This is a genomic window from Leucobacter coleopterorum, from assembly GCF_011382985.1.
GTDB classification, from domain to species: Bacteria; Actinomycetota; Actinomycetes; order Actinomycetales; family Microbacteriaceae; genus Leucobacter; species Leucobacter coleopterorum.
Map to the genome: position 1 here is coordinate 977,911 of NZ_CP049933.1, position 114,194 is coordinate 1,092,104.

Consider the following 114,194-nt stretch of genomic DNA (forward strand, 5'->3'; position numbering starts at 1 on the left):
GGAAACCGCAGGAAGAGCTTCTCGAAATTATTCATCTCAAGCCGATCAAGTGCACCCGCGAGAGGTTCCGGCAGGGCAGGATCGATTACAAAATCCGACGATTTCAGCACACCCACCGGAACCGTCACAACAGCCCTGGCCGCGGTGAAATCGCCTCGGTCAGTCTTGACGGTCACGCCGTCGGATGCCCACTCAACTCGTGATACAACGTGCCCCAGACGCACTTCAAGTCCGTCGCTCAGCTGCCGCGCCAGCTCGTCGTACCCGTCAGGAAAAACAACCTCGTCACCCTCGATCGAGTCATCGTCAAGACCGTGCGCGTCGAGGGCATCGATCCACACCCCGTATTGTTCCTCGGAGCGGTGCCGCAGGTATTCCCTGACTCGCTCGGTGCGCGCCGCGTCCCAACCCTGCTGCGCGAGAGCCGTCTCGACAACGTCGCCGTAAGAACTGCCCGACGCGGATCCCGCAATCACTTCAGCGAGTGCAGCATCAACGCGGTGGATGTCGGCCACATAGGCCTCGGCAGCCGCCGCGCTCAGTCGCGTGCCGTCTGGGCCATAGTGAGCCATTGGGCGGCTGTCCGGTTGATAGCCGCCGACAGTAAACTCAACCGTCTTCATGCCGAGCTGACTGACCAGGTCTGCAAGCGGACTGTTGTCGATCCCGTGAATCCAGGAGGCGCCGCGGTCGGTGATTGTGTCACCTGAGCGATCGGTCCAGAGCCGGCCGCCAATGCGATCCCGAGCTTCTAACACAACGACGTGCTGTCCGGCCTGTGTGAGTAGCCGCGCTGTGGTGAGTCCCGAGACTCCCGCACCAATAACGACGGTATCGAAGTGATTCACGCTGTTCTCCACATCACTCATCGGGCACCAGCACCGGGGTGTCACGGTTCAGGCTCTCGCCACGGAAGTATGCCTTTGAATTGGGGCGAATCCACCACAGCCCCATAAACACAAAGCCGATGAGGATCGCGCCGACCCCGATCACAAATGCCCCGCCAACCCCGAAGATAACCGTGTAGCTGTAATCGACGGAGATCATGTCGATTGCCGACTGCACAAAGGCGTAACCAAGCAGCAGGCCACCGAGCGCGGGGAAGATACCGCGCATCCACAGGTTGCGAGCGCTGCTGCGCAAGGTGTCGCGGAAGTACCAGACACACGCGAACGAGGTGATCGAGTAGTAAAGCGCAACCGCAAGGCCCATCGAGGTGAGTGAGTCGGCGAGCATGTCTTCAGAGAGGATCGACATGCCAACGTAGTAGACGATTGCAGCGGCCCCCATGACGGTTGTTGAGAACCAGGGTGTTTTGAACTTGGGGTGCAGCTCCGCGAACTTCGCTGGGAGCGCCCGATAAACGGCCATTGAGAGTGTGCCGCGTGCGGTGGGCAGGATCGTCGTCTGTGTTGACGACGCAGCCGAGAGCATAACGCCGAGCAGAAGGAACCAACCCCAGGGGCCGAATAGCGCTCCGCCAAGCACGGTAAAGACGTCGTCGAGGTTCTTTGCGTTGGTGAGGCCAAACCCGGTGTCGCCGAAGCCCGCAAACATCATGACGGCAATTGAGATGCCGACGTAGAGCACGATAAGAACCGCGATGCTTGAGAGTGCCGCGCGCCCCGGAGTCTTTCGCGGGTTCTTGGTCTCTTCGTTGAGCGCGAGGCAGGTGTCCCAACCCCAGTAGATGAAGAGAGCGAGCAGCACGGCCTCAATGAAGCCGGACCAAGAAGTGAGTTGGGCCGGATTGAACCAGTTCCAATCGAAATCGACCGACCCCGGGTTGCTGCCGTTGAGGGCGTTGACGAGGGCAAGCCCACCGAACAGTGCCATCGCGACGATCTGGATCGTCATGAGTACCATCTGCAGGCGCTCGCCAATCTGCACGCCGACCGTGCTGACGAAGGTCATAATGGCCATGAAGATCACCGAGGTAACGATAACGATGGTGCGGTTGTCGGCGAACTCCTGGTTGCCGAGCAGCAGCCAGAAGTATTTACCCGTGATCTCACCGACGTTGGCGAGAACCATGACAGAGGCGACCGCCACTGACCAGCCACCGATCCAGCCGGTTATGGGGCCGAAGGCCTTAGCGCCCCACACAAACGTGGTGCCGCAGTCGGGCATCTCTCGGTTGAGTTCTTGATACGCAAATGCGGCAAACACCATCGGAATACACGCGACAATGAACACGAGTGGCGCCTGGGCGCCAACCGCGAGAATCACGTACCCGAGGGTCGCAGCCAGCGAATAGAGAGGTGCGGTTGAAGCGAGACCGATGACTGTCGATCCGACCACACCGAGGGTGCCTTCGCTGAGACCCTTGCCGACGTGGATGTGCCCCGTCTCAGTGGCATTATCCAGTGTCTTCTTTGACATACGTGTCTACTTTCCATCGTCTAGTTCGGGAAGCTGTGCTCATCTTACTCAGATGTTGGCGTGGGGTTAAACCGCTTGTGGGATTCCGAAATTTGCGATGGATGACGCGAGGCTACGCCCCTAGTGCAGCAGCAATTGCGTCCGCCGGGGTGTGGTGATGAAATTCAAAGCCAGAGGCAATAAGTGCGTCAGGAACCGTGTTCGCGTCTGGTAGCAGGAGTGAGTCGGCAGCATCTGCACCGAGGCCAAGTCGCAGCGCCCAGGCGGGCGCAGGCACGACAAACGGGCGCTGCAACGACTGGGCGAGGCTGCGACCAATCTCAGATGCGGTCGCGGACGTGGGCCCGGTGAGGTTCACTGGTCCCGAAACCTCGTGATCGATCAGGTGCCGGATCGCGCGGACTTCGTCATCGAGGGAAATCCATGGCCAGACCTGCTTGCCCGAGCCGAGTGGTCCGCTGATCCCGAACCGCGTGAGCGCAAGAAGCGGTTTGAGTACTCCCCGACGATCGAGCAAGGGTGCGGTGCGCAAGTGCACAACCCGAGTGCCAGGGCCCGCTTCGAGAGCGGCCCGCTCCCACTGCACACAGAGATCTGCGAGAAAAGTGTCACCCGGGCGGCTGCCCTCGGTGAGCCGCTTGCCCGGTTGGCTGCCGTAGAAACCGGTCGCCGATGCCGAGAGAAATGCTGGGGCGTCGCTGCCGAGTTGTCGTAAAGCCCGAGCGAGCTCACGAGTGGGCTCCAGGCGGGATCGCCGCAGCGTTTCGCGATAGGAATGAGTCCAAGGTAATTTACCAATGCTTGCGCCGCTCAGCCCCACAACAGCCACTGTTCCCTCGAGGGCGGTGGGGTTCAAAGGCCCGTCTCCGGTGAGCCACTCGACCTCATCGGGGATGAGTGCAGGGCGTCTGACGAGCCGCGTCACACGAACGCCATCCGCTCGCAGTGCTTGCGTGAGCGCACCACCAATCAAGCCGGATCCACCGGCGATCACGACATGCGTATCGGTCATGACGTGCGACCGAGCTTTGAAGGCCACCAGATCGACGGTCCGATATCGGTGGTGAGAGCTGGCACGAGCAACGATCGCACGATAAACGTGTCGATCAGCACACCAAAGGCGACGATAAAGGCGATCTGCACGAGAAACAGGATTGGGATGATCGACAGTGCCGCGAATGTCGCCGCCAGAACCATTCCGGCTGAGGTGATCACCCCACCCGTAATCGTAAGGCCGCGTAGAATGCCCTCGCGGGTGCCGTACAGCTTTGATTCCTCGCGCACGCGTGTCATCAAGAAGATGTTGTAATCGATGCCGAGCGCAACCAAAAATACGAAGCTGTAGAGCGGCACGGCAGGATCCGCGCCGGGGAAGTTGAAGACTCCGTTGAACATGACTGCGGCAACTCCCAGGGCGGTGCCAAACGACAGCACTGTTGTGAGAATCAGTAACACCGGCGCAAGAATCGAGCGCAGCAGCATCATCAAGATGAGCAAGATCACTACAAGTATCAGCGGAATGATCAGGTTGCGATCGTGAATAGACGCCTGGTTCGTGTCAACAGCGGTGGCTGTGACACCACCGACGAGCACATCGCTACCCTTGAATGAGTTGCGCAATTCGGTGATCGTGGTCGCAGCAGCCTCGGAATCAGCCGCGTCGCTGAGTGTGGCCTGCAGCAGCACGTCTCCATTGCGAACTGTTGGCTCGGGGGCCGGGGTTCCGGGTGGGCCGAAGGCCTGGATTCCATCATTGGTCACTGGGGCGCTGCCGCTTGGTGAATCCGCACTCGTCACGGAGACGCTGTCGATGCCGCTGGAATCTAGCAGGGTGTCGGCGGTCTGCTGCAGTTCGTCTTTGGGGGTGATGACGTAGGCAGGGCTGCCGGATCCACCAGGGAAGTGTTCGCCGAGTGCCGCCTGGCCGTCGCGCGCCTCGGACTTGCCGATGATCAAATCAGACTGCGGCACGCCCTGTGCGTTGAGTTGCGTGACTCCCAGTGCACCGATCGCGAGTACCACGGTGGTGATGATCCAAATCTTGCGCGGGTGGCTGCGAATCACACCGGCTAGCCAGTGCCACACGCCCTTTGAAGGCATGCCATTTTCGGCCTTCACGGCCTCTGGTTCAAAGTGCGGGCGCCGCGGCCAGTACGCTGCTCGTCCGAACGCAAAGAGTAGCGCTGGCAGCAGCGTGAGGGCCGAGAGCATGGCAAACACGATGCCGATAGCGGCCACCGGGCCGAGCGTACTGTTGGACTTGAGGTCGCTCAGCAGTAAACAGAGCAGGCCTGCGATCACGGTGCCGCCCGAGGCGAGGATTGGTTCAAACGAGCCCTTAATCGCTTTGCCAATGGCAACGGCGCGATCCTGCGTGAGGCGTAATTCTTCGCGGAACCGCGCGACGACCAGCAGGGAGTAGTCGGTCGCGGCACCAATTACAAGGATAAAGAGGATGCCTTGTGTTTGCCCGCTGAGCAATAAGATCCCGGCTTTTGCGAGGTTCCACACAACTAGCAACGCAACACAGAGCGCAAACAGGCTCGTGCTCAGCACCACGATCGGCAAGAGAAGTGAGCGGTAGACAACAATGAGGATCACAAACACCGCGAGCAGCGCGGTGAGCAGAAGGATCCCATCGATACCAGCGAAGCCAGCGACAAGATCTGCCGTGAACCCTGCTGGCCCCGTGACGTAAACGGTGACACCGCCGGGTGCTGTCTTGCGAAGTTCGTTGCCGAGTGACGTGACAACGTCGGCGATCTCAGCCTTGCTGTCGATCGGCACAAAGACCTGGGCAGCTTTGCCGTCGTCGGAGGTGATAACCGGCGAGATATCACCCTTAATGCCATCGAAGGTGCTCGCGTCTTTGACAGCCTCAGTGATGGTGTCGGTTTGTTCGGTGGTGAGTTTTGTATCGGAGGTAAACACAACAACGGCCGGGATGGTGTCGTCTCCGAGGAACTTGCCGAGTGAAGCCTGCACCTCGGTGGCCTCGGCCGATTCGGGCAGATAGGAGGTCTGATCGTTGGAGGAGACCTCGTCTATCTTGCCGAAGAGCGGCCCGCCCATGCCTGCGAGCGCCAGCCAGATCAGAATCAGAACAGCGGGAATGAGCGCACGCAGCAACCTGCGGCGAGGTTTGGCTGCGTGGGCGTGTTGTTTGCTCTGATTCATGCTCATCCCCAAATCACTAGCTTAGCTAGCTAAATCTATCAGTTTTGCACCGGAAAGTGCACCCCCAGCGCTGCGAAGACCGGAGAGGCTGATGGGTCGTCGGGCTAACCTCGAGTCATGGAAGCGCAACCCGATTCAGACCGGCACCGCACCTACTGCGGAACTTCGCGGTCTCATCGCTAGGCTCGAAGGTATGTCAAATCCCCCTGTTTCAAACGTGCCAGATGCTTGGATCCCGCACAACCGCGAAGACGGTGAACATGTCGGTTGGATTGTGCCCGACGGAGAGGGGTTCGTGACGGTCGACCTATTGGGGAGGCAACGCATTGCTGAGCCTGTCGACTGGATGGTCGCAGAGGAAGCGATGGACGGGCTTGGGATCGGCTACCTCGCCGACATCTATGCCTTCCGGGCAGCTCCCGATGATTGGGTGCGTGTGCGCATCGTTGAGGTGTCGACCGACGGCATTACTGTAAAGGAAGATGATTTTGGGGATGTGGCGGCCGATCTGCCTCAGTATCGCCTTCCGTTCCCAGCAAGCGATGACCTTCGCCTGATTCAAGATGCCCCAGGTCAGGTGCGCAACCAGTTCGGATAACCCGACTGCGCACCTCGGCCTGAGCGGATCCTTGCGGATCGCGGAGACGAGGTCACGGCGGTGATTCGAGGCCTCGATCACGCTGCTGAAGTGAGCCCCGCTGGGGCTGAACCGCTTGTTGCAGACATCGAGCAGTTTGACGTTGACGGTCTTGCGCGTCTCATTGCCGGTCATGATGTCGTTGTCTGGTTGGCTGGGGCAGGAGGTGGCAACCCTGCTCGCACGGTGAGGATTGATCGTGACGCAGCGATCCGCTCGATGGCAGGGGCGGGCGAGCATTTGCGGGCCTCGAAGCTCGATTGGACAGTGCTGGGGCCGAGAACTCTCGCGTTGGAGTCTGGATCTGGCTGCATTGACACCACAGCTGAAACTTCTGCGCAGACCTCGCGCGCAAATGTCGCAGCCGTTATTGCCGAGACGCTCGCTGATTCGGGCACAATTCATCGCACCATTCGCTTCAATGACGGCGAAACTGAGATCGCCGAGGCGCTGCACCCGGCACGCTAAGAGGGTGTTGTCATATCAAGTGGACCTTGTGATCACAAGGCCGTCACGCTGTGAGTCGGAATCGCCTAACGTGGCCTATGCCCCGAAAGAAACCACCACATTGGAGGGATCACACAGTGAGTGTTGAAGACAAGATCAAGAATGCCGCGCAGGGCCTTGTTGGCAAAGCGAAAGAAGCTGCGGGCAAGCTGACCGATGACGAGCGGCAAGAGGCTGAGGGTCGTGCTGACCAGGCTGGTGCAGACCTCAAGCAGGCCGGCGAGAAGGTAAAAGACGCCTTCAAGAAGTAAGGATCATTGCTCCCCGGGCCTATGTTGGTCCGGGGAGTTTTTGTATCGCCTTTTGTAAAAATGGCGAAAAGCGAAGAAGGATTTGGGTTTCGCAACGAAATTAGTTGTTGTATGCTGCTTATGCAAGCGTTCTCGTGTTTCTGGAGCATGGCCAACGGGCCCTCCGCGAGGCTGACGCAACTGGAGAGATACCCGTGACCTATCAAGGCCACAACCTCGGCGAACCCGCAGCCACTCTGAACGGAGTGCTCACTCTCACCGGATCCGTGCCAATACCGACAGCGTTGCCGCGAGCGCAGAAACAGCGCTTCTTCCAAGCGAGACCTGTGCTGCGCCGCGTGGTGTTTGTTGCAGGCTACGAAACGCTGAGCGTGTTGTTCACCGTTCTTGTGCTGAGCACACTGCTCGGACACGGCGGTGGCTCATCAACGCTCACCGCAGTAGTGCTGTCAACCGTCGCAACCGGTTGGAACTACCTCTGGAACACCACATTCGAGGCGATAGAAAAGCGTCGCGGTGTCAGCGGGCGGGGCGCGGGATCCCGTGCGCTGCACGCCATTGGTTATGAGGGTGGGGTGCTGTTCTTTACGATCCCGCTCGTTGCAATCATGCTCGGCGTCAACCTGCTTGAGGCATTTGCCATTGAAGGTGGCCTGCTGGTGTTCTTCCTCATCTTTACCGTGGTTTACACCTGGGTCTTCGACCGAGTCTTTGGCCTCCCGGTTTCGGCGGCCTGATCGCAGGAGCCGATCAGGCCGCCGAAGCGGAATGGCCTTACGCGGTTAACGAATTCGCGTACTCCTTGTTCTCTGCAAGCCACTTCGTGATGATCGCGTTGTACTTAGCAGGATCGTCGTTCTCATTAAACATGACGTTCTCAAGCGAGTTCAATTTCTCGGAATCCATCTTGAAGTTCTTTATCCAGCCGGCAACCTCCGGGAAATCCTTCTCGAAGGTGCTGCTGCCGTAGGCGTTCAACGTTTCCGCCTCGCCGAGAGTGCCCTTGGGGTCTTTGAGATCCTTCAACGGGAATGCATCGTAGGCCCAGTGCGGCTGCCACAGCGTGACAGCGATGTTCTCGTCCGCGTTGGTCGCTGCTTTGAGCTCTGCCAGCATCGCCGGGGTGGAGGAAGTCGTGTAATCCATCTTCTCCAGCCCATAGCTCGGAATGACCTCTTCTGTGGTGACCTTTGTGAGCCCCGCTCCGGGCTCAATGCCAACAAGCTGATTGTTGAACTTGCCCGCGTGTTTCGCGAGGTCCTCGAGCGAATCGATCGGGGCATCCTCGTTCACCGCGATGGTGAGTTTTGCCTCGTCATTCCACTCGCTCAACTTCACGATGTCGTCACCGTACTTCTTGAGGTATTCCGTGTGGGTATTCGGAAGCCAAACGTCGAGCACGAGATCGAAATCGCCGTCGGCCAACCCGAGGAATACCGCACCAGGATCAGCCTCGGTGAGTTCCACGCTGTAGCCCTCCTCTTCGAGCGTGTGCTTCCAGAGGTGACTCACAGCAATGGCTTCGTCCCAGTTAAAGAGGCCGATCTTGATCGTTCCTTTTGCTTCAGCCTGGCTGTTGTTGGTTGCGAAGCCAGAGAAGGCGAGCAGCGCCACTGCAACGACGGCGGCCGTTGTCACGACGATCTCTCTGCGTTTGTTGCTGGCTGGGGTGGCTGGCGATTTCGCGCCGCGCGATCCGCGAGTCTTTTGAGACCCGAACGCACCCGTGACCCTGTCGAGAATCATGGCAAGAATGACAACGGAGAGTCCCGCCTCGACGCCGAGCCCAACGTCGATGCTGTTCAAGCTCTTCACGACGTCGCCGCCAAGCCCACCTGCACCGACCATGCCGGCGATGACAACCATCGACAGCGAGAGCATGATGACCTGGTTGATACCGGCCATAATTGAGGGCATCGCAAGAGGCAACTGGATCTGGCGCAGGATGCGGCGCGGGGTCGCCCCGAACGCGTAGCCCGCCTCAACGACCTCGCGGTCGACGCCGCGGATCCCGAGCTCAGTGAGGCGCACACCCGGCGCAAGCGCAAACACCACGGTCGCGACGATGCCTGGAACCACGCCGAGGCGGAAAAGCATCAGCGCGGGAATTAGATACACAAACGCGGGCATGGTCTGCAGGAAATCGAGGATCGGCCTGATGATCTTTGAGGCCGTATCGCTGCGGGCCGCAAGGATTCCAATCGGAATCGCAAGCAGCAGCGCGAAGATGGCTGCGAGCAGCACAAGCGCCAGGCTGTCCATAGCGTTGTCCCACTGATTGACGCCCACAATCACGAGCAGTCCGATCGCGGATCCGAGCGCGAGCTTCCATCCCTTTGCGTACCAGGCGATGGCAGCGATCAAAATAATGATGATCCAGAACGGTGGCGAACTGAGAGCAACATCGAGCGTGTCATACATTGTGCGAATGATCGCTCGCAGAACGTCGAAGAAACCCTTGAAACTTGAGGTGAGCCAATCGACAAACACGTCGACCCACTGCCCAAGCGGAATGCGGAAATCGTTCATGGTTATGCCTCCTGACCTGTGGTGGACTCAGCGAGTGCAGCCGTGATGGATTCGCCGGAGACGGTCGGGGTGGGCTCGATAATCGGAATCTCAGTTGTCATGGTTGGAACGTTGGCGAGCGATGCGAGCAGCGTAACGCGCGGCACTACGCCGATTAGGCGGTCCTTTTCGTCAATGACGGCGACCGGCAAAGAACTCTCAGCGGAGAGCTCAAAGAGGTCAGCAATGAGTTGATCGGGCGTCACAACAGAGGGCGTTGGGCGCAGGCGGTCCTTGATTTCAGTGCCACCCTCGCGCACCTGGCGCAGCATGTCTTTGTCGCGTACAACACCGAGCAACTTGCGCCCGTTCGTCGTGACGAAGCACGCGGAGGTTTGCAAATCACGCATGGTGCGCAGTGCTGCGCGCGGCCCCGCTGAGGCGGGAATCACGGCGCGCGGCGGCTCCATAACGTCACCCGCGGTGAGCACACGGGCGCGATCCACGTCTTGTACAAACTGCGCAACATAGTCGTTGGCGGGGTCGGTCAAGATGTCGTTGGGGGTGCCCTGCTGCACAATGCGGCCGTCGCGCATCACAGCGATCCGATCGCCGAGAAACATGGCCTCGTTGAGGTCATGCGTAATGAAGACGATGGTCTTGCCAAGCTCACGCTGTAACTCAACGAGCTGCTCTTGCATTTCGCGGCGAATGAGGGGATCGAGTGCCGAGAACGCCTCGTCCATGAGCAAAATATCGGTTCCCGCCGCGAATGCGCGGGCAAGGCCAACGCGCTGCTGCATGCCGCCAGAAAGTTCACCGGGCAGGCTTTCTTCCCAGCCTGCGAGGCCAACTCGCTCGATCCAGTTACGAGCCGTTGCTTGGCGTTCGCTCAGCCCGACTCCCTGAATTTCGAGCCCGTAGGCGACGTTGTCGACGACAGTCCGGTGGGGAGCAGCGCAAAGTGCTGGAACACCATCGACATGCGGTCGCGGCGCAACTCGCGTAGCTCGGGAGGGGCAGGCCCACGACCTCGGTGCCGAACACCTTCACAGATCCCTCGGTGGTGGGGTTGAGTCCGTTGAGCATTCGGATGAGCGTTGATTTGCCGGAGCCGCTCAGGCCCATCACAACAAAAATCTCACCTCTTTGAACCTCGAAGCTTGCGTCAATCACCGCGGCGGTGCCAAAGGTGGCGGTGAGGTCCTCTCGTTTGGCGCCGTTGCGGAGGCGTTTGACCGCTTCTTTTTGGCGGCGTCCAAAAATCTTGAATACGTTCGAGACCGATATTGCGGTCTTGGTGGCTGTGTCTTTGGGAACTGAACTAGTTGTCTCGATGGTACGGGTCACTTAGGCCTCCTCAGGGGTGCGCCAGGTACACGTGTTGTGCAGTTCTGGTTTCCACGTGTGGGATTGCCACACACCCGGAGAATCTCCTCATGCCGGGCGGGCTATCAATACTTAGGGGTGATCATCGGGAACACCCGTTACCACGTCGAACCAAACCACCGCTTCCGAAAACGAGGTTTTTGGCAGCGGTAGCGAACTCGTGTTCAAATGTTGAACAACAGCAATGACGCTAACAAGGTCTGTGGTGGCCTGCAAGGTGAGAGTGGGCAAATCTGGTAAATTAACTTGAAAATATTCCTTCTGATCTGCGATTCTGAATGTGACCTCATCGTTATGTGGTGTGGCTGACAGGTGTTGCTTCTGAGGGATTTCCGCTCGGTGGAACTGTCAGAGGTGGTCGTTACAGTCGATACATGGGAAAAATGATCTTTGACAGCGCCGCCACTCTCAACGGCTGGATCGCCGACGAACACAACTCGCTTGACTGGCTGTTTGCGGTCGATGGAGGAGATGCTCCTGAAGAGGGGCTTTACCCCGCCGACGCTCGCGTGCTTGTGGAGGGATCCACCACCTATGAGTGGGTGCTTCAGCACGAGGACCTGCTCGCGCATCCAGAAAAGTGGCAGCAGTTTTACGGCAGCAAGCCGACCTACGTCTTCACCACACGAGAGTTGCCTGTTCCCGAGAGCGCAGACGTGCGATTCGTGTCGGGCGACGTCGCTGCTGTGCTGCCCGAGATTCGTGCGGCAGCCCATGGCGGCGATATTTGGGTAGTCGGGGTGGTGAGCTGGCTGCGAAGTTCTTTGATGCGGGCGCGCTTGATCGCATAGCCGTGTCGATCGCCCCGGCGGCCCTCACCGGAGGCGCGCCGTTGCTGCCCCGTCGTGTCGGTCCAGATCGGCTGCGTCTTGTCTCCGCTGGTGCCGTGGGGCAGTTCGCGAGGCTTGTCTACGACGTGGTGCCTCAGTCATCGGGAAGCTAGCGGGCCGCCGCGACCGTGCGACCAGCGGCCCTCCCTGAGAACAGGCATCCGCCGAGGAATGTGCCCTCGAGCGCGTTGTAGCCGTGAACGCCGCCTCCACCGAACCCTGCCGCCTCGCCCGCCGCATACAAGCCGGTCACAGGTGAACCGTCAGCTCCGAGAGCTCGTGATGAGAGATCTGTCTGGATCCCGCCAAGAGACTTGCGGGTGAGTGTGTGCAGCTGAACCCCGATGAGTGGGCCAGCCGAGGGTCGAGTAGGCGGTGCGGTGCGGTTGTGCGTGTGAGTCGATCTCCGAGATAACTGCGGGAATTGCGAATGCTCATCATTTGAGCGTCCTTCGAAAAGCGGTTGCCCACCTCGGCGTCACGTTCGGCAATAACCCGCGCAACCGCTGATGTATCTAGCAGAGGTTCGGAGGTCAGCGCATTCATCTTGGAGACGAGTTCGGGCACCGAATTGGCCACCACAAAATCGGCTCCGCGATCCACAAATGCCTGCACCGGCCCGGGTGCACCTTTGCCGAGCCTTGTCTTGAGTAGTAGTTTTCGGTCTCGATTTGTGATGTCGGGGTTTTGTTCCGACCCTGAGAGCGCGAATTCCTTGGCCGCCATGCGGCTCGTTACGACGAACCAGGAGCGGTCGTGACGTGCGATTTCGGGATCCGTGCGAAGCATTCGCAGCGTCGCGAGGGTGTCGTGCCCGGGTAACCCGGGGGTGACAGGCGTCGCCCCAGTGCGTCGAGCCAAAGCGGCGAGGGGCCAGGCAAAATACGGATTGCGTGCCCTGGCCACACCGGATCCCAGTTGCGGATACCCTCGGTGTAGTGCCACATGCGGTCCTGATTCACGAGACGAGCGCCCGCTTCGCCAGCGATTCCGATCATTCGACCGTCGACGTACGCTGGAACGCCCGTCACCATCTGCTGAGGGGGAGTGCCCAGTCGCTCCGGCCAGTAGCGACGCACAAGATCGTGGTTGCCGCCAATACCACCGCTGGCGACGATAACCGCGGGTGCGCGTAGTTCGAAGTCTCCGATGATCGTGCGAGAGGAAGCGGCCCCGCGAACAGAATTGTCTGATTCGAGCAGTGAGCCTCGCACCCCGACAACGGCACCGTTCTCGACGACTAACTCGTCGCAGCGGTGCCGGTGCAAGAGACTCAGCCGCCCTGACGCGGTGGCTTCCAATGCCGCATCAACGAAGGGGGTAACAACTCCGGTTCCGGTTCCCCACGGCACGTGGAATCGCGGCACCGAGTTGCCGTGGCCACTTGCCCTCAGATCGCCGCGCTCCGCCCAACCGACAACGGGGGTAAGTTCGATGCCCGCCTCGCGTATCCACGATCGTTTTTCACTGGCCGCAAACTCAACGTAGGCGCGGCCCCAGCGGGCAGCCCACTCGTCTTCAGGGTGTTCGCCTGAGAAGCGATCCCACTGTGCGCTTCCCTGCCAGTCTTGCCAAGCGAGTTCAAAGCTGTCGCGCACTCCGAATCGTTTTTGCTCGGGTGAATCGACGAGAAAGAGCCCGCCGAACGACCACCAGGCTTGACCACCGAGATTCTGTGGTCCCTCCTGATCAATGATGATCGTGCGAAGCCCTGCACGATGCGTCTCGCGTGCGGCAACAAGTCCGGCGAGCCCGGCCCCAACAATAATGACATCAGCGTCCATGTCCCCATTGTGCCCGGTACAGGCCGATCGCGGTACTCTCTCGCCTTTGCCCCTTGAAGCCGGCAGAAAACTGCTATCAGGTGATACTCAGCTTTCCGATCAGGGTCCCATAGCCCGCAACTTTACCTTTCAAGTGGAGGCGCAGCGGGCGCCCGTGAAACTGAGGATGCACATGTATGGAACATATTTGCGGCGCGAGCTTATCGGCCGCAGGAAGCAAACAATTATCGTTGCGATTGGGCTCGCTATTGCTGTGGCACTGGTGATCGTTGTCAATGCGCTCTCGGCAGGTGTGAGGGCAGCCCAAGAGGAATCGTTGCAGTCGGTGTACGGGGTCGGCACTGACCTCACCGTCACCGGGGCGGCGGCCGAGCCGGGGCAGGGAGGCGGTCCTCGCTTCCAGTTCGGTAGTGGTGACGGCCAAACGAGCGACGGCACAACCACACTGAGTCAGTCGCGCCTCATGGCGGATCCTCGGCGCGGCACTCTTGAAAGCTCCTCCCTGAAAACGGTGAAGAGCCTCGACGGTGTTGCCGACGCGGCGGGCGCTCTGAGCCTCACGAACTCGACGTTCTCGGGCCAGATCCCGGATCAGTCCGCCACAACTGACCAGGGCGGCGGCACTATCCAGGGCGGCGACGGACAGAGAGGTGCACCGCCCCAGGGGGGTCCCGGGGGCGGTGAGTTTGGCATCGATTCCATGACGGTGATGGGTGTTGGGCTCGACAATTCCGAGGTCGGCCCGCTCTCAGCGGTGACCGTTGACGACGGCCGTGCCCTCAAAGCGAGCGACGCCGGAACAAAGGTCGCGTTGCTCGACAGCACCTACGCGAAGAACGAAGACATTGCGGTTGGTGGTTCTGTTGAGATCGGTGGCGAATCGTTCGAGGTCGTGGGACTCGTGTCGAGCAGCACCAGTTCGGCCGACACCGCCTCCGACACCTACATTCCGCTCGATGTGGCGCAAGATCTCTCGGGAGCCGGCGACGTCGTCTCCACCGTCTACGTGCAGGCAGCATCTGCCGACGACATCTCGGCCGTTCAGTCCAAGATTGAAACTGCGCTGCCCGACGCAACGGTGAGCTCGCAGGAAGAACTCGCGGCTCAGGTATCGGGCTCCGTGAACAGCACGGTCGGCCTCATTACCAGCCTGGGCACTTGGCTGTCGGTGATCGCGCTTGCCGTCGCTGTGCTGTTGGCTGCGCTGTTCACCCTCTCCGGTGTCTCACGGCGCACACGGGAGTTCGGCACGCTGAAGGCGATTGGCTGGTCGAACCGACGCATTGTGGGGCAGGTCGCCGGTGAATCGATGGTGCAGGCCGCACTTGGCGGTGTATTTGGGATCGCCATTGGTGGTCTTGCGGTGTGGATCCTGAACGTTGTTTCACCCACGATCTCCTCCGCGGCAAGCAGCGCGAGTGCTGGTGCTGGCTCGGGCGGTGGCCCGGGTGGCGGCATGGGGCCAGGATCGGGTGGCTCCGGCGGCGCAGCGCAGGCAGCCGACATCGTGTTGAACGCTCCGCTGACACCGTGGATTCTGTTGGCCGCGCTCGGCCTGGCCATTGCAGGCGGACTCATCGCCGGGGCTCTCGGCGGCGTGCGCGCCTCCCGCCTCAGCCCGGCCGAAGCCCTCCGATCCGTCAACTAACGCTGAAAGAGAAGGAATGATCATGATGACTGAAACGACGAACACCGCGGCAGAAGCAGCGGAGGTGACGGAGATTCCCGTGCTGCTCTCACTGCGAGACGTCACGAAAACCTACCAGGGCAGGGGCGCGAGGTTCAAGCGCTCAAGGGTGTTGACCTCAACATTCAGGCCGGAGATTTCATCACCATCCAGGGCCCCACAGGGGAGGCAAATCGACGCTGTTGCAACTGCTGGGAGCACTAGACGCGCCAAGTTCTGGCTCGCTCTGGGTTGGCCAGACGGATCTTGCGAAGGCGAGCGTAAAAGAAGCGACAAGAATTCGAGCCGAAGAGATCGGCTTTGTATTCCAGGCGTTCAATCTCATTCCAACGCTCACAGCGCTCGAAAACGTCGAGATGGGGCTCGTACCGATTGGGGTACAAGCGGACGAGCGTCGCAGCCGTGCCGAAGAGGCTTTGCGTAGGGTCGGGCTTGGGGATCGCGGCGACCATCGACCGGGGGAGCTTTCGGGTGGGCAGCAGCAGCGTGTCGCGATTGCGCGGGCCATTGTGAAGGGGCCGCGGATCCTGCTCGCCGACGAACCGACGGGCAACCTCGACGAGCGGATGCGCGATGAGATTCTCGATGTGCTGACCGGACTGAATCAGAACGGACTCACGATGGTGCTGGTGACACACGACTCCGCCGTGGCGAAGCGGGCGTCGCGCAGACTGCGGCTCGACGCGGGAAAAATTACTGAGCTGTAGTCGGTCTGCGCTGTAGCCTGGAGGCATGGGCACCAAGACTGAAACCATGGACTTCTTAGTCGATCAGTTGAGCGGCTTGCCAAACATTCGCAGCAAACGAATGTTTGGCGAGTACGCGCTCTACTGCGACGAGAAGGTCGTGGCGTTTGTGTGCGACGACGAACTGTTCATTAAGCCCACGGATGCCGGGCGCGAGTACATCGGAGACCCGGAGGAGGCTCCCGCCTACCCCGGGTCGAAGCTGTACTTTCGCGTGAGCGGGGACCGCTGGGAAGACCGCGAATGGCTCACAGGACTCATCGATGCAACCGCGGCCGTGTTGCCGCTGCCGAAACCGAAGAAACCAAAGGTGAAGAAGTAGTCACTCGCCCAGAAGCGCAGGAAACACAAAGTCGGTGTTGAGCGGTGCCATGTCGGGCGGTCAATGCGAGGATCGACCCACTCGAGGTGCTCGATTTCAGCGCGGGGGTTGGCGCTCGCCGCCGCCTCAAGAAACGGGTGTTCAAACACGGCTGCCTCGACGACGTGTCCGGGTTCGTTTGCTGCTGATGCTCTGAACACACCCAACTCGCTGAGGTGTGAAACGTCGAGGTTGATCCCGAGCTCTTCTAAAAACTCTCGCACCGCGGTGTCGCGCGGATGTTCCCCTGGTTCGTGTTTGCCTCCGGGCAGCATGAGAGCCCCCGTGCCGCGCTTGCGAACGTTGAGTACCTCACCCCGCTCGTTCCGCATCACAACCGCGCTGACGCGAATGATCCGGCTCACAGCGCAGCGCCCGACTGTGCGGAGAGCTCGGCGTAGTCTTGTGCGCTCAGCCGGTCGGCAATAACGGGAAACTCGCGGCGCACCTCAGCGACCTGTGCGGCGTCAACCTCGACGATCAGCACTTCTTCGCCGTCCCCACACTCGCCAACAATCCGCCCGCTGGGATCGATTACGCGGCTGAAGCCACCGAGCTGAACATCGCCCTGGGTGCCGCAGGCATTGCAGGCGAACACCCAGATTTGATGCTCCACGGCTCGCGCCTGCGATAGCAGCGTCCAGTGCTCTCGTCGAGCCGCTGGCCAGGCGGCAGGAACGACGACCGCATCGGCACCGCGAGCACTGAGCTCTTGCCAGAGGCCCGGAAAGCGCAGGTCGTAGCAGGTGGTGCTGCCGAGTTCGCCGAGCGGGGTACCGACAACGCTCAGGCGATCTCCCGGTGTGAGCAGCTGCGACTCGAGCGACTGGTACCCAAACACGTGGATCTTGCGATACGTTTGCGCAACTTCGCCGTTCGCGTCAACGAGAACCGCGGTGTTGTGCAGTGCGTCATCGGCCCCTCGTTCGATAACGCTGCCGAGGTGGATCGCTGATCCCAAATCTTTGGCGACTCGCCGCGCCATGGAGACGGTGGGGCCGTCGAGGCCCTCTGCCAGTTCGGCGTAATGCTCGAAGTTGAAGTAGCCCGCGCTCCAGAGTTCGGGCAACACAAATAGGTCGATGCGCTCCTGCTGGCGGAGCATATCTTCGACTCGATCGATTCGTTCGGCCTGTGACTCTGAGTCGGGGCTCGCGATCTGCAGAAGGGCGACTCGGCGAGCAGCGGTCGGTGGTTGTGTCATCCCTCCAGCCTACGCCGCACCAAGCGCGCAGCGCGGTAGTGCAGAATGGCAGTATGAGCATCGACACGGCTGAGTTGCCTGACGCTGACGGACCAGAGGATCGCCCAACACCCGCCGGAAATCCCGGCTGGCTAAGCGATGATGAGCTGAGCTTCGTACGGGGCCGGATCCCGGTCGTGTACATCGAGGCTGTACCGGTGCGCCTGGACGGAACCGGACGAGTGACCGAGGTCGGTTTGCTGCTGCGCGGTACACCCGAGGGTGAGATGACTCGTTCTCTTGTCGCGGGCCGAGTCCGTTACGGTGAAACGCTGCGCGAGGCGCTTTTCCGGCATTTGGAGAACGACCTTGGGCCCATGGCGTTCCCGCAAATCCCTGCATCGATCGTGCCGACCCAAGTGGCGGAGTACTTTCCGATGCCGGGCATTTCAGCGTATGTCGATGCCCGTCAGCACGCGATCTCGCTTGTGTATGTGGTTTCGGTTACGGGGACTTGCAACCCGCGGCAGGACGCGCTTGAGATCACCTGGATGTCTCCCGAAGAGGCGCTTTCAGAGGAGACCCTTCTGGAACTGCAGGGTGGCCGTGGCACCCTGTTGCGCCAGGCGCTCGCGAGTGTTGGCTGTTAGCGTTTCCTGCCTCAGCTAGCGCTTGTGCCAAACGATCAGGTGCGCTCGTGAGAAGCCGCGGCTGCACTTGGCACACGAAGTGATGCGTGTTGGCTTGCGAAACCTGAAGTGTTCGTGCCCCGAGGGGCAGGTGCCCTTCCAGGGTGCCCGCTCGTGGGCGATTTCTCCATCGTGCGTACGCCCACCAATATAACCGAGCTGCTCAGCGGTGTGCTTCCACACGGGCCCGTGGGCAGCATCGGGACCCGCAATCGCATGAGCCACCTCGTGCAGGAGAACTTGGTGGATCTCGTCGTCCTCGAATTTCTCACTGAGGTAGCGTGACACGGTTATCTTGCGATCCGTGAAGTTGCACAGTCCGGCGCGGCGTTTTGCGTTGTCAAAGCCAAAACTCCACTGCTCCGGGTCGAGGTGCATACGAATGAGAGCATCGGCCCACACTCGAACTCTTGCCGGATCAGCCATTGCCAAACAGCTCTCGTGCCGGTGCCGGGGAATCCACCGCCGTTGCGTCAGTGACAGGAACAGTGCCGCGTGTGAACTCTTCAAGTTCACGACCAGTGAGTAATCTTGCGGGTGTGGCCCGCCAGCCAGGAGACGGGGGAGCCACTCAAGGTCACCGTTTGACTCGCTTGAGTTGGAAGCGATCAGAACGACATTGCCAAATCGTCGTCCTTTGAGTACCTGCGGTTCGGCGATGGCAACAACCGAGGTAAAAAGGCTCTCAAGCGTTGCTGCTTGGCCGCGCACAAACGGCAGCCCCTTGCCGTCCGCCGCGTTAATGACCACCATGCCATCGGGTGAGAGCAATGGGCGCACCAGCTCATAAAACTCGACACTTGAAACATGCGCGGGCGTCTGCGAGCCAGCAAAGATATCGACGACCACCAGATCCATCGCGCTCTGCATGCCCTCGGGGAGTTTTGCGAGCACCTCGCGAGCATCACCCCTCCGCACGCGAATGCTCGCCTGTTTGGGCAGCGGCGCGGCCTCCCGCACCATATCGACGAGTGCCCCTCGATCTCGATAACTTGCTGTCGGCTACCGGGACGGGTCGCCTCGATATAGCGAGGGAGTGTAAATGCCCCACCGCCCAGGTGCAGTGCAGAGATTGCTTTGCGTTCGGGGCGGAACAGGTCGATCACATGACCAATGCGGCGCACGTACTCAAAGAACAGCTCGCTCGGATCTCGCAGGTTGACGTGCGATTGCGGGGTGCCGTCAACCACTAGCTGGATCGCGCCCGGTACCCAGCGGTCCTCTTCGAGTTCTGCGAGCAGCCCTGAACTGAGGGTGATCGGTTCGGGCAGGATCACGCCAGACCCAACTCCTCTATCTTTCGCAGCATGTCAGCGTTTGAAGGCTCAACCTGGTGGCTGCTGTCGGGGTACAGGATGACTGGGATGTTGGTGCGTCCGCTGATATCTTTTGCGACATCGGCGGCATCGGGATCCTGCACAAGGTCAACGTAACGATAGAGCGCCCCTGCGCGATCAAAGATCATCTTTGCCCTGCGGCAGTCACCGCACCAGTCGGCACCGAAGATGACGGTCTCCGATAGTTTTTCTTCTTGCACGCTCATGTTAGAAACTTTACGCTGTAGGTCTGACATTGGTGATGGAAGCAGCAGAATTCTCTCGTTGTTCCTGTCGAAACCAGATTCGTCGCGCGATGATCGCTGCGCAGACGCCGAGAAGAGCACCCGCGAGTGTGTCGCTCAACCAGTGCACGTGGAGAGCCGTTCTGCTCCAGGCCATGGTGATGACCCACACAACGGCGATGACCCATACTCCGCGGCTAAGCGATTTGCTCATAGATTCAGAGCCCGCCACCATCAGCACCAACGAAATGGCGAGTGCTGCTGCACCCATGGTGTGTCCTGAGGGAAAGGAGCTGCCACTCGAGTCGTAGAGCTGGTCCCATGGGCGAGGGCGCAATACGAGGTGTTTGGTGAGTTCTGATCCGGCGATCCCCAAAATCATGGCAGTGGCCAGCGCCGCCGCATCTCGTGGACGTCGCATGACAAGCAACAAGGCGACAGCAACTGCGGTGCAAGCGACCGAACCAACGCCGCCTCCGATCTGTGCCATGAAAACAGCGACTGCATAAACGCCTGACCCGCGGCTGACCTCCGCGGTGTTGTACCACCAAGAATCGATGCCGAATGGTCCACCGTCTATGAACCGTAGGTACACGGCCAACGCAGTGAACAGAAATAGGCCGACAAGGACCCAAGGGAGGGTGCGGGGGAGCTTGGCTGACATTCCCTCACCCTAGCCAACGGAATTGAGGGAACGTGGTGCGGATCAGTAGACAGTCATGAAGGTGCGTGTTACAGTGGATAGTTGCACTTCGGACGTCGGTATGCCTTCATATAGCGGAAGGTTCCGGGAGCTGGCGCTTACGCGCAGATAAGCCTCACCCGCCTGATCCGATGCAATTCCCGCAAAACCAGGTCAACCGGCCCGACGGGGCCCACGGAGGTAGTTTCCTTGGCTGCTGCGCGTAACGCATCGTCAACCACCCACACGAAGAACGGCCGCAATCACAAGCGGCTCTCCTTTGCCAAAATTTCCGACACGCTGTCGGTGCCTAATCTTCTGGCGCTGCAGCTTGAGAGCTTTGATTGGCTCGTCGGAAGCGATGCGTGGAAAGCACGCGTCGCACAGGCCGAGGCCGAAGGGCGCGATGACATCGCGCTGAAGAGCGGCCTTGAGGAGATTTTCGACGAGATCTCGCCGATCGAAGACAATGCTGGCACCATGCAGCTGTCGTTCGAGAACCCGATCCTCGACGAACAAAAGTTCACGATTGAAGAGTGCAAGGAGCGGGGTAAAACCTACTCCGCGCCGCTCTACGTCGAGGCAGCGTTCTACAACACTGAGACACAGGTTCTGAAGAGCCAGACGGTCTACATGGGCGATTTCCCCATCATGACCGACAAGGGCACCTTCATTATCAACGGCACCGAGCGTGTCATCGTGTCGCAGCTCGTTCGTAGCCCCGGTGTTTACTTCGAGCGCCAGCAAGAGAAGACGAGCGATAAGGACGTCTTCACCGCTCGCGTCATTCCGAGCCGCGGCGCGTGGCTTGAGTTTGAGGTCGACAAGCGCGACCAGGTCGGTGTCCGTATCGACCGTAAGCGTAAGCAGTCGGTGACCGTCTTCCTGAAGGCCCTCGGCATGACGAGCGAGGAGATCCTCGAAGAGTTCGCCGGGTACGAGTCCATCGCGCTGACTCTTGAGAAGGACGCAATCGTCACTCAAGAAGAGGCGCTGAAAGACATCTACCGCAAGCAGCGTCCGGGTGAGCAGGTTGCTATTGAGGCCGCACGTGCGCTTCTCGACAACAGCTACTTCAACGACAAGCGCTACGATCTTGCAAAGGTCGGTCGTTACAAAATCAATCGCAAGCTTGGTCTTGACGCTCCCATCACCGACTCGGTGCTGTCGCTCGAAGACATCGTTGCGACCATCAAGTACCTTGTTGGTCTGCACGCTGGCACCGAAAAGCTCCCCGGTATTCGCGACGGCAAAGCCGTTGAGATTCGCCTCGACACTGACGATATCGACCACTTCGGCAACCGTCGTATCCGCGCCGTGGGTGAGCTCATCCAGAACCAGGTGCGCACCGGCCTCAGCCGCATGGAGCGCGTTGTGCGCGAGCGTATGACGACGCAGGATATTGAGGCGATTACGCCGAACACCCTGATCAACACGCGCCCCGTGCTCGCGGCGATCAAGGAGTTCTTCGGCACCTCGCAGCTGTCGCAGTTCATGGATCAGAACAACCCGCTCGCGGGCCTGACCAATAAGCGCCGCCTCTCCGCGCTCGGCCCGGGTGGCTTGAGCCGTGACCGCGCAGGCGTTGAGGTTCGAGACGTTCACCCGTCGCACTACGGTCGCATGTGCCCCATCGAGACTCCGGAAGGCCCGAACATTGGTCTGATCGGCGCCCTCGCGACCTTCGCGCGCATCAACGCGTTCGGCTTCATTGAGACGCCGTACCGCCGCGTGATCGACGGCAAGGCAACCGAGCAGGTTGACTACCTGACCGCGCACGAAGAGGACGAGTACCTCATCGCACAGGCTGGTGCTCCGCTCGACAAGAACGGCAAGTTTGCTGAGAAGCAGGTCCTTGCTCGTCCCCGTGGCTCTGAGGTTGTTCTTGTCGACGCTGATCGTGTTGACTACATGGACGTTTCGCCTCGCCAGATGGTGTCGGTTGCGACCTCGCTCATTCCGTTCCTTGAGCACGACGATGCAAACCGCGCGCTCATGGGTGCGAACATGCAGCGCCAGGCGGTTCCGCTTGTGCGCAGCGAGTCGCCGCTCGTTGGCACCGGTATGGAGGGCTACGCCGCCATTGACGCTGGTGACGTGATCACCGCTCAGAAGGCCGGCGTCATCTCCGATGTATCAGCTGACGTTGTGACCATCCAGCAGGATGAGGGTGGCACAAAGAGCTACTTCATGCGCAAGTTCGACCGCTCGAACCAGGGCACGAACTACAACCACCGCGTCATCGTGAAGGCTGGCGAGCGCATCGAAGAGGGCGAGGTTATCGCTGATGGCCCCGCAACCGAAAACGGTGAGCTTGCACTCGGGAAGAACCTGCTCGTCGCATTCATGTCGTGGGAGGGACACAACTTCGAGGACGCCATCATCCTGAGCCAGAACCTGGTGAAGGACGACACGCTCTCGTCGATCCACATCGAAGAGTACGACGTCGACGCTCGCGACACCAAGCTCGGTAAAGAGGAGATCACCCGTGATCTGCCCAATGCCAGCATGGAGGCGCTGAAAGACCTCGACGAGCGCGGTATTATCCGCATCGGCGCTGAGGTTGCCCCCGGCGACATCCTCGTAGGTAAGGTCACCCCGAAGGGCGAGACCGAGCTCTCGGCCGAGGAGCGCCTGCTCCGCGCGATCTTCAACGAGAAGAGCCGCGAGGTGCGCGACACGTCACTCAAGGTGCCCCACGGCGTCTCGGGTACGGTTACCTCTGTCAAGGTATTCGACGCAGAGAACGACAACGACGACGAGCTTGGCTCGGGTGTCAACCAGCGTGTGGTTGTCTATATTGCGCAGAAGCGTAAGATCACCGAGGGCGACAAGCTTGCTGGCCGTCACGGTAACAAGGGCGTCATCTCGAAGATCCTTCCGGTCGAAGACATGCCGTTCCTCGCAGACGGTACCCCCGTTGACGTAATCCTGAACCCCCTGGGTATCCCGGGCCGAATGAACTTCGGCCAGGTGCTCGAGGTTCACCTCGGCTGGATCGCAAAGCAGGGGTGGAACGTTGAGGGTGCACCCGAGTGGGCCGCAAAGCTAGCGGAAGAGGCGCTCTCCGCTGCTCCGAACACCAAGGTTGCGACCCCGGTGTTCGACGGCGCTTCAGAGGCCGAAATCGCGGGTCTGCTCGACTCGACGCTGGAGACCCGTGATGGTGAACGCCTCATCGGATCCTCCGGTAAGACCCGTCTGTTTGACGGTCGTTCTGGCGAGCCTTACCCCTACCCGGTGTCGGTCGGCTACATGTACATCTTGAAGCTGCACCACCTGGTTGACGACAAGATCCACGCGCGTTCAACAGGCCCTTACTCCATGATTACTCAGCAGCCGCTCGGCGGTAAGGCCCAGTTTGGTGGCCAGCGCTTCGGTGAGATGGAAGTTTGGGCGCTCGAGGCCTACGGTGCAGCTTACGCACTGCAGGAGCTGCTCACGGTGAAGTCCGATGACATCCTGGGTCGCGTGAAGGTCTACGAGGCAATCGTGCGCGGGGAGAACATTCCCGAGCCCGGTGTGCCCGAGTCGTTCCGCGTGCTCATGAAGGAAATGCAGTCGCTCTGCCTGAACGTTGAGGTCCTGGGAGCTGACGGCAATGCCGTCAACCTGCGCGACAACGACGACGAGGCACACCGCACAGCGGAAGAGCTCGGCATTAACCTTTCATCCCGCTTCGAGACTTCGTCCATCGACGAAATCTAAACCGGACCAGACTTTTTAGTTACCAAGGAGAGACATTGCTCGAGGGTACAGATTTTAACGAGCTGCAGATCCGTCTGGCTACCGCCGACGACATCCGCAGCTGGTCATTCGGCGAAGTAAAGAAGCCGGAGACCATCAACTACCGCACGCTGAAGCCTGAGAAGGACGGCCTGTTCGGCGAACAGATCTTCGGACCCAGCCGCGACTGGGAGTGCGCGTGTGGCAAGTACAAGCGTGTCCGTTACAAGGGCATCGTGTGTGAGCGCTGTGGTGTGGAGGTCACCAAGTCCTCCGTGCGTCGTGAGCGCATGGGTCACATTGAGTTGGCCGCGCCCGTCACGCACATCTGGTACTTCAAAGGTGTGCCGTCACGCCTTGGCTACCTGCTCGACATGGCGCCGAAGGACCTCGAGAAGGTCATTTACTTCGCCGCGTACATGATCATCGATATCGATGAAGAGGGTCGCCATGAAGATCTTGCGGAGCTTGAGGCCGAGCTGCGGCTCGAGTTGAAGGCGCTTGAGGATCAGCGTGACATCGGGATCGCGAAGCGTCAGCAGCAGGCTGAAGCCGACCTCGCTGCGCTTGAAGCAGAAGGGGCAAAGGCAGACCAGCGCCGCCGCGCCGAGGCTTCCGCAGAGAAGGAAATGACGCTGATCCGTAAGGAGAAGGACGAGGAAATTGCTCGCCTGCAGCGTGTCTGGGAAGACTTCCGCAACCTGAAGGTCGGCGACCTAAAGCCTGAGGACGCAGTCTTCGCAGACCTCATGGATCGCTACGGTGACTACTTCGAGGCGTACATGGGTGCCGAGGCAATCAAGCGTCGCCTCGAAGCTTTCGACCTTGAAGCAGAGAGCGAGACCCTGCACCTTCAGATCTCTGAGGGCAAAGGTCAGAAGAAGATCCGCGCGATCAAGCGCCTGAAAGTTGTCAGTTCCTTCCTGCAGACCGGCGCAAGCCCTGCAGCGATGGTGCTCGACGTTGTTCCGGTGATCCCGCCCGAGCTTCGCCCGATGGTGCAGCTCGACGGTGGCCGCTTCGCGACCTCCGATCTCAACGACCTCTACCGTCGTGTGATCAACCGCAACAACCGTCTGCGTCGTCTGCTCGATCTCGGTGCTCCCGAGATCATCGTGAACAACGAGAAGCGCATGCTGCAGGAGGCCGTCGACGCACTGTTCGACAACGGTCGCCGCGGTCGTCCCGTTACAGGCACCGGTAACCGCGCACTGAAGTCACTGAGCGACATGCTCAAGGGCAAGCAGGGCCGTTTCCGTCAGAACCTTCTCGGTAAGCGCGTTGACTACTCGGGCCGTTCGGTCATCGTGGTTGGCCCGCAGCTGAAGCTGCACCAGTGTGGTCTGCCCAAACAGATGGCGCTTGAACTCTTCAAGCCGTTTGTGATCAAGCGCCTCATGGATCTGTCGCACGCACAGAACGTGAAGGCCGCGAAGCGCATGGTTGAGCGCGCGCGCTCAGAGGTGTGGGACGTGCTCGAGGAAATCATCCGCGAGCGCCCCGTGTTGCTGAACCGCGCACCGACGCTTCACCGCCTCGGCATTCAGGCGTTTGAGCCGCAGCTCGTTGAGGGTAAGGCTATTCAGCTGCACCCGCTCGTCTGCACCGCGTTCAACGCTGACTTCGATGGTGACCAGATGGCAGTTCACCTGCCGCTGTCGGTTGAGGCTCAGGCCGAGGCACGTGTGCTGATGCTCGCATCGAACAACATCCTCAAGCCGTCTGACGGTCGCCCGGTGACCCTGCCCTCACAGGACATGATCATCGGTCTGCACCACCTCACCACGATCAAGGAAGAGGGCATCGGCACCGGCCGCGCCTTCGGCACGATCGCTGAAGCCATCCTCGCGATGGACGAGGGCACCCTCGACCTGGGTGCAAAGGTAAAGCTCCGCCTTATCAGCTACACCGATGCGAACGGCGTCACCAATGAAAAGCCCGTGCTCGTAGAAACCTCTCTCGGACGCGCGCTCTTCAACGAGACGCTTCCGGCTGACTACCCTACTTCGAGCGTGTTGCCGACAAGAACAGCCTCTCCGGGCTGGTCAATGATCTGGCAGAGCGCTACCCGAAGGTAGAGGTTGCGGCGACGCTTGACCGCATCAAAGACGCCGGTTTCTACTGGGCTTCGCGCTCTGGTATTACCGTTGCGCTCTCTGACGTGGTGACCCCACCCAACAAGGGCGAGATCATTTCCGAGCACGAGAAGCGCGCGGCGAAGATCCAGCGCGATTACGATCGCGGCATGATCCAGGACAGTGAGCGTAAGAAGGCGCTGACCGAAATCTGGACCGAGGCCACTGACGAGGTCGCCGCGGCCATGCGCGACGCGTTCCCCGCAGACAACACCATCTTCCGCATGGTGTCGTCGGGTGCTCGTGGTAACTGGTTGCAGATCCGCAACATCGCAGGTATGCGTGGCCTGGTGTCGAACCCGAAGGGTGAGATTATCCCTCGCCCGATTATCAACTCGTACCGTGAGGGACTGTCAGTTGCGGAGTACTTCATCGCGACCCACGGTGCTCGTAAGGGTCTTGCTGATACCGCGCTTCGTACCGCTGACTCGGGTTACCTGACTCGTCGTCTGGTTGACGTCTCACAAGACGTCATCATCCGTGAAGAGGATTGCGCCACCAAGCGTGGCCTCGACCTGCCGATCGCCGAGGCCGACGCCAACGGTGTGCTCGTCATGGATGAAGACGTCGAGAACTCGGTCTACGCACGTACCCTCGCAACCGACGCTCTCGACGCTTCGGGTGCTGTCGTGGCTACCGCTGGTGAAGACGTCGGAGACGTGCTCATCGAGAAGCTCGTTGCTGCCGGTGTCACCGAGATCAAGGTTCGCTCCGTGCTGACGTGTGAGTCCGCGGTTGGCGTTTGCGCCACCTGCTACGGCCGCTCGCTCGCAACCGGTCAGCGCGTCGACATCGGTGAGGCCGTTGGCATCATCGCCGCACAGTCGATTGGTGAGCCCGGTACCCAGCTGACGATGCGTACCTTCCACACCGGTGGTTCTGCATCTGCTGACGACATCACCCAGGGTCTGCCCCGCGTGCAGGAGCTCTTCGAGGCGCGTACCCCCAAGGGTGCGTCGCCGATCGCAGAGGCCGCCGGTCGCGTCATCATCGAAGACACGGAGAAGAGCCGTCGCGTTCTTCTTACGCCCGATGACGGCACAGAAGAGAAGGCATACCCCGTGCTGAAGCGTGCGACCCTCCTCGTTGAGGACGGCGACCACGTCGAGCTCGGCCAGCCTTTCCTCGCCGGTACTCTCGACCCGAAGGACATCCTTCAGGTCGGCTCGACCGAGAATGGCAAGCACATTCCCGGTGAGCGTGCCGTTCAGAAGTACCTCGTTGAGGGCGTGCAGGGTGTCTACCGCTCGCAGGGTGTGCCGATCCACGACAAGCACATCGAGGTTATTGTTCGCCAGATGCTGCGTAAGGTGACCGTCGTTGACCACGGCGAGACCGAAATGCTGCCGGGTGAGCTGATTGACCGGGCGCGTTACCAGCGGGTCAACCGCGAGGCGCTGCTCGAGGGCAAGCGCGTTGCTACGGCTCGTCCCGAGGTCATGGGTATCACCAAGGCCTCACTCGCGACCGAGTCGTGGCTGTCGGCCGCGTCGTTCCAGGAAACGACCCGCGTGCTCACGCAGGCCGCGATGGAGGGATCGAAGGATCCGCTCATCGGTCTCAAGGAGAACGTCATCATCGGTAAGCTCATCCCGGCCGGTACCGGCCTCGGTGTGTACCGCGATGTTGACGTGCAGGCAACCGAGGAGGCTAAGGCGGAGCGTTACCCGAACCGTCTGTTCGCCACCGAGGGCACCTTCGACGAGAACGATCTGTCGTTCGTGGACTTCGACAGCTTCACCGCTGACGAGTTCAACCCGGGCAACTACAGCTAGGGTTTCGTAGCAGAACAGCGGGCCTCCACTTCCTAAGAAGTGGGGGCCCGTTGTCGTTTTTCGCGCCGTGCCGCGCGTGATCGCAAGAATTGCTCGCACGGCTTGTACTGTTGCGGCACAACGTTCGTGTTTCGGAGGCATTTTCGAAACATATCGGGCCGTTACGAGAGGTACAGCGATGAACGAGAACCGCGAGACACCCGCATCGAGGGCTGCGGAGACCCCGGAATCCTCGGCCAACCCTGGAGCCGCGATCGAAGAAACCGAAGCGACCACCACCGAAGTGCAGGACGCCGTAACCAGGGCGACCAGTGTCGACGAGGCCGAGGTTATTGTTGCTGAGCCGGTTGTCTCACCGGATAACAGTGCCGAGCTCGCGGAGGCTGCTGCAGAGGCCGAGCGTTTGCGCCGCGAGCAGGTCTCCAAAGTCGATACCGAGCTCAATCTGGAGCCAGTTTCTACTCCGGTTAAAACGGTACGCGTTGGCATGCTCGAAGAAATGCCGAGTGCCGGTCCCGAAGACACGGGGTTTGGTGCTGCGGTTCTTGATACGCCCGCACGCGACGGTGAGATCAGGATCAGCAGCGACCATCCCATGGCGGGCTTTTACACGCAGACCCCAACGCCGCCAGATATTCGGGGCAATCGTGGCGCGGGTATCCTTATCTCGCTGCTGGCTACCATCGGATTCTCGGCGCTCCTCGCGGGAGTGATGTTGGCGGAGTTTGGAATCACGATTAACCCTTCCCGGGCGATCGACCTCTTCTTTGGTGCAAATCTGCACTGGGTGTACTTCGCTGCGGTCGGCGCTTTCCTTGCAGCACTGGTGGTGTTGGTGGCGATCGTCGGGCGGGCCGGTTGGTGGGCATATGTGCTTGGCGGCTTTATCGTGGCCGTCCTCGTCTGGTTGGCGACAACACTGTCGCTGTCTGCCGTGTCAGACGGTATTCAGAAGACAATTGGCGGCCTTCCAGGGCAATCAGGGTCAAGCTTCGGTGATTTGCTCAGGGTGTATGGCCTGTCCTTGCCCGCGATTGCCGCTGGAGTTCTCGCTCGCGAGGTCACTGTATGGTTCGGCGCTTGGATTGGTGCCCGCGGGCGCAAGATGAAGGCTCGCAACGCCGTTGCCCTTGCTGAGTACGAAGAGGCCAAAGCTGAAGCGCAGGTGAAGCAGCCATGACGGATGGCTCCCGCCGCGGGGTGACTCGGGGCTATGTTGGGAGCCTGATCATGGCCGCTGTGATTGTTGCCGTGGCTTTGCTTGTCGCCACCTGGGGCCTTTTAGCGCTCGGAATGGATCGTGATCCCGTATCGAGTGATGACGTCATGAGTTGGGCCGCGCCCCTGGTACTCTGTTTCGCGCTTGCTGCGCTCTCTCTGACGCTTTGGCAGCAGGCGATCGCACTGCTTCGCGGGCAAAAGGGCCCTGCCTGGGGGCATATTGTGGCGGTCTCGTTGGGGTCCTATCTGCTGTGGAGCCTAGGTGGAAACCTCGCGGGCATGTCGATCGACGACACCTGGGTGAGTCCCTTCGCCGTCACACTCGTTCCGGTCTGGGGTATGACCTGCATCCTCTTCTGGGCAGTTCTTGCTCGTCGCCTGTACACTGATCGGCCAACACCTAGGTGGCCCTGGGAGCGCGCAGAGGAGGACGATTGACCGTGACTGCAGCGATCGAAGAGCGGGTGAGTGTCGCAGTTAACAGTTGGCTCAGATGGGTGCCGAGTTGGCAACCTGGGACCCATCGCGGCCGCGCAAAACTGTGCCGCAGATGCACAGGGTCCCCGATTCTCGCCGCTTCAGGTATGCCCGAAGGAACTCCACACCAGGTCACACACGCGCTGGTTTCTCGAATGCAGCGCATCATCGACAAGTGGGTCGACGACTACACCGCCGCCGAGCTACCCGCGCTTCACGCGGAACTCACGGGGGAGGAACTGTGGCGAGCCAAAGGATATGATCCCGCAGCCGGGCTTGAACCTGAGTATGACGGAATCCATCCCGACCCTGAGCTAGACGAGGGTGAGCAGCCGTTCCTGTTTACGCTCACTGGATTAGCCCAAGAAATGAAACCGGAACCGCCGCTTCCCCGTCCTCCTCTGAGTGCAGAAGAGAAACGACAACTGCGCCAAGAGATTCACCTCGCAGATACCTGTGCTGAAGATGCCGGGCGCGAAGTCTGTTTTGCGCTTGTGGGTCATCGTCCGAGGATCAAAGCCGCGGTGCAAAGATTCGTCGAGCCGCAGATTCAGGCAATTATCGACGATCTGAGCCGCAACCTCGAACCACCCCAGTAGTCAGCTGTCGAGATTGTTGTCGCTGTACCTCTGAATTATGTCGACAACTTGCGTGATTGCCTTTGTGTCGAACGTCGAAACCGCAGCCTTTGGGCCATTTGCAGACATTCCCTGGAAGTTTGACTAAGCAATTGGTGGAGGTGTGAAGAATGTGCCGGTGGCGGAGGCTGGGCTGCGTGTTCTTGCAGTGTCTTTGGCTATCTGTGGGAAGTGCCGGTGCTGAGGAGGGAGCCCGGGGGCCGTGAACGTCGTTCCTGAAGGTGATTTCTTCGAACTGAGCACATTCGGGAGGCGTCATCGAAACCGTCAGTTCGATGACGGTGAGGTTAACTATGGTGAAGGCGACCCACTCAGGGCTGAGATCGTGTTCGAAGAGATTGACGACCCTGAGTGTGAGCGTCTACCCCATTTCATGTCGTCTTCTTTGAGGGAACCTGGTGTGTCTACTCTCCGATAGATTGCGCGTAAGTCTGTCGAGCGCATATAGTAGTTTTTTGGGGTATTCCACCCGCTCGTTTGCTGTGCCTCGGCAGAGCACGCGAACGGCGGAGTCTCCTAACTAAGGGTCAATCATCTCTTTCGAGAAGACACCCCCACGGCATAGCTGCACTCAGTTGTTTTGGGATTGCATGATCCCGAACCGACAGCAGCTACGTGTCTGCGTAAGCGGACACTTGCTTAACCACATTCAAGCAATCCTGTCACCGTGCAGGACTAACTAGGAGAATCAGTGCCTACTATTCAGCAGCTGGTTCGCAAGGGGCGGTCGCCGAAGGTCTCCAAGACCAAGGCTCCCGCACTGAAGGCGAACCCTCAGCAGCGCGGTGTGTGTACTCGTGTGTACACCACCACCCCGAAGAAGCCGAACTCGGCGATGCGTAAGGTCGCTCGTGTGAAGCTTTCCAACGGAACCGAGGTCACGGCCTACATTCCAGGTGAGGGTCACAACCTGCAGGAGCACTCGATGGTGCTCGTGCGCGGCGGTCGTGTAAAGGACCTCCCCGGTGTTCGCTACAAGATTGTGCGCGGCGCGCTCGACACGCAGGCGGTCAAGGATCGCCAGCAGGCTCGTAGCCGCTACGGTGCGAAGAAGGAGAAGAAGTAATGCCTCGTAAAGGCCCTGCTCCCCAGCGCCCCGTTGTTGCCGATCCGGTTTACGGTTCACCCGTGGTGAGCCAGCTGGTCAACAAGATCCTGCTCGACGGTAAGAAAGGCCTCGCAGAGCGCATCGTTTACGGTGCACTCGAGGCTGTTGCCGAGAAGTCCGGCCAGGACGCAGTGACGGTTCTCAAGAAGGCGCTCGACAACGTTCGACCGACCCTTGAGGTTCGTTCACGCCGCGTCGGCGGTAGCACCTACCAGGTGCCCGTTGAGGTCAAGCCGCACCGTGCAAATACACTCGCACTCCGCTGGCTGACCAGCTACGCCAAGGCTCGTCGCGAGAACTCGATGACCGACCGTCTTACCAACGAGATTCTTGATGCTTCAAACGGCCTCGGTGCCGCTGTGAAGCGTCGTGAAGACACTCACAAGATGGCTGAGTCGAACCGCGCGTTCGCTCACTACCGCTGGTAATTCAACGGTAACCCGCTGGCGGGTTGGATCGCTATGTGTGAACCAGCCCGCCAGTAGCGGGTCGCTCTGCGGCTCGCAATCCAAACTTTCACCCCCTATGCGGAGGAGACACCCGTGGCACAAGACGTGCTCACCGACCTGAGCAAGGTCCGCAATATCGGCATCATGGCGCACATCGATGCCGGCAAGACCACCACGACCGAGCGCATCCTGTTCTACACGGGTGTCAACCACAAGCTGGGCGAGACCCACGACGGTGGCGCGACGACCGACTGGATGGAGCAGGAGAAGGAGCGCGGCATCACGATCACCAGTGCCGCGGTGACCTGCTTCTGGAACAAGAACCAGATCAACATCATTGATACGCCTGGCCACGTTGACTTCACCGTCGAGGTGGAGCGCTCGCTCCGCGTGCTCGACGGTGCAGTTGCTGTGTTCGACGGCAAAGAGGGCGTGGAGCCCCAGTCCGAGACCGTGTGGCGTCAGGCCGATAAGTACGGCGTTCCGCGCATCTGTTTCGTCAACAAGATGGACAAGATGGGCGCTGATTTCTACTTTACGGTAGACACCATTGTCAACCGCCTCGGTGCAAAGCCGCTCGTCATGCAGCTTCCCATCGGTGCAGAGTCCGACTTCCTCGGTGTTGTCGACCTGCTCACCATGAAGGCTTTCGTCTGGGAAGGCGACGCCAAGGGCGACGTGACGCTTGGTGCAAACTACGAGGTGCAGGAGATCCCTGCGGATCTGCAGGCTCGCGCCGAGGAATACCGCGCAAAGCTCGTGGAGACTGTTGCTGAGACCGACGACGCACTTCTTGAGAAGTTCTTCGGTGGTGAGGAGATCTCGATCGATGAGATCAAGGCCGGGATCCGCAAGCTCGTTGTCAATAACGAGATTTACCCCGTCTACTGTGGCTCTGCCTTCAAGAACCGCGGCATCCAGCCCATGCTCGACGCAGTTGTGGATTTCCTCCCCAACCCGCTCGACGTTGGCGCTATTGAGGCACACGACCCTCGTGACGAGAGCATCGTCATCGAGCGTCTGCCCAAGGCCGAGGAGCCGTTCTCGGCACTCGCGTTCAAGGTCGCTGTGCACCCCTTCTTCGGTCGCCTCACCTACGTGCGCGTGTACTCGGGTCACGCTGAGTCGGGCACTCAAGTTGTGAACTCGACCAAGGGCAAGAAGGAGCGCATCGGCAAGATCTTCCAGATGCACGCGAACAAGGAGAACCCGGTAGATAGCCTCACCGCTGGCAACATCTACGCTGTGATCGGTCTCAAGGACACCACGACTGGTGACACCCTGAGCGATCCGGGCAACCAGGTTGTGCTTGAGTCGATGACCTTCCCCGAGCCCGTGATCGAGGTCGCGATTGAGCCCAAGACCAAGGGTGACCAGGAGAAGCTCGGCACGGCTATTCAGAAGCTTGCCGAAGAGGATCCCACCTTCCGCGTCAGCCAGAACGAAGAGACGGGTCAGACTGTTATCGCCGGTATGGGCGAACTGCACCTTGATATCCTCGTGGACCGCATGAAGCGCGAGTTCAAGGTTGAGGCGAACGTCGGTAAGCCCCAGGTGGCCTACCGCGAGACTATCCGTCGCGAGGTGCCGAAGTACGACTACACCCACAAGAAGCAGACCGGTGGATCCGGCCAGTTCGCAAAGGTGCAGATCTCACTCGCCCCGCTCGACCTCGAAGAGGCCGGCGACAAGGTGTACGCATTCGAGGACAAGGTGACCGGTGGTCGCGTTCCTCGCGAGTACATCCCCTCGGTCAACGCTGGTATCCAGGATGCTATGCAGTACGGCATCCTTGCAGGCTTCCCCGTGGTTAACGTCAAGGCTTCGCTGCTTGACGGTCAGTACCACGACGTTGACTCCTCGGAAATGGCGTTCAAGATCGCCGGTTCGATGGCGTTCAAGGAAGCTGCCCGTCTCGCTCAGCCCGTGCTGCTTGAGCCGATGATGGCCGTTGAGGTTCGTACGCCCGAGGAATACATGGGCGACGTTATTGGCGACCTGAACTCCCGTCGTGGGCAGATTCAGTCGATGGAGGACGCGAGCGGCGTAAAGGTAGTTCGCGCGCTGGTTCCGCTCTCCGAGATGTTTGGGTACATCGGTGATCTCCGGTCGAAGACCAGTGGTCGTGCGGTGTTCTCGATGACCTTTGACTCCTATGCTGAGGTGCCGAAGGCTGTGGCCGAAGAGATCATTCAGAAGGCCAAGGGCGAATAAATTCGCTCGTAGGTTGGCGGCGGAACAAACTTCCGCCGCCAACCCGTGAGTTCAGGTCGCGATCACAGGCCGGAACTTGTAACATAAATACACACACCCGTACTCGTGCCCTCCGAAACCGTCGGTGGGTATACGGTACTCGATGTCCTGAGGAGGACCATAGTGGCGAAGGCCAAGTTCGAGCGGACCAAGCCGCACGTAAACATCGGAACGATCGGTCACGTTGACCACGGTAAGACGACTCTTACCGCTGCTATCTCGAAGACTCTCGCTGACAAGTTCCCGTCTGACGTGAACGTTCAGCGCGATTTCGACACGATCGACTCGGCTCCTGAGGAGCGCCAGCGCGGTATCACCATCAACATCTCGCATGTTGAGTACGAGACCGACAAGCGCCACTACGCGCACGTCGATGCGCCAGGTCACGCTGACTACATCAAGAACATGATCACCGGTGCCGCACAGATGGACGGCGCAATCCTCGTGGTTGCAGCAACCGATGGCCTCATGGCTCAGTCGAAGGAGCACATCCTTCTCGCCAAGCAGGTTGGCGTTCCTTACCTGCTCGTTGCACTCAACAAGTGCGACCAGGTCGACGACGAGGAAATCCTCGAGCTCGTCGAGATGGAGGTCCGCGAGGAGCTCACCAAGAATGGCTTCGACGGCGACAACGCTCCTGTTGTTCGTGTTTCGGGCTACCAGGCACTCCAGGGTGAAGAGAAGTGGGTTAACTCCGTTCTCGAGCTCATGGAAGCTGTTGACTCCTCGATCCCTGATCCCGTGCGTGACAAGGACAAGCCGTTCCTGATGCCTGTTGAGGATGTCTTCACGATCACCGGTCGTGGAACCGTTGTCACCGGCCGCGCCGAGCGTGGCACGCTGAAGATCAACTCTGAAGTCGAGATCGTTGGTCTGCGTCCGACGCAGAAGACCACCGTTACTGGCATCGAGATGTTCCACAAGCAGCTCGACGAGGCGTGGGCTGGCGAGAACTGTGGACTTCTTCTTCGTGGCACCAAGCGCGAAGATGTTGAGCGCGGACAGGTTGTTGTTGCACCTGGCTCGATCACCCCTCACACCAACTTCGAGGGCACTGCCTACATCCTGAAGAAGGAAGAGGGCGGGCGTCACAACCCGTTCGAGACCAACTACCGCCCACAGTTCTACTTCCGTACGACTGACGTGACCGGTGTTATCACCCTTCCCGAGGACAAGCCGATGGTTATGCCCGGCGACACCACTGACATGACGGTTGAGCTCATCCAGCCAATCGCTATGGAGGATGGCCTCGGCTTCGCTATTCGTGAGGGTGGCCGCACCGTCGGCGCCGGCACGGTGACCAAGGTTCTTGCCTAGTCACTAGCGGACGCAACAAAGGCCCCGGGAGAAATCCTGGGGCCTTTGTCGTAGTGCTGTGAGGGGCGGATCTACTCGGTCCCAAACTGTTCGTCTAGGCTCGCCCGTATATCTTCGATTTGGTCTTCGAACTTGTTTCCTGTCGCTTTGTTTGCTAGGTCCGCTGCGCTGTCAACGACATTGTCGCTCACGCTCTCAAGCTTCTCGCTGCTGAGTGCCTCTTTGGCATTCTCGGTCTGCTCCATGACGAACTCGCCCACTTTTTTCCCGAGATCCTCTATTCCCATGTTGTTCCCCTTTGCCTGACTGTGGGAGACGAGCATCTCCGCAAAAATTATCGCTTGACCCCCGCGCTACAAAAAGGGGTTGGCAGCTTGGCTTCAGTCTGATTCACCACGGGTCTGGTCACGATGTGGATCTTCCAGCCATCGAGTGTGCTGCACTCGAACGCCAGCGTGGACCGGTATCCTCTAAGAGAGCACTCACCGCTTCGAGCGGTTCAGGCCGCGGAGTGGCCACCAGAGGAATGGAGAATGCGTGCCAAGTACTGCAAATCAGCGCATTGCGCACTTCGCGAAACAGTACGGGGTGCTCTTTGGCCTTGATGCGCTGTCCTGGGCGCTCGGCATCACTGCCGCGCTCGTGCTGCGCTTTGATTTCGATCTTGCTCGTATTCACTGGGGTTGGGCTTCCGCTGTTATTGGTGTGACGATCGTGCTGCAGTTGATTGGCGGTTGGATCTTCTGGCTGTACCGAAATCGCTACGAAGTCGGCAGCTTTGACGAGGTCCGAGCGCTTGTTCTTAACATCACGGCTGTGATGGTGGTTGCCTGGTTCTTTGCCTACCTTGTTGGGTATGGCAACGGTATCCCTCGAAGCACCTTGATCATCGCTGCCCCTATTACCTTCAGTCTTATGGGTGTGTCACGATATGTCGTGCGTCTGTACGGTGAACGTCAGCTCAAGCCGGGCCTTGAAGCGGAACGCGCTCTTCTTTATGGAGCCGGATATTTGGGGGTGCAAACCGCTAAAAGACTGCTGACCGATGCAAAGGGAGCTGTGCTGCCCGTCGGTTTTCTAGATGACGACCCGCTCAAGCGCAATCAAGAAGTTCGTGGTGTGAGAGTTCTTGGTGGATTTGAAGATCTTACCTCCGTTGCGAGACAGACGGGGGCAACTCGGCTGATTGTCTGCATTGGTGATGCTGACTCGATCATGATGCGGCGCGTCGATGAAGCAGCCGATAAGGCCGGTATCACCGCTCTCGTGCTTCCTCCGTTGGACCAGATCCTGCAGAATTCCTCCGCGATCTCCGATGTGCGTGAGCTCTCTATTGAAGACCTGATCGGCCGTCACCCAGTGCGCCTCGAGACGGAGTCAATCGCGGAGTATTTGCAAGACAAGCGGGTTCTCGTGACCGGTGCCGGCGGCTCCATCGGATCAGAACTCTGTCGCCAGCTTGCCCGTTTCGCGCCGCGCGAATTGATCATGCTTGATCGTGATGAGACAGCGCTTCAAGAGAGTCAGCTCTCGATCAGTGGACACGGGCTACTTGATACCAACGACGTTGTGCTCGCAGACATTCGTGACGATGAAAACCTCATGCGCATTTTTACTGAGCGCAAACCCGATGTCGTATTTCACGCTGCGGCGCTAAAACACTTGCCGATGCTTGAGCAGTACCCCGACGAAGCCTGGAAGACGAACGTGCTCGGCACACTCGGCGTGCTGCGCGCCGCGCAAGCGGCGGGAGTTGGTACGTTCGTGAACATCTCCACCGATAAGGCCGCGAACCCTACGAGTGTGCTGGGCCACTCGAAGCGGGTCGCTGAGAAACTGACCGCTTGGATGGCAGAGCAGACAGGGCAGCGCTACCTCTCAGTGCGCTTTGGCAACGTCATTGGCAGCAGGGGCTCCATGCTGCCGACATTCCGCAACCTGATTCAGGCAGGGCGCCCAATTACGGTTACACACCCCGATGTCACTCGGTTCTTCATGACTATTCCTGAAGCTTGTCAGCTGGTAATCCAAGCTGGGGGAATTGGGCGGCCCGGGGAAGTGCTGATTCTCGACATGGGGGAGCCCGTGCTGATCCTCGATGTTGCGCGTCGCATGATCGCTCAGTCGGGTAAAGACATCGAGATCATCTTTACCGGACTGCGACATGGAGAGAAGCTCCATGAAGAACTTGTCGGACATGGTGAGGGCAATGATCGGCCGTTCCACCCTAAGATCACTCACGCGCACGTTGATACGATTTCGCCCGATGTGCTTGACCATGAAGGCTGGGTCGCGCGAATGGATCTGACCCGTGAGGCTGAAGGGCGAGTATCGTGACCCTTGGCATGCTTCTGTTGGTGTTTGGCGGTGGCACCCTTGTTCTGAGTAGCCTGCTTCCTTTTGTTGTGAAGCCCTTGCTTATGAGGCTTGGAATTATGGACGTGCCTTCTGAACGTTCCTCACATGACCGGCCGATCCTGCGAGGCCTGGGGCTTGCAGTCCTGATCGCGATGATGCTCAGTCTCGTTGCAGTGTTTCTGTTTGCGCTGTCCGTCGCTCCGGGCGCAGACGCGTCGAAGTATTTGCTTGCCATTGGGGTCGGGACAATTGCAGCGGGTCTTCTCGGGCTGGGAGAAGATCTGTGGGGTTTGAGTGTTCCCGTGCGCAGTGCACTATTGCTGATCATCGCTGGGGTGAGTTCCGCAGCGATGCTCTGGATCGCGGATCAGTCAGAGGAAGCGGCTTCGTCTCGTTGGGTACTAGGACTGAATGTGGCAGCTTTGCCCCTGTGGGTGTTAGTAGTTCTGTGTATCTACGGGGTCCTTTTCATCTCGAGCTACATCAATGTCGCCAATTTTATGGATGGTCTCAACGGCATTAGTGGATTCCATGGAGTCATTGCGGGCCTCACGTTCTCATTGGCAGGTGGGCTTACTGGGGCTGTATGGCTCGCAGTTTCGGGGTTGATACTCGCTACAGGTTTTGCCGGATTTTTGCCTTGGAACCTTACAAAGCCAGGGGCGTTTCTTGGGGACGTTGGTAGCTATCTCCTTGGAGGTGCTATCGCAATTCTGAGCTTCGCAGCATTCGTGGATGGCCTGCCATTCCTCGCGACCATTGGGCCGATGGTCATTTACTTTGGTGACGTTGGCGTCACTCTTGTGAAGCGTGTGCGCGCCGGACACAAATGGGATGAACCCCATAAAGAGCATGTCTATCAGCGCATTCAACAGCTTGGATACTCGCACGTGTGGGCCTCGGGGGTCGCTGCCCTCTGCACGTTACTCACTTCACTGCTTGGTCTTGCATCCATTTACGCAGACATTTTTGGCAGTCTTGCGTTGCTTGTTGGAGGCCTGACCGTCCTTATCTTTTACCTCGCACTGCCGCGGATCCTGCCTGCGCGTGAACTTTGAGAACCGTCGCGAAACGCCGCGACACGCCCGGGTTGCACGCATCACTGCCCCTGTGTCAGAATAGACAGGTTCAGTACTCTCTATTTCGGTAGGGATCACTGCCAGGCTGTGCATAATTGCCTCGGTTCGCCGGGGCGTTAGGCCGCGGGTAGCGAACGCGCCCCGCACGCCTCAGTGTGGCTAGATTAAGCGGCCAGCCCGCGTGGTCCGGCCATTTTTGTGCGCGTGGGGGATTGACAGGTGAACAGAGACCCAACACGAGACACTACGTGTGTCGATTGTCAGGGCGCTGATACGCAAGACGTCCAATGCTGGGCAGACCGAGGTCTGTTTGATATGACGCAAGTAGAAAGTAGAGAGTCACATGGCGGGACAAAAGATCCGCATCCGACTGAAGTCGTATGACCACGAGGTCATTGACAACTCCGCACGGAAGATTGTCGACACGGTCACCCGCGCGGGTGCAACCGTAATTGGCCCCGTGCCGCTCCCCACGGAGAAGAACGTGATCGCAGTGATCCGTTCGCCCCACAAGTACAAGGACAGCCGTGAGCACTTCGAGAAGCGCACGCACAAGCGCCTGATCGACATTGTTGATCCCACACCCAAGGCCGTTGATTCGCTCATGCGCCTTGACCTGCCTGCCGATGTCAATATCGAGATCAAGCTGTAAGGGGGATCCAGAACATGTCAGTAACACGTAACGTGAAGGGTCTCCTGGGCACCAAGCTTGGTATGACGCAGGTATGGGACGAGAACGGCAATGTCGTTCCCGTTACCGTTATCGAGGTGGCACCCAACGTTGTCACCCAGATCCGCACCGCAGAGGTCGACGGCTACAGCGCTGTTCAGATCGCCGCTGGTCAGATCGATCCTCGCAAGGTGAATAAGCCGACCGCCGGTCACTTTGAGAAGGCTGGGGTTACCCCTCGTCGTCACCTCACCGAGGTTCGCACCTCAGACGCCGCAGAGTACAGCCTCGGCCAGGAGCTCACCGTTGATGGTGTTTTCGAGGCCGGTCAGTCGATCGACGTCGTTGGTACTTCAAAGGGTAAGGGCTTTGCCGGTGCTATGAAGCGTCACAACTTCAAGGGCGTATCGGCATCGCACGGCGCACACCGCAACCACCGCAAGCCGGGTTCAATCGGCGGCGCCGCGACCCCTGGTCGCGTGTTTAAGGGTCAGCGCATGCCTGGTCGCATGGGAGGCGAGCGCGTCACCGTGCAGAATCTCACCGTGCAGGCGATTGACGCTGAGAAGGGTCTCATCCTGGTTAAGGGTGCGGTTCCCGGCGCACGCGGTCGTCTCGTATTCGTTCGCAACGCAGTGAAGGGGCGTAGTTCATGGCTACCGCTACCAAGCTCGAGGTTCTCGACGCGAAGGGCAAGAAGGCTGGGGCTGTTGACCTGCCCGAGGCGATCTTTGCCGTTGAGACCAACGTCCCGCTGATCCACCAGGTGGTCACCGCTCAGCTTGCAGCTGCGCGTCAGGGAACACACAAGACCAAGACCCGTGGTGAGGTCTCCGGCTCAGGTGTTAAGCCGTTCAAGCAGAAGGGAACCGGCCGTGCTCGTCAGGGCTCGATCCGTCAGCCCGAGCATCGCGGCGGCGGCGTAGTACACGGTCCAGTGCCGCGTGACTACTCGCAGCGCACCCCCAAGAAGATGATTGCTGCTGCACTCCGCGGCCTGCTATCGGATCGCGCTCGCGCGAACCGCTTGCACGTTGTCGAGGGCTTTGGTATCGCTGACAAGCCCAGCACCAAAACCGCACGCGAGTTCCTCGCTTCGGTTGCTCCGGGTAATCGCGTTCTGGTTGTCGTCGAGCGTGACGACGAACTGACCGCACTCAGCGTCCGCAATCTCCCGCAGGTCCACGTGCTGTTCCAGGATCAGCTCAACGCCTACGACGTGGTTGTCAGCGACGATCTCGTCTTCACCAAGGCCGCCTTCGACGCGTTTGTCGCTGGCCGTGCCGCCAAGGAGGAAACGAAGTGAGCCTGAACAAGTCCGCACACGACGTCATCATCCGGCCCATCGTCTCGGAGAAGAGCTACAATCTCATCGATGCAAACGGCCAGTACACCTTTGAGGTGCAGCCTGAAGCTTCGAAGACGGAGATCAAGCTCGCTATCGAGCAGGTATTCAACGTGAAGGTCGCAAAGATCAACACGCTGAACCGCAAGGGCAAGTCTCGCCGTACCAAGTTCGGTCTCGGGAAGCGCAAGGACACCAAGCGTGCCATTGTCACCCTGAAGTCGGGCTCCATCGACATCTTCACGGCTGCGCTGTAGAAGGGGCGAAAAGGAAACCAACATGGCTATTCGTAAGTACAAGCCGACGACTCCAGGTCGTCGCGGTGCGAGCGTCGCTGATTTCGCCGAGATCACTCGCTCTACACCTGAGAAGTCGCTGCTTCGCCCGCTGCCTAAGACCGGTGGACGTAACAACCAGGGACGTATCACGACCCGCCACATCGGTGGCGGCCACAAGCGCCAGTACCGCGTCATCGACTTCCGTCGTCATGACAAGGACGGCGTGGACGCCAAGGTCGCGCACATCGAGTACGATCCGAACCGCACGGCGCGCATCGCGCTGTTGCACTTCGAGGACGGCACGAAGCGCTACATCATTGCCCCAGCAAGCTAAAGCAGGGTGACATTGTCGAGTCGGGTTCAGGCGCAGACATCAAGCCCGGCAACAACCTGCCGTTGCGCAACATCCCGACCGGTACCGTGATTCATGCGATCGAGCTGCGTCCCGGTGGAGGTGCCAAGCTGGCACGCTCCGCTGGTTCTTCCGTTCGTCTCGTAGCGAAGGACGGTCCTTACGCTCAGCTGCGTCTGCCCTCCGGCGAGATCCGCAACGTCGATGCGCGCTGCCGCGCGACCGTCGGCGAGGTAGGCAACGCCGAGCAGTCGAACATCAACTGGGGTAAGGCTGGCCGTATGCGCTGGAAGGGCGTTCGCCCGACCGTGCGTGGTGTCGTCATGAACCCTGTAGATCACCCCCACGGTGGTGGCGAAGGCCGCACCTCGGGTGGCCGTCACCCGGTTAGCCCCTGGGGTCAGAAGGAAGGCCGTACGCGCCGTCCAAACAAGGAAAGCGACAAACTCATTGTGCGTCGCCGTACCGTTGGCAAGAAGCGTTAGTCGGCAGGTAGGAGAGAGTAGAAGATGCCTCGTAGTCTCAAGAAGGGCCCCTTCGTCGATAACCACCTGCTGAGCAAGGTAGTTGTCCAGAACGAAGCTGGCACCAAAAACGTGATCAAGACCTGGTCGCGCCGTTCTATGATCATCCCCGCAATGCTGGGACACACCATCGCGGTGCACGACGGTCGCAAGCACATTCCGGTGTTCGTCACCGAAACCATGGTTGGGCACAAGTTGGGCGAGTTCGCCCCGACGCGCACCTTCCGTGGTCACGTGAAGGACGACAAGAAGGGCCGTCGCCGCTAACGCGGTGACGTGAAGGAGGAAGAGAAATGGTGGAGTCGATCGCACGCGTGCGTCAAATCCGCATCACCCCCAGAAGGCTCGTCGTGTCGTTGATCTGGTCCGTGGGAAGAATGCACAGGAGGCGCTTGCCATCCTGAAGTTCGCCCCGCAGGCCGCGGCGGAGCCAATTTTCAAGCTTGTTGCGTCTGCAATCGCCAATGCGCGAGTAAAGGCCGACAAGGAAAACCTGCGTCTCAACGAGGACGAGCTTGTTATCGCTCGCGCTTACGTTGACGAGGGCACGACGCTGAAGCGTTTCCGCCCCCGTGCACAGGGCCGCGCATTCCGTATCAACAAGCGGACTAGCCACATCACGGTTGTTTTGCAGACCGCTGATGAGTTCGCCGCATCGAAGGGAGCCAAATAATGGGCCAGAAGATTCATCCCTATGGCTTCCGCCTCGGGATCACCACTGACCACGTCTCGCGCTGGTTCTCGGATTCGACCAAGAAGGGGCAGCGTTATGCTGACTACCTGGCCGAAGACATCCGAATTCGCCAGCACCTGACGAAGCAGCTTGATCGCGCCGGCGTTTCGCGCGTCGAGATCGAGCGCACCCGTGACCGTGTTCGTGTGGATATCCACTCGGCACGTCCCGGCATCGTCATCGGTCGTCGTGGAGCAGAGGCTGAGCGTATTCGCGCTGACCTCGAGAAGCTCACCGGCAAGCAGATCCAGCTGAACATCCTCGAGGTCAAGAACCCCGAGGCTGACGCTCAGCTCGTCGCACAGGGCATCGCCGAGCAGCTCGCTGCTCGCGTGGCGTTCCGCCGTGCGATGCGTAAGGGTCTGCAGGGCGCTCAGCGCGCAGGCGCTAAGGGAATCCGTATCCAGGTCTCGGGCCGTCTCGGCGGCGCTGAAATGAGCCGCTCGGAGTTCTACCGCGAGGGCCGTGTGCCGCTGCACACACTTCGCGCGAACATCGACTACGGGTTCTACGAGGCCAAGACCACCTTCGGCCGCATTGGCGTGAAGGTTTGGATCTACAAGGGCGACATGACCAACAAGGAACTCGCTCGCGAGCAGGCGGCCCAGCGGCCAGCCCGTGACCGCGGCGACCGCCGCCGTGCACCCCGTGGTGCACAGGCCGAGGCTGCACCCGCTGCAGCAGGAGCGGAGAAGTAAGCATGCTGATTCCCCGTCGAGTCAAGTACCGCAAGCCGCATCACCCGAGCCGCAGCGGTCAGTCCAAGGGCGGCAACACTGTCGCGTTTGGTGAGTACGGCATCCAGGCCCTCAGCCCGGCTTACGTGACGAACCGTCAGATCGAGTCCGCTCGTATCGCAATGACCCGTCACATCAAGCGTGGTGGCAAGGTATGGATCAACATCTACCCTGACGTTCCCCTCACCAAGAAGCCTGCGGAAACCCGCATGGGTTCCGGTAAGGGTTCGCCCGAGTGGTGGGTGGCCAATGTCAAGCCGGGCCGCGTCCTCTTCGAGGTCGCAGGTGTTGACGAGCAGCTTGCACGTGAAGCGCTGACCCGCGCGATCCACAAGCTGCCGCTCAAGGCCCGCATTATTAAGCGCGAGGAGGGCGACGCGTAATGGCGATCGGTACTAAAGAACTGGCCATCACGGAACTCGATACCTTCGAGGATGAGCGTCTGGCCGAGGAGCTCAAGAAGGCTAAGGCCGAGCTCTTCAACCTGCGTTTTCAGTCGGCCACTGGCCAGCTGGAAAGCCATGGCCGCGTACGCCAGGTGAAGCGCGACATTGCTCGCATTTACACCGTGCTGCGCGAGCGTGAGCTCGGCATTCGGCTTACCCCGGCTGCCGCTCCTGCTCCCGCTAAGAAGAAGAGCAGCAAGAAGACCGAGCAGGCGGATACCGCCGCTGATACGAAGGAGGCCTAAGAATGGCTGAGGTCGAGAAGGAACAGCGCGGATACCGTAAGGCTCGTCGAGGCTACGTTGTCAGCGACAAGATGGACAAGACCGTCGTTGTTGAGGTTGAGGACCGCGTGAAGCACCCCCTCTACGGCAAGGTCCTGCGCCGTTCGTCGAAGGTGAAGGCTCACGACGAGCAGAACACCGCAGGCATCGGCGATCTCGTACTCATCCACGAGACCCGTCCGCTGAGCGCCTCGAAGCGCTGGCGTCTGGTCGAGATCCTCGAGAAGGCGAAGTAAGCCTCGGCTTACTGAGTGAAGGAGTAACAAGTGATTCAGCAGGAATCCCGACTCAAGGTGGCCGATAACACCGGTGCCAAGGAGTTGCTCACGATTCGCGTACTCGGTGGCTCAGGTCGTCGTTATGCCGGTCTCGGCGACACGATCGTCGCGACCGTCAAGGACGCAATCCCCGGTGGCAACGTGAAGAAGGGCGAGGTCGTTAAGGCTGTTGTCGTTCGCACACGCAAGTCGACTCGTCGCGCGGATGGCTCGTACATCAGCTTTGACGAGAATGCCGCCGTCATTCTGAAGGCAGACGGGGAGCCCCGCGGCACCCGTATCTTCGGGCCGGTCGGTCGTGAGCTGCGCGATAAGCGCTTCATGAAGATCGTCTCGCTCGCACCGGAGGTGATCTAGTCCATGGCTAGCAAGATCAAGAAGGGTGACCTCGTAGAGGTCATCTCGGGCCCGACCCAGGAGCGCGGTGGATACCGTGGTAAGCAGGGTCGTGTCATCGATGTGCTGACCGATTCTGATCGTGTAATTGTGGAGGGCGTAAACTACGTCACCAAGCACGTTCGTGTTGGCCAGTCGGATCGCGGCACTCGTGAGGGTGGGATCGAGACCGTTGAGGCTCCGATCCACGTTTCTAACGTCGCTGTTGTTGACCCCTCGACCAAGAAGCCCACTCGCGTTGGCTTCCGGGTTGAAGAGGTTGAGAAGAACGGTGTGAAGAAGACCGTCCGCGTCCGCTACGCAAAGAAATCAGGGAAGGACTTCTAATGACTGAGACGAAGATTCAGCCCCGTCTCAAGCAGAAGTACCGCTCTGAGATTGTTCCGCAGCTGACCGAGGAGTTCAGCTACGCCAACGTTATGCAGGTTCCTGGCGTCGTAAAGGTCGTTGTGAACACTGGCGTCGGCGAGGCTGCTCGTGACAGCAAGGTGATCGAGGGCGCAATTGCGGACCTCGTGAAGATCACCGGTCAGAAGCCCATGGTGACCAAGGCTCGTAAGTCCATCGCGCAGTTCAAGCTGCGTGAGGGCCAGGCTATTGGTGCTCACGTCACCCTCCGCGGTGACCGTGCCTGGGAATTCCTTGATCGCCTCGTCAACCTCGCACTGCCCCGTATCCGCGATTTCCGCGGTCTCTCGGGAAAGCAGTTCGACGGAAATGGCAACTACACCTTCGGTTTGACCGAGCAGAGTGTGTTCCACGAGATCGATCAGGATAAGATTGACCGCGTGCGTGGCTTCGACATCACTGTCGTGACCACCGCAAAGACCGACGACGAGGGTCGTGCGCTGCTCAAGGCGCTCGGTTTCCCGTTCAAATCGGAATAACTGAATAGTCCAAGCGGAGAGGGTGTCCGGGTTTCCCGGGCACCCCATCCGCGTGTCACCTAGGTCCCACGTCGTGTAACGGCGTGTGAAACCGGGCGAAAAAGAAAGAGTCACTCATGACGATGACTGATCCGGTCGCAGATATGCTGACCCGGTTGCGCAATGCTAATGGCGCACATCATGACGAGGTTTCGCTCCCCGGCTCAAAGCTGAAGGAGCGGATCGCGGAGATCCTCAAGCGTGAAGGCTACATCGGAGACTGGAAGGTGGAGCCCGCTCGCGTTGGCACGACCATCACCATGTCCCTGAAGTACGGCCCGAACCGCGAGCGTTCGATCGAGGGCCTCAAGCGAGTATCGAAGCCCGGACTTCGCGTGTACGCGGGTTCGACCGAGATCCCGAGCGTGCTCGGTGGCCTCGGCATCGCGATCCTGTCCACCTCCTCCGGTCTTCTGACTGACCGCGAGGCTGAGCAGAAGGGCGTGGGCGGAGAAGTTCTCGCCTACGTGTGGTAACCCGTCATGTCACGTATTGGAAAGCTTCCCATCACCGTTCCCGGTGGTGTAGACGTCAAGATCGCTGGCCAGCAGGTCACGGTTAAGGGTTCGAAGGGTGAGCTGACGCTCACCGTTTCAGAGCCCATTCGCGTCGCACTCGAAGACGGACAGGTCCTTGTCACCCGTCCGAACGACGAGCGCGAATCCCGAGCGCTGCACGGCCTGACCCGCACGCTCATCAACAACAACATCATCGGTGTGACCGAGGGTTACTCAAAGCAGCTTGAGGTCGTCGGCACCGGCTACCGTGTGCAGCAGAAGGGTCAGGGCCTCGAGCTCGCGCTCGGCTTCTCGCACCCGGTGAGCGTTGATGCCCCTGAAGGCATCACGCTCGCGGTCGAGGGCAACACCAAGATCACCGTCAGCGGGATCTCGAAGCAGGCTGTCGGCGAAGCCGCAGCAAACATCCGCAAGCTGAAGAAGCCAGAACCCTACAAGGGCAAGGGCATTCGCTACGCGGGCGAGAACGTCCGTCGCAAGGCTGGAAAGGCTGGTAAATAACCATGGCCGCTTCAATTTCTCGAGCTAAGGGACGTTCGGCTGCGCGTGTTCGCCGCCACGCCCGTCTCCGCAAGAAGATCGTCGGCACGGAGGTTCGTCCCCGTCTCGCCGTGACACGCTCCGCGCGTCACATCTTCGTTCAGGTCATTGACGATTCCAAGGGTTTCACTTTGGCATCTGCTTCGACCATGGAAGCCGATCTGCGCTCCTTTGAGGGTGACAAGACGGCAAAGGCACGCAAGGTTGGCGAGATTGTCGCCGAGCGCGCTAAGAGTGCTGGCATTGATGCCGTGGTCTTTGACCGTGGCGGTAGCAAGTACGCAGGTCGAGTCGCTGCGATCGCCGAGGGCGCTCGCGAAGGGGGTCTGACCCTGTGAGCAACGAAACGAAGGAGCAGGAAGTGAACGCAGAGGCGAAGGCCGAGGCTCCGGCCACTGAGGCCGCCGAAGCTTCGGCACCCGCTCAGGATCACCGCAACGAACCTCGTGAGCAGCGTCGCGGTAGCCGTGACCGCGGCACGCGTAACGAGCGTGGTGGCCGTGACCGCAGCGAGAGCCAGTTTCTCGAGCGTGTCGTCACCATCAACCGCGTTTCTAAGGTTGTCAAGGGCGGCCGCCGCTTTAGCTTCACCGCACTTGTAGTGGTGGGCGACGGTAATGGCACCGTTGGTGTCGGCTACGGCAAGGCGAAGGAAGTTCCTCTCGCTATCGCTAAGGGGGTCGAAGAGGCGAAGAAGAACTTCTTCCGCGTACCCCGCGTCGGCAACACGATCCCGCACCCCGTGCAGGGCGAGGCAGCAGCAGGCGTTGTTCTGCTCCGCCCCGCAGCTGCCGGTACCGGTGTTATCGCTGGTGGCCCCGTCCGCGCCGTACTCGAGTGCGCTGGCATCCACGACGTGCTGAGCAAGTCGCTCGGTTCTTCGAACACTCTGAACATCGTGCACGCGACCGTCGAAGCGCTGCAGCAGCTCGAGGAGCCCCGCTCCGTCGCAGCTCGCCGTGGTCTGCCGTTCGATCGCGTTGCTCCGGCTCGCCTCGTGCGCGCTGAGGCGAAGGCTGCGGCCGACGCTGCGAAGGCAAAGGCAGGTGCGTAATGGCTAAGAGCTTGAAGATTACGCAGACGAAGTCCGTTATCAGTGAGAAGCAGAACCAGCGCGATACGCTGCGTAGCCTCGGTCTCCGCAAGATCGGCCAGTCGGTCGTTCGCGAAGACACCAAGGCTAACCGCGGCTATGTGCGCGCTGTCGCTCACCTTGTACAGGTTGAGGAGATCGACGCATGAGCGAGAAGAATGAGGAGCGCGAGCAGGTGCTCAAGGCGCACCACTTGCGCCCAGCTCCCGGGTCAAAGAAGGCCAAGACCCGCGTGGGGCGTGGTGAAGCATCCAAGGGTAAAACCGCTGGTCGTGGCACCAAAGGCACCAAGGCTCGTTACCAGGTAAAAGCTGGTTTCGAGGGTGGGCAGATGCCATTGCACATGCGCACTCCGAAGCTGCGCGGGTTCAAGAACCCGTTCCGCACCGAGTACCAGGTCGTCAACGTGGCGAAGCTCGCGGAGCTTTACCCCAAGGGTGGCGATGTGACCGTCGAGGATCTCGTATCAAAGGGTGCCGTGCGCAAGAACCAGCCCGTTAAGGTGCTGGGAGACGGCGACATCCAGGTCAAGCTCACCGTTCAGGTTGACAAGGTCTCCAGCTCTGCCGAGCAGAAGATCGTTGCAGCCGGCGGCGAAATTAAGTAGTACCCTCAAGCGTCGCTTGAGGTGCGGGGGTGTGTGAGTCGGCGGATTTGCTGGCCCACCCACCCCCGTTTTTAGTTTTCAGACTGCGCGCAAAGTGTAGTCATTGTTTTCGTATCCCTATCTAACGTGTAGGCTAGGGAATTGGTTCTCGTCTCGAGGCGGTGGCCATATGCGACGTTTCCAGGAGGCAGATTTTGTTCAGCGCCATCGGACGGATCTTCAGGACCCCAGATCTGCGGCGGAAGATTCTCTTCACGCTTGCGATCGTGTCCCTGTTCCGGCTCGGGTCTTTTATCCCCGCGCCCTTTGTTGACTTCAACAATGTGCAAGCCTGTCTTGCGGCGAACCAGGGTACTAACGGTCTCTATGACATGATCAACCTCTTCAGCGGTGGTGCGTTGCTGCAGCTGTCAATCTTCGCGCTCGGCATCATGCCCTACATCACCGCGTCGATTATTACCCAGCTACTGCGCGTGGTGATCCCTCACTTTGAGACGCTGCACAAGGAAGGCCAGGCGGGCCAGGCGAAGCTGACGCAATACACGCGTTACCTCACCATCGCACTTGCTGTTCTTCAGTCAACTACCCTCATAACGGTCGCCCGCTCGGGACAACTGTTTGGGGCCGCTTCCAACGAGGCGTGTCAGAACCTTGTGTCGCAGGAGTGGTGGGCGATTCTCATCATGATTCTTACGATGACCGCAGGTACTGGCCTCATCATGTGGTTTGGTGAACTTATTACCGAGCGCGGTATCGGCAACGGTATGTCGCTGCTCATCTTCACCTCGATCTCAGCTACTTTCCCCGGTGCTCTCTGGGCTATCCAGGAGGCACGTGGTTGGGAGACCTTCGTTCTTGTGCTTGCGCTGGGTCTTTTGATCATTGCGGCTGTTGTGTACGTGGAGCAATCCCAACGCCGCATTCCCGTGCAGTATGCCAAGCGAGTTGTCGGGCGCCGCACCTATGGCGGTAGCAGCACCTATATCCCGATCAAGGTCAATATGGCGGGTGTGATCCCGGTAATCTTTGCCTCAGCAATTCTCTACCTCCCGATGCTTATCGCGCAGTTCAACCAGCCGAAGATCGGTGAAGAGCCCAAGGAATGGGTTGTCTGGGTGCAGAACAACCTCGTTACTGGCGATAAGCCGCTCTACATGCTCGTCTTCTTCTTGCTGGTGATCGGCTTTACTTTCTTCTATGTGCAGATCACTTTCAACCCTGAAGAAGTTGCAGACAACATGAAGCAGTACGGTGGCTTCGTTCCCGGCATTCGTGCGGGTCGCCCCACGGCGGAATACCTCAACTACGTACTGACCCGCATCACGAGTGCTGGATCGCTCTACCTCGGTGTCATCGCACTCCTCCCGCTGATCGCGCTCGCGTTCTTCGAGGCCAACCAAAACTTCCCGTTCGGCGGCGCCTCGATTCTCATCATCGTCGGTGTAGGCCTCGAAACGGTGAAGCAGATCGACGCGCAGCTGCAGCAGCGCCACTACGAAGGGCTGCTCAAGTGACAAGTGCACGACTGCTCATTATTGGCCCACCCGGAGCGGGCAAAGGTACCCAGGCCTCGAAGATTGCTGAGCGTTACAGTGTTCCGGCTATCTCGACGGGAGACATCTTCCGCGCGAACATCAAGGGGGCACCGAGCTCGGTGTAAAGGTTCAGCAGATTATTGAGCGGGGCGAGCTCGTTCCTGACTCACTGACCAACGAAATCGTTGCCGATCGTATTGCTCAGAGTGATGCTGAGGACGGGTTTTTGCTCGATGGCTACCCGCGTACCGTAGATCAGGTGCACGCGCTCGACGCGATGCTTGCTCCAAGGAACGCAGCGCTCGACGCCGTGATTCTTCTCGAGGCTGACGCTGACGAAGTGGTCGCTCGACTTCTGAAACGCGCAGAGCTTGAGGGGCGCGCTGATGACACGGAAGACGTCATCCGTCACCGTCAGAACGTCTACGCCGAACAGACCGCACCGCTTATTGAATTGTTCTCCGCGCGAGGCATCTTGGTGTCCGTTGACGGTCTTGGCAGTGTTGAAGAGGTTGCGGATCGCATCGCCTCCGGACTTGATGCCCAGCTCGGTCGCGACGCTGTTCTAGGTCGCTAAGCAGTGGCTCGTAGGGGCCTGCTGCGCCGTTCTATCTATAAGTCGCCTGCTCAACTTCGATTGATGGTTGAGCCTGGGCTGGCGACGGCTGCTGCCCTCGCAGCTATGCGTGCTGCTGTTCGGCCTGGGGTCACCACGCTGGAGCTTGATGCGCTTGCTGAGGAAGCAATTCGCGCGCGCGGGGGCGCACCCAATTTTATGCTCGAGCCTGGGTATCGTCACACGATCTGCGCGAACGTCAACGAGCATGTGGTGCATGCGATCCCTACTGATCGCCTGCTCGAGGCCGGAGACGTCATCGCACTTGATGCTGGAGCGGTTGTTGGCGGTTGGCACGGTGATGCAGCGTTCACAGCTGTTCTGCCCGATCCCGCGCGGCCTGATCTCACTGCGGCCAATGAAAAGTTGAGCGCTGTAACTGAGCAGGCGATGTGGCGGGGGATTGCCCGCCTTGCAACGGCGAAGCATCTGAATGAGGTCGGCGAGGCTGTCTCGAAGTACGTTCGCGCTAACAGCGACTTTGGTGTTCTTGAGGATTACATCGGCCACGGGATCGGCCGATCCATGCACGAAGATCCGCCGGTATTTAACGTGCCCGTTGACCGCCGGGGCCCGGAGGTCAAGCCAGGACTCGTTGTTGCTATCGAACCAATCATCTCGGCGGGTGGCATCGACACCATAATTGAGGATGATGATTGGACCGTCACTATTGCTGACGGCTCGATGAGCGCCCAGTGGGAGCACTCGGTTGCTGTTCATGCTGACGGTATTTGGGTGCTGACCGCCGAAGACGGTGGTGCCTCTGGTCTTGAGCCACTTGGCGTGACCCCTGTTCCAATTCGCTAGCCCCTCTGACTTTACAAACCTCATCCGGGGGAGTAGGGTTGACCTTTGGTGCTTTGCGCCTGTTTTCGTGTCTTCGAAATCGGTGGCAAAGCATTCGCATGACCAGTACACCTACTTGAGCGATTAGTGAGGCTATGGCGAAAAAAGACGGCGTCATCGAGATCGAAGGTTCAGTCGTTGAGGCTCTTCCAAACGCAATGTTTCGAGTCGAGTTGACCAATGGACACAAGGTCCTTGCCCATATTTCAGGCAAGATGCGTCAGCACTACATCCGCATCCTCCCCGGAGACCGCGTGATTGTTGAGCTGACTCCTTACGATCTGACCCGCGGCCGTATCGTTTACCGCTACAAGTAGGTAGCTGGAAAGTAACGACTCGTGGCATCCCGCGAGTACGAGGACAGCGAACCATAAAAGGAAAGCATCATGAAGGTAAAGCCCAGCGTTAAGAAGATCTGCGATAAGTGCAAGGTCATCCGCCGCCACGGCCGCGTCATGGTGATCTGCGAGAACCCGCGCCACAAGCAGCGCCAGGGCTAAACCCCTTTCGCGGCTTTGGCCAGCAGAACACCACAACTGAATAACCCCCGCGATCCACCATGGAAACCGGGAACTTGAAATAAGCGCATTGAAGAACCCGCAACACCAGCTTGCGGGGACACCTCGGGTGGAGGCCCGAACCCCCAGTGCGTTCCACACCTCCATAATCCGCAAGGAGAGCCAGAATGGCACGTCTCGCAGGAGTAGACATCCCACGCGACAAGCGCGTTGAGATTGCACTCACCTACATCTACGGAGTCGGACGCACAAGCGCGCTGAAGACTCTCGCCGACACCGGCATCGATGGCAACGTCCGCGTAAAAGATCTCAGCGATGAGCAGCTTGTGCAGCTCCGCGACTACATTGAGGGCAACTTCAAGGTCGAGGGTGATCTCCGCCGTGAGGTCGCAGCTGATATTCGCCGCAAGGTTGAAATCGGCAGCTACCAGGGCATTCGCCACCGCAAGGGCCTGCCCGTGCATGGTCAGCGCACCAAGACGAACGCTCGTACCCGCAAGGGGCCGAAGCGCACCGTCGCCGGCAAGAAGAAGTAATCACCGGTTCACAGCGACCATCACACAGAGCTTTTCAGGAGAACACTAAATGGCTGCACCAAAGACTGCGGCACGCAAGCCGCGTCGCAAGGATAAGAAGAACGTTGCAGTGGGCCAGGCTCACATCAAGTCAACGTTCAACAACACCATCGTTTCGATCACTGACACCACGGGTGCTGTGATCAGCTGGGCCTCCTCGGGTGGCGTCGGTTTCAAGGGATCGCGTAAGTCGACCCCGTTCGCAGCACAGCTTGCTGCGGAGTCCGCTGCTCGCAAGGCGCAGGAACACGGCATGAAGAAGGTTGACGTCTTCGTGAAGGGCCCCGGATCCGGACGCGAGACCGCGATCCGCTCGCTGCAGGCCGCAGGCCTTGAGGTTGGCTCGATCAACGACGTTACCCCGCAGACGCACAACGGCTGCCGCCCGCCGAAGCGCCGCCGGGTCTGAGTTTAAGGTCGCGCCGACTGCGGTCGGCGCGACTGTCGCCTTTCAAGGCGACGTCCTTCCAACAATTTGGGTCATACCCACCCGTCATCCCGAACCCGCATGAGTCATATAGCGGACTCCAGCGAAAGGACCACATACATTGCTGATTGCACAGCGACCCACTCTGACTGAAGAGTCAATCTCCGAGTACCGTTCGCGTTTCGCCATCGAGCCCCTCGAGCCTGGCTTCGGCTACACGCTCGGAAACTCGCTGCGTCGCACCCTGCTCTCCTCGATTCCGGGCGCCGCTGTTACCAGCGTTCGTTTCGAGGGTGTTGCACACGAGTTCACGACGATCCCCGGTGTGACCGAAGACGTCACCGAGATCATCCTCAACATCAAGGCGCTCGTTGTTTCCAGCGAGCACGATGAGCCGATTACCGCTTACCTGCGTAAGACCGGTGCCGGCGAAGTGACCGCCGCTGACATTTCGGCTCCGGCCGGTGTTGAGGTGCACAACCCCGAGCTCGTTATCGCAACTCTCAGCGATTCCGCTCAGTTCGAGCTCGAGCTGACCATCGAGCGTGGCCGTGGTTACGTGTCGGCAACCCAGAACCGCAACGAAGATGCTGAGGTTGGCCGCATTCCGGTTGACTCGATCTACTCACCGGTTCTGAAGGTCACCTACCGCGTGGAGGCCACGCGTGCCGGTGAGCGCACCGACTTCGATCGTCTCGTCGTTGACGTCGAGACGAAGCCCGCTATTAGCCCCCGCGATGCAATCGCGTCGGCTGGATCCACCCTGGTAGAGCTCTTCGGTCTCGCTCGCGAGCTGAATGTTGCTGCCGAGGGCGTCGAGATCGGCCCCGCGCCGGTCGAGGTGGTTGCCGAGGGCGAGCTGTCGATCCCGATCGAAGATCTCGACCTTTCGGTTCGGAGCTACAACTGCCTGAAGCGTGAGGGCATCAACACGGTGAGCGAGCTTGTTGCGCTCTCCGAGGCTCAGCTCATGAACATCCGCAACTTCGGGCAGAAGTCAGTCTTCGAGGTGCGCGACAAGCTCACCGAAATGGGACTGTCGCTGAAGGATGCCGTGCCCGGCTTTGACGGTGCACAGTTCTACAGCTACGAAGACGACAACAACTAACGATCCCGCGTTCTTCGCCTGATCGAACACTTAACGGAGTAAACAATGCCCAAGCCCAACAAGGGCCCCCGCCTCGGAGGCGGCCCCGCACACGAGCGTCTCATGCTGAACCAGATGGCTTCACAGCTGTTTGAGCACAAGCGCATTCAGACCACGGAAACCAAGGCTAAGCGCCTGCAGCCCGTGGCAGAACGACTCGTCACCTTTGCAAAGCGCGGTGACCTGCACGCACGCCGTCGCGTAATGCGTCAGATCCTGTCGAAGGATGTCGTTCACGAGCTCTTCACCGAGATTGCACCACTGGTTGAGAATCGTGAGGGTGGCTACACCCGCATCATCAAGACCGGTTACCGCAAGGGCGACAACGCTCCTCTTGCAGTGATCGAGCTCGTTCTTGAGCCCGTCGCACCGAAGGCCAAGGCTAAGGCTGAAAAGCCCGCAAAGAAGGCTGCTGCGAAGGAAGCGCCCGCTCCCGTCGAGGAGCCCGCAACCGAAGAGGTTGCTGAGGAGACTACCGAGGCGCCTGAGGCTGCTGAAGCAGAGGCCGCTGAGGCAACCGAGGCTCCTGCCGAGGAGAAATCGGAGTAGTCTGACTTCGCTTGTAAAGAACGCCCCGCCGGTTTCGACCGGTGGGGCGTTCTTTTGTAAGTGGCAGGATAAATCGTGCATCCGATCGTTCCTCAGGGCACCGATTACGCCAAGAACACCTGAACCCGCCTGACGATTCCGGTGTTCTACGGGCGATCGGTGCCCTCTTGGCAGGGCGCACTCACCCTAAGACCCAATCTGAGTTGGGAAGCTGTCTAGCGGCGAGGCAGCGTGAAGCCGAGTGCCTCGTCTGGCGACTGTAGGGACTGCAGTGCCTTTTGTACCGAACCGACGTAGATGTCGCCACCGCTCGGGTTCGGGTGAATACCGTCATCGGCGAGTGCATCGGCCACCCCCGTGATGGCGCTGTTCCAGTCGGCAACGACTACGCCGCGGTGTGTGCCGGCGTACTCCGCGAGCGTCTCATTGACCCGGGGATCCAGTCGCGCTCGCCGTGCGCGTTGACGAGCACGAGCGGGCGGGGCCCTACCACGTCACGAAGAACCTCTAGCTCTTCTGTGTTGATGGGGCCGTTTGTTCCGAGTCCAACCACAACGACGTCCCTGAGAGCGCCTTGGGACACAAGATCTGACACAACGTCGATACCGGCCTCAAGTCCGCGGGAGACCGCGGCGTCGATCTCAATACCGGGGAGCCCGCTTGAGAGTTCCGGCAGACTCGCGAGCATAACGGAGTCTCCGACCGCGCTAATATCTTGGCCCTCGAACGCTGTTGGGATTTCAGTGGTCTTGTCGCCCTGCGAATGTGGGTCCGGCTTGTTACCGCCGTCGCGCTGTTGTTTTTCGTGCGCCGCCTGTCCGCGCGCGATCGCCGAGGCTGCGGAGCTCTGCTGGGGAGCGGTCGCAACCGCGTACGCGGTCGCGGGAACGGTCACGACAAGTGCCGCGGTGAGGGCAAACAACCAGAGCTGGCGTCCGCGAGAGAGGCCCCCTCTCGTGTCGGCTTTGAGGAACCCACGCGGCGGAACGCGCCGAGGAAGCCGCGAACGGAGGCGCGGATCCCGAGCCGCCTGACAGGCTGCTCGACGAAACGGTAGGAGAGTGCCGCGATCCCGAACGTTGCAAGGAGGGTGAATCCTCCCACGACCCAGATCTCTGCGGGGGTGTCGCTCCAGGGGGCGCCCGCACCTGCAATGATTAGCAGTAGTGGCCAGTGCCAGAGGTAGATGCCGTAAGAGCGCTCACCGATCCAGCGCAGTGGCTGCGCGTCGAGTGCCCGGCCCACCCAGACGCCGGGGCGAGTAACCGCCACGATGACCGCGAGAGACGCAATCGTTGCGAGCTGGAACCCTCCCTGAAAGCTCGCGGGGCTGCCCTCCACCAGGGTCAGTGAAAGCCAAGCGAGAGTGGCGAACCCGGCAAGCGCGACAGCTGCGGCAATCGATTGTCCCAGCGGCCCTGGGCGACTCGGCGCGATATCGCCGAGTTTTGTCGCCGCGGGCCGCAGCAGGCACGCGATTGCCGCACCGAGCAGGAGTCCGAAGGTGTGGGTGTCTGAGCCGAAGTAGATTCTTGTTGGATCCACACCCTCGGTGGAGAGAGTCGCCATCAGGGTTGCCGAGGTGATAGCCAACGCGAGAAGGGGCAGCGCCTGCGTCACTCGCCCGCGCAGCTTCCACAGAGCGAGCAGAAGCAGCGGTAACAGGATGTAGAACTGCTCCTCGATGGAGAGTGACCAAGTGTTGCGGAAGAGCTCGGGGTGTCTCGAGCAAAATAGTCGGCTCCATTTGCGATGAATAGCCAGTTGCTCACAAAAAGTGCGGCTCCCGCAAGCTGACTGCTGATCCCGAACAGCAAATCGCCGCCGACCAAGAGTGCAAGTGTCGTGCATGCCAGAAGCACCAACGCGAGCGCTGGGAGTAGGCGCCGTGCTCTGCGGCGCCAGAACGCGATGAGACGAATCTTGCCGTGCTGCTCAAGCTCTCGAAGCAGAAGAGAAGTAATGAGGAAGCCGCTGATTGCAAAGAATACATCTACACCGAGGAAGCCGCCTGGAAGTAGCTTTGGAAAGAGGTGGTAGGCCAGTACTAGCCCAACCGCGATTGCGCGGAGTCCGTCGAGCCCAGCGAAGCGCGCGGGGCGCATGGAAGTTAAGGGAGAGGGCACAGGGAAGGTTTCTCTTAGACAGCACCAGTTCTGCAGGGTGACCCCACTAGTGTACGTCAGGTCCCGGTGGGCAAGTAGGTGATGCATCTGGCAGGATCAAAGGGTGACCTTTGACACTCCACCTGCGCGACTCAGAATCGATCTCGCTTACGACGGCACCGGCTTTTCTGGGTGGGCGACGCAGCCTGGCCTGCGCACGGTGCAGGGGGAACTGGAATCGGCGATTGCGTTTCTGCTGCGCGTCGAGGGGGCGCGACTCACGGTCGGTGGCCGCACCGACGCTGGGGTGCACGCCCGCGGGCAGGTTGCACACCTGGACGTCACCGACGAGCAGTTGGCTCAGGATCGACTCAGCCCCGAAAGCTCAACGGCATCTTGAAGCGTTCGGCCCCTGACATTGCTGTGCACTCCGTCCGGGAGGTGCCCGCTGAGTTCGACGCTCGCTTTGGCGCGCTGCGTCGCCGCTACGAGTACAGACTGCGCGACGAGCGAGCAAAGCGCGATCCGCTTACCGCCCGTTTTACCGCTGACGTGCCGCGCAAGCTTGACCTCGAAGTTATGCAGCGTGCATCTGATGAACTTCTCGGCCTCAACGACTTCACCACATTCTGTAAGGCCCGCGAGGGGGCGACTGCAGTACGGGATCTGTTGAGTTTTGAGTGGCGGGTTACCGAAGACGGGGCTTACGCCGCTCGTATTGAAGCGGACGCCTTCTGCCACTCGATGGTGCGTGCGCTCGTTGGCTCGGTTGTTGCTGTTGGAGCTGGCAGGATCGCGGAAGCCGAACTGCAACAACTGCGAGATGCTCGAGAACGCACCAGTCGGTTCACCGTGATGCCTGCGCGGGGTCTGAGCCTAGAAGAGATCACGTACCCGGCTGACGAGGATCTCGCTGCGCGGGCGGAACTGACTCGCGCACGCAGGGAGTCGCTGGCGAGTGGCAGCTGATCCTGTGCTAGAGTTGCTTTTTGGTGCGTAAGTACCCGATTTGTTGAGCCCTCCACCTTCCCGTGCATTCGCAAGAAACCGGGTAACGGAGTGGGATCCACGAACACCTCCATTTCGACAGAAAGCAGCACGACAGTGACTCGCACATATTCGCCGAAGGCAGCTGAGCAGAAGCACGACTGGCTCGTTATCGACGCCACCGATGTGGTTCTCGGCCGTCTCGCTTCGCACGCAGCAATTCTGCTCCGCGGCAAGCACAAGACCACCTTTGCTCCTCACATGGACATGGGTGACTACGTCATCGTTATTAACGCAGACAAGGTCGTTCTGACCGCCAACAAGGCAGATCAGAAGCGCGACTACCGCCACTCCGGGTACCCGGGTGGCCTGCGCTCGGTGAGCTACACCGAACTTCTCGAGAAGAACCCGGAGCGCGCCGTTGAGAAGGCGATCCGCGGCATGCTTCCGAAGAACTCGCTCGGTGCCGATCAGTTCCGCAAGCTGAAGGTATACCGCGGTGCAGAGCACCCGCACGCTGCACAGCAGCCCACCCCATACACCTTCGGCCAGGTCGCGCAGTAGTCGCGCCGACGAGACATTCAGAGAGAGAATTCAACGTGACTGAAGAGCAGACTGTGGCCACTGAGAGCTACACCACCGAGACTCCCGCTTCGCAGGCAACTGCGACGGCACCCCGCCCCGCGCTCACCGTTCCTGGTGCAGCTGTTGGCCGTCGCAAGCAGGCTATTGCCCGCGTGCGCCTCATCCCCGGCAACGGCACCATGACCGTTAATGGTCGCGAGCTCGCCGAGTACTTCCCGAACAAGCTGCACCAGCAGTTGATCACGGATCCCTTCACCGTGCTCGAGCTGACCGGCTCGTACGACGTCATTGCACGCATCGTTGGTGGTGGCCCCTCGGGTCAGGCTGGCGCACTTCGCCTCGCGATCGCACGCGCGCTCAACGAGATCGACGCCGAGCACAACCGCCCGACGCTGAAGAAGGCCGGCTTCCTGAGCCGCGACGCTCGTATCAAGGAGCGCAAGAAGGCTGGTCTTAAGAAGGCCCGCAAGGCTCCACAGTACTCGAAGCGCTAAGCAGCGCGGGAGTACCCACTATGGGACGCCTGTTTGGCACAGACGGGGTTCGAGGTCTAGCCGGGGTCGATGTGACTGCCGAGCTGGCCCTGAACCTCGCCGACGCAGCGGCTCTCGTTCTCGGGCGTTCAGCCCGGGGCGAGAGCCGTCGTGCTGTCGCCGTCGTCGCTCGCGATCCGCGAGTGTCAGGTGAGTTTATTTCAGCAGCTGTTGCCGCTGGACTCGCCTCTGCCGGGGTGGACGTGCTTGACGCGGGAGTCATCCCGACGCCAGCTGCCGCATACCTGGTTGCCGATACCGGTGCCGATTTCGGCGTTATGGTGTCTGCTTCACACAATCCTGCACCAGACAACGGGATCAAGTTTTTCGCTGCGGGCGGGCGTAAGCTAGCCGACGAAGTCGAAGATCAGATCGAGGCGGCCATGGAGCGCCCCGCGATCGCCGTGACTGGCCGTGAGGTCGGGCGCATTCAACGTTTCGCTGATGCCGAGGACCGGTATCTCGTGCACCTGCTCGGAACCCTTGAAGGAGTTAAGCTCGACGGTTTGCACGTTGTGCTTGACTGCGCTCACGGCGCTGCTGCTGGTATCTCGCCAGATGTCTTCTCTGACGCTGGTGCGAAGCTGACGGTGATCGGTAACGACCCTGACGGGTTCAACATCAATGATGGTGTTGGATCGACGCACCTTGGGCCGCTCGTCGAGGCCGTGCGCAAGAACGGGGCTGATCTTGGAATCGCTCACGACGGCGACGCTGATCGCTGCCTTGCGGTTGACGCCAACGGCAACGTGGTTGATGGTGACAAGATCATGGCGATTCTGGCCCTCTCGATGTCGCGCCGTGGCAAACTCGAGCAGAACACACTCGTGGCTACCGTCATGTCGAACCTCGGCCTCAAACTCGCCATGGCCGATAACGGCATTGACGTCGTTGAGACCGGTGTCGGCGATCGCTACGTGCTCGAATCGATCAATGCAAACGGCTACTCGCTGGGCGGTGAGCAGTCGGGGCACGTCATTATGAGCGAACATGCGACAACCGGTGATGGGATCCTGACCGGTTTGCATATTGCGGCCGAGATGGTGCGCACCGGCAAGACGCTTGCCGAGCTTGCGAGCTGCATGACGGTGTACCCGCAGGTGCTTGTGAACGTGAAGGGTGTTGATCGCTCTGGCGTCGCGAACGACGACGTGCTGCAGCAGGCTGTTCACCAGGCAGAGGTTGTGCTCGGCGGCAAAGGCCGTGTGCTGTTGCGCCCCTCTGGCACTGAGCCCGTGGTCCGCGTGATGGTTGAAGCCGAGCACGAGCAGCAGGCCCAGGAACTCGCCGACGACCTGGCTGCCATCGTGTTGGAGCGCCTAGCGGTCTAGCGAGGTTCTCAGAGTTCTCGCGAAAGCGCAGTTTTACATGTTTCCTTCTCCAGAAAACATGTAAAACTGCGCTTTCGTCATCTGGTCGAGGTTTGTCAAGAGCGATATGTTGGGTGCATGGGTATCTTAAGGCGCACCGCGCGCAGTGTTGGATCTACCGGGCTTCTCTCTGTGGGAGCGTTGCATCTCGTCTGGGCCTCGGGATCTACCTGGCCGGCAAAGAGCCCGCAGCGCCTTGCTGAGGCGGTTGTTGGCAACGCTAAGGCCATGCCGGGGGTTGGCCCAACGGCCGGGGTAGCCGCCGCTGCGATCGGTGGTGGACTCATCGCGGGTGGGGCACTCGGTGAAGGGCGTGCAGTTGTTGCGTTGCGCCGAGTGATGGGTCTCGGCCTGCTAGCTCGCGCGGTTGTGAACGAAGAGTTGCTGATGGACGGACTCGGGCTCCCCGCCAGCGGGAAGCGCTTTAAGAAGTTTGACCAGCAGTACTACCGTCCGCTCTGCGCAGTGCTTGGTATCGCGGTGCTGCTCGGATCACGTGACCGCAAAAACTAAAGACTCGAACGAGTAGTTACAACTTACGCAGCAGTACCTTCTGCACGCGGTGGTCAGCCTCCTTGCGCAGCACGAGTGTGGCGCGGGCGCGGGTTGGCCGGATATTTTCGACCAGGTTTGGCTCGTTGATGTTGTTCCAGTACTCGTCGGCGAGCGCCGCTGCTGCCTCATCATCGAGTGACGCGAAGCGGCGGAAATACGAGTCCGGATTTGAGAAGGCGCTCTCTCGCAGGCGCAAGAATCGGTTTTGGTACCAGCGCCTAATGTCTGCGGTGCGCGCATCAACATAGACGGAGAAGTCGAAGAGATCACTCACTGCAACCGGGTGCTGCATTGAAGCGGGCTGCAGAACGTTGAGCCCCTCGACGATCAGGATGTCGGGTTGCTTAACAATGGTGCACTCGCCGGGCACGATGTCGTAGATGAGGTGGCTGTAGTGCGGAGCTCGCACTTCGGGCAGTCCGGACTTCACCTGCGAAACAAAACGGAGTAGGGCCCTGCGGTCATACGACTCGGGGAATCCCTTGCGGGCGGTGATCCCGCGTCGCGCAAGCTCATCGTTGGGGTAGAGGAAACCGTCCGTTGTAATGAGTTGCACGTTTGGTGTCTCGGGCCAGCGGGCCAGCAAGTCCCGAAGGATCCTGGCCACCGTTGACTTGCCGACCGCTACGGAACCCGCGATTCCGATGACAAATGGGCTCTTCTGTTCCTCGGGACGCTGGAGGAAACCGCGTGTGCGCTTGTGCATCTTTGCCGCGGCGATGGCGTACTGATTGATGAGTCGGCTGAGCGGCCGATACACCTCGGAGACTTCAAGCAGGTCGAGCGGCTCGCCGAGGCCTCGGAACGCGTCGACCTCTGCCTCCGTGAGGGGCATGGGCGTCTCGCCCGCGAGACGAGACCACTCCTCGCGGCCGATCTCGGTAAATGGCGAGGTGAGTTCCGGGCGCACGAGAGAGTGGCTTCCGGTTACTGGGTCAATGATCATCTTCGGCATTGTTCACAATGGTGCCACTAAACTGGAATCTATGTGTGGAATCGTCGGATATGTCGGACCAAATAATACGGTCGACGCTCTTCTCAGTGGCCTGCGACGCTTGGAATATCGCGGGTACGACTCAGCCGGAATCGCTGTCGTTGATGAAGCGGGGGAGCTGACCGTTCGGAAGCGTTCGGGCAAATTGGCTCGTTTAGAGGCGTTGCTGGAGGTATCCCCAGTGATTTCCCAGGGAACGGGAATCGGTCACACCCGTTGGGCAACACACGGCGGTCCGACCGATGTGAATGCGCACCCGCACCTGGGTGATAACGGCAAGCTTGCGCTGATTCACAACGGCATCGTCGAGAACTTTGCTGAGCTTCGTGCGGAAGTTGAGGCTGACGGTGTTGAATTGCTCAGCGAGACTGACACCGAGGTCGTTGCCGCGCTGCTGGGTCTTGAGATTGCGAAGCAGGGATCGCTGGAGCCAGCGTTCCGCTCGGTCGTAAAGCGCTTGCATGGCACCTTTACGTTGCTTGCCATGCACCGTGATGAGCCCGGCAAGGTTGTGTCGGCGAGGCATCACTCGCCCCTCGTTATTGGGCTGGGTGAAGGAGAAAATTTTCTCGGCTCCGACGTCGCTGCGTTTGTGTCTTCGACCCGACGCGCGGTTGCGGTTGACGAGAACAACATCGCGATCATCACTCCCGATGAGGTGCGCATCACCGATTTTGACGGCATCCCGATTGAGTTCGCTGAGTACGAGGTTGAATGGGACGCTGATGCCGCTGACAAGGGCGGCTGGTCATCCTTCATGGCGAAAGAGATCAACGAGCAGCCAGAGGCCATCGCAAACACGGTCCGTGGACGCACCGCAGGCCGCTCTGTTGAGATCCCTGAACTGACTGCCCTGGGCGACGACCGCCTGCGTAACATCGACCGCATCATCATCATCGCCTGCGGTACCGCCTCCTACGCCGGCCAGATCGGCGCGTACGCTATTGAACAGTGGGCAAGGATCCCTGTCGATGTGCAGCTGAGCCACGAGTTTAGGTACCGCGACCCGGTGCTCACTGACCGCACCATGGTGATCTCGGTAAGTCAGTCCGGTGAGACCATGGACACCCTCATGGCTGTGAAGTACGCCATCGAGCAGGGCGTCACGACCGTTTCGGTGTGCAACACCCAGAGCGCCACGATTCCGCGCGAGTCTGACGCGGCTGTTTACACCCACGCAGGCCCCGAGGTGGCTGTGGCCTCGACCAAGGCATTCACCGCTCAGATCACGGCGCTCTTCTTGATCGGTCTGCACCTCGGGCGCGTGCGCGGTGAGTTGAGCACTGAAGCGCTGGCTGAGGCTGTTCAGCAGCTCGAAGAGCTTCCCGAGAAAATGCGCGTTGCTGTTGATACGCACGCGGAGATCACTCAGCTTGCACACTGGATGGCCGATACTCGTTCGGTGCTGTTCCTCGGGCGTCACGTTGGCTTCCCGGCCGCGCTCGAGGGAGCACTCAAGCTCAAAGAGATCGCATACATTCACGCTGAGGGCTTTGCTGCCGGTGAGCTGAAGCACGGCCCGATTGCGCTTATCGACCACGGTCAGCCCGTGTTTGTGCTAGTGCCGAGCCCTCGCACTGCGCCGCTCATGCACTCCAAGGTTGTCTCCAACATCCAGGAGATTCGTGCTCGCGGTGCTCGCGTGATCGCCATCGTTGAGGTCGGCGACACCGCCGTGCTGCCGTACGCCGACGAAGTTATCCGCTTGCCGCTCACCGACGCGCTGTTCGAACCGATCCTGCAGGTTGTTCCGCTGCAGTGGTTCGCGCTTGAACTTTCGACGGCGAAGGGCCTCGACGTCGACCAGCCGCGCAACCTCGCGAAGTCAGTGACGGTCGAGTAGAGCAAGGACACGGTAACGTGATCGTCGGGATTGGCGTCGACACGGTAGACATTCCGCGCTTCGAGCGGCAGCTGTCGCGTACACCAGCTTTGCGGGACAGGCTGTTTGCCCCCGAAGAACGAGATCTACCCCTGCACTCGCTTGCAGCCAGGTTTGCCGCCCGCGAGGCGCTGATTAAAGCGCTGGGTGGATCAGGCGAACTCACCTGGCACGACATGGCAGTGGCGCGTGGGAACGATCGTGTCCCCGGGTTCGTCGGAGGCACAAAGCTACGTCGTGAGCTTGCCAACAGGGGAGCAAATCGGATCCACCTCTCAATGACACACGATGCCGGAGTTGCGACGGCTTTTGTTGTGATTGAAACGGGTACGCTCGATGCAGAACACGGATTGGAGTAGCCATGGGAGCAGAGGCAATGCGGGTCGCTGAGATCTCGCTACCCGCAATCAGGCACAACGTTGCGCGCATTCGCGAGATCACAGGTGGATCCGTCATTGTGGTTGTAAAGGCCGATGGATACGGTCACGGTGCCGCCATCGCCGCTGGTGCCGCGCTTGAGGGCGGCGCTACGATGATTGCCACCGCTGATCTCGAAGAGGCTCTGTCACTGCGCGAACAGGGGATCGTCGGGCCGATCCTGTGCTGGCTCCACGGTGTGCACACGGACTTCGCAGCCGCCGTTGCGGCAGATATTGAGATTGGTGTGAGCCATTCCAGGCACCTTGAAGCCGTTGCCGCCGCGGCCACTGCCCAGGGAAAAGTCGCCACCGTTCAGTTTAAGATCGACACGGGCCTGAGTCGAAACGGTGCCGCTCCCGAGGAGTGGCAGCCTCTGTTTCGGCGGGCAGCTGAATTGGTGAGCGCGGGTGTCTTGCGTGTGCGGGGCATTTTTAGTCACCTTGCTAATGCTGGTGCAGAGAATGATCGGACACAGGCGACCCGTTTTGATGCGGCGGTCGAGCTGCTGCGGGCAGCGGGTATTGATCCCGAGATGATCCACCTCGCCGCGAGTGCCGCAACCCTGCGATCGCCGCACTTGCACTACAACACAGTTCGTGTTGGTGTTGCTGCGTTTGGCCTGAGCCCGTTTGCCGATACGACGTCGGCTCAGCTCGGTCTTGTTCCGGCAATGACACTGCGTTCTGAGATTGTTGCGCTGCGAGGGGTGCCCGCAGGAACTGGTGTTTCTTATGGCTTTAACCACATCTGTGAAACCGCGACGACACTTGCTCTTGTTCCGATTGGGTATGCCGACGGCATGCCGCGCGCGCTCAATGGCGCCGGCGCATGGGTGACGATTGCGGGGGAACACCGGCCTATCGTTGGACGAATCGGCATGGACCAGTTCATTGTTGATGTTGGTCCGCTCGCTGGCCGCTTGCAGCTCGGCGACCCCGTGGTGTTGTTCGGTGATCCTGAACTGGGCAATCCACCCGTCGAGATCTGGGCAGGGCTCATGCGCACGATCAACTACGAAATCATCGTAGGGATTGGAACACGCGTGCACCGCTGCCCCGTTGATGGAGACCGTTCATGACGGACCTGTCAAACTTTCGCCAGCAGATCCAGGTGGCTGATCCCGAGGAAATGCACACGCTTGGTCTTCGTCTTGGTCAAGTGCTTCAAGCGGGGACGTTGTGATTCTCACGGGGCCGCTCGGCGCGGGGAAGACAACGCTGACACGCGGGATTGGTGAGGGCCTCGGGGTTCGCGGCCCGGTGCAGAGTCCAACGTTTGTGCTCGCCCGTACACACCCCTCGCTCGTTGGTGGTGCCCCACTGGTGCACGTTGACGCCTATCGGCTCGCAGGAATTGAGGAACTGGACGATCTCGATATTGATTTTGAGCGCTCCGTTGTCGTTGCGGAGTGGGGGCCGGGCTCGTTGAGGAGCGTGGCTCGTGGGTCGAGGTTGTGATTGCGCGCCCCACCGGAGCCGGCGTTGATGACGACATTGACTGGTCAGAAGCGCCGGTCGAACCGAGAGAGGTGACCGTGTTGGGATATGGTGAGCGCTGGACAGGGGAGTGCTGTGAGCGAGAGTGCCGAGCTGCGAGGCATCCTTGCCATCGACACCGCACTCGGCACGAGCGTTGCTTTCGGAGCGGGAGGACAAGTGTTCGAAGCGTCGAGCGATGACGCGCTCGGTCACGCGGAACGCATAGGCTCCCTCATTTCTCAGGTGTTGAATGATGCTGGCGTTGGTCCTGATGCGGTGAGCACGGTCGTCGCGGGAATCGGGCCGGGCCCGTTCACTGGGTTACGGGTCGGGATCGCGGCCGCTCATGCCTTCGCGCTGGGACGAGGCGTGCCACTACTGCCATTGCAGGGGCACGAAGCGGTTGCGCTCGAGGTGCTCGAGCAGGGGGCTGCCGCCGGGGTGCGAGTTGTGCAAGACGCTCGCCGCCGAGAGCTGTTTGTGACCGAGTACTCAGGACTCGACTGGGCCGGGGTGCCGGTGCGCAGCGGTGATCCTCACCTGGTGCCGCGTGCTGAGTACGTTGGTGTCCCGCACGAGGTTTGGCCCGAGCGAATTCCGGCGACACGACTCGTGGAGCTGGCTGCTCGCAGACTCGCGGCCGGACACGGTTTCGAGCCCAACCAGGCGCTCTATCTGAGGGCCCCCGACGTGAAGCAGCCGGGCGCACCAAAGCGGGTGAGTACGTGAGCGAGCTCACCCTGCGTCTCGCCACAGAGGCTGATCTCGACGGCATCTGGGCGATTGAATGCTTGGTCTTTGCTGGTGAAGCCTGGAGTCGCGAAATGATGCGTGATGAACTGACCGCGGATCACAGGCACTACATCGTGCTGACCGATGAGCAAGGTGAAGTTCAAGGGTACGCGGGTCTCATGGTCATCGGCACCGACGGCGATATTCAAACGATTGCGACGGTTCCCGAAAAGCGAGGCCGCGGTGAGGGGCGGCGTCTGATGAACGCCCTTATCGCGGAAGCGGTGGATCGAGGAGTGCGAGAGGTTTTTCTTGAGGTGCGGGCCGACAATCCGGTGGCCCAAAATCTTTACAAATCGCTGGGTTTTGAGCGGATCGGACTTCGGCCCGCCTACTACCAGCCGGGCAGCATCGACGCTGTGGTGATGAAACTCGATACAAAGGAGCGCGCATGAACTCCCAGGAGCCCCTGGTGCTCGGCATCGAAACTAGCTGCGATGAGACGGGCGTCGGAATTGTGCGAGGTCGCACGCTGCTGGCGAACGCGATCGCGTCATCGATGGACGAGCACGCACGCTTCGGTGGCGTTGTGCCCGAGGTGGCCGCGCGCGCGCACCTTGAAGCGATGACGCCCACAATTGAGCGAGCGGTTGCTGATGCGGGAGTTGACCTTCGCGATCTGGACGCCATTGCGGTGACCTGCGGCCCCGGACTCGCTGGTGCATTGATGGTTGGTGTCGCCGCGGCGAAGGCTCTGGCGATTTCGCTGGGTAAACCTCTCTATGCGGTGAACCATCTCGTAGGGCACGTCGGCGCGGACCTGTTGCAGGGGGAGAACCTGCGAAGTGCCGTGGGGGAGGCCGGAGAGCTTGAACTGCCCACCGTCGCTCTTTTGGTGTCGGGTGGCCACACGTCACTGTTGCTCGTCAGAGACCTCGTCAGCGACGTTGAGATGCTTGGTGAAACCATCGACGATGCCGCGGGAGAGGCATTCGACAAGGTTGCCCGCCTGCTCGGCCTGCCCTACCCAGGGGGGCCGCAGATAGATCGTGTGGCCACTGGCGGGAATCCGAACGCGATCCGTTTTCCGCGCGGTCTCTCGCAACCTAAAGACATGGAAAAGCACCGCTACGACTTCTCGTTTTCGGGGCTCAAGACCTCGGTCGCCAGGTGGATGGAAAAGCATGTCGAGACGGGCGAAGAAGTGCCTGTTGCTGACGTAGCCGCCAGCTTTCGAGAAGCCGTCGCAGATGTGTTGCTGACGAAGGCGCTCAGCGCGTGCAAAGACCTTGGAGTGCCGCGGTTGTTGCTCGGAGGCGGTGTTGTCGCGAACGCGCGAGTGCGTGAGTTGGCCCAGGATCGGGCGCTCGCCGCGGGGGTTGAACTGCGGGTGCCCCCGCTCTCACTGTGCACCGATAACGGGGCCATGATCGCCTCGCTGGGAGCGCAGCTTGTGGCCGCCGGAAATGCTCCGTCTTCGCTTGAATTTGGTGCCGACTCAACTCTGCCGGTGCAGAACATTCAAGTGCGCTAATTAAATAGCTGATTGTACGTCGCTGGAAAAGCGGGGGCAACGGTTCGCTCTCGGTCCTTTTGTCACGATATGTTTAAGTGTGTGGATTTGGGGATCCGCCCTTTGCGTTCGTATATGCCTTGAGGAGCATCATGTCTGAAAACCTGCCCGATAATAGCCAGCCTGCTCAGCCTGCTCAGCCTGCTCAGCCTGCTCAGCCTGCTCAGCCTGCGCCCGCGGCACCCGGCGTGCCTGCGGCTCCCGCCTACAATGCTGCTCCGGCCGCTGTTCCGGGCAAGACGCTCGGTATTGTCGGATTGATCTTGGCCTTTCTTTTGCCGCTGATTGGTCTGATTCTCAGCATCGTAGCGCTCGTTCAATCCCGCAAAGCCGGGGCTAAAAATGTGCCCGCTGTCATCGGTATTGTCATTGGTGCGCTCGCCACCATCGGTTGGATCCTAGGCATCATCATTATCATCGGTCTGGCCTCGGCTGGTATCGATGCGGCTCAACAGTGCCTCGACGGCGCAACTTCGGTGATGATTGCCGGCCAGGAAGTGCTCTGCAGCGAAATCAACTACTAAACCAACAAGTAGCTCTTGAAGAGCTAGTCATGCATCAGCGAGTCGAACCTTTGGGGCGGCTCGCTGACGCTTTTGAAGCATCAGATTATGCTCTGGAGAGTGGGAAATCTATGAACGCCGAATCGTTGCGTCCCGCCGACCCCAAAGGCCTGGCGATTTCTTCGATCATTGTTGGCGCTGTGAGCGTCCTGCTCTCTTGGCCGTTCTGGATACTCGGAGCTGGAATTATCGGAGGAGTCGTATCTCTGGTCCTGGCTATTGTCGCTCGTAGGCGAGGCCAGTCGAAGAGGATGGCACTCATCGGCATGATCGTTGGATTGCTCGCGATGCTCTCCGGGATCATCGCGCTTGCCTACTTTCTCTCAATTATCAACTCCGCGCTCAACGACCCGGCTTTCCAGCAACAGTTGCAGGAGCTGGAAGACCAATCGAAGAAAAACTAGCGACTGTCGTTAGCAGCGTTCCGCGAGCAGGGCGACGTGTTTTCCTGCGGACCTCGTTAGGAACAGCGTCGCGTGATTGTCCCCACGCAGTTTGAGTCGTTTTCGGAGTGCAGCAGGATCCACGTCTGCGCCACGCTTTTTGATCTCCAGTGAACCGATGCCTCTGTCGCCCAGGGCGCGGCGCAGAACCTTTTCTCGCGAGGGTAGTGTCTCGACGACGCGGAATACCTGCGCGAAGGGTGTCGGAACGAGCTGATCCGTGGTGAGATAAGCGATGCCATCGCTCAGCATGCCGGCGTTCAGGTCTGCTGCAAGGCGGCCAATTAGACGTGCTCGAATGACGGCGCCGTCTGGCTCGTAGAGGTACTCGCCGAGTTCGCGAAGGCCAGCGTCTGCTGAGTCTTCCGAAGCAGTAAGCTCGGCGCTGCCGGTGGCGCCGTTGAGAACAAGCGCGGCACGGTGAACGCCGGGTCTGGCCGCAGCGCCAAACCAGAGTCCCATCTCAACGACCTGCCCGTCGACGGAGACCCACTGCGCTTCAGCCTGATCGGGGATCAGCTCGCGGTCGAAGCCTGGCCCGAGTTTGATGCCGGTGGGCAGTCTCGAAGCCAGGTGAAACGCAAAGGTGAGCGATGGGGAGTAGTCGTCAGGTGAAGACACCCGGCGGGTGTTGCTGTGCCCTGCGGTGCGCCGCGCGGGATCCAGAAATACACCGTCCGCATCTTCGGGGCCGATCTGCTCGGCATCACCCACTTGGACCTCGGGCTCGGGGCGACCGAGCAGCGCAGCTGCAACGCGCAGATTGTGACTTGCGATCTCTGCGGTCAGCGGATTGAGTTCTACAGCGAGCGGGTCTAACCCCGCTTCAAGGAGTGCGAGGGATTCCGCGCCGATCCCACAACCCAGATCTGCGATCCTTGTGCACCCGGCAGCTCTGAAACGCTCAGCATGGGATGCCGCGACTCGAGATCGAGTCGCCTGTTCGAGCCCGGCTTGTGTGAACAAGAACTGTTCAGCTCGGTCGCCAAACTTCGTGCGCGCTTTTTCACGCAGGAGTGCCTGCGTGAGCAGTGCCGCCACCTGGTCTGCGGGCAGACCGCGTGCACGCAAGGAACTATTGATCTCGCTGGCTGCTCGGCCTGCGCCGCGTTCGCCCGCGATCCACCGCAGGGTGTCGAGCCCGTCTCGCGTGAGAAGAGCTCGCCACCCCGGAGGTTCTTCAGTCATGCTTTTCTGTCGGTTAGTACCGGCTCATGTAGCTAGCCGACCCTACGAGCGCAACGATAAGCCCGACATAGGCGATGACAAAAAAGACAATCGATACGGCGTAGACGTAACCGATGATGAGCCCGGTGAGAGCCATACCGCGGCCCGCATCGCCCGTGCGCTTGATCTGGCTCAGGCTCAAGTGGCCGAAGACGATCGCGGCAATCGGTGAAATGAACGCGAGGATGATGGACACCAACGCAAACGTGTTTGTTTTGTCGAGAGTTGTTGTCTTCGAAGCTGCGGACTGCGCCTGCTGTGTGAACTGAGCCGATGCTGGTGCCTGCGGGTAGCTCTGATGAGGCGCGGGGTTTTGGGGTGTGTACTGCGGCGCAGAGTACCCTGGTTGCTGGGGTGCTGTTGGCTGCTGCGGAACGTTTGGTGTTGACATGATCTCTCCTCCGGTAGTGTTCGTATTCTAGGGCAGGCACCGACACGGGCTGGTGCTTTGAAACAAGTGGTCAGGAAATATCACCTTGTTCGCTATCCGCGATCCAATGCCCACTCGTTGGCACTCCCCTTGCACGAGTGCCAATCGGGGTCATAGACTCTGCTGTAGCGCGTTCGCACTGGGTGAGCGCGAGATCAACTTTGCAATTGGAAAGAGGTCAACTGTGTCGGTCGCTATCAAGCCGCTCGAAGATCGTATTGTTATCAAGCAGGTCGAAGCAGAGCAGACCACCTCATCCGGTCTGGTGATCCCTGACAGCGCCAAGGAGAAGCCCCAGGAGGGCGAGGTTGTGGCTGTCGGCCCCGGTCGCGTCTCGGATAGTGGTACTCGCATCCCCCTCGACGTTGCTGTCGGTGACGTCGTGATCTACTCGAAGTTCGGTGGAACCGAGGTGAAAGTGAGCGGAGACGACTACCTCGTTCTCTCGGCTCGCGACATTCTCGCGGTTGTCACGCGCTAAGCGCTCAACTGGTTTGGAGAGGCCCGCCGATCACCGGATCGGCGGGCCTCTCGTGTTCTCAATGCTCGATAGACTGGCTCGATGAAACACACTCGGGCGGGACTCGGCTATGGAATCGGGGCCTACCTGATCTGGGGTGCGTTTCCCTTCTACTTCGGATTGATCGCGATGGTGAGTCCCCTTGAAGTGGTGCCCTGGCGAGTCGGAACCTCACTGATCTTCTGCGCGATCCTTGCCACCTTCACCACACGTTGGCCGCAAATCACAACGATTCTGCGCAACCCGAGACTGCTCGGCTGGTTCGCGCTGTCAGGCATCTTGCTCTATGCCAACTGGCAGATCTTTGTGATCGGTGTGATGACGGGTCACGTACTGGAGACCTCACTTGGCTACTTCATCAACCCGCTGTTCACGATCCTCATCGGGGTTATTTTTCGTAAAGAACGGCTCTCTCGCCTGCAGTGGGCTGCGGTGGGTATTGCAGCTGTCGGGGTTGTAACTGCAGGAATCGCCTATGGATCGTTTCCCTGGATCGCGGTTGGTGTTGCGCTCACCTTTGGGTTGTATGGTGCCGTGCACAAACACGTCGGGGAGCACGCCGATGGTCTGACCGGACTCACCGTTGAAACGCTGGTCACCGTGCCGGTCGGCATCGTTCAGATGATAGTTGTTGCGGCCACCGCCGGGCTTACGGCCTACGCTTTTGGGCCAGGGATCATGCTGCTCGTGCTCGGCAGTGGGATTATGACAGCGGTTCCGCTGATCCTGTTCGGCGAATCCGCACGCAGGCTACCGCTTTCGTACCTCGGATTCCTGCAGTTTCTCACACCGATCCTTGGGTTTTTGTACGGTTACGTCGTGATGCACGAAGAGGTTTCTGTTGGGCGCTGGATCGGGTTTATCGCCGTGTGGGTCGCGCTGATTGTGCTCATTATCGACATGGTTATTCAATTGCGCCGTTCGCCACAGGCACAGCTTGCAACCGGGCCAATTCCCTTAGACTAATCTGCACAGACCTTTCGGTCGATTTATAAGGGGAGCCGCATCCAGCGCCCCTTTTCACCCGCTCATCCACTAGCAAGCGAGGTTCAATGGAACAGCGTGACCCATTCGCGTTCACCGGTCTCACCTACGACGATGTGCTGCTGCTGCCGGCACACACCGACGTTATTCCGAGCGAAGCCGACACTTCGACTCAACTCACGAGGCGGATTCGCCTGAGCATTCCGCTTATCTCGGCCGCAATGGACACCGTTACCGAAACCCGCATGGCCGTGTCGATGGCCCGCAATGGTGGGCTCGGGATCCTGCATCGTAATCTATCGATCCAGGATCAGGCCGAGATGGTGGACCGGGTGAAGCGCAGCGAAGCGGGAATGATCACGAACCCGGTGACAACCACCGTAGACGCGACTGTCGCAGAGGTCGACGCGCTGTGCGGCGAGTATCGGGTTTCAGGTCTGCCTGTTGTCGATTCAGCCGGTGTGCTGCTCGGGATCATCACGAACCGAGACATGCGGTTCATCGATCCTAAGGATCGCAGTCAGGTGCGCGTTCAGGATGCGATGACTAAGATGCCGCTGATTACGGCTCCAGTCGGAATTTCTCGTGAGGACGCCGCAAGCATCTTTGCGACCCACAAGATCGAGAAGCTGCCGCTGGTTGACGGTGAAGGCAAGCTCACCGGCCTGATCACCGTTAAAGATTTCGACAAAGAAGAGCAGTACCCGAACGCCACAAAAGACGACTCGGGTCGCCTGCGTGTTGGTGCTGCTGTTGGGTTCTTCGGCGACGCCTGGAAGCGCGCGAGTTCGCTGCTCGAAGCCGGTGTTGACGTGCTGGTGGTCGACACCGCGAACGGCGACAGCAAGGGCGTTCTTGACATTATCGCGAAGATTAAGGGTGACCCCGCGTTCGCCGGTGTCGACGTGATTGGCGGCAACGTTGCGACCTACGCCGGTGCCAAAGCAATCGTCGAGGCGGGTGCCGACGCGATCAAGGTTGGTGTCGGTCCAGGATCCATCTGTACTACGCGTGTCATCGCGGGTGTTGGTGTGCCCCAGGTTACAGCCGTGTACGAGGCCGCGCGCGCCGCGACCCCCGCGGGTGTGCCGGTCATCGCAGATGGTGGGCTGCAGTATTCGGGCGACATCGCGAAGGCCCTGGTTGCCGGTGCGTCCTCAGTTATGATGGGGTCGCTGCTCGCAGGGACCGACGAGAGCCCTGGGGACCTCGTGTTTGTCGGTGGCAAGCAGTACAAGAACTACCGCGGCATGGGCTCACTCGGTGCGCTGCAGACGCGCGGTGAGCGAACCTCATACTCCAAGGACCGCTACTTCCAGGCCGACGTGCCGAGCGACGAGAAGCTGATCCCAGAAGGCATCGAGGGTCAGGTGCCGTACCGTGGACCTGTCGCCGCGGTGGCACACCAGATGATTGGCGGGCTGCGTCAGTCGATGTTCTACGTCGGTGCGCGAACAGTGACCGAACTGAAGGAGCGCGGCCAGTTTGTGCGAATCACCTCTGCAGGGCTCAAAGAATCCCACCCGCACGACGTGCAGATGGTAGTGGAAGCGCCGAACTATAAGCGGTAATCGCGGACGCTCAGACTGTGTCTGACTGGACAGATAGACTGGATGAGTGAGCAACGAGATCGAGATTGGCCGCGGCAAGCGTGCAAGGCGCGTATACACGTTCGATGAGATCGGAGTAGTGCCAACCAGACGCACGCGAGATCCCGAACTCGTTTCGACCTCGTGGACGATTGACGCGTTCCAGTTCGAGATTCCCGTGTTAGGTGCACCGATGGATTCGGTGATGTCACCCGCAACGGCGATCGAACTGGGGCAACTCGGTGGGCTCGGGGTGCTGAATCTTGAAGGCCTGTGGACCAGGCACGAGAACCCGGAGCCGCTGCTCGAAGAGCTTTCCAAGATCACTGATGAGGTCGCTGCGGTTCACCGCATGCGTGAGTTGTACGCTACGCCGATCAAACCAGAGTTGATCCGTGATCGCCTTGGTGAGATTCGCGATGCCGGCGTGACGGTTGCAGGTGCCCTGTCACCGCACCGGACCGCTGAGTTCACCGAGACGGTTGTGAATGCGGGCGTTGACCTGTTTGTAATTCGTGGTAACACCGTTTCGGCCGAGCACGTCGCAAAGGAGGGGCGCGAGCCGCTCAACCTCAAACAGTTCATCTACGAGCTCGACGTGCCCGTGATTGTGGGTGGCGCAGCGACCTACCAGTCGGCTCTGCACCTCATGCGCACTGGCGCTGCAGGTGTGCTCGTTGGATTCGGTGGGGGAGCCTCTTCGACCACCCGCGCCACACTTGGGATCCGCGCACCAATGGCGAGCGCCCTCGCTGATGTCTCCGGTGCCCGCACCGACTACCTCGATGAGTCCGGCGGTCGTTATGTGCACGTGATCGCCGATGGTGGTCTTGGCACCTCAGGCGACATGATCAAGTCGGTCGCCTGCGGTGCAGACGCCGTGATGCTCGGGGCGGCACTTGGGCGCGCCTCTGACGCACCGGGTCGTGGTTGGCACTGGGGGCAGGAAGCGCATCACGAAGATCTGCCGCGCGGACGTCGTGTTGCGGTTGATCCCGTCGCCCCGCTTGCCGAGATCATTAACGGCCCCGCGCATATTGCTGATGGCACCGCAAACTACATGGGGGCCCTGCGTCGCGCCATGGCGACGACCGGCTATTCAGACCTCAAGGGCTTCCAGCGCGTCGACCTCGTTCACGCAGAGCGCTAGAGTGTAGTTCGTTGTCGCAACAAACTCGCAAGACTGAATACCTCGGTGACCCAACACTCGCGCGGGTGATGCGCAGGCCCCAGTGGATACTGGCGCTCTTGCTCGCGCTGCTGGTTGCCGCCGTGTTTGCGTGGCTTGGCCAGTGGCAGATGAGCAACGCGATTCGCAGCGACGAAGAGCAGAACTGCAACACTGAGACTTTGCGGCCTCTTTCTGAGGCGACAGAACTCGGCAAGGGGGTTAACGAGTATGGCGCCGGTGTAGTTGTGAGCGTTCGTGGCTCTTTTGTGCCGGGAGACTCGCAAGTGCTTACACCGCGTGAGAACCAGGGAAAGACTGGTGCCTGGGTCATTGGCCATCTCGTGACTGAGGGACCCGAAGCTGAAGCCAACGGCAACCTCGCTGTTGCGATTGGTTGGGCACCGGATCAGGCTGCCGCCGAGAAAGCAATTGAGCGGTTAGATGCCGACCCGGCGTTCGCTGAGTCGCGTGTGTTTGAGGGACGCTATATGCCTCCCGAGGGTGCGCAGATTCCAGAGCCGACCGACGATCCGCAGCGCCTGCAAACCATGTTGCCAGCGCACCTTGCGAACCTCTGGGCTGATGTGCAGAGCCCCGTTTACGCCGGGTACTTGGTGATGCACGACGGTGCCTCCGTTGCGCCTTTGCTTACCGGCCTCGACAAGATTGACTCGGTCGCACCGCTGCCGCCCGAGAAGGTGAGCTGGCTCAACGTGTTCTACGCGATCGAGTGGGTTGTGTTCGCTGGGTTTGCGGTGTTCTTCTGGTTCCGTCTTGCGCGCGACGCCTGGGAGAAAGAACACGAACTCAAACTGCTCATGCAGGAAGCGGAGGCGCGCTCCGGAAATGAACCCGACGCCGAACCGGATCCTGAGCCTCCGGCCGCTGCGGCTCAAACGAACAGCCCGAGCCAGCGACCTCAGATAGAGACGCAATAGAATGGACGCCATGCAACTGCAGCCCAAACCCGCTGACTACCCGCGCATTCGCAAGGCCTTGAAGGTCTACAAGGTGACCTCGGTGATCACCGGTGTGATGTTGCTTCTGCTTTGCGCTGTCATGGTCATGAAGTACGCGTTTAGTGTGCAGCTGTACCTCTTCGGACCCGACGGTTTTGCCAAGTTTGAACCGATCGCGCCCGAGGGTGTCGAAGCAGATTTTCAGCCGGGCGGTTTTGACCTGTTCAAAGCGATCCTGATCGCTCACGGTTGGTTCTACGTTGTGTATCTGATCTCAGATTTTATGCTGTGGAGCCCAATGCGCTGGAACTTCTGGCGATTTCTGCTGATCGCCCTCGGCGGTGTGGTTCCATTCATGTCGTTCATTCTTGAGGCGCGGGTTGTGCGCGAGGTCAATGAGTTCCTTGCCACCCACGATGTTGAACCCGCTGCAGCATCCCCAGATTCTCCAGCTTCATCCACCGCGGCGACGTCCGCACACAGCCCGGAAGGCCGTTCATGACCTCAAGCTCCCACACCAGGCACCGCCCGGTTCTCGTTGTTGACTTTGGTGCTCAGTACGCTCAGCTGATCGCGCGTCGTGTGCGTGAGGCGGGTGTGTACTCTGAGCTTGTACCTCACACTATTACCGCTGAAGAGGTGCGTGAGAAGCAGCCCCTCGGCATCGTGCTTTCGGGCGGACCGTCGTCGGTGTACGCGGAAGGTGCGCCCCAGTTCGATGACTCTATTTTTGAGCTCGGGATCCCGACCCTTGGCATTTGCTACGGCTTCCAGGTCATGGCCCGTGCGCTTGGCGGCGTTGTTGGCAACACCGGAGATCGTGAGTACGGCGCGACCGATGCGCAGGTGCTTGCCGGTGGTGGGGCGATTCTCGGTGGTCAACCCGACGCGCAAAACGTCTGGATGAGTCACGGTGACGCGGTGCAGCAGGCCCCCGAGGGCTTTGAGGTGCTCGCGAAGACCGCCGTCACGCCGGTTGCAGCCTTCGGCAGCGCCGAGAAGCGTATGTACGGTGTGCAGTGGCACCCCGAGGTGAAGCACTCTGACCACGGACAGCAGGTGCTTGAGAACTTCCTGCACCACGTTGCTGGCATCGCAAACGACTGGAACGCGGGCAACGTGATCTCGGAGCAGATCGCGCGGATTCGTGAGCAGGTCGGTAACGCGCGAGTCATTTCGGCGCTCTCTGGCGGGGTCGATTCAGCCGTTTCGACCGCCCTCGTACACCGCGCAATCGGTGACCAGCTGACCGCGGTGTTTGTGGATCACGGACTGCTGCGTAAGGGTGAGCGTGAGCAGGTCGAAAAGGACTACGTCGAGTCGACGGGTGTGCGTCTGATTACGGTTGAGGCCGCAGACACCTTCCTCGGACATCTCGCAGGCGTCACCGATCCCGAAGCGAAGCGCAAGATTATCGGCCGCGAGTTTATTCGTGCGTTCGAGCAGGTGCAGCGCGACCTCGTCAGCGAGGCGGCTGCCTCTGGCGAAAAGGTGAAGTTTCTGGTGCAGGGCACGCTGTACCCCGATGTTGTTGAGTCGGGTGGCGGATCCGGCACCGCAAATATCAAGTCGCACCACAACGTGGGTGGCTTGCCAGATGACCTTGATTTTGAGCTCATCGAACCGTTGCGCACGCTGTTTAAGGACGAGGTGCGTGCGATCGGTCGTGAACTTGGCATACCCGAGGCTATCGTTGGACGCCAGCCGTTCCCCGGACCCGGGCTCGGCATTCGTATTGTGGGCGAAGTGACCCGGGATCGTCTTGAGACGCTCCGCGAGGCTGACGCGATTGCTCGCGCTGAATTGACCGCTGCCGGGCTTGACGCCGAGATTTGGCAGTGTCCCGTGGTGCTGCTTGCTGATGTGCGCTCGGTGGGCGTGCAGGGTGATGGCCGCACCTACGGCCACCCGATTGTGCTGCGCCCGGTGTCGTCCGAGGACGCGATGACGGCTGACTGGACGCGGGTGCCCTACGAGGTGCTCGCGAAGATCTCGAACCGGATTACCAACCAGGTGCCCGAGGTGAACCGCGTGGTGCTTGACGTCACGTCGAAGCCGCCGGGAACGATTGAGTGGGAGTAAAGCGCCGAGTTTTCCGGCGTAACGTGGACACCATGAACAAGAACAAAAGCCCGCTGTTTGGTGTGTCAGCGGTTTGGGTCATCGCCGGAATCGTGCTGGGCGGTGCAGTTGGAGGCTTCGTCGGTTCCATCGGCAACATGATCGGCGCCGGGATTGGTGTCGGTCTCGCGATAGGTGCGGTCGTCGGCTTTATTCTCGGTATGCCGCGTGGTGATGGAGACGCTGACTAGCCTGTGAGTGGCCAGGGTGCCCCATCTGGTCGTGCGAGTTTGCCGGTTCGGATCACTTCAACCTGCAAACCCACACCACCCGTTGGGTGCTGAGCTACCTGTCGATCTGGGTGACCCGGCGCTGCAAAAAGTGGTCGAGCAACTCGATGGGCAATGTTTGTCCCTTTTTGAGGTGGATCGATCCCTTTGTGCTGTCGAGCCCAGCCTCTGTGACGGCCTCGGCGAGCTCGCCGAGATTTCCGAAGGGGTACACGCCGATGTGTTTTTTGGTGCTCATAACGGCAATGAGACCCTTGCCCTTGTACATAAGCGTGGGCATACCGTAACTCAGGCCTTCGACCGTTTCTGGAACAACCTCGCGCGCACGCGCGTAAATCTCGAGGATGCGCTCACGTTCCTCACTGGGAAGGGTGGCGAGGTAATCACTGATTTCGGTGCCGGTTGGTGCGTTGCCCATGTAGGCAGTATCCCACGGCGGGATGCAAATACGTCAGCCGGTGCTGAGCGCAAGGCCGGTTGGAAACTTGCGAATCCAACCGGCCGAGCGTTCAGCACCGGCTGAGCGTTCAGCGCATACTGATACGCTAGAAGTCGGAGATTAGTCGCCGCGCAGGATCGCGAGCAGACGCAGGATCTCGACGTAGAGCCAGATCAGTGTGACCATGAGGCCAAACGCCGCCGACCAGGCCCACTTCTCGGGGACGCGGTTCTTCACGCCGTTCTGGATCATCTCGAAGTCCATGACCAGGGAGTATGAGGCAAGGATGATTGCAAGGGCACCGATGGCGATGCCAAGCCAGCCCGACCGCATACCCCAAGGATTGTCCGTGAGGTTAAACACCATCAGGACAAAGTTCACCAGAGAGAACGCCGCATAACCGATGATAGCGACCATGAAGATTTTGGTCGCACGCGGGCTAGTGCGGACCTTGCCGCTGCGGAACAGGAGTAGCACAGTTGCGAACACAATGAGTGTGCCCATGATCGCCTGCGAGACGATTCCTGACCACTGCGCCTCAAAGACGCCAGAGATGCCACCCAAGAACACACCCTGGAATACGGCGTAGAGCACGATGAGCGGAACGCTCGGCTCTTTTTTAAACGCGTTGACGAGGCCGAGCACGAGGCCAACAATCGCCGCGGGGAGTGCAAGAGCGGGCATAAACCAGCCCACCGCACCAAACGCGAGCACAATGAGGAACAGCATCACGGTCTTCGAGATGGTGTTCTCGTAGGTCATAGGCTTGTCGGAGGGAACGATGACCGGTGGCTGCTGAACGGAGTCGGCTGATGCCGATGCGTTCTCAGCGCTCGCCGATGCATCAACTCCGGGGCGCTGCGTCTGTGCCGCGGGCTGATCGTAGATGCGGCGCAGTTCGTCAGCGGTAAGTGTTTTACCGTTGAGAGCCGGATTGTTGCTGAGAGCCGGGTTGCTCATGCGTCGGATTCCTTTCCAGGCGTGTGAGTTTCCTCAAGCCTAGTGGGGAATGGCTTTACTGCGGCTGAGACTTTGGGGCTCGTTCGCCGCAGGCGCAGGATCTAGGCTCGAACTATGACAGCTTCGTCGCCTGCCCCGCTCGTGATCGGCCACCGTGGCGCCTCCGGGTACCGCCCGGAGCACACCGCGTCCGCCTACCGCCTCGCGTTCGAGCTGGGAGCTGACGCTGTTGAGCCAGATATCGTCGCAACGAGCGACGGTGTGCTGGTGGTGCGCCACGAAAACGAGATTTCAACGACCACCGATGTCGCAGACCGTCCGGAATTCGCGGCTCGACGAACGACCAAAACCGTTGACGGAGTGAGGCTGACCGGATGGTTTACCGAGGATTTCACCTGGGCAGAGCTTGCGACGCTGCGTTGCCGGGAAAGGCTGCCGAAGATCCGACCCTCAAACGTTGCGCACGATAACACCGAGCCGATCCTGCGCCTGCGTGACGTGCTCGCGATCGTTGATGAGCGGAGCGTGGCGCAAATAAGGCCGCTGCGAGTGGTCGTGGAGATCAAACACGATCACTACTTTCGCCAGCTGGGGCTTGACCTGGTTGAGCTGCTGCTCGCGGAACTTCAGGCAACGGGCTGGGCGGATCGGCCGGAGCAACTCATCATTGAGGCGTTTGAACTCGGGGCGCTGTCGCGTCTGCGCGAGGCTGGGGTGCGGGCTCGACTCGTGTTTCTTGCCGAGAGGATCGGCAGCCCCGCCGACGAGGTTGCTGCCCATGAGGCAAACCACGGATACAAGGCCCGCAGCTACGCGTGGTTTCGCAGCAACGAGGGTCTTGATCTGCTCGCGACCGTTGTCGACGGCATCAGCGTTGCAAAGTGGAACATCATTCGGCTCAACGCGCTCGGTCGCGCAACCGGCACGAGCGATCTTGTGCAGCGCGCCCACGACCGGGGGTTGCTCGTCTATACGTGGACGCTACGCCCCGAGAACCGCTTTCTCAACTTGCGTTTTCAGACTTCGGTGCACGGCGCCGAATGGGGCGACTGGCGGGGAGAGTTCGCGCTCGTGCTGGCGTCTGGGGTGGACGGCATCTTCGTGGATCACCCAGACATCGCGCTCGCTGCGCGCAAGGAGCGCCCCTGAAGGCCGCGATCTAGTCGTGCCAGTTTGCCGCATGATCTCAGACTAAGCGGCAAACTGGCACCGCTGGATTAATCGGGAGAAGACTAACCCCGAGTCACGCACTCGCCCACTAGGTTCCGGGACAAGAGCTGCGCGAGATCCTCGCCCCTGAAACCTGCGTCGAGCAGGTAGCCGAGTTTTGCGATTGCTGCCTCGAGCGTCAGGTCACTACCGTCGAGCACGCCCGCTGCCGCCAACTCGTGACCCACGGCGTAGCGCGCGAGATCCACACCGCCTGTCGCACACTGCGTGATTGCCAGGACAGGGATCTCGCTGCAGATCTCACGTAGCACCCCCAGCATGCCGGGGCGCGCCATCGGGGCGTTGCCGCTGCCGTAGCACTCCAGCACGAGTCCATCGGGTTTGCCACCGACGGCCGCGCGCACGTCTTCTGCCGTGACACCCGGTACGAAGCGGAAACTGAGCACACGCACGGGGTTGCGGCTGTCAGGTTCTGCGAGGAGTTTCGGGGTGCCGCTGGGCTGGCTCGCGAGGGGTAGGGCCGCTTCGAACGCGGTGAGTGAGGTGCTGCTGTGTTTTGTGGTGCGCACTGCGGGCAGGATCGCGCCGCCGAACACAATCGACACCGGTGAGCCGAGTGCGGCCCTCGCGGCGGTGCGCAGTGCGAGTGTGAGGTTTGCGATGGCATCGGTGTTGTCGGCGCCGTGCGGAAACTGGCTGCCTGTCACAACGACGGGCACGCCAAGGTCTGCGAGGTCAAAGGCGAGACGTGACGCGGTGTAGGCGAGTGTGTCGGTGCCGTGGGTGATAACGACACCCCTTGGACGCTGCGTGCGCACCCTTGCGCGGATTGCACGGGCGATGCGCGGTGCAGTGCTCGCGTCGGCGTTGGCGCTGTCAATCGATGGGTGTAGATGATTTATGCGCCAGTTGATCCCGAGTGGAGTTGCGATGTCGGCGATGAGCGCCTCAAGGATCTCGGGGAAATCGGGATCTGGGGCGAGCCCGTTGTCGGTGCTGCGCATGCCGATCGTGCCGCCCGTGGCGAAGACGAGTACGGAGGGCTTTGGCCCGGGGTTCGTGGACATCCCTCTATTGTGTCTGAAAGTGGGGTGGGGCGTGGGTGGTAAGTGGGCGGGGAAGCGGACGCGGCGCAAGAGCGAGAGCAGTAGGGCTCAGGGCGTGAATGTCGGTGGTGCAATCTAGACTGGGGGGCACAATGAGCGACTTCGAACTTCTTGATCCTTTTGGGATCCCCTACGGCCCGGGGTGGCGGGTAACGGCGGTGACGGTAACACGGGTGCCGCCGCAGGCGGGGCTGATCCGCTGCTTGACGGACTGAACCCGGCGCAGTCTCGGGCGGTGACGGCGCGTGGGCCCGCGCTGCTGATTGTTGCGGGGGCGGGGTCAGGCAAGACCCGTGTGCTGACCCATCGCATTGCGCACCTGATTCGCCAGCGCGAAGCCTGGCCGAGCCAGATTCTTGCGATCACCTTTACGAACAAGGCCGCGGCCGAGATGCGCGAGCGCATTGACGGACTGCTTGGTTCGGGGGCCGAGGGCATGTGGGTGTCAACGTTCCACTCGGCCTGCGTGCGAATCCTGCGCCGAGAGGCTGAGCGCTTTGGGTACGTGTCGGGCTTCACGATCTACGATTCGGCCGATTCGCGCGCGCTGCTGAAACGAATCATCAAGGAGCTTGACGCCGACACCTACGGCTTCACTCCGGCGAACGCTGGATCGAAGATATCGCGGTTGAAGAACGAGCTCACCGACGCCGATGCTTACGCAAAAACGATGAACGAGAGCGATCCGCGTGACCGCCTCTTTGTCGAGATCTTCAAGCAGTACGAGCAGGAGTTGCGCCGGGCCAACGCCTTCGACTTCGATGATCTCATCGGACAGACGGTTCACCTGTTCCGCGCGCACCCCGACGTTGCTGCGATCTACCAGCGGCGCTTCCGGCACATTCTGGTTGACGAGTACCAGGATACGAACCACGCGCAGTATTCCTTGATTCGCGAACTCACCCGGCCGGTCGAACCCGAAGAAGTTGAGCGGTTGGTGCCGCCGATTCGAGACCGTGAAATCGACGCGTCGGGGCGGATCCCGGCCGCGAACCTCACCGTGGTGGGTGACTCCGACCAGTCGATCTACGCGTTCCGCGGTGCCGACATTCGCAACATCGTTGAGTTTGAGCGGGACTTCAAGGGTGCCGAAGTCGTGAAACTCGAGCAGAACTATCGCTCGACGCAGAACATTTTGAGCGCTGCCAACGCCGTCATTGGCAATAACTTCGACCGCCAAGAGAAGAACCTCTGGACGGCGGAGGGAGACGGCGAGCGTATCGTTGGCTTCACGGGGTACTCGCAGCACGACGAGGCTCGGTTTGTCGCCGAAGAGGTCGAGGATCTGCACCGAGCGGGACTCAACTACAGTGACATCGCAGTGTTCTATCGCACGAACTCGCAGACGCGTGCGCTTGAAGAACTGCTGATTCGCTCGGCGATCCCGTATCGTGTGCTCGGCGGCACCAAATTCTACGAGCGCGCCGAGATCAAAGATGCGATGGCGTATCTGACCAGCATTGCGAACCCCTACGATCCAATCACCTGGTCCCGTTTGCTGGGGGCTCCGAAGCGCGGAATTGGTCCGATGGCCGAGGCTCACCTTGCCAACTTCCAAGAGGCGCAGGGCCTCAATTTTCACGAGGCCATGCTGCGCTGCGACGAACTCTCGTTCGGGCCGAAGGTGCGCGGGGCGATCCTGAGCCTTGCTGAGCTGCTGACTCGCGCCGCCAAAATGGCCGCCGGGGATCCTGAGCATGATCAGGCACCAGCACCCGTTGGCGACCTGCTCAAGCTGATTCTCGACGAGACCGAGATGATCGAGAAGCTGCGGGCCAAGCGCGATCCGCAAGACGACGCGCGCGCCGAGAACCTTGAAGAGCTCGTGGCCGTAGCTCGCGAGTTCGACGTGAAGCAGCCCGGGGCGGGGCTGATCGCGTTCCTGACCGAGGTGAGTCTGGTGGCGGCCGCCGACGATCTCGATGATTCCAGCGGCACTGTGTCGCTCATGACCATGCACACGGCGAAGGGGCTGGAGTTTAAGGCTGTGTTCATTACTGGCGTTGAAGAGGGGCTGCTGCCGCACCAGATGTCGGTTGATGAGGTCGGCGGCATCAATGAGGAGCGGCGCCTCATGTACGTCGGCATCACGCGCGCTCGTGAGCGGCTGTATCTTACCCTCGCGAGCACCCGAGCGGTGTTCGGAGACGTGTCTGTGGCCATGCCGTCGCGCTTCCTGCAAGAGATTCCCGAGGGGCTCATTGACTGGCGGCAGTCACCGGGTGAGGTGACGAGTCGCGGCGGCACCGAGTCGCGGGCGCTGAACGCGCCGCGTGGTGGTGGCTACGGTGGCAGCGGGGCGGGATCCCGCTCGCGCACTGACTCCTCCGTGAGTTTTGGGTCTGGTGGCGGTTACTCAAGCGCGGCCGTCAGTGAACCCGCGAGCGGCAACATGCAGTCGGCGCTCGACAAGTGGCGAGAGCGAAAGAAGGCGGCGAAGCAGGCTCAGGCGGCCGGGGAGGGTTCCCTAATACGATCATGGGGAACGTGCGCGACAACGGTGACATGGAGCTCGCGCCCGGTGACCGTATCCGGCATGACGAGTACGGCGAGGGACGGGTCTCTGCGGTCACGGGTGCGGGATCGAAGCGGATCGCGCACGCCGTGTTTGATTCCGTGGGCGAGCGAAAGCTGCTTGTGAAGCTCGCTCCGATTGAAAAGTTGGAGTAGCTGGAAGCTTATTAGCTCGGTAGATCATGAGGCAGGCCCATGCTGCAGTGCTCCGCTAGTCAATCGAATAATAGAATTTTGCGTGCGGCCGGACACTTATTTTCCATTCGACACACCCATTGAATGAATAACCCTGTCTTGCACGCGATACCCTATACATACCTCGCAGTATTCGGTATCGTGATCATGATTTTTTCGTCGTTTTGGGCCGAACATAACAAACCCAACAAGAGCGGGTGCGGCAACCATCATAATTAGCCACCAAGGAAACCCCGCTTCCCCCTCTCCGAAGACTTGCTGCTCGGCCTGTTCCGGCAGAGCCGCTCGAACTCCACGTACGAGCAACCGGTGGGTATTGACATTAAGGGGGTGCAAGTTACCAGCGTTACATAGTCCTCACCCGGTGTAATAATGAGGTCTTTGATGTTGTCGGGTGTGACGATTGAGATCTGATCCACTTGATAAGAAAGCTCTTCCCCCATCACTCTGATGGAGAAGTAGTCCCCCCTCTTCACCTCACCCAGCCGCGTGAGCATCGAGGCTTGCGGTAAACCAGAGTGTGCAGTCATGACGGCGTGTGTTCCTTTTCCCCCGACTGGAAGTGAAGAACCGAAAAGGTGGCCACCACCGTCCTCAAGTGCTTTGGCCTCTGTGCCATGACGAATGGGCAACTTTACAGCGATCTTAGGGATGCTCAATTCTGCCATTACGTCACTGTCAGGCAATCGGAGTTGCCGTGTGTAGTCTTCGTAGGTCGCTGACGTGTCCTCACGGTCGTTGCTGTTGCTGTAGGGGTCACGCAACACACCGAGCGGCAGGGTTTTGTTGTAGCTTCTTGCCGCGGCAAGTATTTGAAGTCGTTCTCTGTCAGGTAAAGATTGGGCTTCTCGCGCGTAAGAATCCACGAGATCTCCCTGCGTACGAGCCGACACCCAAGTCGCTGCAGCCGGGTAGCACATCACACTGACGCCGACGAATGCGGCGATAAGTACGGCGATTTTTGTCCACATTAGACTGCGATTCGATTTGGCAGCCTCATTCTGTGCCTTCACCAATACGTGCTCACCCTCAATACTGACTCATACAGCTGACCGGCACGGCGCAAAGGCCACTGCCCTCACGCCGCGCCGATCAGATCAGATCAGGAATTATGCTTCCTGTGTGCTTCTGCGACGTGCGCGCACGGCAAGCAACACTGTTCCCGCGAGCAGGACAGTTCCAGCCCCATAGAACAGGCCAGCGCTCAACACAGATCCTGTGAAAGGTAGCTCAAATCCGCCATTTGCTGGTGAGTTCTCAACCGTGAAGTCAACAACTGAGTCAGCATCGCCAACGGTCACCCGGACCGGCTCAGCAAGGAGCTCATAGCCGGTAGGAGCCTTTGTCTCAACGATCCAGTAATACTGGTACCCAGGGTCCCCTGGAGAAACAGGGGCATTATTCACCCAGCCAGACTGATGCAATCCCGAGATTGTCACGAGACCGCTCGCGTTCGTTGTCCAAGTCGAGACGCCACCGATTTCGATCGGGTTCACGCCATCGCGAGCATCGTTTTCAGAGGCATAAACCTGAAAAGTCGCTCCGGCAAGTTTCGTGTTGTTGTCTGCTGCACTGACCTTAGAAATGGTGACGTTGCCGTACTTGACGACGGGCTCAGGCGTAGGTGTTGGGCCGCCTGGCTCTCCTGGCTGAATATCAAAGCTTGCTGCGTTGGGGTAAATGATCGCCTGGTTAGGAATATCGCCGACTTCGTTGATGACGGTTGCAATAACTACCTTGACGCTAGCCGTCTTGTTTGCAACGAGTTTCGCGCGACCGTCCGCCGTAAAGTCCACTGTCACACGAGTGCCATCAGCGCCGCTCGGCGGCACCGTGTTCACCGTGTAATCCGTATTTAGAGTGAGTGGAGTGCCATTGCTCAGTGACACAGTGGTGCTGCTGTAGGTCAGGCGTGAGTCGAGAGGGTCGACGATGCGGTAACCGTCAAGCGTGTCAACATTGGGAATGTATCCGGTGATAGTCCAGGTGATTTCATCACCAACTTTGAGCTTGCCAGCATCCTCAACGGTCTTCTCACCGGGATTGTTGACGGCGTTCTTGGGGTAGATATGCACGTTATACATCCACGAGTCGGTGTCGACCGGATCTGTCATGGGACCGTCACAAGAAACGGAGCGCCGGCGGTTGTTCCCGCGGGCACAATTGTTTCGGTGACGAGGTAGACGCCGAGCGGCAGATTCGAGGCAATAGCGTCGCCGTTGTTGTCTGAAGTGGCAGTTGTGGTGTAGCCCTTGGTTGCGAGAGCCGCTGCATTGGGGTGAGCGTTTGCAGGGCAGTCCAGCCGGCGTTTGTCGTCAGGTTGTAGCTTGCCGGATCAACCTGCTCGACGGAAAAGGTTACGCCGGGTAGAGGCTCAAGGCCAGCTGTGCTGGCGGCGGGCAGTTCGCGGCCGTCGTGTGCGAGTCCGGTTGCAGTCTCTGGTTTCTTGAACTTATGGATTGAGAGCGTGCCTGTTTGATCCGGGTCGATCGTCGAGGCTGAAACCGCTGAAGCGGCGGAAGCCGCGCCGAAAGCGAGTAGTACGGTCGCCGAAACAACCGAAAACGCGCGGATCAGCCGCCGTTTCTTTTGGATTTCCATGAATTATCTTCTTTCATTCTCGAGTTTCGGCCTGCGCATAGGCGCGGGCCGAGGAGGAACACCGAAGTTCGGTGTGGTCTAGGCCTGAAACGGCTTGCGGCGTCGCAGGAGGTAAGCGGTGGCGAGTGCGATGGCTACAAGAGCGCAACCTGCCAACATGGGAATGGTCCAGGGGATGTGCCCCCAGCTTTTGGAAGTACCAGCGTCGCGACATCTGACACAACAAGCGTGTTGCGTTCGATTGAGACAAGGCCATCAGGGGTGGCATCCATGCTTAGCTGGCCATTCGCTGCGATCTGAAATCGAACCGGATTGGCGAGCAACACGTGACCGTTGGGTGCGCGCACTTCTTCGATCCAGTAGTGACCCGGAGCCACTCCTGTGGCTTCAAAATGTCCGGTGTCACCCGTGCCGGTTACCAGTTGGTTTGTGAGCGGTGCCCCCGGCCTACCGGATTCATCCGAAAGTAAACGGAACGCAGCACCGTCAAGGAGAGCGCCACCCGCGTGTGCCGATGCTCGTTTTTCGATCGCGATCCGTCCGCTTGAAGGAGTGTCGGTCTCGCACTCGGGTTGTGGTGCGGAATTGGGCGCGCAAGACGTGGGCTCAGAACTACCGTTTCCGGAGACCGTGTTGTGAAGATTTACACTCCAGGCATCGTTATTGACCCGAACCGAGTAAGTGAGCTTGGCCTGCTCTCCAGCGGGAAGCATGAATGGTTCTGTTTGCAACGACGTGCCGATTGGGTCGGATACCTCAATAGGTGCTTCGCTACCTACTCGCAACTTTGCCGACCCAGAAACAAAGCTCGCATTATTGAGTACACCACTGAGGTTGTCGCTGAGCACTACATCTTCAACGTCTCCACTGACACTCGTTGCAGTCACGGTGTAGTCCACCTGCTGACCAGGGTCGACGAAGGTGCCTGCGGGAATCGAAGTTGTCTTTTGCACGTTCCACTCAGGCGGCTCGATGGTTGTGACCGCCTCGGCAGTGTTGTTTGTGAGATCAGTGTCGATATCGCTGCCAAGTACTTGTGCTCGGTTCACGACCTTCGTACCAGGTGTGCGTGGTGCGGTACCAGCGATTTCGAGATGGAACGTTTGCCCGGGTTCAAGCACTGAGGGCACAACCTGTGTTGTATCCGTACCCGAAAGTTGAACGTCAACGTCAGTTGCCGCTGCTGGCAGAATCTGCCATTTCTCTGGTGAAACCGAGCAACTCAGGTCTCGGCCAGTTAGCGAGCAGCCCGTGGGTGCTGAAACTAGTCGCGGGTTCTCCACGGACTCCGGCACCGCATCACGAATGAGGAAACCGTGTGAGCCCGCGGTGACCTGATCATCGATATCTATGAACGGACGCGTGAGGCCCAGATTCGCGACACTGACGTCGATGTTCCAGTTGATGTCGCTCCCGGAGGCAACTGACGCAGGAGCAGATTTGCGGATCGAAAGATCAGCAGAAGGCGACCATGCCTGGATCCCAAGGTTGCTTAGGATAACAGAGTCCTTGAAGGCAGAGGGGGATTCAACAGACTGTTTAGTGACCATCGCAAAGTAGCGCGCCTCGATAGTGACGCTGCTGACTAGACCGGAAACTTGCAGGGTGCCCCAATAGCCAAGTGGCCGATTGCCGTTTCGCTCCGCAATCGGAAATTGGTCCCCGCCGTAATCGAAAGTACCGTCTCTGTAGTCCGGGTGAATTGTTTGATCGCCCCGTTGGATCTCGTGTAGACGTGTCGTGTCGGCCTGAACGCCATCGATCTCGACAATGCTGGGATTCCAGTAGGTGGAGAAATTGAAGGAGAGGTCCTCGCCGGCAAAAGCAGCATGCACAGGAGCGAACATGACAATCGGGTTCACCTGTGGCCGATCCCAAGAAATAGTCACTCTCGGCGTGTAATCACAGTCTCGGATGGAGCCGGTTGGAAGAGGTAAACCGTCGTTGTATAGGCAGTTCTTTACCTCGTCTCGCAATGGCGCTGTTACACTCTGACCAGCGCTAGCATCTCTATCAGAAATTCCGAGGTTTGACCCACCGCCAGTGGTCACGATGTAATCATTCGGAGACTCAACCTTGACGGTGACATCACCAAAGCCACCGGGCATCTTCCCCGTATTTGTGTACCCCGGAGTATTTGGCATCAGCGGTCGTTCGTAACTGCGAGTGACGCTGCTTGCTGCTTCTGCAGGACCCGCGACTCCGTTCGTCACGAGCAGCGCGGTGAGCGCACCGAGTGCCGCGACGCATCTGATGACAAGGCGTGAAACGCGATTTGACCGGTGTGCCGGTCTCAACGTGCTTGCGTGCATTCTGAGTTACCTCGTAATCCTTTATCATTCCGTGCTCCTTGTGTGTTCAGGAGCACATCCCGAATACAGGCATGCAAGAAGCGGGTTTGAACTTACGCGAGCGCCAAAACTTTTTTCGTATGCGCAGATAATTTCCTCTCGGAGTCTCTTTGCAGGTACTTCCAAGGCATTTAGCACAAGTGCAAACTATGGTGAACGCTTGATGTCTACAGAACCGATCCTGACCCTTGAATTCACGAGCGACACACCCGCGACGGAAGATGACGACGCTGCCCTTTTGCAGCGGATACGGGAGGGCGATACATCAGTTTTCAGCGAGCTCTGGGAGAGACACTCAGTGTTCGCGCAGAAGGTTGCCCGGGTTCAAACCTCTTCTTTTGACTCCGATGATTTGGTATCTGAGTCTTTTACGCGCATCTACCGAATTCTCCTGAATGGTGGTGGTCCCAAGGGTGACTTTCGTCCATATCTGTACGTGACAATTAAAAACCTGGCGCGCGAGTGGGGGCGCTCGCTCCGCGAATTCACCATGCCCGATGAAGAGTGGTTGGAATCTTTGGAGCTGGAAGAGCCCGGTCCGGAAGCGTTGAGTAGCGATACGCTCCTCGCACACGCTTTTGCCGAACTCCCTCAGCGGTGGCAAGAAGTCCTCTATCGTGTCGAGATTGAGGGTGTGTCACCCGCGGCCCTCGCAAAGCACCTGGGTTTGACCCCAAACACAACCCACCAGCTCATACGCCGTGCTCGCGAAGGGCTCCGGGAAGCGTGGGTGCAGGCCCATATTCCTCTTCGCGTTGCCGGATCGGAGTGTCGTTGGGCGACTGAACGCATGGGAGCATACGAACGTGATCGATTGAGTAAACGAGAACGAGGACGATTCGAACGTCACGTTGAAGACTGCATCGAGTGCTCTCAACTGGTCAAACTTGCGGAGCAGGCCGGCTCCCGGATACGAGTAGTCTTGTTTCCGATCTTGCTTGCCGGTGGACTCGAAGTATGGCGGTCCAAACAAGCTACCGTGGCCAGTGCTGATACCGGAGGCCTGGTGAATGCTCGACGAAACAAGCATGTGAGCAGGGGGCAAACATCAATGCTGGCCCCTGGGCGAATTGCGGTGGGGGCACTGCTTGTATGCGCTTTGGTGATTCTCTTCACTGCCTTGGACAACGCTTCGCCTGCCGGAGGTGCGGCGGTGTCGCAACCTGATCCCACACGTGAGACTATTGACGGGGTGAAAGCACCGCTGGTACTTTCAACGCCCTGGTCCCAGCAGGCTGTAACGGCAGCGTCGCCTCGGAAACGGCTAGGGGCTGTCGAACCGGGTGATGACCAAACTCAAGAAGACACAGCGTCTCGTTCTGCTCAAGACTCAGAACCAGACGATCGTGAGACATCGCCTGATACGAATATAACCGAGCAAACAATCGAGCAGCCAAGCTACAATATTGAATTCTTACCTCTGGCTTGGGGGAGCCGAGGAGGCGAGGGCACAAACTTTACCGAGCTCGTCTCTCTGCGGATCAGTAATGCGGGTGAAGTGACTCCAAATCAGCCACTCACGTTGTCCGTGTCACACCCGATACCACAGCATTGGTCGATCTCTGACGTCTTGCGTAACGGACTCACGGATCCTGCCATCTCGTTCACACACTCGTCCGGCTCAACATTTGTCACGATCCAGGATCCACCCGGTGCTGGTGAGTCCACAGTGATTACGTTTGCGCTCACCTACGACTGGTCGAGTTGGTCTCACGACTTCGTGTTGAACCCGGACTTCTCTTCATCTCGCATCGATCGACCTGGTACTGCGATAACCGTCCGAGTCTATAGTGACACTCCAGAAGGGTCTAACGTCGAAAGCACGGTTTACTTGTGGAGTCATACAACTGGCACACCCGCCCCTTAAAGTATTGTATTTCGTTTGTATCGGCCTACAAGGATGAGGGTCAGTTTGCTAGGGCCTGTATCGAGAGTCCACTGGCTTGATGCATGTGATAGCTTTTGCTGTGCAGTATTTCAACACATGTAGATAAATTGTGATTGGGGTCTGATGTTTTTGGGATTTCCCCATGTTTTCAGCTTGCGCGTCTATACTTTAGTCACGTTGTGTTGCCTAGATATATATCTCGTTCGGCCACGACCACATGTTTGGGGCATGGTCTTCGAAAACTAGTGATATTGCTATGCGGTGGGGAGCCGGATTTGTCTTTGAATACACCTCGGTCTGTTCGTAAGTTGCGCGGTCTGAAATTTGCTGCGGGCAGCGCCGCTCTTTTGTTGCTCGGAGGTTTAGCTGCACCGGCCGCTGCCGTAGAGACCTCGGTGCAACAGGGGCCAACAGCTGGTGGTACCGAGGTTGCTATTACCGATCTCGCTCTCAATGAGTCCATGCAGGTCTTTCCGACTTCGCGCTTTACCCTCGGGATCGGCGGAGATGGGGTGCTCTATGGCTGGGGAGCAACAACTATGGTCAGCTGGGTGAAGCTCCACTTCCAGCAGGCGAATCATGGGTACCAGAGCCGACCGAGGTTGATAGGACCGGTGTGTTCGATAGCCCGGTGGCAAAAGTTGCTCCCGGTCACGGTAGTGCTTTAGCTCTCACTGAGATGGGGACGTTGTACGCCTGGGGTGACAATAGGGGTGGCCAGCTGGGCAACGGCTCCCTCACTTCAACGCACATACCCACTCCTGTTGACATGACCGGTGTTCTCGCGGGCAAGGAAGTTGTTGACATTGCGGTGATCGGCATGAATGAAACGTACATGGCGGTCACTCGAGACGGTCTGATGTACACCTGGGGCTACGGCACCACGCACGGCCAGCTAGGTAACGGCATTCTGGGGAATTCCTCCGTACCTGTTGCGGTCGACACGAGTGGAATCTCACCTAGTCCCAAGGTTGTCGAAGTGTTTGGTGGCACGCAGTCCATGACCTGGCTCGCCCGCACAGATGATGGCAGGCTCATTAACTGGGGGTACGGCCTCCAGGGGCAGCTGGGGCATGGACGCTTCGGGAACGAGTCAAAACCAGTCGCCGTAAACACAAGTGGTGTCCTCGCGGGAAAACAAATCACTAGTGTCGCGACCTCCGTTGGTAGCAACGGTGCGGTTTTTGCGCTCACCTCAGACGGGCAGGCATTTAGTTGGGGGTACAACTCCTATGGCCTTCTTGGAAATGGGTCAACAACTGATAGTTCGATCCCTGTCGCTGTAAACATGAGCGGTGTGCTCGCGGGGAAGACCATAACGAAATTGGTGGCGGGATCCACTTCAAACCACGCGATCGCTCTTGCAAGCGACGGAAAACTCTACGCGTGGGGAGAAGGTTACTACGGTCAGATGGGGAACGGAACGAGTGGTAACCCTGGGATACGCAACCCTCTTCCTGCAGCAGTGGATATGACGGGTGTGCTCGCGGGAAAAACCATCGAGGACGTTCAGATCGCCTGGAACACGACACTCGTTATCGCTGATGGTCAGGCTTACTCCTGGGGTACTTACACCGGAACGCCAGGGCCACGAGTGACGTGAAGACAACTCCCGTTGCGGTCGACACGAGCGGTCCCACAGCTGGTAAGACCATTGTGCGGAGTTACCTCAGTTCGCGCATCGACTACATGTACCGCACGCTTCAAGATAGCGACGGCAACCTCTACTCTTGGGGTGGGCCGTACGTTCTTGGGGCGGGAGGAGCTACGATCTATTCCTCGACCCCGGTTGCGGTTCTGATGCCGGAGTCTGACATATCCGTGAATTTTGGTGACTCGCCCGCTGCCTCTATCGAAAGGACGGGGGTAACCTCGGTTACCGCGGTGACTCCGTCTCATGTCTCGGGGAAAGTTCCTGTGACGGTTCGCTATGGTGACAGGGTCTTCGCCGCTGGCGATTTTACTTTCGGAACCCCTCCGGTTGTTCTCGTAAACCCTAAATCGGCGAGTGTTTCACCAGGGGCGACCGTTCGGATGCAAGCCGCCGGGCAGGGAGACGAGACGCCTGCCGTGGCCTGGCAGGTGTCTCAAGACGATGGACAAACCTGGGTTGCTTACGAAGCTGATGCCCCTGCCGCGCTGAGTGAACTTGAGACGTCTGCTGAATTAGTTCTCGAGTCGGTCAGCGCTGAACTCGACGGGTCGCTGTTTCGGGCTGTCTTTACAAATGACCTGGGGCAAGCTGTTACGGCTGAAGCCAGTGTCACCGTCAACGAGAACGTTGGCCCAACAGAAAAGCCCAAGCCGCCCACAGTGAATCCTGGTGGGAAAGACGAGGGAGAGAATCCCGGCGGAGGACTCCCAACCACGGGTGGGAACGAGGATGTAGTGGCGGGCATCGTTTCGGTTGCTCTCATAGGAATCTTCGCTGGAACAATTGTGCTAATGATGAGGAAACGGTCATACGTACGGTAAAGCAATAACTTAAGTGAGGCAGTGCTTGGGGGTAGAATTTAGGTGGGATCAATCACGCATTCATGTGATGGATTGCTACGGTTTAGAGGCAACGTAAGGAATCGGTGGGCTCTCAGCCAGGGCCCTGAAGTTGGTGGAGACTCGGCGACCTGTTCTCGTCCAATTGCGATGCCCACAAGTTCGATAATTTTCCAGAGCGTGCGTGCCCATGGTTCGAGGGTGGTATCTCGGAGATATCAGAGCGTAACACGCATGCAGTTTTTTGCTCAGCTGGCGAGTGGAAGTCTCTTGTCAAACTCCCGTCGATCAAGAAGCAGGAACAGGAGGAATTCCAAGAACCCGCAAGAATGCGTTGCTTTTGCTGCTCGAATTCCGCCGCCCAGTGGTTTTGCTGACGACGGTTTGTACTGCCAATGACGTGCGTTGCAGCGGACACGCGAGCTGCAGCGCGAAGCAGACTCGTCGTTATTCCCCTCTCGGCTTTCTTGAGTAGATCTTCTAGTTCGTCGATGGGGATACCGCCAGTAGAAATTTCTCGGCCCCCAGCAGCCGCGATCTGGGCTGCGACGGGAGCGAAGCACCGATCCTTAAACGCAACTACGACCGCTACCTGGCCGGGGGAGAATTCTGCCGCAACTATCTCTAGATCCTCTGCGTCGAGTAGGTCTGAAGCGGCGCCGCCAAACAAGCTGGCATCAAAGTCGCCGAAATTGAGTGCGTGGAGGGGAAGCTGAGGCGTTGGTGTCGTTGCGGGACACAAATTCAAGGTCAGGCGGTTTAATGAACCCAGATGTCACTCCGTTACGCAGTGCATTACCAAGACCCGCACCCTTGGGTGCAACGACTGCTGCGTATTCAACGGCTCCCGCAAATTCTGGTAGTCTCACCGGTCGACGCACCACCCACTAGAAGAATACCTCGGGGAGCAAGAGAAGGCGTAAGTTGGGTGCGTTGACTTGCAGATCAAGTGAAGACGGTATGGGATCGGTGGCGGGCAGGGCAGCCCTCACGCATGATTGCACGGGAGTTACGTTGCTCCACACAAAAAGTGAGACACCACATCGCGCTCACTGGCGGCATCCGCCCCACACGCCGCAAAAGATAAGTACTGCGTTTATCTCTCCACGAGCGCGAAGAAGTTTCGCGCGGAATCGCGGCAGGAGTCTCGGCAAGAACGATCAGTACCCTTGTGGGGAAGACCGCGTTGACGATCTCACACAAGATCGAACGCAACGGCGGAAGAGCTCGCTACCGAGCCACCTGGCTGATGAGCGGGCCTGGGAACACTCGAGACGGACTTGCCCCCTCAACACTTGACCGCAACGAGGAACTCAGTGAGCTGGTGCGCTTCAAACTCGCCGAGGACTGTTCACCGCAACAGATTGCTGCTTGGCTGAAAACCGTGTTCCCCGATGAACCCGACTGGTGGATCTCGCACGAAGCGATCTATCGGACGCTCTGCAACTCCATACGATTGTCGCTGCTCTCAACGCTTGTGAAGCATTTACGTTCTGGCCGCAGGGTTAGACATCCATGCGTTGCTTCGAAAATGGGGCAAGGACGGGGCCGTCTCGTGGGTATCAAGTCGATCCGTTCCCGGCCCGTTCAGGTGCAGCAACGAACCGAGGTCGGGCATTGGGAAGGCGATCTCGTCATAGGCAAAGACCTTCCGCTGTCGCGCGTTTGGTCGAGCGTTCCACCCGACGACTCCGCCTGGTCAAACTCGACGGGATTAAAGCAGGTGATGTGCGGGCCACCCTGGTCCGTAACCTCCGGCAGGTGCCGTCAGGACCGTTGCGGTCGCTCACTTGGGTCAGGGCGAGAGATAAGCGAGCATGTCAAGATCGCGAAACAGTTAGGGATTGATATTTACTTCTGTGACCCGGGCTCCCCTGGCAGAGAGGTCGTAATGAGAACACGAACCAGCTCCTCCGTAAATATCTCCCGAAGAGGACCAATGTCTCTCTATCTCGCACAGGACGAGTTTGATCAGATCGCCGAACGCATCAACACGAGGCCTAGGAGGGTGTCGGGCTGGAACACCAGCGAGGACCTCTACCACCTCGCTGCCGGTGACCACGAGACCCATCTGGGGTGACCGGGAAAGTCATCGACACAGTGTGCGGAGCGTATCCTCAATGATGTCCTCGGAGAGTGCACCCGCACAGAAAAACCTACCCGCAGTCGCGAGTACCATAATTTCAAGCACCACTGGAAGCTTGAGCACGCCGTGAACGAAGGGCAAGCAGGCTCCCACACCAAACAGCCTGATTCCCGCCAAGGCTGACAGTAACGTCATCTTTGTGCCGGTGTCTGCTAGCTCTTTGGGGACAACACCTGGCGTTGTCATCGGTGGCGGGATCGGAACCGAAGTTACTCGTAACTCTGCGGGGATTCAACCTGGAGTATTGTACCGTTCTTAACCAAGAGAGCTTCGCTATCTGCAAGCATTCGGAGTCCGGGGATGCCCTCGAACTGTCTTGCTAGGGTGGCGATAAGTTCAGGTGGGTAAGGGGCAGCAACCCATCAGCGTGCGGGACAATCACCAAATCCACAAGATTAAGGCCACTGAAATCTTCTAGCATAATCCCTTCAGTGTGGCCGTCGAGCGCAATCGCTGGTTCGATACTTCTTCCCGTGACCATTGCGCCGGCGCTTGCCCCCATATAAGGCAGCCCTGCTCTAACTCGTTCGGATAAAACTGTATCGGCACCGACGCGCCGCAATGTCGCCATGAGGTAGTCTGCCATGCCTCCGGCTACATAGACTGCATCAACAGACTCAAGGGTTGACGTGAAATCCTCAGCAGTGCCGTTTCCCACTGTTACTGGCACTACTGAGTAACCAAGTTGCTGCAACTGGCGACGTTCCTCTTCAACAAAGGGAAGGCTGCCAAGCGGTTTTGAGGCATCGTCGACATAAGCGATTCGTGTAGATGTTCGAGAAGTAAGACCAATTGAATCTAAGAATCCCGGAACTGCACCGATGAATCTTGAGAGGAGAAGTATGTGCATACGGTCAATTTACAACAAGCAAACTTCAAACCAAGACGCTGGGGTGCGAGGTATTGCAATCTGTCTCACCCAGCACTGAGTTTAAATAATGCGAAGTGATCAATGTGCAAGCATGGGGTGTTGCGTTGACCGGTTGAGACCACCATTCGCTAGGTGTACCGGAAACTCTGGATGGTCTATTGCTGGTTATCATTAATATTCGCGTAAGGGAACATGTGTTTCAAGGGTGACCGTCGGAGCGGTCAGTTTGTCAAACCGCGCGGCGGGCGTTTCCGTTCCCGAACCGTCGTACGGTGCTAGACTGACCTCTGGTCGATTTATCTCGACATCGAGACATTTTTGCCTCGGGCACCTAAGAATCCCAAGCAAAGGAACAGTACGTGGATCTTTACGAGTACCAGGCACGAGATCTATTTGAGCGTTACGAGGTGCCGGTGCTGGCCGGCATCATCGCGGACACTCCCGAAGAAGCTCGTGCTGCCGCAGAGAAGATTGGCGGCGTTGTTGTCGTCAAGGCGCAGGTAAAGGTTGGAGGCCGCGGCAAAGCTGGCGGCGTGAAGGTTGCGAAGAACGCCGACGAGGCGTTTGCAGCCGCAGAGGCGATCCTCGGCCTCGACATCAAGGGGCACGTCGTCAAGCGCGTCATGGTCGCTGCCGGTGCAGACATCGCCCAGGAGTTCTACTTCTCGGTGTTGCTCGACCGCGCGAACCGCTCCTACCTCTCGCTGTGCAGCGTTGAAGGCGGCATGGAAATTGAGCAGCTCGCCGTTGAGAAGCCGGAAGCGCTCGCGCGCATCGAGGTTGATCCGATCGCTGGCATCGATGCCACGAAGGCCGTCGAGATTGCTCGCGCCGCGAACTTCCCGAAGAACTGGTCGAGAAGGTCGCAGCGGTCTTCGAGAAGCTCTACGCCGTCTACGTTGGTGAAGACGCAACCCTCGTCGAGGTGAACCCGCTCGTGCTCACCGGCGCTGGCGACATTATCGCGCTCGATGGCAAGGTCTCGCTCGACGAGAACGCTGAGTTCCGTCACCCAGAGCACGACGCGCTCGCCGACAAGGCCGCAGAGGATCCGCTCGAGGCGAAGGCCAAGGCGCAGGATCTCAACTACGTGAAGCTCGACGGTGAGGTCGGCGTGATCGGTAACGGTGCTGGGCTCGTCATGTCGACACTCGACGTTGTTGCATACGCTGGCGAGAACCACGGCGGTGTGAAGCCCGCGAACTTCCTCGACATTGGCGGTGGTGCCTCGGCCGAGGTCATGGCCGCTGGCCTCGACGTGATCCTTGGTGATCCGCAGGTCAAGTCGGTGTTCGTCAACGTATTCGGGGCATCACCGCGTGCGACGCGGTTGCCAACGGTATCGTGGGTGCACTCGCGACGCTCGGTGACTCGGCGAATAAGCCACTTATCGTGCGCCTCGACGGCAACAACGTTGAAGAGGGTCGCAAGATCCTCAACGAAGCTGCCCACCCACTCGTCACCCTGGCAGCAACCATGGACGAGGGTGCCGACAAGGCCGCTGAACTCGCCAACGCTCGCTAGCCCGCACCGGAACGTAGAAGAAGGAACACAATGTCGATCTTCCTGAACAAGGATTCCAAAGTCATCGTCCAGGGCATCACCGGCGGCGAAGGTACCAAACACACGGCGCGCATGCTTGCCGCTGGCACCCAGGTTGTGGGGGCGTGAACGCTCGCAAGGCCGGCACCACGGTGTCGCACGTTGACGCGAACGGTGCCACCGTCGAGCTGCCAGTGTTTGCCACGGTCGCCGAGGCAATGGCCTCGACCGGAGCCGACGTCTCCGTCGCGTTTGTGCCACCGGCGTTCACCAAGGATGCCGCAATCGAGGCCATCGACGCGGGCATCGGCCTGCTCGTGATCATTACCGAGGGTGTGCCCGTCAAGGACTCGGCCGAGCTCTGGGCTCACGCCAAGGCCACCGGTAACAAGACCCGCATCATCGGGCCGAACTGCCCCGGCATCATCACGCCGGGCGAGGCTCTCGCGGGCATCACTCCCGCCACGATTACGGGTAAGGGGCCGATCGGTCTCGTCTCGAAGTCGGGCACGCTGACTTACCAGATGATGTTTGAGCTGCGCGATCTCGGCTTCTCAACAGCCATCGGGATCGGCGGAGACCCGGTCATCGGAACGACCCACATCGACGCGCTTGCCGCGTTCGAGGCTGATCCCGAGACCAAGGCCATTGTCATGATCGGTGAGATCGGTGGCGACGCTGAAGAGCGCGCAGCCGAGTACATCAAGGCCAATGTAACGAAGCCGGTTGTTGGCTACGTCGCAGGCTTCACCGCGCCCGAGGGTAAGACCATGGGCCACGCTGGCGCCATCGTCTCAGGTTCGGCCGGAACGGCTCAGGCGAAGAAAGAAGCACTCGAGGCGGCTGGCGTGAAGGTCGGCAAGACGCCGTCTGAGACCGCGCGGTTGCTGCGTGAGGTCTACGCAGCGCTGTAAGCGCGCCAGCGTTTACAGGAGAACGCTGGTGCCGCGCACGGCGGCATTCGCGGCGCTGTAGTTTTACCAGTGGGTCGTGCGATCCACAACGAGCCGGGTTCTTGTCACGAAGAGTGACGGGAACCCGGCTTTGTCGATGTGTGAGACGGCTGTAGCATGAGTGTGATGCAGGCCCCAACGCAGGATCCTCGCGGCAGACTCCCCGCAACGATCGCCGTTGTGGTCACCGCCGCTCTGTGGGGCACAACCGGGCTCGCGGCGAGTTTTGCCGCCCCGCTCAGTGCGATCACCACCGGAGCTGCGGGCATGGGAATCGGTGGACTCGTGCTTGGGCTCTTCGGGTGGCGCTCGGTCGTTGCTGCGCTGCGCATGCCTGGTGCGCGCCCCACTGTGCTGCTCGGCGCCCTCTCGCTGTGCGTCTTTACCCTGTGCTTCTATGCCTCAATGGGAATGGCTGGCATCGCGATCGGCACGATCGTTACGATCTGTTCCTCTCCAATATTCGCCGCGCTCTTGCAACGATCAATCGATCACACGCCGCTCACTCCACGCTGGTACGTGGCCGCGCTACTGTCGATCGGGGGAGGCGGGCTGCTTGTCGCGGGCAAGGAGAGCGGCGGCGGGTGGATGGGCTCCGATCCTGCTCAACTGCCCTGGGGTGTGCTGGTGGGGTTGTGTGCCGGGTTCGCGTATGCGCTCTATGCCTGGCTGCTGAGACGGCTCATTCAGCCTGCTCCGCTTCGCCCCCACGGGCTGCCCCGAAACATGGCCGTATCCGCCATTCAAGCTACTGCCGCCATACCGCTGTTGTTATTCGCGGGCGTCACTGGAGGTGGGCAACTTGCAGACCTGGGCGTGTGGCCCGCGCTGCTCTACCTGGGGCTGGTGCCAATGGCGCTCGGTCACGCGCTCTTTGCCCGATCTCTCGTGGCGCTTTCGGCCGCCACCGCGACGCTGTACACCCTGCTGGAGCCTGTGGTGGCCACGATCCTTGCGGTTTTGGTGGTCGGGGAGCGGCTGAGTGTAACGGGCTGGGTTGGTCTTGTTGCGGTTCTTTGCGGACTTGTGATTCTCACGCTGCCCAAGAACTACACTGGCAAACATGACTGACACGCTGCCCGCTCCGGACGTTCACGGGGCCCACCTCGTTGGAAGCATCAACTTTGATGATGCCGAGACCACCATGCGCGTCGCCGCGGAGACACTGGGGCCCTGGCTCAAGCGGATTCCCGACGGCGAAGTGGGGAGCGCTTCCACTGGATCGCGTTTCAGCCCGGCCGACTCGCGCAGGCTGAGGGGATCGAACGGGTGGGAGACACCCCGATTCCGTTGCGCATGCTCGATATTCGCTCGGTCAGGATCGCGGACGGTGTGGAGGCAGGCGACCTTGTTCTGCCATCGCTCGGCTATGCGGAGGCTGCCCTCGAATCGTGGACTGTGTTTTCTTCGTTGAAGGAGGCGGGCGTTGTTGCCCCGCACACCAGGTTCCAGGTTTCGCTGCCGACTCCACTCGGCGTCGTGGGGAGTTTTGTGCGCTTTGAGGACCGTGAAGCCTTTGAATCGGTCTATGAGGGTGCGCTCGCTGCGGAGCTGCAGCAGATCCTCGATGAGATTCCGCACAGTGAGCTTGCCGTTCAATGGGATGCAGCGGTGGAATTCGCCATTTTGGAGGCTGCGGAGAGCGACCTGCGGAGCTATGCGTGGTTCGATGATGTGTGGTCGGGCACGACCGCGCGACTGGCCCGGCAGATTGATCGGGTGCCTGTGGACGTTGAGGTTGGGGTGCACCTTTGTTACGGCGATGTCGCCGAGAAACACTTCGTGGAACCGAGTGACGCCGCAAACCTGGTGAGGTTTGCGAACCTTACGCTGCAGCAGGTATCGCGTCGCCTGGACTGGCTACACCTGCCCGTGCCGATCGAGCGCGACGATGACGCGTACTTCGCGCCGCTGGCCGAGCTGGCGCTTCCAGAAGCAACTGAGCTCTACCTCGGTCTTGTGCATCGCGAAGACGGTGCTGAGGGTGCGCGTCGACGGATCGCTGTCGCGCAGCGACATGTTTCGCGCCCGTTCGGGGTCGCTACGGAGTGCGGATTCGGGCGCGCACCTGAGGGCACCACGGTTCCCCTGTTTGAGGTGCACCGGGAGGTTGCAGTGGCCTGGTAGTGGGAGGCTCATTGCCTACAACCTGACCTGACCTGACCTGACCTGACCTGACCTGACCTGACCGGCCCGGCCCGCGAGAGCGCGATTTGACATGTGATATCTGGCGAAAAACATGTAAAACTTCGCTCTCGCGGGAGTAGCAAGACCGGGGGCGGAAAGCAGAGTGGGTAGGGAGAAGGAAAGAAGAACGCGGCGAGGCTATCCCTGCGCGGCGGTACCCCAGGCTTTTGACTCACCCGCCGGGGCGATGGCCCGGGCACCGCGAGCGGGTTCGTGTCTTGCAGAACCTCGGGCAGAAACGCGGTTGGGGCGCTCTGGTAGGCGACCGGGCGCAGGAACCGCTTGATGGCCGAGGTGCCGACCGAAGTGCTGGAGTCGTTGGTGGTCGCTGGCCAGGGGCCACCGTGCTGCTGCGCGGGAGTGACGGCCACGCCCGTGGGCCAGCCGTTAAAGAGCACACGGCCGACCTGCTGCGATAGCGCATAAACAAGAGCGCGGAGCTCGGCCGCGTTTGCGGTTTCGCCCGTGGCTTCTTGAGTCCCGAGGTGGAGCGTGCCCGTGAGGTTGCCCTCGAAGAACTCGGGTACGAGCGCTGCGAGATCGGTGTTCTCGGGGATCTCAACCACAATCGAGAGCGGACCAAACGCCTCGTCCACGAGTGTGTCCTTGTTGGCCCGGAAGCCCTCAAGCGAGACGGCAACGATTGTTGGGGTGGCCCAGCCGTGTCCCTGGTCGTCGAAGCGAATGCCGCCCTCGACGAGTGCGCGCACTCCGGGGCGGAGAAGATCGTGGTGCGACGCTCGTTGTAGCTGCGCGAGATTCGGGGGTCCAGGAGGCGGTGCTCCGTGGGTCCGCCAATGGATTCACTCGCAGCCGCCTGGATTGCCTCGGGAAGATCAGACCCCGTGGGCACGAACACAAAGCCGGGTTTTGTGCACAGCTGACCGGCTGAGCCAGAAACGCTCACGAGGTAGCCCGAGGCGATCTCTGCCGCGCGCTCGCTGATAGCGTCAGCGGTGATGAATACCGGGTTCACGGAGCCGAGTTCACCGAAGAACGGGATCGGGGCTGGGCGCGAGGCCGCGATGTCGGCGAGGAGGCGTCCGACGTTGATCGAGCCGGTAAACGACCCGGCCTTGATGCGCGGATCTTTCAAGACCGCGACCCCGGCGTCACGGCCATGGATGAGCTGGAACGTGCCCTCGGGCATGCCCGCTGCGGTGAGTGCTTCAAGAGCGACCTCTGCAGTGGCATCACTGAGCTTCGGGTGCCCCGAGTGTGCCTTGACGATAAGGGGACAGCCGGCTGCGAGGATCGCGGCGGAGTCGCCACCTATGACGGAAAATGCGAAGGGGAAGTTTGAGGCGGAGAAGTTGATAACCGGGCCGAGGGGAATATGGACGCGTCGAATGTCTGGCCGAACACCGAGCGCGAAGTCGGTGTCAGTGTAGTCAATGCGTACGTCGAGGTAGGAGCCGTCAACGAGTGTGTCAGCGAAGAGTCGCAGTTGAACGGCTGTGCGGGTGACCTCACCGTTGAGGCGAGCACTTGTGAGACCGGTCTCCTGTTCTGCGATTTCAACTAGCGTGGCCTTGGCGTTTTCGAGAGCGTCGGCAACTGCAACGAGTGCGGCTGCGCGTGCTTGCGGGCTCGTGGCGGCCAGCAGGGGTGCCGCGTTGGTGGCGTTGGCGACGACGGTTTCGAGTTTGGGGGTGAGTGCTTCGGTGGTCATACCTACATCCTTCAAATTTGAGGCCGAGAGGCCGATGGTCGTACCCAAGTGCATTGCGGCTGTTGACACATAGATAAGAATCGTGGCCGATTCGTGACTTTTTGATCAGAACGCTTCAACTATACAATGTACTATTGCACATAGTGTTAGTGTCGAAGCTGCACACTCTCTTCCCAAGATTCAACGAAGTATCCAGGAAAGGAAGAACATGACCTCACAACGATCGGTAATCACGCGGAGGCTCGTAAAATCGAGGCCCGTTAAGTCGAGGCTCGTAGTAGCTGGAGCGGTTGCGCTCTCAATCGGCCTTGCCCTCACGGGCTGCTCGGGTGGTCTCGCGAGCGGCGGCGACTCCAGCGACTCAGGCGATGGCGCCATTAAGCTCGGCATGCTCGCACCGTTCTCCGGCTCAGAGGCAGCGTTCGGCGACTACATGAAGTTTGGCGCACAGCTCGCCATCAACGAGATCAACGCTGATGGTGGTATTGACGGGCGCGACCTTGAACTCGTCACCGAGGACGACGGCTGCGACCCGACAGCAGCGGTTGCGGCAGCGAACAAGCTTGTCACCGCGGGTGTCAAGGGCTCGGTTGGTGGGTACTGTTCCGGGGCAACACTGCCGACCCTGCCGATCTTTGCGGACGCCAAGGTGCCGATGGTGATCCCCGCCGCGAACTCAAACGAGCTCGTCGGCCAGGGGCATTCATGATCAACGGCACCGGCACACAGCAGGCCGAGTCAGCGGTGACCTATATCAAGAAGGTCGGTGCAAAATCCGTCGTTGTGATTGACGACAACACCGACTACTCGGTCGACCTTGCAGACTCCGTTGAGAAGCAAGCCGACGGGTTCAAGATTGTGAAGCGCGAGTCGATTAACCCCAAGGAGAAGGACTTCTCCGCCAACGTCAACAGTGTGATCTCGGCGAAACCCGACTTCGTTGTGTGGACCGGCTACTACCAGGCGGGTGGGCTTCTCATCAACCAACTTCGCGGCGCTGGCTACGACGGGCCGATCCTGGTCGGTGATGGTTCGGTGGATGCGCAGTTGGCGGCCATCGCCGGAGCGGACTCCATTAAAAACGTTGTGGGAACCTTCACCAAGACCCCCGACATGCTTGAGGGCGGCGACAAGTGGATCGCCGATTACAAGAAGGTGTCAGGCGGCGCGGATCCGGGGCCGTACTCGATTCAGAGTTACGAGGCGGTCAAGACGCTCGCCGAGGCCTACAAAAACGCTGGCGGCACAGACTACGACGCGGTTGTGAAGGCCCTGAAAGATCTCACGGACTTCCCGCTTCTCACCGGTGAGCTGACGTTCGCTGCTGACGGCTCCCGCGAGGGGGTGGCTTTGTGATCGTGGAGCCCACGGGCGACGACGGTGCATTTGTGCTGAAGGACGACCTGAAGAGTTAGTGCGGCGGACCGCCCGGAGCGATTCCGGGCGGTCCGTTCCCAACTCTGCACGTCCACTCGACAGCAAAGAGGCTATTAGATGTTCCAATTGATTTGGAACGGGCTGTTTGTCGGCTCGTTCTACGCGCTCGTCGCGCTCGGTTACAGCATGGTGTACGGCATCATCAAGCTGTTGAACTTCGCCCACGGCGACCTGTACATGCTCGGCTCCTTCCTCGCGTTTGTGGTGCTTGGTGGTTTGACCGGTCTGTTCGGGCTCGGGTCGATCCCGATCCTTTTGCTTGTGCTGCTCATTACCATGCTGCTCACCGGAGGCATTGGTGTGCTCATTGAGCGCGTCGCCTATCGCCCGCTGCGCACAAGCCCGCGGCTTGCAGCACTGATTACCGCGGTTGGCGTTTCGTTCACGCTTGAGTACGTGGTTCGGCAGATTTTCGGTGCCAGCCCACTCGTCTTTCCGATCCGATTACAGGGGCTCCTGTTGAGGTGTTCGGGGCGCGGATCACGATGCCGCAGCTCGTGCTGATGCTGGTCGCCGCGATCCTCATGTTCCTGCTGCAGCGCTACGTGATGCACTCCCGCGAGGGTCGTGCGATGCGCGCGATTGCGCTGGACCAAAAGGCCTCCCTGCTGATGGGGGTCAACGTCAACAAGGTGATCTCTCGCACGTTCTTTATAGGTTCCGCGCTCGCCGGTGCTGCCGGCGTAATGGCTGCGGCCTACTACGGAACGATCGACTTCTTGATGGGGTTTGTGATCGGCCTCAAAGCGTTCACCGCGGCGGTGATCGGCGGCATTGGGAACCTCTACGGCGCGATGTTGGGTGGGATCGTGCTCGGACTGCTCGAATCATTCGGCACCCACTTTCTCGGGGTCAGTGGCGTGACGTGTTTGCGTTCGGGTTCCTGATCCTGTTCCTCGTCTTTAAACCGACCGGTATTCTCGGCGAACGCGTCGTGGAGAGGGTGTGACCATGTCTCAGAGTAAGTCTCCGCGCCTGAAAGCTCCTCGGCCCACCATCGAGCGTCCGCCAGCCATCTCGGGCATTCTCGCGCCCGAGCGATTCATGAAGCTGCTCGCACTCGTGCTCTTTGTGGTTGCCGCGATCATTCCCTTTATCTCGGCGACGCCCTACATCATCTCGATTCTCACCTCGGCGTTTATCTACATCGTGCTGGCGATGGGGCTGAACGTTGTGGTGGGATATGCCGGGCTGCTCGACCTGGGCTACATCGCCTTTATGGCGGTGGGGGCGTACACGAGTGGGATCCTGACCACCCAGTTTGGTTTGTCGATGCTCGAAACGATTCCGTTTGTGATTGTGGCCTGCGTTCTCGCGGGCGTGATCATCGGCGGGCCAACCCTGCGGCTCCGCAGCGACTACCTCGCTATTGTGACCCTCGGCTTCGGCGAGATCATTCGCATCACCGCGAACAACCTCAAGATTACGGGTGGGCCGAGTGGCATTCACGGCATCCCAACCTGGTCGTTTTTCGGGTGGTCGTTCGCTGACGGGCTCGACATCGGCGGTATTCACTTCAACTCGAAGGTGCTGTTCTACTACTTCGTCTTGTTTGTGGGGATCGGCCTCGCGGTCGTTGCTGTCTCGCGTCTTGGCAAGGGCAAACTCGGTCGCGCATGGAAGTCGGTGCGCGATGACGAGGACGTCAGCGAGGCGATGGGCATCAACGGCTACGCCACGAAACTGCTCGCCTACATCATCGGTGCGGTTTGGGGTGGCTTCGCCGGAACGCTCATGGCGAGCCACCTCTCGGCGATATCGCCCAACAGCTTCGAGTTTTTGTACTCAGCGCTCGTGCTGATGGCGGTGGTGCTCGGTGGCATGGGCTCGACACCGGGTGTGATTATCGGCGCGCTGTTTGTGTCGCTCGCTCCCGAGTTGCTCCGCAATTTCTCTGAGTGGCGCTACTTGATATTCGGTGTGCTGCTGGTTGTTGCGATGATCTTCAGGCCGAAGGGGATGTGGCCAGCCAACGCGGTGTTGCCATTCCTCAAGAAACGCGAGATCCCCGGGGTCCCACCGACCTCGGTTGTCTCCGTGGTCGGTGCATCGGACGAAGAAGTATTCACGGATGAGGAGCGACGATGAGCCAGACGGCGAATACCCTGTTGGAAGTCAAGGATCTCGCAGTCTCCTTCGGCGGCATTAAAGCGGTCGACGGCGTCACCTTCTCTGTCGGTGAGGGGGAGATCGTCTCGGTGATCGGTCCGAACGGAGCTGGCAAAACCAGTGCCTTCAATTGCATCTCTGGTTTCTATCAACCGAATCGGGGATCCGTGACCTTTGGCGGCGAGCCGATCACGCGCCGCAAACCCTCGTACATTACGAAGCGAGGCATGGCGCGCACCTTTCAGAACGTGCGCCTCTTCGCCGAGATGACCGTGCTTGAAAACGTGAAAACGGCGATGCACTCCCACCTGCGGCAGAACTTTCTCGACGCGATGCTGCACACACCCCGCTACAAACGAAGCGAGCAGCAGTGCGACGAGGACGCCCGGGGGTGGCTCGACTTCGTGGGCTTCCGAGCCGACGACGAACTGCTCGTCACCCAGTTGCCGTACGGGGAACAGCGGCGTGTAGAGATCGCGCGAGCGCTCGCGACCCAGCCCAGGCTGCTGCTGCTTGATGAACCGGGTGCCGGTCTCAACCACAGCGAAAAGAACGAACTGATGGGACTGATTCGCAAGATCCGAGACCTTGGGGTCGGGATCGTGCTCATTGAACACGACATGGGACTTGTGATGGAGGTGTCGGAGCGGATCGTTGTGCTGAACTACGGCAAAGAGATCGCCGATGGCACCCCCGAGCAAATCAAACAGGATCCGGTTGTGATCGCCGCGTACCTCGGGAGGAAGAAGAATGAGCACGCTCAAACTCGAACACGTCGAGCTGTTCTACAACCGAGTCCACGCGCTGCGGGACCTCTCGCTTGAAGTCAATGAGGGTGAGATCGTGTCGCTGCTCGGCAACAACGGGGCTGGCAAAACCTCGACACTGTCGATGATCTCCGGGCTCGTGCGCGCCAAGAGTGGTCGTGCGGTCTGGGGGATCAGGATCTCACTAAGCAACAACCCTGGGACCTTGTGGGGCGGGTCTGCTGCACATTCCTGAGGGGCGCCGCATCTTCTCGACCATGACCGTGCACGAGAACCTACTGTTGGGTGGGTATCTTGTGAAGGATCAAAAGCTCATCGCTGAGCGCGCAGACTACGCGTACGAGCTGATGCCCCGCCTGGCGGAGCGGCGCACGCAGCAGGGAGGCACCCTCTCGGGTGGCGAACAGCAGATGCTGGCGCTCGGGCGGGCGCTCGTCGGTGGACCAAAACTGCTGCTGCTCGACGAGCCCTCAATGGGGCTTGCGCCGCTGATCGTGAAGCAGGTCATGGACATAATCACTGAGGTGAATAAACAGGGCACGACGATCCTGCTTGTTGAGCAAAACGCTCGCGCTGCGCTGAAGATTGCCGATCGTGCCTATGTATTGGAGTCCGGTCGCGTTACGATGCATGGTTCCGCGGAAGAGCTCGCGGCTGACCCGCGCGTGATTGAGGCGTACCTGGGGGCGTGATGCGTCGTCGTCCAGGGAATTCCGCCGCGGCTGGGCTCAAGATGGCACGTTTTGCACAGTCCGAATTGTTTACGCTTCTGGCATGACGAATGCACAGATTGTTGAAACCCGTCCATTTACCGTTCTCGGCTATGCGGTTCGCACGGACTCGCGGGCTCCCTCACGGCTATTCCGCAGTTGTGGCAAGAGATCTACTCGAAGGGACTGCTGCAGCGGGTGCCCGGTCGTGTGGGCGAGAACACCTACGCCGTATACTCGCAGCTCGAAGACGCGGGGAAAAGTCGGGAGGGGTGGTTTACGTTTCTGATAGGGGTGAGCGTTGACCCCGCGACCCCCATTCCCGAAGGCATGACGCTGGTATCTGTTCCCGGAGGAACCCGAGCTAACTTCACGGTTCCGGAAGGTGACCCGAGTCGGGTGATGGAAGCCTGGAACCAGGCTTGGGGGTTCGACGACGGGCTGAAATCGTTCCACTGTGAGTACGAGGAGTACGGTACAGAAGGGGCCGTTGTTAGCCTTGGGTTGGCAGCAGGACGTCGCGATAATGGGTGAGCGGGTGCAGTGGCGATGAACAGATCTGATGCGGGCGAAGAAGGGCAGCTACTTGCCGCGATGCTACCCGACATTCGTGCGGTCTTCGATGGGTGGCCGGAGTGGGCCGCCGATCAACTCGCGGAGGTACGACGTATCGCGTACTCGGTCGCCACAGAGATTCCAGAGACCGGTGGCCTCGACGAGTACCTTGCCTGGGGGCAGCCAAGCCTTCGACCGAGGAAGCCTCGGGTAGGAACCGCGATCCGGCTGGGCGTTGAACACGGCGAGCGCCCAGCGATGCTCGTCCACTGCGCGACCTCGCTGATTTCGGAGTACAAGACCGTTGTGGGGCACCTTGAATTCGAGGGGAAACGCGCGGTGCTGTTTTCGCGGGATGAGAAGTTGCCAGATGCGGAGGTGCGGGTGATGATCGAGCTTGCCTTTACTTCGTATCTGCGTAGACAGAGGTAGCTGCGACTCTGCTCGCGCAGTGAGTGGAATGCAACCAATACGCTGCCTATTGACTTTGCTGAATTGATTGGTAGAGTTTTGCGGGGGAGATTTGGGGAGATTTTACTGTGCCAGAAACTAGGGGAGTCGTTTCTTACGAGGAGCGTTTCGATCTGGTTCTCGAGCATATCTACAGGCACCCCGACCAGCCACTTGATCTTCTTCGCCTTTCTGAGGTCGCCGGGTTTTCTCCGCGGCACTGGCACCGCGTGTTTTCAGCTGCCTTTGGAGAATCAGCCGCCTCGCTTGTTAAGCGGGTCCGAATGCAGCGGGCAACGGTCCTGCTAGCTAAGGGCAAATCGATTCACCAGACTGCTGTTGAGTGTGGTTACCCCGATGTATCTTCGTTCACCCGTGCGTTTCGACAGAGCCTCGGGGTATCACCGGCAAACTATCGAGACGAGGGCGCCCACGTTGCGTTGCGGGTAGCGCGTGTTGAGGGTGATCCAAAGCGCTTTTGTGTGACTTCTTCGGACTTCACTGCTGTGCGATGCGTTGCCATGCGTCACTATGGATCGTTCTTCACGATAGACCGCACTTTTCAAGACCTACAGATTTGGGCTAGAGGGCAGGGAATTCAGCCGGAACTGCTTGATATGTACGGGGTATACCTGTCGGACCCGTCGAGCGTGACTGAGCAGAACCTTGAATCACTGGCCTGTCTGGCCTTGCCACAAGACTTCGACGGTGATTTTCGTCCACTCTCGCCCGATACCGCTGCTCCTGAGGAATACACGATTCGAGGTGGACACTACGCGGTGATGGAACACCGGGGAGCATACGCCGATATGCCAGACAGCTACGCGTGGCTCTTTGGGTGCTGGGTACCCGCCGCCGAGGTTGATCTTGATGACTCCCCTGTCGTAGAGCACTACGTGTCCCACCCGAGAGGGAAGAGCCCGGTCGCGGCTGTCACCAGACTCATGCTTCCTATCAAAGACCATCATCAATTAGCACTCCCCAGGGGGCCAAGATTCGCCCCATCATGTCACCGAATGGAGCCAGAAGTGAGCGTATTTACAACGAAGCCCTCGCGGTCAAAACGAAAGCGGGCGGCCTCGGCTTTTGTGCTCGCCGCGGGTCTTGGCCTGCTCAGCGTCGTTCCCGCAACCGTCGCCTCAGCCGACCCACTCGTGCCGGTAGGCCAGAACATCTATCTTGCGGATCTGGTAAGTTCTACACCCGCTTGGTTTGACGCGTCTGACCAGACCTGGAAGACGCTGACACTTCCCAACGATTCGAGCGCCGTTGTGGTCTCGCCCGATGCGAAGACGGTCTACTTTAATTCTCCGACCGCTGAGGCCGTTTTTGAGGTCGACGCGGAGAGCGCAGCTCTTGTGCGCACGATTCCTCTCGGAGTCAACGCGGGGTTCATTGGAGGCCCGCTGCTCGCGCTCGACCCGAGCGGTTCACACCTCTATGTCGCGGGAGTTAACGGCGTGGTGAGCCGCATTGATACCGCTACCGGTACTGTGACAGGTTCGATCGACGTGGGTGGGCAACTCGGTGGTGTCGCCACTTCGCAAGACGGAGCAACTGTGTTTGTGGCCGGATGGGCTGACAACACGCTGGTGGAACTTGACGCCGCAACCATGACTGTTACCCGAACTACTCCGGTAGACAACGATCCGCAGGGATTGCAGGTTTCGCCGGATGGTGCTTCTCTCTACATCGGACACACCGCGGTCACAAATGCAACCTCTGCGGCGCTGACTGTTCTTGATACCGCGACTGCCGCAAAACAGTGGACCGTGACGCGTGACGACTACGGTGCCATTCAAGGTCCGTCTGTGCTCGCTCTTTCTGCTGACGGCTCCAAGTTGTACGGTGTTGATCGTTTGTCGGGGCATGCCATGGTTGACACCGCCACACGCGTTTCTACACGCGGCACGTTGCCTTTGTCGGCTACGCCGTTCCCGTATATGGGACTCACCGCTGACAGTCGCACAGCGCTGTTCTCGATGTCTGCAAACGGGATAACCTATCTTGATACCGCCACCAACGCGTTTAGTCCCGCAGAAGCGCGCGGCGCTTCTGTCGGTGGTGTTGCGTTCGCTCCCGACCAGGCTCCAATCGCTGAGTTCACGGCTACCCGGGAAACACGGGAAAGACCACCACGTTTGACGCTTCAGCGAGTACCGCAGAGATGTGCCCGATTGGCACCTACGATTGGGACTTCGGTGATGGCGCCACTGCTACTGTTACAACCCCAACGGTAGAACACACCTTCAGCACAGCGGGCGACTACAACGTTCAGCTGACCCTCACTACTGTGTGCGGAACATCGACCACAAAAGTTTTTACCGGTCAGAGCCTTGTGCGAAACGGTGGGCCGAGCGCTGTTATCTCTACTTCCGTGACGGTTACGGATGCAAGGCCGACAACTCCTCCGACTACGCCACCGCCCACAACAAACCCACCGCCCACAACGAATGCTCCCAAGACCGAGGTGCCGACAACCACGGGCGGTGGCTCCGACGGTGTTGGAGCCGAACACCTCGTTAGGACCGGAGGCGGGTCGAACGGCCTCCTTGTTGGCGCGTCAATCGTTCTTGCGGTTGGGGCCGTCTGCCTCGTACTGCGCCGCCGCAACAGCACTGCTCGCTAGTCCTCGGTTCTCGTGTGAGCGCCGTTCGCCCTTCCAACCTCGCAGAAGGTTGAATTGCGCTCACACCTCGGGGAGGTCGCGCAGCGCAGCGAGCGGGACGGGCTGCGCGACCGGGCGCTTTGCCGACGTCCGCAGTGAGTCGGCTGGGTCCGAAGCCGACATACATGCCACCGCGAAACCGCACACGCGACCCTGGCACCAGCCCATACCGGCGCGGGTGACACCTTTCTGCGCACGCAGGTCTTCGGCCACCAGCTCGGCGTTCCCGCGGCGCAAGGCGCCCGCGGGCACCTCTTCGCAGCGGCACACGAGTGTGTCTTCGTCTACTCGGTCTTGCCAGCCTTCGGGCACGGGATGCGCGCGGTGCATGGCATCTGCGAAGGCGCGCTGCCTGGCGACGCTGCGACGCTCGGCAGCGGTAACCGAGGCGGCAGCTGTGTCCGCGGCCGAGCCAACGGCTTCTGCCCCGCGGCACGCCCCGCGATCCTGCCCTCTAACACTGCGAGCACAGCGCCACCCACACCGGTGAGTTCGCCAGCGAGAAACAGGCCAGGCACAGACGAGCGGCCGACACCGTCAACCACGCCTACAAGAGAACCATCTGTGTCCACGCGGGTCTCGACGCCCAATTGCACCGGTAGCTCCATCTGGGGGGTGAACCCCCATCCGAGGCCGACCCCGTCGATCCCCTCGATGAGGCGAGAGCTGCCCGAGACGAGCGCACCCCGCGCGTTGACGCGGGCGGTGCGCACGGCCTCGACTCGATCGGTGCCGAGAATCTCGGTAATGACGGTGCGGGTTCGGTAGGGGATCCGGTGGCGCAAGAACGCCGCCGCGTATTCGCCGCCCTCAAGCGCTTTTGAGGGGACCCCCGCTGCCCGGTGCGCGCGTGGAATCCAACCCGCGAGGCTGGCCGCCTCGCAGACTGCGGCAACCGAGCCACCCGCCTGCACAATGTTTGCGGCGACGGGCAGCAGGAATGGACCCGTACCGGCAATGACGAACCGCGACCCCGGAAGCATGCCGTTCTGCTTTACGAATGCCTGGATGCCGCCCGCCGCCATGACGCCGGGCAGATCCCACCCCGGCACCGGCAGCTGGCGGTCGTAGCCGCCCGTCGCAAGCACCAGCTTGGATGCGCGCAGCGAGGGAATTGCCGCGGTACCCGAGCCGTGGCTTGGCGCGAGTTCGAGGGCGAAGCGGGAATCAGTGAGCTGCCGCGCGAACCAGACACTCGTTGACGGCAGGTAGCGGATGCTGCCCGATGCAACACCCTCGTCAAACGAGGCGCGCAACCGCAGGTAATCGCTCCAGCCGTGGTGGAACGCACCATCGTCGGTGACTCCCGCGGCCTCGGAGCGGTGCCGCCAGAATTGGCCGCCCGGCTGCTCAGCGGAATCGATGACGGCAACACTCGCGCCCTGCGCGACCGCGGCGCTCGCCGCGGCGAGACCCGCGGGGCCAGCACCGACAATCGCGACGTTGACGTGGGGAGGAGTCTGAACCCGCCGGGTCTCGTTCACGCGTCTGCCTCCTGACCGGGACCCCGCGACGGGCGAATCTGCATGCCCTCTTGCAGCGGAATCATGCAGGCCCGCTGGCCCGATTCGCCGTCGATCTCTACGACGCAGTCGAAGCAGACCCCGATGCCGCAAAAGAGCCCGCGAGGCTTTCCGTCGCGGGTGGTGCGCCAGGCGGGTTGACCGCTCGCCAAGAGTGCCGCTGCAACACTTGAGCCCGCCTCAGCGGTGAGGGGCTCGCCGCAGAATGACGCCTGCACTTGCGCGGCAGCCTCGGTGTTTTCGCCGGGTAGGGTGCTCATACGGTGACCTCCTCGAATCGTTCAGGGCGGAAAGGATCGAGCGAAAGCTCGGACGTATCGCCCGCGAGTGCCTGCGCCAGCAGTTTGCCTGTGCCAGCGGCGAGGCCGATCCCCGCCCCTCGTGCCCGCAGGCGTGCCACAGCCCGGGCGCGCGCGGGTCGGGGCCGATGACCGGAAGATGGTCTGGGCAGTACGGGCGAAAGCCGTGGTAGTGGCGCAGGATCCGCGTGCGCTCTAAAAACGGGAACAGCTGGATTGCGTTCTCGGCGATGGTGCGCAGGGCCTCGGGGCTCACGGTCCCGTCGAAGCCGACGCGCTCGCGGCTG

At 59.9% G+C, this 114,194-nt stretch carries 112 protein-coding genes and 17 pseudogenes (2 of these 129 only partly in view); 94 read left to right on the forward strand and 35 right to left on the reverse strand.

Annotated features, from left to right (window positions below; genetic code table 11):
• From G7066_RS04515 to G7066_RS04530, 4 genes are all read right to left on the reverse strand, one after another.
• Positions 1–848, reverse strand: partial view of a flavin monoamine oxidase family protein gene (locus G7066_RS04515; protein WP_166329399.1) — the 5' portion only. 484 nt of this gene lie to the left of the window's left edge; only the first 848 of its 1,332 coding nucleotides appear in the window; it begins with the start codon at positions 846–848; its stop codon lies off the left edge, out of view.
• A 13-nt stretch (positions 849–861) separates the two neighbouring features.
• A complete protein-coding gene (locus G7066_RS04520) occupies positions 862–2,382 on the reverse strand; it encodes an APC family permease (RefSeq protein ID WP_166329401.1) in 1,521 nt (506 codons plus the stop codon).
• A 112-nt stretch (positions 2,383–2,494) separates the two neighbouring features.
• On the reverse strand, positions 2,495–3,394 hold the full coding sequence (locus G7066_RS04525; RefSeq protein WP_166329403.1) for a TIGR01777 family oxidoreductase: 900 nt from the start codon (positions 3,392–3,394) through the stop codon (positions 2,495–2,497).
• A complete protein-coding gene (locus G7066_RS04530; RefSeq protein WP_425280752.1) occupies positions 3,391–5,559 on the reverse strand; it encodes an MMPL family transporter in 2,169 nt (722 codons plus the stop codon). The genes G7066_RS04525 and G7066_RS04530 overlap by 4 nt, the downstream gene beginning before the upstream one ends.
• A 193-nt stretch (positions 5,560–5,752) precedes the next feature.
• On the opposite strand from G7066_RS04530, the gene G7066_RS04535 reads away from it, so the two are divergent.
• The 4 genes from G7066_RS04535 to G7066_RS04550 all read left to right on the forward strand — a co-directional run bounded on the left by G7066_RS04535 (position 5,753) and on the right by G7066_RS04550 (position 7,691).
• A complete protein-coding gene (locus G7066_RS04535) occupies positions 5,753–6,157 on the forward strand; it encodes a hypothetical protein (RefSeq protein ID WP_166329407.1) in 405 nt (134 codons plus the stop codon).
• 27 nt (positions 6,158–6,184) lie between these two features.
• On the forward strand, positions 6,185–6,664 hold the full coding sequence (locus G7066_RS04540) for an NAD(P)H-binding protein (protein ID WP_166331909.1): 480 nt from the start codon (positions 6,185–6,187) through the stop codon (positions 6,662–6,664).
• 116 nt (positions 6,665–6,780) lie between these two features.
• Entirely contained in the window at positions 6,781–6,954 is a 174-nt protein-coding gene (locus G7066_RS04545) for a CsbD family protein (protein ID WP_166329409.1), read from the forward strand.
• A 194-nt stretch (positions 6,955–7,148) separates the two neighbouring features.
• Entirely contained in the window at positions 7,149–7,691 is a 543-nt protein-coding gene (locus G7066_RS04550; protein WP_244303289.1) for a PACE efflux transporter, read from the forward strand.
• A gap of 37 nt (positions 7,692–7,728) precedes the next feature.
• Here the strand turns inward: G7066_RS04550 and G7066_RS17760 are convergent, their stop codons facing one another.
• Entirely contained in the window at positions 7,729–9,483 is a 1,755-nt protein-coding gene (locus G7066_RS17760; RefSeq protein ID WP_166329411.1) for an ABC transporter permease/substrate binding protein, read from the reverse strand.
• A gap of 2 nt (positions 9,484–9,485) precedes the next feature.
• A pseudogene (locus G7066_RS04560) lies at positions 9,486–10,752 on the reverse strand (quaternary amine ABC transporter ATP-binding protein).
• A gap of 473 nt (positions 10,753–11,225) precedes the next feature.
• Between G7066_RS04560 and G7066_RS04565 the strand changes: the two are divergent.
• Both G7066_RS04565 and G7066_RS17345 read left to right on the forward strand, forming a co-directional pair.
• Positions 11,226–11,642, forward strand: coding sequence for a dihydrofolate reductase family protein (locus G7066_RS04565; protein WP_341873857.1), 417 nt, complete (start codon positions 11,226–11,228; stop codon positions 11,640–11,642).
• Between the two features lie 2 nt (positions 11,643–11,644).
• Entirely contained in the window at positions 11,645–11,794 is a 150-nt protein-coding gene (locus tag G7066_RS17345; protein WP_341873858.1) for a dihydrofolate reductase family protein, read from the forward strand.
• On the opposite strand, the pseudogene G7066_RS04570 reads toward G7066_RS17345, so the two are convergent.
• Positions 11,791–13,465: pseudogene (locus G7066_RS04570) on the reverse strand (FAD-binding dehydrogenase). The gene G7066_RS17345 and the pseudogene G7066_RS04570 sit on opposite strands and share 4 nt — an antisense overlap.
• Positions 13,466–13,637: 172 nt before the next feature.
• Between G7066_RS04570 and G7066_RS04575 the strand changes: the two are divergent.
• From G7066_RS04575 to G7066_RS04585, 3 genes are all read left to right on the forward strand, one after another.
• Positions 13,638–15,113 (forward strand): ABC transporter permease, encoded by a 1,476-nt coding sequence (locus G7066_RS04575; RefSeq protein ID WP_166329413.1) that lies wholly within the window; start codon positions 13,638–13,640, stop codon positions 15,111–15,113.
• A 221-nt stretch (positions 15,114–15,334) separates the two neighbouring features.
• Entirely contained in the window at positions 15,335–15,859 is a 525-nt protein-coding gene (locus G7066_RS04580; protein ID WP_425280753.1) for an ABC transporter ATP-binding protein, read from the forward strand.
• A gap of 25 nt (positions 15,860–15,884) precedes the next feature.
• Positions 15,885–16,220, forward strand: coding sequence for a TfoX/Sxy family protein (locus G7066_RS04585; RefSeq protein WP_166329415.1), 336 nt, complete (start codon positions 15,885–15,887; stop codon positions 16,218–16,220).
• 128 nt (positions 16,221–16,348) lie between these two features.
• On the opposite strand, the pseudogene G7066_RS04590 reads toward G7066_RS04585, so the two are convergent.
• Positions 16,349–16,591, reverse strand: a pseudogene (locus tag G7066_RS04590) (NUDIX hydrolase); the annotation flags it as partial.
• Between the two features lie 29 nt (positions 16,592–16,620).
• Positions 16,621–17,463: a carbon-nitrogen family hydrolase gene (locus G7066_RS04595; RefSeq protein ID WP_166329417.1), complete on the reverse strand. Its 843-nt coding sequence runs from the start codon at positions 17,461–17,463 to the stop codon at positions 16,621–16,623.
• Positions 17,464–17,516: 53 nt separating this feature from the next.
• Here G7066_RS04595 and G7066_RS04600 point away from each other — a divergent pair, with 53 nt between their 5' ends.
• On the forward strand, positions 17,517–18,092 hold the full coding sequence (locus tag G7066_RS04600; RefSeq protein WP_166329419.1) for an NUDIX hydrolase family protein: 576 nt from the start codon (positions 17,517–17,519) through the stop codon (positions 18,090–18,092).
• Between the two features lie 15 nt (positions 18,093–18,107).
• Here the strand turns inward: G7066_RS04600 and G7066_RS04605 are convergent, their stop codons facing one another.
• The 4 genes and pseudogenes from G7066_RS04605 to G7066_RS04620 form a co-directional block, all read right to left on the reverse strand.
• Complete coding sequence (locus tag G7066_RS04605) at positions 18,108–18,557, reverse strand: SprT-like domain-containing protein (RefSeq protein ID WP_166329421.1); 450 nt, start codon at positions 18,555–18,557, stop codon at positions 18,108–18,110.
• A pseudogene (locus G7066_RS04610) lies at positions 18,550–19,408 on the reverse strand (spermidine synthase). The gene G7066_RS04605 and the pseudogene G7066_RS04610 overlap by 8 nt, the downstream one beginning before the upstream one ends.
• Positions 19,405–19,674, reverse strand: coding sequence for a glutaredoxin domain-containing protein (locus tag G7066_RS04615; protein ID WP_166329423.1), 270 nt, complete (start codon positions 19,672–19,674; stop codon positions 19,405–19,407). The pseudogene G7066_RS04610 and the gene G7066_RS04615 overlap by 4 nt, the downstream one beginning before the upstream one ends.
• Before the next feature lie 10 nt (positions 19,675–19,684).
• The gene (locus tag G7066_RS04620) at positions 19,685–20,356 is read right to left on the reverse strand and encodes a phosphatase PAP2 family protein (RefSeq protein ID WP_166329425.1); all 672 of its coding nucleotides are present in this window, start codon (positions 20,354–20,356) and stop codon (positions 19,685–19,687) included.
• Positions 20,357–20,584: 228 nt separating this feature from the next.
• On the opposite strand from G7066_RS04620, the gene rpoB reads away from it, so the two are divergent.
• From rpoB to tuf, 9 genes and pseudogenes are all read left to right on the forward strand, one after another.
• Positions 20,585–24,082: a DNA-directed RNA polymerase subunit beta gene (gene rpoB / locus G7066_RS04625; RefSeq protein ID WP_166329427.1), complete on the forward strand. Its 3,498-nt coding sequence runs from the start codon at positions 20,585–20,587 to the stop codon at positions 24,080–24,082.
• A 35-nt stretch (positions 24,083–24,117) separates the two neighbouring features.
• Positions 24,118–28,010, forward strand: a pseudogene (gene rpoC / locus G7066_RS04630) (DNA-directed RNA polymerase subunit beta').
• 178 nt (positions 28,011–28,188) lie between these two features.
• Positions 28,189–29,190, forward strand: coding sequence for a Na+/H+ antiporter NhaA (locus tag G7066_RS04635; RefSeq protein ID WP_166329429.1), 1,002 nt, complete (start codon positions 28,189–28,191; stop codon positions 29,188–29,190).
• Positions 29,187–29,669 (forward strand): hypothetical protein, encoded by a 483-nt coding sequence (locus G7066_RS04640; RefSeq protein ID WP_166329431.1) that lies wholly within the window; start codon positions 29,187–29,189, stop codon positions 29,667–29,669. The genes G7066_RS04635 and G7066_RS04640 overlap by 4 nt, the downstream gene beginning before the upstream one ends.
• A gap of 146 nt (positions 29,670–29,815) precedes the next feature.
• Positions 29,816–30,307 (forward strand): spermidine/putrescine ABC transporter substrate-binding protein, encoded by a 492-nt coding sequence (locus G7066_RS04645; RefSeq protein WP_244303290.1) that lies wholly within the window; start codon positions 29,816–29,818, stop codon positions 30,305–30,307.
• Between the two features lie 730 nt (positions 30,308–31,037).
• Positions 31,038–31,412 carry a 30S ribosomal protein S12 gene (gene rpsL / locus G7066_RS04650; protein ID WP_166292546.1) on the forward strand — a complete coding sequence of 125 codons (375 nt, stop codon included), beginning with the start codon at positions 31,038–31,040 and terminating at the stop codon, positions 31,410–31,412.
• A complete protein-coding gene (gene rpsG, locus G7066_RS04655) occupies positions 31,412–31,882 on the forward strand; it encodes a 30S ribosomal protein S7 (RefSeq protein ID WP_166292547.1) in 471 nt (156 codons plus the stop codon). Before rpsL ends, rpsG begins: the two co-directional genes overlap by 1 nt.
• Before the next feature lie 114 nt (positions 31,883–31,996).
• Entirely contained in the window at positions 31,997–34,117 is a 2,121-nt protein-coding gene (gene fusA / locus G7066_RS04660; RefSeq protein ID WP_166329435.1) for an elongation factor G, read from the forward strand.
• Between the two features lie 162 nt (positions 34,118–34,279).
• On the forward strand, positions 34,280–35,473 hold the full coding sequence (gene tuf, locus G7066_RS04665; protein ID WP_166329437.1) for an elongation factor Tu: 1,194 nt from the start codon (positions 34,280–34,282) through the stop codon (positions 35,471–35,473).
• A gap of 71 nt (positions 35,474–35,544) precedes the next feature.
• On the opposite strand, the gene G7066_RS04670 is transcribed toward tuf, so the two are convergent.
• Positions 35,545–35,796, reverse strand: coding sequence for an Rv0909 family putative TA system antitoxin (locus G7066_RS04670; protein ID WP_244303291.1), 252 nt, complete (start codon positions 35,794–35,796; stop codon positions 35,545–35,547).
• A gap of 214 nt (positions 35,797–36,010) precedes the next feature.
• Here G7066_RS04670 and G7066_RS04675 point away from each other — a divergent pair, with 214 nt between their 5' ends.
• The 31 genes and pseudogenes from G7066_RS04675 to rplQ all read left to right on the forward strand — a co-directional run bounded on the left by G7066_RS04675 (position 36,011) and on the right by rplQ (position 54,850).
• Entirely contained in the window at positions 36,011–37,810 is a 1,800-nt protein-coding gene (locus G7066_RS04675; protein WP_166329439.1) for a polysaccharide biosynthesis protein, read from the forward strand.
• Positions 37,807–38,889, forward strand: a complete 1,083-nt coding sequence (locus G7066_RS04680; protein ID WP_244303292.1) for an MraY family glycosyltransferase — start codon at positions 37,807–37,809, stop codon at positions 38,887–38,889. Before G7066_RS04675 ends, G7066_RS04680 begins: the two co-directional genes overlap by 4 nt.
• Before the next feature lie 364 nt (positions 38,890–39,253).
• Complete coding sequence (gene rpsJ / locus G7066_RS04685; protein WP_025133701.1) at positions 39,254–39,562, forward strand: 30S ribosomal protein S10; 309 nt, start codon at positions 39,254–39,256, stop codon at positions 39,560–39,562.
• A 14-nt stretch (positions 39,563–39,576) separates the two neighbouring features.
• Positions 39,577–40,224 (forward strand): annotated as a pseudogene (gene rplC, locus G7066_RS04690) (50S ribosomal protein L3); the annotation flags it as partial.
• Positions 40,225–40,232: 8 nt separating this feature from the next.
• A complete protein-coding gene (gene rplD / locus G7066_RS04695) occupies positions 40,233–40,886 on the forward strand; it encodes a 50S ribosomal protein L4 (RefSeq protein ID WP_166329441.1) in 654 nt (217 codons plus the stop codon).
• The gene (gene rplW / locus G7066_RS04700) at positions 40,883–41,182 is read left to right on the forward strand and encodes a 50S ribosomal protein L23 (protein WP_166329443.1); all 300 of its coding nucleotides are present in this window, start codon (positions 40,883–40,885) and stop codon (positions 41,180–41,182) included. The genes rplD and rplW overlap by 4 nt, the downstream gene beginning before the upstream one ends.
• 22 nt (positions 41,183–41,204) lie before the next feature.
• Positions 41,205–42,040: pseudogene (rplB, locus tag G7066_RS04705) on the forward strand (50S ribosomal protein L2).
• 24 nt (positions 42,041–42,064) lie between these two features.
• Complete coding sequence (rpsS, locus tag G7066_RS04710; RefSeq protein WP_017793370.1) at positions 42,065–42,346, forward strand: 30S ribosomal protein S19; 282 nt, start codon at positions 42,065–42,067, stop codon at positions 42,344–42,346.
• Positions 42,347–42,372: 26 nt separating this feature from the next.
• Positions 42,373–42,752: pseudogene (rplV, locus tag G7066_RS04715) on the forward strand (50S ribosomal protein L22).
• Positions 42,752–43,510: a 30S ribosomal protein S3 gene (gene rpsC, locus G7066_RS04720; RefSeq protein ID WP_166292557.1), complete on the forward strand. Its 759-nt coding sequence runs from the start codon at positions 42,752–42,754 to the stop codon at positions 43,508–43,510. The pseudogene rplV and the gene rpsC overlap by 1 nt, the downstream one beginning before the upstream one ends.
• Positions 43,511–43,512: 2 nt before the next feature.
• The gene (rplP, locus tag G7066_RS04725; RefSeq protein WP_166329445.1) at positions 43,513–43,932 is read left to right on the forward strand and encodes a 50S ribosomal protein L16; all 420 of its coding nucleotides are present in this window, start codon (positions 43,513–43,515) and stop codon (positions 43,930–43,932) included.
• The gene (gene rpmC, locus G7066_RS04730; protein WP_166292559.1) at positions 43,932–44,240 is read left to right on the forward strand and encodes a 50S ribosomal protein L29; all 309 of its coding nucleotides are present in this window, start codon (positions 43,932–43,934) and stop codon (positions 44,238–44,240) included. Before rplP ends, rpmC begins: the two co-directional genes overlap by 1 nt.
• A 2-nt stretch (positions 44,241–44,242) precedes the next feature.
• Complete coding sequence (rpsQ, locus tag G7066_RS04735) at positions 44,243–44,515, forward strand: 30S ribosomal protein S17 (protein WP_166292560.1); 273 nt, start codon at positions 44,243–44,245, stop codon at positions 44,513–44,515.
• Positions 44,516–44,545: 30 nt separating this feature from the next.
• On the forward strand, positions 44,546–44,914 hold the full coding sequence (gene rplN / locus G7066_RS04740; protein ID WP_166292561.1) for a 50S ribosomal protein L14: 369 nt from the start codon (positions 44,546–44,548) through the stop codon (positions 44,912–44,914).
• 3 nt (positions 44,915–44,917) lie between these two features.
• Positions 44,918–45,280: a 50S ribosomal protein L24 gene (rplX, locus tag G7066_RS04745; protein ID WP_166329447.1), complete on the forward strand. Its 363-nt coding sequence runs from the start codon at positions 44,918–44,920 to the stop codon at positions 45,278–45,280.
• Positions 45,280–45,840 (forward strand): 50S ribosomal protein L5, encoded by a 561-nt coding sequence (gene rplE, locus G7066_RS04750; RefSeq protein ID WP_166329449.1) that lies wholly within the window; start codon positions 45,280–45,282, stop codon positions 45,838–45,840. The genes rplX and rplE overlap by 1 nt, the downstream gene beginning before the upstream one ends.
• A gap of 116 nt (positions 45,841–45,956) precedes the next feature.
• The gene (rpsH, locus tag G7066_RS04755; RefSeq protein ID WP_166292564.1) at positions 45,957–46,355 is read left to right on the forward strand and encodes a 30S ribosomal protein S8; all 399 of its coding nucleotides are present in this window, start codon (positions 45,957–45,959) and stop codon (positions 46,353–46,355) included.
• Between the two features lie 6 nt (positions 46,356–46,361).
• Positions 46,362–46,898, forward strand: a complete 537-nt coding sequence (gene rplF, locus G7066_RS04760; RefSeq protein WP_166329451.1) for a 50S ribosomal protein L6 — start codon at positions 46,362–46,364, stop codon at positions 46,896–46,898.
• 2 nt (positions 46,899–46,900) lie between these two features.
• Positions 46,901–47,275, forward strand: a complete 375-nt coding sequence (gene rplR, locus G7066_RS04765; RefSeq protein WP_166292566.1) for a 50S ribosomal protein L18 — start codon at positions 46,901–46,903, stop codon at positions 47,273–47,275.
• Positions 47,272–47,991, forward strand: a complete 720-nt coding sequence (gene rpsE, locus G7066_RS04770) for a 30S ribosomal protein S5 (RefSeq protein WP_166329453.1) — start codon at positions 47,272–47,274, stop codon at positions 47,989–47,991. Before rplR ends, rpsE begins: the two co-directional genes overlap by 4 nt.
• A complete protein-coding gene (rpmD, locus tag G7066_RS04775) occupies positions 47,991–48,179 on the forward strand; it encodes a 50S ribosomal protein L30 (RefSeq protein WP_166292568.1) in 189 nt (62 codons plus the stop codon). The genes rpsE and rpmD overlap by 1 nt, the downstream gene beginning before the upstream one ends.
• Complete coding sequence (rplO, locus tag G7066_RS04780; protein ID WP_166329455.1) at positions 48,176–48,637, forward strand: 50S ribosomal protein L15; 462 nt, start codon at positions 48,176–48,178, stop codon at positions 48,635–48,637. The genes rpmD and rplO overlap by 4 nt, the downstream gene beginning before the upstream one ends.
• Before the next feature lie 194 nt (positions 48,638–48,831).
• Positions 48,832–50,151 carry a preprotein translocase subunit SecY gene (gene secY / locus G7066_RS04785; protein WP_166329457.1) on the forward strand — a complete coding sequence of 440 codons (1,320 nt, stop codon included), beginning with the start codon at positions 48,832–48,834 and terminating at the stop codon, positions 50,149–50,151.
• Positions 50,148–50,749: pseudogene (locus tag G7066_RS04790) on the forward strand (adenylate kinase). Before secY ends, G7066_RS04790 begins: the two are co-directional and overlap by 4 nt.
• A gap of 3 nt (positions 50,750–50,752) precedes the next feature.
• Positions 50,753–51,595, forward strand: coding sequence for a type I methionyl aminopeptidase (gene map, locus G7066_RS04795; protein ID WP_166329459.1), 843 nt, complete (start codon positions 50,753–50,755; stop codon positions 51,593–51,595).
• Between the two features lie 134 nt (positions 51,596–51,729).
• Complete coding sequence (infA, locus tag G7066_RS04800) at positions 51,730–51,951, forward strand: translation initiation factor IF-1 (RefSeq protein ID WP_166292573.1); 222 nt, start codon at positions 51,730–51,732, stop codon at positions 51,949–51,951.
• 69 nt (positions 51,952–52,020) lie between these two features.
• Entirely contained in the window at positions 52,021–52,134 is a 114-nt protein-coding gene (rpmJ, locus tag G7066_RS04805) for a 50S ribosomal protein L36 (RefSeq protein WP_009199219.1), read from the forward strand.
• Positions 52,135–52,319: 185 nt separating this feature from the next.
• A complete protein-coding gene (rpsM, locus tag G7066_RS04810) occupies positions 52,320–52,688 on the forward strand; it encodes a 30S ribosomal protein S13 (RefSeq protein ID WP_166292574.1) in 369 nt (122 codons plus the stop codon).
• A 49-nt stretch (positions 52,689–52,737) separates the two neighbouring features.
• Positions 52,738–53,136, forward strand: a complete 399-nt coding sequence (rpsK, locus tag G7066_RS04815) for a 30S ribosomal protein S11 (protein ID WP_053352811.1) — start codon at positions 52,738–52,740, stop codon at positions 53,134–53,136.
• A gap of 139 nt (positions 53,137–53,275) precedes the next feature.
• A complete protein-coding gene (locus G7066_RS04820) occupies positions 53,276–54,262 on the forward strand; it encodes a DNA-directed RNA polymerase subunit alpha (RefSeq protein ID WP_166329461.1) in 987 nt (328 codons plus the stop codon).
• 45 nt (positions 54,263–54,307) lie between these two features.
• Positions 54,308–54,850 carry a 50S ribosomal protein L17 gene (rplQ, locus tag G7066_RS04825; RefSeq protein ID WP_166329463.1) on the forward strand — a complete coding sequence of 181 codons (543 nt, stop codon included), beginning with the start codon at positions 54,308–54,310 and terminating at the stop codon, positions 54,848–54,850.
• Positions 54,851–55,065: 215 nt separating this feature from the next.
• Here the strand turns inward: rplQ and G7066_RS04830 are convergent, their stop codons facing one another.
• Genes G7066_RS04830 through G7066_RS16865 form a run of 4 tightly spaced genes read right to left on the reverse strand, consistent with a single transcriptional unit; the run spans position 55,066 to position 56,955 of the window.
• Entirely contained in the window at positions 55,066–55,203 is a 138-nt protein-coding gene (locus tag G7066_RS04830) for a hypothetical protein (RefSeq protein WP_166329465.1), read from the reverse strand.
• A gap of 32 nt (positions 55,204–55,235) precedes the next feature.
• Complete coding sequence (locus G7066_RS04835) at positions 55,236–55,745, reverse strand: SGNH/GDSL hydrolase family protein (RefSeq protein WP_166329467.1); 510 nt, start codon at positions 55,743–55,745, stop codon at positions 55,236–55,238.
• The gene (locus tag G7066_RS04840) at positions 55,742–56,536 is read right to left on the reverse strand and encodes an acyltransferase family protein (protein WP_280116263.1); all 795 of its coding nucleotides are present in this window, start codon (positions 56,534–56,536) and stop codon (positions 55,742–55,744) included. The genes G7066_RS04835 and G7066_RS04840 overlap by 4 nt, the downstream gene beginning before the upstream one ends.
• Positions 56,467–56,955, reverse strand: a complete 489-nt coding sequence (locus G7066_RS16865) for an acyltransferase family protein (RefSeq protein ID WP_280116238.1) — start codon at positions 56,953–56,955, stop codon at positions 56,467–56,469. The genes G7066_RS04840 and G7066_RS16865 overlap by 70 nt, the downstream gene beginning before the upstream one ends.
• 124 nt (positions 56,956–57,079) lie before the next feature.
• On the opposite strand from G7066_RS16865, the pseudogene truA reads away from it, so the two are divergent.
• From truA to G7066_RS04865, 5 genes and pseudogenes are all read left to right on the forward strand, one after another.
• Positions 57,080–57,924, forward strand: a pseudogene (gene truA / locus G7066_RS04845) (tRNA pseudouridine(38-40) synthase TruA).
• 135 nt (positions 57,925–58,059) lie between these two features.
• Positions 58,060–58,506, forward strand: coding sequence for a 50S ribosomal protein L13 (gene rplM / locus G7066_RS04850; protein ID WP_166329469.1), 447 nt, complete (start codon positions 58,060–58,062; stop codon positions 58,504–58,506).
• Between the two features lie 35 nt (positions 58,507–58,541).
• Positions 58,542–59,021, forward strand: a complete 480-nt coding sequence (rpsI, locus tag G7066_RS04855) for a 30S ribosomal protein S9 (protein WP_166329471.1) — start codon at positions 58,542–58,544, stop codon at positions 59,019–59,021.
• Positions 59,022–59,041: 20 nt separating this feature from the next.
• Positions 59,042–60,391 (forward strand): phosphoglucosamine mutase, encoded by a 1,350-nt coding sequence (glmM, locus tag G7066_RS04860; protein ID WP_166329472.1) that lies wholly within the window; start codon positions 59,042–59,044, stop codon positions 60,389–60,391.
• Positions 60,392–60,508: 117 nt separating this feature from the next.
• Positions 60,509–60,943: a DUF3995 domain-containing protein gene (locus tag G7066_RS04865; RefSeq protein WP_166329474.1), complete on the forward strand. Its 435-nt coding sequence runs from the start codon at positions 60,509–60,511 to the stop codon at positions 60,941–60,943.
• Positions 60,944–60,959: 16 nt separating this feature from the next.
• Here G7066_RS04865 and coaA read toward each other — a convergent pair whose 3' ends face one another.
• The gene (gene coaA / locus G7066_RS04870; protein ID WP_205881525.1) at positions 60,960–61,931 is read right to left on the reverse strand and encodes a type I pantothenate kinase; all 972 of its coding nucleotides are present in this window, start codon (positions 61,929–61,931) and stop codon (positions 60,960–60,962) included.
• A gap of 40 nt (positions 61,932–61,971) precedes the next feature.
• On the opposite strand from coaA, the gene glmS reads away from it, so the two are divergent.
• From glmS to G7066_RS04915, 9 genes are all read left to right on the forward strand, one after another.
• The gene (glmS, locus tag G7066_RS04875) at positions 61,972–63,822 is read left to right on the forward strand and encodes a glutamine--fructose-6-phosphate transaminase (isomerizing) (protein WP_166329478.1); all 1,851 of its coding nucleotides are present in this window, start codon (positions 61,972–61,974) and stop codon (positions 63,820–63,822) included.
• 17 nt (positions 63,823–63,839) lie between these two features.
• On the forward strand, positions 63,840–64,220 hold the full coding sequence (locus G7066_RS04880; protein ID WP_166329480.1) for a holo-ACP synthase: 381 nt from the start codon (positions 63,840–63,842) through the stop codon (positions 64,218–64,220).
• Between the two features lie 2 nt (positions 64,221–64,222).
• A complete protein-coding gene (gene alr / locus G7066_RS04885) occupies positions 64,223–65,359 on the forward strand; it encodes an alanine racemase (protein ID WP_244303294.1) in 1,137 nt (378 codons plus the stop codon).
• Between the two features lie 100 nt (positions 65,360–65,459).
• Positions 65,460–65,738 carry a tRNA (adenosine(37)-N6)-threonylcarbamoyltransferase complex ATPase subunit type 1 TsaE gene (gene tsaE, locus G7066_RS15775; protein ID WP_244303295.1) on the forward strand — a complete coding sequence of 93 codons (279 nt, stop codon included), beginning with the start codon at positions 65,460–65,462 and terminating at the stop codon, positions 65,736–65,738.
• A gap of 114 nt (positions 65,739–65,852) precedes the next feature.
• Positions 65,853–66,488, forward strand: coding sequence for a tRNA (adenosine(37)-N6)-threonylcarbamoyltransferase complex dimerization subunit type 1 TsaB (tsaB, locus tag G7066_RS04895; RefSeq protein WP_166328072.1), 636 nt, complete (start codon positions 65,853–65,855; stop codon positions 66,486–66,488).
• A complete protein-coding gene (rimI, locus tag G7066_RS04900; protein WP_166329482.1) occupies positions 66,485–66,946 on the forward strand; it encodes a ribosomal protein S18-alanine N-acetyltransferase in 462 nt (153 codons plus the stop codon). The genes tsaB and rimI overlap by 4 nt, the downstream gene beginning before the upstream one ends.
• A complete protein-coding gene (gene tsaD, locus G7066_RS04905) occupies positions 66,943–68,025 on the forward strand; it encodes a tRNA (adenosine(37)-N6)-threonylcarbamoyltransferase complex transferase subunit TsaD (RefSeq protein WP_166329484.1) in 1,083 nt (360 codons plus the stop codon). Before rimI ends, tsaD begins: the two co-directional genes overlap by 4 nt.
• 131 nt (positions 68,026–68,156) lie before the next feature.
• Positions 68,157–68,588, forward strand: coding sequence for a DUF4190 domain-containing protein (locus G7066_RS04910; protein ID WP_166329486.1), 432 nt, complete (start codon positions 68,157–68,159; stop codon positions 68,586–68,588).
• Positions 68,589–68,698: 110 nt separating this feature from the next.
• On the forward strand, positions 68,699–69,031 hold the full coding sequence (locus G7066_RS04915) for a hypothetical protein (protein ID WP_166329488.1): 333 nt from the start codon (positions 68,699–68,701) through the stop codon (positions 69,029–69,031).
• A gap of 9 nt (positions 69,032–69,040) precedes the next feature.
• On the opposite strand, the gene G7066_RS04920 is transcribed toward G7066_RS04915, so the two are convergent.
• Together G7066_RS04920 and G7066_RS04925 are read right to left on the reverse strand one after the other, a co-directional pair.
• Positions 69,041–70,258 (reverse strand): class I SAM-dependent methyltransferase, encoded by a 1,218-nt coding sequence (locus tag G7066_RS04920; RefSeq protein WP_166329490.1) that lies wholly within the window; start codon positions 70,256–70,258, stop codon positions 69,041–69,043.
• A 13-nt stretch (positions 70,259–70,271) separates the two neighbouring features.
• On the reverse strand, positions 70,272–70,688 hold the full coding sequence (locus G7066_RS04925; RefSeq protein ID WP_166329492.1) for a DUF4190 domain-containing protein: 417 nt from the start codon (positions 70,686–70,688) through the stop codon (positions 70,272–70,274).
• Positions 70,689–70,911: 223 nt separating this feature from the next.
• Here G7066_RS04925 and groES point away from each other — a divergent pair, with 223 nt between their 5' ends.
• From groES to G7066_RS04965, 8 genes are all read left to right on the forward strand, one after another.
• The gene (gene groES / locus G7066_RS04930; protein WP_166329494.1) at positions 70,912–71,208 is read left to right on the forward strand and encodes a co-chaperone GroES; all 297 of its coding nucleotides are present in this window, start codon (positions 70,912–70,914) and stop codon (positions 71,206–71,208) included.
• Positions 71,209–71,289: 81 nt separating this feature from the next.
• Positions 71,290–72,213 carry an EamA family transporter RarD gene (rarD, locus tag G7066_RS04935; protein ID WP_166329496.1) on the forward strand — a complete coding sequence of 308 codons (924 nt, stop codon included), beginning with the start codon at positions 71,290–71,292 and terminating at the stop codon, positions 72,211–72,213.
• An 86-nt stretch (positions 72,214–72,299) separates the two neighbouring features.
• Entirely contained in the window at positions 72,300–73,802 is a 1,503-nt protein-coding gene (gene guaB / locus G7066_RS04940) for an IMP dehydrogenase (protein WP_166329498.1), read from the forward strand.
• Between the two features lie 46 nt (positions 73,803–73,848).
• A complete protein-coding gene (locus tag G7066_RS04945; protein WP_166329500.1) occupies positions 73,849–74,970 on the forward strand; it encodes a GuaB3 family IMP dehydrogenase-related protein in 1,122 nt (373 codons plus the stop codon).
• Positions 74,971–74,981: 11 nt separating this feature from the next.
• A complete protein-coding gene (locus tag G7066_RS04950; RefSeq protein ID WP_244303296.1) occupies positions 74,982–75,929 on the forward strand; it encodes an SURF1 family cytochrome oxidase biogenesis protein in 948 nt (315 codons plus the stop codon).
• A 10-nt stretch (positions 75,930–75,939) separates the two neighbouring features.
• The gene (locus tag G7066_RS04955; RefSeq protein WP_166329502.1) at positions 75,940–76,452 is read left to right on the forward strand and encodes a DUF3817 domain-containing protein; all 513 of its coding nucleotides are present in this window, start codon (positions 75,940–75,942) and stop codon (positions 76,450–76,452) included.
• Positions 76,449–78,032, forward strand: coding sequence for a glutamine-hydrolyzing GMP synthase (guaA, locus tag G7066_RS04960; RefSeq protein WP_166329504.1), 1,584 nt, complete (start codon positions 76,449–76,451; stop codon positions 78,030–78,032). Before G7066_RS04955 ends, guaA begins: the two co-directional genes overlap by 4 nt.
• Positions 78,033–78,064: 32 nt before the next feature.
• Positions 78,065–78,262 carry a hypothetical protein gene (locus tag G7066_RS04965; RefSeq protein ID WP_166329506.1) on the forward strand — a complete coding sequence of 66 codons (198 nt, stop codon included), beginning with the start codon at positions 78,065–78,067 and terminating at the stop codon, positions 78,260–78,262.
• A gap of 94 nt (positions 78,263–78,356) precedes the next feature.
• Here G7066_RS04965 and G7066_RS04970 read toward each other — a convergent pair whose 3' ends face one another.
• On the reverse strand, positions 78,357–78,719 hold the full coding sequence (locus G7066_RS04970) for an iron chaperone (RefSeq protein ID WP_166329508.1): 363 nt from the start codon (positions 78,717–78,719) through the stop codon (positions 78,357–78,359).
• A gap of 141 nt (positions 78,720–78,860) precedes the next feature.
• Positions 78,861–79,700, reverse strand: a complete 840-nt coding sequence (locus G7066_RS04975; RefSeq protein ID WP_166329510.1) for a Bax inhibitor-1/YccA family protein — start codon at positions 79,698–79,700, stop codon at positions 78,861–78,863.
• 114 nt (positions 79,701–79,814) lie between these two features.
• Here G7066_RS04975 and G7066_RS04980 point away from each other — a divergent pair, with 114 nt between their 5' ends.
• Positions 79,815–80,849 (forward strand): glycerophosphodiester phosphodiesterase family protein, encoded by a 1,035-nt coding sequence (locus G7066_RS04980; RefSeq protein ID WP_166329512.1) that lies wholly within the window; start codon positions 79,815–79,817, stop codon positions 80,847–80,849.
• Between the two features lie 83 nt (positions 80,850–80,932).
• Here G7066_RS04980 and G7066_RS04985 read toward each other — a convergent pair whose 3' ends face one another.
• Entirely contained in the window at positions 80,933–81,937 is a 1,005-nt protein-coding gene (locus tag G7066_RS04985) for an asparaginase domain-containing protein (RefSeq protein WP_166329514.1), read from the reverse strand.
• A gap of 131 nt (positions 81,938–82,068) precedes the next feature.
• Here G7066_RS04985 and G7066_RS04990 point away from each other — a divergent pair.
• Positions 82,069–84,646, forward strand: a pseudogene (locus tag G7066_RS04990) (ATP-dependent helicase).
• A gap of 254 nt (positions 84,647–84,900) precedes the next feature.
• On the opposite strand, the gene G7066_RS04995 reads toward G7066_RS04990, so the two are convergent.
• The 4 genes from G7066_RS04995 to G7066_RS05010 all read right to left on the reverse strand — a co-directional run bounded on the left by G7066_RS04995 (position 84,901) and on the right by G7066_RS05010 (position 89,598).
• Complete coding sequence (locus G7066_RS04995; protein ID WP_166329516.1) at positions 84,901–85,656, reverse strand: class C sortase; 756 nt, start codon at positions 85,654–85,656, stop codon at positions 84,901–84,903.
• A gap of 138 nt (positions 85,657–85,794) precedes the next feature.
• Positions 85,795–86,799: a SpaH/EbpB family LPXTG-anchored major pilin gene (locus G7066_RS05000; protein ID WP_166329518.1), complete on the reverse strand. Its 1,005-nt coding sequence runs from the start codon at positions 86,797–86,799 to the stop codon at positions 85,795–85,797.
• Complete coding sequence (locus tag G7066_RS17765; RefSeq protein WP_166331915.1) at positions 86,796–86,987, reverse strand: SpaA isopeptide-forming pilin-related protein; 192 nt, start codon at positions 86,985–86,987, stop codon at positions 86,796–86,798. The genes G7066_RS05000 and G7066_RS17765 overlap by 4 nt, the downstream gene beginning before the upstream one ends.
• Positions 86,988–87,420: 433 nt before the next feature.
• Positions 87,421–89,598: a prealbumin-like fold domain-containing protein gene (locus G7066_RS05010; protein WP_166329520.1), complete on the reverse strand. Its 2,178-nt coding sequence runs from the start codon at positions 89,596–89,598 to the stop codon at positions 87,421–87,423.
• Positions 89,599–89,800: 202 nt separating this feature from the next.
• On the opposite strand from G7066_RS05010, the gene G7066_RS17770 reads away from it, so the two are divergent.
• The 5 genes and pseudogenes from G7066_RS17770 (at position 89,801) to G7066_RS15785 (ending at position 96,098) form a co-directional block, all read left to right on the forward strand.
• Positions 89,801–91,504 carry a sigma-70 family RNA polymerase sigma factor gene (locus G7066_RS17770; protein ID WP_166329522.1) on the forward strand — a complete coding sequence of 568 codons (1,704 nt, stop codon included), beginning with the start codon at positions 89,801–89,803 and terminating at the stop codon, positions 91,502–91,504.
• A 544-nt stretch (positions 91,505–92,048) separates the two neighbouring features.
• The gene (locus tag G7066_RS05020; protein ID WP_482793359.1) at positions 92,049–93,128 is read left to right on the forward strand and encodes an RCC1 domain-containing protein; all 1,080 of its coding nucleotides are present in this window, start codon (positions 92,049–92,051) and stop codon (positions 93,126–93,128) included.
• The gene (locus G7066_RS05025) at positions 93,125–94,000 is read left to right on the forward strand and encodes an IPT/TIG domain-containing protein (RefSeq protein WP_166329526.1); all 876 of its coding nucleotides are present in this window, start codon (positions 93,125–93,127) and stop codon (positions 93,998–94,000) included. Before G7066_RS05020 ends, G7066_RS05025 begins: the two co-directional genes overlap by 4 nt.
• Before the next feature lie 1,108 nt (positions 94,001–95,108).
• Positions 95,109–95,222, forward strand: a pseudogene (locus G7066_RS17775) (helix-turn-helix domain-containing protein); the annotation flags it as partial.
• A 735-nt stretch (positions 95,223–95,957) separates the two neighbouring features.
• Positions 95,958–96,098: a hypothetical protein gene (locus tag G7066_RS15785; RefSeq protein ID WP_244303300.1), complete on the forward strand. Its 141-nt coding sequence runs from the start codon at positions 95,958–95,960 to the stop codon at positions 96,096–96,098.
• A 385-nt stretch (positions 96,099–96,483) separates the two neighbouring features.
• Here the strand turns inward: G7066_RS15785 and G7066_RS05035 are convergent, their stop codons facing one another.
• Positions 96,484–97,014 carry a Type 1 glutamine amidotransferase-like domain-containing protein gene (locus tag G7066_RS05035; protein WP_166329528.1) on the reverse strand — a complete coding sequence of 177 codons (531 nt, stop codon included), beginning with the start codon at positions 97,012–97,014 and terminating at the stop codon, positions 96,484–96,486.
• Between the two features lie 380 nt (positions 97,015–97,394).
• Between G7066_RS05035 and sucC the strand changes: the two are divergent.
• From sucC to G7066_RS05055, 4 genes and pseudogenes are all read left to right on the forward strand, one after another.
• A pseudogene (gene sucC, locus G7066_RS05040) lies at positions 97,395–98,559 on the forward strand (ADP-forming succinate--CoA ligase subunit beta).
• A gap of 30 nt (positions 98,560–98,589) precedes the next feature.
• Positions 98,590–99,491, forward strand: a pseudogene (gene sucD / locus G7066_RS05045) (succinate--CoA ligase subunit alpha).
• 156 nt (positions 99,492–99,647) lie between these two features.
• Positions 99,648–100,601 carry a DMT family transporter gene (locus G7066_RS05050; RefSeq protein WP_166329530.1) on the forward strand — a complete coding sequence of 318 codons (954 nt, stop codon included), beginning with the start codon at positions 99,648–99,650 and terminating at the stop codon, positions 100,599–100,601.
• 198 nt (positions 100,602–100,799) lie between these two features.
• Positions 100,800–101,657, forward strand: coding sequence for a hypothetical protein (locus G7066_RS05055; protein WP_244303301.1), 858 nt, complete (start codon positions 100,800–100,802; stop codon positions 101,655–101,657).
• Between the two features lie 198 nt (positions 101,658–101,855).
• On the opposite strand, the pseudogene G7066_RS05060 reads toward G7066_RS05055, so the two are convergent.
• A pseudogene (locus tag G7066_RS05060) lies at positions 101,856–103,389 on the reverse strand (aldehyde dehydrogenase (NADP(+))).
• A 433-nt stretch (positions 103,390–103,822) separates the two neighbouring features.
• Here G7066_RS05060 and G7066_RS15230 point away from each other — a divergent pair.
• The 11 genes and pseudogenes from G7066_RS15230 to G7066_RS05105 all read left to right on the forward strand — a co-directional run bounded on the left by G7066_RS15230 (position 103,823) and on the right by G7066_RS05105 (position 112,046).
• Positions 103,823–104,745 (forward strand): annotated as a pseudogene (locus tag G7066_RS15230) (branched-chain amino acid ABC transporter substrate-binding protein).
• A 138-nt stretch (positions 104,746–104,883) separates the two neighbouring features.
• Positions 104,884–105,330: a branched-chain amino acid ABC transporter permease gene (locus G7066_RS16870; protein ID WP_280116239.1), complete on the forward strand. Its 447-nt coding sequence runs from the start codon at positions 104,884–104,886 to the stop codon at positions 105,328–105,330.
• Positions 105,312–105,713, forward strand: a complete 402-nt coding sequence (locus G7066_RS16875) for an ABC transporter permease subunit (RefSeq protein ID WP_280116240.1) — start codon at positions 105,312–105,314, stop codon at positions 105,711–105,713. Before G7066_RS16870 ends, G7066_RS16875 begins: the two co-directional genes overlap by 19 nt.
• A gap of 64 nt (positions 105,714–105,777) precedes the next feature.
• A complete protein-coding gene (locus tag G7066_RS05075; protein WP_205881528.1) occupies positions 105,778–106,914 on the forward strand; it encodes a branched-chain amino acid ABC transporter permease in 1,137 nt (378 codons plus the stop codon).
• A complete protein-coding gene (locus G7066_RS05080) occupies positions 106,911–107,759 on the forward strand; it encodes an ABC transporter ATP-binding protein (protein ID WP_166329532.1) in 849 nt (282 codons plus the stop codon). The genes G7066_RS05075 and G7066_RS05080 overlap by 4 nt, the downstream gene beginning before the upstream one ends.
• Positions 107,686–107,937, forward strand: a complete 252-nt coding sequence (locus G7066_RS17780; RefSeq protein ID WP_280116241.1) for an ATP-binding cassette domain-containing protein — start codon at positions 107,686–107,688, stop codon at positions 107,935–107,937. The genes G7066_RS05080 and G7066_RS17780 overlap by 74 nt, the downstream gene beginning before the upstream one ends.
• A 22-nt stretch (positions 107,938–107,959) precedes the next feature.
• Positions 107,960–108,394: an ABC transporter ATP-binding protein gene (locus tag G7066_RS17785; RefSeq protein ID WP_280116242.1), complete on the forward strand. Its 435-nt coding sequence runs from the start codon at positions 107,960–107,962 to the stop codon at positions 108,392–108,394.
• Between the two features lie 168 nt (positions 108,395–108,562).
• Positions 108,563–108,946, forward strand: a complete 384-nt coding sequence (locus G7066_RS05090) for a GyrI-like domain-containing protein (RefSeq protein ID WP_280116265.1) — start codon at positions 108,563–108,565, stop codon at positions 108,944–108,946.
• 15 nt (positions 108,947–108,961) lie between these two features.
• The gene (locus tag G7066_RS05095) at positions 108,962–109,399 is read left to right on the forward strand and encodes a hypothetical protein (RefSeq protein ID WP_166329536.1); all 438 of its coding nucleotides are present in this window, start codon (positions 108,962–108,964) and stop codon (positions 109,397–109,399) included.
• A gap of 107 nt (positions 109,400–109,506) precedes the next feature.
• On the forward strand, positions 109,507–111,657 hold the full coding sequence (locus tag G7066_RS05100; protein WP_166329538.1) for a GyrI-like domain-containing protein: 2,151 nt from the start codon (positions 109,507–109,509) through the stop codon (positions 111,655–111,657).
• On the forward strand, positions 111,585–112,046 hold the full coding sequence (locus G7066_RS05105) for a PKD domain-containing protein (RefSeq protein ID WP_166329540.1): 462 nt from the start codon (positions 111,585–111,587) through the stop codon (positions 112,044–112,046). Before G7066_RS05100 ends, G7066_RS05105 begins: the two co-directional genes overlap by 73 nt.
• Before the next feature lie 60 nt (positions 112,047–112,106).
• Here the strand turns inward: G7066_RS05105 and G7066_RS15235 are convergent, their stop codons facing one another.
• The 5 genes and pseudogenes from G7066_RS15235 to G7066_RS17365 form a co-directional block, all read right to left on the reverse strand.
• A complete protein-coding gene (locus G7066_RS15235) occupies positions 112,107–112,397 on the reverse strand; it encodes a bacterioferritin-associated ferredoxin (RefSeq protein WP_205881529.1) in 291 nt (96 codons plus the stop codon).
• Positions 112,370–113,569 (reverse strand): NAD(P)/FAD-dependent oxidoreductase, encoded by a 1,200-nt coding sequence (locus G7066_RS05110; protein ID WP_205881530.1) that lies wholly within the window; start codon positions 113,567–113,569, stop codon positions 112,370–112,372. The genes G7066_RS15235 and G7066_RS05110 overlap by 28 nt, the downstream gene beginning before the upstream one ends.
• Positions 113,566–113,868 (reverse strand): (2Fe-2S)-binding protein, encoded by a 303-nt coding sequence (locus G7066_RS05115; RefSeq protein WP_166329542.1) that lies wholly within the window; start codon positions 113,866–113,868, stop codon positions 113,566–113,568. The genes G7066_RS05110 and G7066_RS05115 overlap by 4 nt, the downstream gene beginning before the upstream one ends.
• The gene (locus tag G7066_RS17360; RefSeq protein WP_341873862.1) at positions 113,865–114,008 is read right to left on the reverse strand and encodes a hypothetical protein; all 144 of its coding nucleotides are present in this window, start codon (positions 114,006–114,008) and stop codon (positions 113,865–113,867) included. The genes G7066_RS05115 and G7066_RS17360 overlap by 4 nt, the downstream gene beginning before the upstream one ends.
• A 29-nt stretch (positions 114,009–114,037) precedes the next feature.
• Positions 114,038–114,194, reverse strand: a pseudogene (locus G7066_RS17365) (NAD(P)/FAD-dependent oxidoreductase) (its annotated part continues 230 nt past the right edge of the window); the annotation flags it as partial.

Bases quoted from the DNA above. Each gene is read 5' to 3' on its own strand.
- rplQ (WP_166329463.1), top strand. From the start codon at position 54,308: ATGCCCAAGCCCAACAAGGGCCCCCGCCTCGGAGGCGGCCCCGCACAC.
- rpsS (WP_017793370.1), top strand. From the start codon at position 42,065: ATGCCTCGTAGTCTCAAGAAGGGCCCCTTCGTCGATAACCACCTGCTG.
- G7066_RS04920 (WP_166329490.1), bottom strand. From the start codon at position 70,258: ATGACTGAAGAACCTCCGGGGTGGCGAGCTCTTCTCACGCGAGACGGG.
- G7066_RS04520 (WP_166329401.1), bottom strand. From the start codon at position 2,382: ATGTCAAAGAAGACACTGGATAATGCCACTGAGACGGGGCACATCCAC.
- G7066_RS04635 (WP_166329429.1), top strand. From the start codon at position 28,189: ATGAACGAGAACCGCGAGACACCCGCATCGAGGGCTGCGGAGACCCCG.
- G7066_RS05105 (WP_166329540.1), top strand. From the start codon at position 111,585: ATGTGCCCGATTGGCACCTACGATTGGGACTTCGGTGATGGCGCCACT.
- G7066_RS17780 (WP_280116241.1), top strand. From the start codon at position 107,686: ATGAGCACGCTCAAACTCGAACACGTCGAGCTGTTCTACAACCGAGTC.
- glmS (WP_166329478.1), top strand. From the start codon at position 61,972: ATGTGTGGAATCGTCGGATATGTCGGACCAAATAATACGGTCGACGCT.
- guaB (WP_166329498.1), top strand. From the start codon at position 72,300: ATGGAACAGCGTGACCCATTCGCGTTCACCGGTCTCACCTACGACGAT.
- G7066_RS05000 (WP_166329518.1), bottom strand. From the start codon at position 86,799: ATGACAGATCCGGTCGACACCGACTCGTGGATGTATAACGTGCATATC.
- G7066_RS16865 (WP_280116238.1), bottom strand. From the start codon at position 56,955: ATGCGCCCCGCGCGCTTCGCTGGGCTCGACGGACTCCGCGCAATCGCG.
- G7066_RS04585 (WP_166329415.1), top strand. From the start codon at position 15,885: ATGGGCACCAAGACTGAAACCATGGACTTCTTAGTCGATCAGTTGAGC.
- G7066_RS05080 (WP_166329532.1), top strand. From the start codon at position 106,911: ATGAGCCAGACGGCGAATACCCTGTTGGAAGTCAAGGATCTCGCAGTC.
- rpsG (WP_166292547.1), top strand. From the start codon at position 31,412: ATGCCTCGTAAAGGCCCTGCTCCCCAGCGCCCCGTTGTTGCCGATCCG.
- rplE (WP_166329449.1), top strand. From the start codon at position 45,280: ATGACTGAGACGAAGATTCAGCCCCGTCTCAAGCAGAAGTACCGCTCT.
- G7066_RS04955 (WP_166329502.1), top strand. From the start codon at position 75,940: ATGCAACTGCAGCCCAAACCCGCTGACTACCCGCGCATTCGCAAGGCC.
- G7066_RS05075 (WP_205881528.1), top strand. From the start codon at position 105,778: ATGTCTCAGAGTAAGTCTCCGCGCCTGAAAGCTCCTCGGCCCACCATC.
- G7066_RS04970 (WP_166329508.1), bottom strand. From the start codon at position 78,719: ATGGGCAACGCACCAACCGGCACCGAAATCAGTGATTACCTCGCCACC.
- G7066_RS04995 (WP_166329516.1), bottom strand. From the start codon at position 85,656: ATGTGGACAAAAATCGCCGTACTTATCGCCGCATTCGTCGGCGTCAGT.
- G7066_RS04525 (WP_166329403.1), bottom strand. From the start codon at position 3,394: ATGACCGATACGCATGTCGTGATCGCCGGTGGATCCGGCTTGATTGGT.
- rplD (WP_166329441.1), top strand. From the start codon at position 40,233: ATGGCTACCGCTACCAAGCTCGAGGTTCTCGACGCGAAGGGCAAGAAG.
- rplR (WP_166292566.1), top strand. From the start codon at position 46,901: ATGGCCGCTTCAATTTCTCGAGCTAAGGGACGTTCGGCTGCGCGTGTT.
- tsaD (WP_166329484.1), top strand. From the start codon at position 66,943: ATGAACTCCCAGGAGCCCCTGGTGCTCGGCATCGAAACTAGCTGCGAT.
- G7066_RS17770 (WP_166329522.1), top strand. From the start codon at position 89,801: ATGTCTACAGAACCGATCCTGACCCTTGAATTCACGAGCGACACACCC.
- G7066_RS04975 (WP_166329510.1), bottom strand. From the start codon at position 79,700: ATGAGCAACCCGGCTCTCAGCAACAATCCGGCTCTCAACGGTAAAACA.
- G7066_RS04925 (WP_166329492.1), bottom strand. From the start codon at position 70,688: ATGTCAACACCAAACGTTCCGCAGCAGCCAACAGCACCCCAGCAACCA.
- G7066_RS15785 (WP_244303300.1), top strand. From the start codon at position 95,958: ATGTCTCTCTATCTCGCACAGGACGAGTTTGATCAGATCGCCGAACGC.
- G7066_RS04965 (WP_166329506.1), top strand. From the start codon at position 78,065: ATGAACAAGAACAAAAGCCCGCTGTTTGGTGTGTCAGCGGTTTGGGTC.
- G7066_RS04910 (WP_166329486.1), top strand. From the start codon at position 68,157: ATGTCTGAAAACCTGCCCGATAATAGCCAGCCTGCTCAGCCTGCTCAG.
- G7066_RS04645 (WP_244303290.1), top strand. From the start codon at position 29,816: ATGCCCGAAGGAACTCCACACCAGGTCACACACGCGCTGGTTTCTCGA.
- G7066_RS04595 (WP_166329417.1), bottom strand. From the start codon at position 17,463: ATGACACAACCACCGACCGCTGCTCGCCGAGTCGCCCTTCTGCAGATC.
- infA (WP_166292573.1), top strand. From the start codon at position 51,730: ATGGCGAAAAAAGACGGCGTCATCGAGATCGAAGGTTCAGTCGTTGAG.
- G7066_RS05050 (WP_166329530.1), top strand. From the start codon at position 99,648: ATGAGTGTGATGCAGGCCCCAACGCAGGATCCTCGCGGCAGACTCCCC.
- rplP (WP_166329445.1), top strand. From the start codon at position 43,513: ATGCTGATTCCCCGTCGAGTCAAGTACCGCAAGCCGCATCACCCGAGC.
- rplX (WP_166329447.1), top strand. From the start codon at position 44,918: ATGGCTAGCAAGATCAAGAAGGGTGACCTCGTAGAGGTCATCTCGGGC.
- G7066_RS04915 (WP_166329488.1), top strand. From the start codon at position 68,699: ATGAACGCCGAATCGTTGCGTCCCGCCGACCCCAAAGGCCTGGCGATT.
- rplF (WP_166329451.1), top strand. From the start codon at position 46,362: ATGTCACGTATTGGAAAGCTTCCCATCACCGTTCCCGGTGGTGTAGAC.
- rarD (WP_166329496.1), top strand. From the start codon at position 71,290: ATGAAACACACTCGGGCGGGACTCGGCTATGGAATCGGGGCCTACCTG.
- G7066_RS04575 (WP_166329413.1), top strand. From the start codon at position 13,638: ATGTATGGAACATATTTGCGGCGCGAGCTTATCGGCCGCAGGAAGCAA.
- guaA (WP_166329504.1), top strand. From the start codon at position 76,449: ATGACCTCAAGCTCCCACACCAGGCACCGCCCGGTTCTCGTTGTTGAC.
- rpmD (WP_166292568.1), top strand. From the start codon at position 47,991: ATGGCTAAGAGCTTGAAGATTACGCAGACGAAGTCCGTTATCAGTGAG.
- G7066_RS04615 (WP_166329423.1), bottom strand. From the start codon at position 19,674: ATGAGCGTGCAAGAAGAAAAACTATCGGAGACCGTCATCTTCGGTGCC.
- G7066_RS04670 (WP_244303291.1), bottom strand. From the start codon at position 35,796: ATGCTCGTCTCCCACAGTCAGGCAAAGGGGAACAACATGGGAATAGAG.
- G7066_RS04605 (WP_166329421.1), bottom strand. From the start codon at position 18,557: ATGGCTGATCCGGCAAGAGTTCGAGTGTGGGCCGATGCTCTCATTCGT.
- rpmJ (WP_009199219.1), top strand. From the start codon at position 52,021: ATGAAGGTAAAGCCCAGCGTTAAGAAGATCTGCGATAAGTGCAAGGTC.
- rpmC (WP_166292559.1), top strand. From the start codon at position 43,932: ATGGCGATCGGTACTAAAGAACTGGCCATCACGGAACTCGATACCTTC.
- G7066_RS17785 (WP_280116242.1), top strand. From the start codon at position 107,960: ATGACCGTGCACGAGAACCTACTGTTGGGTGGGTATCTTGTGAAGGAT.
- G7066_RS04980 (WP_166329512.1), top strand. From the start codon at position 79,815: ATGACAGCTTCGTCGCCTGCCCCGCTCGTGATCGGCCACCGTGGCGCC.
- G7066_RS16875 (WP_280116240.1), top strand. From the start codon at position 105,312: ATGCCGCAGCTCGTGCTGATGCTGGTCGCCGCGATCCTCATGTTCCTG.
- G7066_RS16870 (WP_280116239.1), top strand. From the start codon at position 104,884: ATGTTCCAATTGATTTGGAACGGGCTGTTTGTCGGCTCGTTCTACGCG.
- G7066_RS04865 (WP_166329474.1), top strand. From the start codon at position 60,509: ATGGGTATCTTAAGGCGCACCGCGCGCAGTGTTGGATCTACCGGGCTT.
- G7066_RS05035 (WP_166329528.1), bottom strand. From the start codon at position 97,014: ATGCACATACTTCTCCTCTCAAGATTCATCGGTGCAGTTCCGGGATTC.
- rpsK (WP_053352811.1), top strand. From the start codon at position 52,738: ATGGCTGCACCAAAGACTGCGGCACGCAAGCCGCGTCGCAAGGATAAG.
- rpsJ (WP_025133701.1), top strand. From the start codon at position 39,254: ATGGCGGGACAAAAGATCCGCATCCGACTGAAGTCGTATGACCACGAG.
- G7066_RS04535 (WP_166329407.1), top strand. From the start codon at position 5,753: ATGTCAAATCCCCCTGTTTCAAACGTGCCAGATGCTTGGATCCCGCAC.
- coaA (WP_205881525.1), bottom strand. From the start codon at position 61,931: ATGATCATTGACCCAGTAACCGGAAGCCACTCTCTCGTGCGCCCGGAA.
- G7066_RS17760 (WP_166329411.1), bottom strand. From the start codon at position 9,483: ATGAACGATTTCCGCATTCCGCTTGGGCAGTGGGTCGACGTGTTTGTC.
- rpsH (WP_166292564.1), top strand. From the start codon at position 45,957: ATGACGATGACTGATCCGGTCGCAGATATGCTGACCCGGTTGCGCAAT.
- G7066_RS05010 (WP_166329520.1), bottom strand. From the start codon at position 89,598: ATGCACGCAAGCACGTTGAGACCGGCACACCGGTCAAATCGCGTTTCA.
- glmM (WP_166329472.1), top strand. From the start codon at position 59,042: ATGGGACGCCTGTTTGGCACAGACGGGGTTCGAGGTCTAGCCGGGGTC.
- G7066_RS04640 (WP_166329431.1), top strand. From the start codon at position 29,187: ATGACGGATGGCTCCCGCCGCGGGGTGACTCGGGGCTATGTTGGGAGC.
- rpsQ (WP_166292560.1), top strand. From the start codon at position 44,243: ATGGCTGAGGTCGAGAAGGAACAGCGCGGATACCGTAAGGCTCGTCGA.
- G7066_RS04620 (WP_166329425.1), bottom strand. From the start codon at position 20,356: ATGTCAGCCAAGCTCCCCCGCACCCTCCCTTGGGTCCTTGTCGGCCTA.
- alr (WP_244303294.1), top strand. From the start codon at position 64,223: ATGGGAGCAGAGGCAATGCGGGTCGCTGAGATCTCGCTACCCGCAATC.
- G7066_RS04600 (WP_166329419.1), top strand. From the start codon at position 17,517: ATGAGCATCGACACGGCTGAGTTGCCTGACGCTGACGGACCAGAGGAT.
- G7066_RS04985 (WP_166329514.1), bottom strand. From the start codon at position 81,937: ATGTCCACGAACCCCGGGCCAAAGCCCTCCGTACTCGTCTTCGCCACG.
- G7066_RS04565 (WP_341873857.1), top strand. From the start codon at position 11,226: ATGGGAAAAATGATCTTTGACAGCGCCGCCACTCTCAACGGCTGGATC.
- rplO (WP_166329455.1), top strand. From the start codon at position 48,176: ATGAGCGAGAAGAATGAGGAGCGCGAGCAGGTGCTCAAGGCGCACCAC.
- rpsM (WP_166292574.1), top strand. From the start codon at position 52,320: ATGGCACGTCTCGCAGGAGTAGACATCCCACGCGACAAGCGCGTTGAG.
- rpsC (WP_166292557.1), top strand. From the start codon at position 42,752: ATGGGCCAGAAGATTCATCCCTATGGCTTCCGCCTCGGGATCACCACT.
- G7066_RS05095 (WP_166329536.1), top strand. From the start codon at position 108,962: ATGAACAGATCTGATGCGGGCGAAGAAGGGCAGCTACTTGCCGCGATG.
- G7066_RS05115 (WP_166329542.1), bottom strand. From the start codon at position 113,868: ATGAGCACCCTACCCGGCGAAAACACCGAGGCTGCCGCGCAAGTGCAG.
- G7066_RS04530 (WP_425280752.1), bottom strand. From the start codon at position 5,559: ATGAATCAGAGCAAACAACACGCCCACGCAGCCAAACCTCGCCGCAGG.